Origin of the sequence: Microbacterium proteolyticum (assembly GCF_030818075.1) — a bacterium.
In the GTDB taxonomy this organism is placed as follows: Bacteria; Actinomycetota; Actinomycetes; order Actinomycetales; family Microbacteriaceae; genus Microbacterium; species Microbacterium proteolyticum_A.
Genome location: NZ_JAUSZZ010000001.1, coordinates 3041942 through 3153361 on the forward strand (window position 1 = coordinate 3041942; position 111420 = coordinate 3153361).

The following is a 111420-nucleotide window of genomic DNA, read 5'->3' on the forward strand; positions in this document are numbered from 1 at the left end:
TGCCGAGGATCGCCAGGGCAGGGTCCCCCGGGATCGCTCTGATCGCGAAGAACACCACGATCGCGATGAACAACGCGGTGATCACTGTCATGGCGAGTCGTCCGGCGACGAGCCGCATGAGGCGATTTTGCGCTATGGCTTTGTAGTCCATAATTGGAATTATTAGGGAAGCCGTGTTACGCCCGGGTTTCTTGGCGATGAAAGAGTCGGGCACCGCTCGACGCCACGGGGACGCCGTTAGCATCGACACGTCTGAACGACGCGTCTCGCGTCCATCCCGCCGACGAAAGGACAGAGATGGCCCTGCGGCACGCGATCCTGGCAGCATTGTCCCGGGGGCGACCTCGGACCGGGTACGACCTCAACGCCAGCTTCAACGACGTCAACGACCGCGCCTGGCATGCGAGCCCGTCACAGGTGTATTCGGAGCTGGCGAAGATGGAGAAGCTCGGACTGATCGACATCACGGAGCGCACGGAACGGGGTCGGACGAGCTACGTCATCAACGACCGCGGCCTCGATGAACTCCGCAGGTGGCTCCTGCATGATCAGCCGGATCATGGCATCCGCGACGATGCGGCGCTGCGGCTGCTCAACCTCTGGGTGCTCGACCCCGCCGATGCGGACTATCTGCTCGATGCCGAAGTGACGTTCCAACGGCAACGCCAGTTCAGCCTCCGTCACCTCCTGCTTTCGTGGGACGAGGAGCGAGAAGACCCCGACAGTCCCGTGTGGCGCAGCCGCCGCGCCCTGTACACGCTGTGGCTGCGCCAGACGGACCTCATGCTCGACTGGCTCGAGGAGCTCCGGGCGATGCTGCACGACCCCGCATCGCCCGTGCCCGAGCTGCTGACGGGCGCCATCCCCGCGAAGATCTGACGCTCCGACACGCCCGCCCGTCTACCGGCCGACGATCGTCGCCATGTCGGCAGGCTGACGCCCGTAGCCGGGCGTGGTGAAGCGGCGCTCCCACGCGGCGTCCGGCGCGAGCAGCTCGCGCCACGGCGCGACCTCGACATACAGCACGCGCAGGGAGTCCAGGGCGGCGCGATGCAACGCCTCCCCATCGGTCGAGACGGCGTCCTCGGGGACGGCGACGTCGAAATTCTTCATCATCCCGGTGCGCGAGGTGGTCTCGACGCAGACGTTGGTCTGCAGGCCCGCCACGATCAGTCGCGTGACGTCGAGGTTGCGCAGGATCTGATCGAGGTCGGTCTGGAAGAACGCGTCCCAGCGGTGCTTCTCCATGACGATGTCGCCCGGAGCGGGAGCCACGGCATCCAGGATCGCGGAGCCCCACTCTTCTTCGGCCCCGATCGGCGATTCATCCGCGGGAGCGTCACGGAGCAGTCTCCGCATGCTGGGCGTCATGTCGGCACCGTCGACCCGGGAGGTCTGCCGCGTGTAGATCACCGGCACTCCGGCGTCCCGCGCGGCCTCGAGAAGAGCCGCGCACTCGGCGACCACCCGGTCGAACTCCCAGATGGGCGGCCACCCGAGAGCGCTGCGCCGCTCCTGCTGCAGGTACATGTTCTGCATGTCGATCATGATCAGCGCGGTGCGCGAGGTCATGGCATCCCCAATCAAGTAGTGTGGTTTGATAGTCCAATTCTGTTATAGAGTCTGCGTGTTTCTTCAGTGTTTCCGTCACGGAGGTCAGAGTGTCCGCACCGCCGATGTCGGCGCCCCTCTCCTCCGCGAGACGTCGACGCGTCTTCGTCGTCCTCGTCGCCGCGGCCGCGCTGACGATTCTGGACGTCTCCAAGCTCGGCATCGCCCTGCCGGCGATCCAGGACGACATGGGCGGCGACCCCGCGACGGTGCAGCTCATGCTCGTGGGCTACACGCTCGCGTACGCGGTGACGCTCGTCCCCGCCGGCCGCATCGGTGACGTGCTGCGCCGACGCACGGTCTTCCTGGTGGGCGCCTCGATCTTCGTCGTCGCCAGCATCGCGTGCGCGGCGGCTCCCACAGCGGAGCTCCTCGTCGCGGGACGCGTCGTCGAGGGCGTGGGCGCGGGACTGCTGATGCCGCAAGTGCTCGGCATCATCCAGCGCATGTACCCGGCATCAGAGCGCGCGCGGCCGCTGGCGACCCTCGCCGCCGTTCTCACGGTCACCTCCCTGGGCGCGCCCGTGCTCGCCGGCGTCATCATGAACCTGGCCGGAGACGCGCTCGGCTGGCGGCTCCTCTTCGTGGTCACGGTGGTGGCCGGTCTCGTCGTCGTGCCCGTGGCTGCGACGATGATCGTCGAACCACCGTCGGTTCGGCGGGCGGGTTTCGACGCCGTCGGCGCCCTCCTCCTCGGCCTCGGCGTCGTGGCAGCCATCGCGCCGCTGTCGGCGTCGTCGGGCGCGCTTCCCGCAACACCCTGGCCGTACGCGATCACCGCCGCCGGGGTCGTCGTGCTGGGCGCATTCATGCTGTACGAGCGGCTTGTGGTGCGCCGCGGCCGCGAGCCGCTGATCGACCCCCGGCTGTTCGCCCTCCCCCACTTCGGTGCGGGTGTCGCCGTCTCGGGCTTCATGCACGCGGCAGCGACGGGTGGCACCCTCATCGTCACGATCGCGCTCCAGCAAGTCGCGGGCCTGTCCCCGCTGGAGACCGCGCTGTGGATGCTGCCCACCACGGTCGCCAGCCTTCTCGGCGCGTGGATCGCCTCGCGCGCGGGCGCGACGGACGGCCCGTTGATAGCGATCGGCATCGGCGTCAGCGCGGTGACCCTCGCGGCGATCGGACTCGCGTTCGGCTTCGTGCCGGCCGGCGCGCTCCCCGTCGTCGTCGTCGCGCTCCTGAGCCTGAGCTCCCTCGGAGCCGGCGCTGCCGCTCCGGCGAACCAGGCACGGACGCTGCAGTTCGCCCCCGAGCACCGCTCGAGCGTCGCCGGGTCTCTGATCCAGTTCTCCCAGCGATCCGGCTCGGCCGTGGGGATGGCCGCGGCGCTCGTGGTCTACTACACCTTGTTCTCCTCACCGACACCGGGCGGGCAGCCGGCGGCGGGGCCGATGCTCGCCCTCCTGCTCGTCTCCGGCCTTCTCGCGATCGGCGGGATGATCGCCCTCGCGGACCACCTCCGCCACCCGGGCGGCGACCGTCGCCACCACACGCCGAACGACGTCTCTCACGACGCGTCTCCCGATGCGGCCCGCTCGACGAGCGCGCGCACAGCGCCCCTCGTCGGGCACGGTTCTGCTCCCGAACAGTGAAGCGCGAGGCTGCGGAGAGTCGCCGGTACCCTCAGGCGCCGTTGCGCCGGGCGATGACGCCCGCGAGCAGCGCGTGGGCGAGCGGACCGAGCGAGAGGATCATGAGGATCGTGCCGAGCACCGCCTGCTCCGCCTGCAGCAGCACTCCCCCGACGAGCAGTCCCGCGAAGAGCACGGACGACACCACCCTCCGGATCATCCGCTCGAGATCGCGCAGCCGCCGTTCGATGCGGGGAGTCTCGACGGAGAGCGACCCCTCCTCCAGGCGCGAGATGAGGTTGTCGGCGCGGCGCGGCAGACGCGCGGTCACGGCGGCCACAGCGCCCACCTCCCGGGCCAGCGCCTGGACGGTGTTGCCGCTCTCCTCGCGGATCAGACGCTGCGCATAGGGCTCGACGGCATCCCAGATGTTGAATGCGGGGTCGAGGGAACTGCACATGCCGCTCGTCAGGGACATCGCGCGGATGATGAGGAGGAAGTTCTCGGGCAGCTGGAACGGCAACGCGCGCACCACATCGCCGAACTCGATGGCGAACGCGCGGAACTCGCGCGGGTCGACCTCTTGGAGCTCGGCGAAACCCATGCCGCCGAAGCGCGAGAACAACTGCGTCATCGCCCGTTCCAGTTGGATCGTGTCGGCCGAGGGCAGCAGCACGCCGACGTCGCGGATGCCGTCGACCAGGCCCTTTCCGTCACGGGATGCCGCGGCGATGAGGACGCGGCGCAGGCCCCGCCGCAGACCGGGCGGAACGTCGCCCATCATGCCGAAGTCGATGAACGTGAGACGCCAAGCCGGGGTGCCGGCATCCGTCAGGGCCCCGGTCGGCGTCACGAAGACGTTGCCCGGGTGCGGGTCGGCGTGGAAGAAGCCGTCGTCGAAGAGCTGATCGAACATCACCGCGGCGAAGCGCGCCGCGACCTCGGACGGGTCGATGCCGGCGTCGCGGAGCGCGTCGACGTCGTTGATCTTGATGGCGCTGACGTCCTCGAGGGTCAGCACACGGCGGGTGGTGCGCTCCCACACGACCTCGGGGACGGCCACGCCGCCCTCTCCCCCGAAGTCCGCGGCGAACCGTTCGGAGTTCGCCGCCTCGTGCAGGTAGTCGATCTCCTCCAGGCTCGTGACGGCGAACTCCTCCACCAGCGAGGGCATGTCGACGCGATCGCGCACGAGCGCAACCCGGCTGAGCCAGACGCCGACCTTGCGCAGCGCGCGCAGGTCCACCTCGACGATGCGGTCGATGTCGGGGCGCTGGATCTTCAGCACCACCGCGCGCAGCCCCGTGTCGACCGCGAGCTCATCGGTGAGCACGGCGCGGTGCGCCTGACCGAGAGATGCGGCGGCGAGCGGTCGTTCATTCACGCTCACGAAGGCGCGCTCCAGGGGCATCCCGAGTTCTTCTTCCGCGCGGACGCGCATCTGCGCGAACGGGACGGCCGGCACCTCGTCCTGCAGCCCCTCGAGCTCCTTGGTGATGACCGGTGGGAGCACGTCGAGGCGGGATGACATGAACTGCCCGACCTTGATCATCAGGCCGCCGAGGTCGACGGCCAGCACATGGAAGCGGCGGGCGATGCGCTGCAACCGACGGGTGCGGCCCCGGGCGGATATCCACCCGAGGCCGAACCGCGGCAGGAAGAGCTCGTACCACCAGGCCTGCACCAGGTAGCGCGCCGCGAAGCGCGTGATCCGCCGGTAGCGGGCCTTCATGAGGGCGTCGTCGGTCATCGGTTCTCCTGGATGCCGACGGACGCGCGGCGCACGTCGAGCTCGATCAACCTCAGCCCTGGGCGAGGATCGAGTAGAGCTTACGGCGGGCCTCGTCGAGGATCTCCACCGCCTGCTGCACCTGCTCCTTATTGCCGGTTCGCGCGACCTGGGCAGCCGCCTGGGCGAGCTCGACCCCCGCCTTGGGCAGTACGGTCATGCGGCCGCTGTCGCGCGTCGTCGCGGACTCCCAGGGCGCGGTGCGCTCAGTGGTCTCGTCACCCGCGGCCGCTCGACCCTCGGCCGTGAGCGAGTAGGTCTTACGACCGTTCGACTCCTCGGCCTGCACGAGACCTTCGTCGGTCAGCAGCTGCAGCGTCGGGTAGACCGAACCCGGGCTGGGCTTCCACGATCCGCCGCTGCGCTCTTCGATCTCGCGGATGATCTGGTAGCCGTGCATGGGCTGCTCGAGCAGCAGCGACAGCACGCCGGAGCGCACGTCGCCCTTGTTCATCCGCGGCGACGAACCGGTCTTCTGCTCGAACTGCGTGCGGAGCTGCTCGAGACCCTCGAGGATGTTGGACATCGGCCACCCGGGGGCGTTGGTGCCACCGCGTCCGCCGAACGCGTCTCCCAGGAATGAACCACTCATGACGACCTCCTTCGCGCGGACCCGATCTGAGTCAGCGATACATAACGATATATCGCTGATGAGGGGCGCGGGCGACCGCGGGGGGAATTCTCAGTACCAGTTCACGGCCTGCGAGTGACCCCACGCGCTGCACGGGGTGCCGTAGCCGCGGGAGATGTAGTCCAGACCCCACGCGATCTGCGTCGCGGCGTTGGTCTGCCAGTCGTCGCCGAAGCTCGCCATCTTGCTCCCGGGCAGAGCCTGCGGGATGCCGGTGGCCCCACCGTCGCTGTTGTAGGCCTGATAGTTCCAGCCGGACTCCTTGGTCCACAGCGACGACAGGCACGAGAACTGCTCGCTCCCCCAGCCGTACTTCTCGCTCATGAGTTGCGCGGCGTAGGCCTTGGCCCCCTCGGGAGTGTTCACGCGGGCCAGGGCGGCGGCGGCATCCGCCTGACGCTGCGCCTCCGCAGCCGCGGCGGCCTCGGCCTGACGCTGTGCCTCGGCCGCGGCATCCGCTGCCGCCTTCTCGGCCTTCGCCTGGTCGAGGCTGGCCTGCACCTCGTCGACGCGGGTCGTCAGCCGCTCCACCTCGCTCTGCGCGTTCTGACTGAGCGCGGGGACGAGGAGCACCGGCAGCAGATCGGTCGAGTCGAGGCGCTTCACCGCGTCCTGGAGGGCTGCGGTGTCGATCGAGGCATCCCCGACCGAGAGGGGCAGAGCGGTCACGGTGACGTCGGCGCGCACCGCCTCGGCGCGCGAGAGCGCCGATTCGGCATCGGTCCGGGCCGCCGTCGCGCCGGTCGTGACCTCGTCGAGTGTGGGCGCGCCGGCGAGGGCCGTGGCCGAGCCGGGTGCGGAGAACGAGGATGCCGAGGCGTCGGGCAGTGACAGCGGTGCGGCGACGGCGAGACCGGTGGTGGCGACCAGACCGAACGCGAGGCCGGCGCAGGTGGCGGCCGTGACGAGCGTGCGGCGGGCGCGGTGGACGTGCTGGAGCTTCAGATCAGAACGGAGCAAAGAGAGAACTTTCGTCGTGGCGCGCTCCTCGGGATCGAGCGCGATCTCGTGTCGTCGGGTCGACACAAGTCCCCGAGTGTGGGGGCCGGTTCTGGACGTTATCTCTTCGTTACCTGGATGCCGCGTGTGAGCGGTGCTTCTTGCGGGGCGGGGGTGGACGGCGTGCGGACGGCACGCTCGGCTGCGGGATCCGAGGCGCTGCCGACGCGTGACATCGTCTGCCTGACCGGGATTTTCTCGACGCCGGTCGCACTCTCGAGCGAAGGCTCAGGCCGCCCCAACCGGTACTTCGCCGGTGACGAGGAACGGGCCGGTCCGAAGATCCTGAAAGTCTTCGGACCGGCCCGACCTCACGATGTCGGCCGCGCAGCGGTCAGGAACGGTGCGCGCGGTAGTAATCGAGCAGCCCGCGCGTCGAGGCGTCCTGCGCGGCGAGGGCCTCGTCATCCCCCTCGATCGCCGGCGCGATCTGCAGGGCGAGCTGCTTGCCCAGCTCGACGCCCCACTGATCGAACGAGTTGATGCCCCAGATGGTGCCCTGCGTGAAGGTGATGTGCTCGTACAGCGCGATGAGCTGACCCAGCACGGACGGCGTGAGCGACGGGGCGAAGATCGACGTCGTCGGACGGTTGCCGGGGAACGTGCGCGCGGCGACGAGCGCCCCGGTGGTTCCCTCGGCCTCGACCTCTTCGGCGGTCTTGCCGAATGCCAGCGCCTTCGTCTGCGCGAGGAAGTTCGCCAGGAACAGACCGTGCACGTCGCGTCCTTCGTCGGCCAGCGGGTAGGCCGGGTTGACGAAAGCGATGAAGTCGGCCGGGATGAGACGCGTGCCCTGGTGGATGAGCTGGTAGAACGCGTGCTGACCGTTCGTGCCGGGCTCGCCCCAGAACACCTCACCGGTGTCGGTGGTGACGGGCGTGCCGTCCCAGCGCACCGACTTGCCGTTGGACTCCATGGTGAGCTGCTGCAGGTACGCCGCGAAACGGTGCAGCTGCTGCGCATACGGCAGCACCGCGTGCGACTGGGCACCGAGGAAGTTCGTGTACCAGACGTTGAGCAGACCCATGAGGACGGGAACGTTCTCGGTGAGAGGGGTGGATGCCACGTGCTCGTCGACCGCGTGGAATCCGGCGAGCAGGTCGCGGAACGCATCCGGGCCGAGCGTGATCGCCAGCGACAGACCGATTGCGGAGTCGACGGAGTACCGGCCGCCCACCCAGTCCCAGAAGCCGAACGCGTTGGTCGGGTCGATGCCGAACGCCTCGACCTTGTCGAGAGCAGTGGACACCGCGACGAAGTGGTGGGCGACGGCGTCGGTGCGAGCGGCATCCGTGTCGTCGATCGCGCCCGCGGCTCCGAGCTTCTCCCACAGCCAGTCACGCGCCAGGCGGGCGTTGGTCAACGTCTCCAGGGTGGTGAACGTCTTGGACGCGACGATGAAGAGCGTGGTCTCGGGGTCGAGGTCGGCGGTCTTCTGCGCGATGTCGGCGGGATCGATGTTCGAGACGAACCGCGCGTGGATACTCCCCACGCCCTCTCCACCCGTCGCTGACGCGCCGCGCGGAGCCTCGGGGCGCGTGGGCCCAGCGTCTGCGTAGGGAAGGAGCGCCTCGTAGACCATGACCGGCCCGAGGTCGCTGCCCCCGATGCCGATGTTGACGACGGTCTCGACCTTCTTGCCGGTCACACCGCGCCACTCGCCGGAGCGCACGCGGTCGGCGAAGGCGCTGAGGCGATCGAGCACCTCGTGCACGTCGTGGTCGACCTGCTGGCCGTCGACGACGAGAGCCGGCTCCGCACCCGCGGGCCGACGCAGCGCCGTGTGCAGCACGGCGCGATCCTCGCTGGTGTTGAGGTGGACACCGCGGAGCATGTCGGCGAAGCGCTCGCGCACACCCGTCTCTTCGGCGAGCGCGACGAGCGCGTCGAGCACCTCGCCGGTGACGAGGTTCTTCGACAGGTCGACGTGCAGGTCGCCGACGGTGCGGGTGAGCTCGCGGGCGCGGTCGGGATGGGCGGCGAACCAGCCGCGCAGATCCGGCTCGAACGAGTCCTTCAACTCGGCGAGGCGGGACCAGGCGGCGGTGGTGGTGGGATCGATGGGCGCAGTCACGGAGACCACGCTAGCGATCCACGCGAGCGCGCACACGACGGATGACGCCGACGCGCGGGATCGCTCGCGCGCTCGGACTGCCGCGAGCCGCTCCGCGCCGGCAGTGGGTCGGTCACCCGCTGGGCACGGCGGGTCCCGGCCGTTCGGTCGTGACCGGTTCGGGCAGCGGGATCTCGCGGCGCTCGTCCCACGGCTCCGTCCACGCGAGGCGGTCGAACAGACCGTCGAGCACCATCGCGGTGAAGCCCCAGAGTGTGCGGGGGCCCCGGGCGGTGTCGAGCAGGAAAGCAGGACCACGCCAGTCCACGCCGTCACGGCGCAGCACGGTCACGCCCCGACGCGCGGGGTCGAGCAGGTCGGCCACGGGCGCGCGGAACACCTCGGCGGACTCGGCTTCATCGACGGCGCGCACGGGTGTCGGACGCGCCCACCACCCGAGCACGGGCGTCACGTCATGTCGCGAGTACGCCAACGGCACACTGTCGAGAGAGCCGAGCACGTCGACGCCGGCCGGATCGAGACCGGTTTCCTCGTGCGCCTCTCGCAAGGCCGCATCGACCGGTCCCGCATCGCCCGGGTCGACGCGACCGCCCGGGAACGCGACCTGTCCGGGATGTGCGCGGAGCGTGCGGGCGCGCGCGAGCAGCAGCACGTCGAGATCGCTCGGTACGGAGGCCGCGCGTCGTCGGCTCGGGATGCCATCGAGCACGCCGAAGAGGATGAGGATCGCGGCGGCGCGGGCTTCGCCGGTCACCGGGAGGGCGTGGAGGTCGGCGAACGTCTCGCGGCGCGGGTGACGAAGGAGCTCTTCCAGTTGCGCGCGAGGGGAGGGCATGGGTCGATTACACCATCGGGCGCGTCACGCGGTCAGCCGTTGCACGCCCACCCGTCGCCGTCGCCGTCCAGCTTGTAGACATCAGCGCCGACGACGCGCGCGACGCCGTCGAAGTAGGACGGGCCATTTCCCTTGCCTCCCGCGCAGTCGACATCCGAGTCGATGGGGACGCACGCGTCGGCGTAGTTCTCGTCGCATCCCTCCGACACCGGCGGCTCGGCGGGGGGTGGTACGGCGGCGACGGGCGCGGGGGCATCGTAGGTGCCCACGGAGGTGACCTCCGAGACCGGCGCTCGCGTGACCGATTCGCTCACGAGCACGCGCGCCGTCTCGACGCCGTCGGTCGTCGTCACGCGGTAGACGGCCGTGGATTCGCCGTCGACCCCTGGAGTGGTGACGCGGGATTCGCCGCGGGCGATCGTCGCGTCGTCGACGGAGGCCCTTTCAAAGGGGACGGGCGTGACGACCGAGACCTGGGTGGTCGCGACGACGGCGGTCGGCGTGACCGCCTGCTCGGGGGTCGGGCTGGGACTCGCGATCGCCGAAGGCGAGACGGATGCCGAGGGTTCGGCGATCACCGGGGCCACAGACGGACGCGGAAGTGCCGCGGTCACCCCGCCCGTGGTGAGGACGATCGCCGCCGCCACGGCGGTTGCTCCGACAGCAGCCCGACGTGAGGGGAAGCGCGCCCATGTGCGCCTCCCGGTGAAGACGTCCACCATCCCCATCACCAGGACGACGAGTGCGGCGAGGATGACGACCGGCCAGAGCAAGAAGACGACCCCCAGCGCGACGACCGCGATCACGATCCACGCCCAGATCGGGAGGCCTGCGCGCCGCTTCGAGGCGCGAAGGGGGTCGGAGCGCCGAGTGCCGTTCTCGCCAACCTGATCCGTCCACGCCGCGCCGTCCCACCACCGCCACCGTGTCGCGTCGGAAGGGTCCGGAAACCACCCAGGCTGCTGCCCGCTCATGACATATCCCCCACTCGCGTCGAGCCCCCTCGCCCGACGAGTCGGCTCAGTGAAACAGATTGGAACGGTGGGTGTCCACTTCGGCGGCTGTTCCGCGATTTTCCGCGCCGGGGCGGGGAGCCTTGCGGCCCCGAAGACGAGAATGACGACGGCCAGCACGACCAGGGCGCGCCGGCCGGTGGGCTTCTGACGCAGGGAGACGTCCTCGCGACTCAGGGGCGCCCGCCCGGCGCGGCGCCCGCGGCGGGGTCGTGGCGGTATCGACGCAGACGCCCCGGGCCACCGTCCGGCCGGCGGCGTCGTCGCCCGACGTGGTCGCGAGTTCGAGTGCCTTACGTCACTGCTCCGGCGCGCGAGCGATGAAGGCATGCGGGCGAGCTTGGTCCGTGCGTCAAGGTCCGGCCCCCGCGGCATCCCTGCGTGTGAAGATGAAGCGACGGAGGTGGTCCCATGGCGTCAGCGCTGCACGCGGTAACCCTCGTCGTGAATATGCCGATCACGAAGATCGACGCGCTCGACGTGATCGCCTTCGCGGCCGACGGCGGCATCGAAGACGCGGGGACGGCACAGCCGCGGGTGTGGCTGGCACCGCACGCCTGGGCGGAGGTCGAGATCCCGAGGTTCGCCGACCCGCCCCCGTTCGCGATCGACATCTACAGCGACGTCTCGGGCGCGATCGCGTGGGCGCAGGCCCGGCGGCTGGCGGAGGCCCTGGAACGCCTCGGCTGGACGGTCGAGCCCCCGCGCGCCGGGGTGCAGTGAGGTCACCCCGGTCGGGTCAGCCCTCGACTCCGGCGAGGACGGCGCTGCGCTCCCACAGCTGCTTCGCCACCACGGGGTCGTCGGCCAGGCGGTTCGTCCGCGCGGGCTTGTTGTTCGCGTAGAAGCCGCCCGGCTGCCAGTCGACGCCGGGCTTGCCGAGCGCCAGCCAGGTGAGCCGCGCCCCGCCGACGGAGGTCGAGGTCATCAGGCGCTGGGCGAGCGGCCCCCCGTACAGCCACTTCCACGGCCCGTTCGAGGTGGATCCGAAGCTGGACGCGATGACGCCCGGGTGGAACGCGACCGCCGAGAGCCCCTGGTCGCCGAAGCGGCGGTGCAGCTCCTTCGTGAACAGCACGTTGGCGAGCTTGGCGTGGCCGTACGCGGACGTCGACGAGTGCCGACGCTCCGCCTGCAGATCGTCCACGTCGAAGCCCGGGAATCGGGCCGCGGCACTGGAGGTCTGGATCACCGACGCACGCGACTCCCGCAGCCGGTCGAGCAACAGGTTCGTCAACAGGAACGGGGCGAGATGGTTGACCTGGAACGTCAGCTCCATGCCGTCGCGAGTGACGGTGCGGTCGCCGAACACCCCGCCGGCGTTGTTGGCCAGCACATCGATGCGCGGATACCTCTCCAGCAGGGATGCCGCCAGCTCCCGCACCTGCGCCAGGTCGCTGAAGTCCGCGACGAACGAATCTACGCCGAGGGCACGCGCGACGCGGGCGGTCTTGTCGGGGTTGCGCCCGACCACCACGACCTCCTCGCCGAGCTGCGCCAGTTGCTTCGCAGACGCGGCGCCGATGCCGTCGCTGGCTCCGGTGATGACGATGGTGCGGGTCATGGCATCCTCTCCTTCTCAAGGGCAGCCACGCTAACCTCGGCACCTGTCCGCCCGCCGGGGCTTGCCCTCGGCTGCCCGTGCCCGTACAGCGAACCCGGTCGACGCGGCGCGTGTCCCGGCATCCCGGGCCGTCTCCGCATAGGAGGAAAAGGACGGGCGCTGCGAACTCACAGCCCGCTCACAGTCCCGCGGGACCAAAAACGACGGCGACGACGTTCTCTTTCATGACGCCCACCACTGGACGTCAGGACGAAAGGACACGAACCGTGAGCACGGAGTACCGGAAGACGTCGGAGGCACTCAGCCGCCTCACCGACCGCCAGTTCGCCGTCACGCAGGACGACGCGACGGAGCCGCCGTTCCGCAACGAGTACTGGGACAACCACGAGGCAGGGATCTACGTCGACGTCGTGTCGGGCCAGCCGCTGTTCTCGTCGACCGACAAGTTCGAGAGCGGCTCCGGATGGCCGAGCTTCACCAAGCCCATCGACGACGCCGCCGTCGTCGAGAAGACGGACCGCACCCTGTGGATGACCCGCACCGAAGTGCGTTCCGCCGGCGCCGACAGTCACCTCGGCCATGTCTTCGACGACGGCCCTCGCCAGGCAGGTGGCCTGAGATACTGCATGAACTCGGCGGCTCTGCGTTTCGTGCCCGTCAGCGAGCTGGAGGCGCAGGGCTACGGCGCGTACCTCGCCCTCTTCAGCGAGACGCGCGCCTCATGAACCTCTTCTCATTCCGCGACCGCAAAAGGAGCACCAGCATGACCAGCGGACCTTCCGACACCGGCGAGATCCCCCGTCGCCCCGGCACCGAGACCGCCGTCCTCGCCGGCGGCTGCTTCTGGGGCGTCGAAGACCTCATCCGCCGCCAGCCCGGCGTGCTCGACACGCGTGTGGGCTACACCGGCGGCCAGAACGACCACGCCACGTACCGCAACCACCCCGGACACGCGGAGGCCGTCGAGATCGTCTTCGACCCCACGCAGACGTCGTACCGCGACATCCTGGCGTTCTTCTTCCAGATCCACGACCCGTCGACCCTGAACCGTCAGGGCAACGATGTCGGCACGAGCTACCGCTCCGCGATCTTCCCGCTCTCGCCCGAGCAGGAGAAGGTCGCCCGCGACACCATCGCCGACGTCGACGCGTCGGGCATCTGGCCCGCCAAGGCGGTCACGACGATCGAGCCCGAGGCCCCCTTCTGGGAGGCCGAACCCGAGCATCAGGACTACCTCGTGCGCATCCCGAACGGCTACACGTGCCACTTCGTGCGTCCCGGTTGGGTGCTGCCCAAGCGCGAGGAAGCGTCGGCGTAAGTCGAGAGCGAGGGCCCGGATGCCACGGCATCCGGGCCCTTCGTCATGTCAACAGGTCGTCGAGCAGGCGTGTGACGCGACCCTTGATCTCGTCGCGGATCGGGCGCACCTCATCGAGCCCCTTGCCCGCGGGGTCGGTGAGCTCCCAGTCCTCATAACGCTTGCCGGGGAAGATGGGGCACGCGTCGCCGCAGCCCATCGTGATGACCGCGTCGGACGCCTTCACGTCGTCGGTGAGCAGCAGCTGCGGCACCTCAGCGCTGATGTCGATGCCCTCCTCGGCCATCGCGGCCACCGCCATCGGGTTGAGCGCCGCGCCGGGGGCGCTTCCGCCGGAGAGGACCGTGACACGGTCGCCGCCGAGCGCCCGGGCGTAGCCGGCGGCCATCTGAGAGCGGCCGGCGTTGTGGACGCAGACGAAGAGGATCGTGACGGATGCCATCGGAACACCCTGGCGCACTTCGGTGAACAGCAGGTGACGCCGGCGTCGGTCCGCCGCGACACTCGGCGCCGTGAGCATTCGACAGCCCCGCAACGCGCAAGCCCCACAGGCGGAGCGGCCGGGATCCATAGGCTCGCGGCATGAGCGGATACGACGTCATCGTGGTCGGCGCGGGTCTCGCGGGTCTCCGCTGCGCGACGGCGCTGGCCGAAGCCGGCCGGGATGTCGTCGTCCTCCAGGCGCACGACGCCGTCGGCGGACTTGAGCGCACCGACATCGTCGACGGGTTCCGTCTCGACCTGGGCTTCCACGTGCTGAACCCCGCGTACCCGGCCGTTCGGCGGTGGGTCGACGTCGACGCTCTCGCGCTGCGGCGCTTCCCGGTGGCGGTCGGTGTGCGGCTCGACGACGGGCTCGCGCGGCTGGCGCACCCCGTGCGGCATCCGCTGTCGCTTCCGGAGACGTTGCGGAGCGGGCTCGTGCGGCCCGCCGACCTGCCCGCCCTCGCCCGATGGGCCCTGCCCACAATTCTCTCCGCGCGTGCGGCGAAGGCGGGGCCCGACCGCGCACTGGAGGAGGCGTGGGATCGTGCGGGCGTCCGCGGGCCGCTGCGGAACACCGTCCTCGAACCGTTCCTCGCGGGCGTGCTCGCCGACGACCGACAGGAGACCTCCGACGCCTTCGTCCGCCTGCTCGTCCGCAGCTTCGCGCTCGGGCGACCGGGCGTCCCTGCGGCCGGCATCGGGGCGCTCCCCGCGCAGCTCGCCGACACCGCCCGTCGGGCCGGGGTCGGGATCCGTCTCGGGCACCGCGTGGTCTCGACCCGCGATCGCGCGCGCGGCTGGCACGTGGGCATCGAGCGACGGGATGCCATGACCGCCCGCGCCGTGGTCATCGCGACGGGCCTCGACCCTTCGCTCGATGTGCCGCTCCCCCGCCCCCGTGGTCTGCAGACGTGGTGGTTCGCCGCCCCTGCGGCCCCGTCGCGCGACGCGGCGCTCCGCGTCGACGGCCGCCGTCGGGGCCCGATCGTCAACACCGCCGTCATGACGAACACCGCGCCCACCTACGCTCCCCGCGGGAAACACCTCATCCAGGCGACGTGCGTGATGCCGTCGAGGGCGTCGGAGAACGGCATCCGGCGCCAGCTCGCCGAGATCTGGGATGCCGACACCCGGCCGTGGCGTCTGCTGCGCCGTGACGACATCGTCGGCGCCCTCCCTGCGCAGGACCCGCCGCGACGACTGCGACGCTCGGTGCGGCTCGGCGACGGACGCTACATCGCCGGCGATCACCGCGACACCGCGTCGATCCAGGGTGCGCTCGTATCGGGGCAGCGAGCGGCGGAGGCTGTGCTCGCTGACCTCGCGGGGTGAGGGCGACCGGGCAGACTGGAGGCATGCCCGGCCTGCACCATCTCGATGTCTGGATCTCCCGCGGCGACGAACTCACCGACTGGACGTGGCTCCTCGAGCGCCTGGGATGGGCGAGGGACGCCGACTGGCCCGGCGGCGCGACCTTCACCGCGGCCGGCGCGTACATCTCGGTGACGACCACCCCGAACACGGTCGCTGCGCCCCACGACAGGCGCCGCCCCGGCGTGAACCATCTCGCCTTCCGGGGCGGATCGCCCACCGAGGTCGATGCGGTGATGGCCGCGGCCCCCGACCACGGCTGGCACGCGCTGTACGCCGACCGCTATCCGCATGCGGGCGGTCCCCAGCACTACGCCGGGTGGCTGGAGAACCCTGCCGGGTTCAAGGTGGAGGTCGTCGCCGACGTCTAGCCCCGCGCGGCCAACGCCTCCAGCGCCTGCCCCGTCACGCGGCGGGTGGTCCACTCCTCCATCGCCTCGGCCCCGAGGGCGCGGTAGAAGCCGATCGCGGGCTCGTTCCAGTCGAGCACGGTCCATTCGAGTCGCGAATACCGCTTCTCGACGCACTCCGCGGCGAGCGCGGCCAGCAGCGCCACGCCGTAGCCGTTCGCGCGGTACTGCTCGTGCACGTACAGGTCTTCGAGCCAGATGCCGTGCCGGCCCGTCCAGGTGGAGTAGGTGAGGAACCAGATGGCGATCGCGCGGATCTCGTCGTCCGGGCCGGCCACCACGAAGGCGAAGGCGCGGGGGTCGTCACCGAACAGCGTTTCGGCGACCATCTCGGCGGTGTTGTTCACGGCATCCGATTCGCGTTCGTAGTCGGCGAGGGCCTGGATGCACGCGAGGATGCCGGTCTCGTCGCCCCGGCGGGCGGGGCGCAGGACGGCGCCGTCGAGGAAAGTCGTCATGCGTCGAGGCTATCGAGCCGGAGCTGCCCGCACCGCCGGCGGCCGCTCCGTTCCCGAGGCCCCGCCTGCCATGGACGCCGTCAGGACAGGGGATGCCAGCTCTGGGCCGCGACGCGACGGAAGTTCCCGCCCACGACCGCCGCGATGTCGCCGTCGGCCCAGCCGCGGGCGGCGAGGGCGGCCCCCACACCGACGAAGGTCTCGGGGGGCATCCAGTCGACCCGGCCCCACCGGGTGTAGCTCTCGTCGTACAGCTCGGGACTGGTGGACAGGACGTCGCGGAAGGTCTCCCAGTCGAACGAGAAGTCGGTGCTCAGCCCCACATGATCGATGCCGACGAGGTTGACGGCGTACTCGATGTGGCGCACCATCGCGTCGAGCGTCGGAGTGTTCGGCCCCAGGAAGATGCCGACGCCCGTGATCCCCACCACTCCCCCGGTGTCGGCGACCGCGCGGGCCTGATCGTCGGTGATGTTGCGCGGGTGCTCCCAAACCGCGCGCATGTTCGAGTGGCTGAAGACGACCGGTCGCGTCGACACCGCGCAGATGTCGAACGACGTTCGCGCGCCCACGTGCGAGCCGTCGGGCACCATGCCGCGCCGGTTCATCTCGGCGACGAGGTCTCGGCCCCAGGACGTGAGTCCGTCGTCGACCGCGTCGAGGCAGCCACCCCCGGCGATGTTGGCGTGATTGTAGGTCGGGCCGAGCGTGCGCACGCCCTGCGCGACGAGAGGGCTCACGGCATCCAGGTCGCCGCCGAGCGGGGCGCAGTCCTCGAGGTCGAAGGCGACGGCGGTGTCGCCGCGCGCGGCGATGCGGTCGATGTCGGCGACGCTCGCGGCCAGCTCCAGACCCGCGATCGCGGTGACCTGCGCACGGAAGGAGCGGAGCAGGGATGCCGTGAGCGCGGGGTCGTGCGGGGCGTAGCCGACGTTCAACGAGACGTACCCCCCGCCCGCGCCGCGGTAGCGGTGCAGCTCGGAGATGTCGGCGGTCTCGACGAGTTCGACGCAGGCGTGCTGGTCCCAGAGCACGGCTCAGGCACTCACGACGGTTGCGGCCCGTGCGGCGACCGACGCACCGCGATCGCCGGAGGCGGGCGCCGGGGCGAGCCCCGCATCCAGCGCCTCGCGCTCGTCGAAGACGAAGCAGTCGCCGTCCCAGTAGGCACCGCCTTGTTCGGCGAACCAGCCGAGGATGCCGCCGTCGAGCTGGTAGGCGTCGAGTCCCTCGTCGCGCAGGTACAACGCCGCCTTCTCGCAGCGGATCCCCCCCGTGCAGAAGCTGACGACCGTCTTCCCGGCGAGCTCGGCGCGATGGGCGCTCGCGGCGTCCGGAAACTGGGTGAACCGCTCGATCCGCCAGTCCTTCGCGCCGGTGAATGTGCCGTAGTCGACCTCGAAGGCGTTCCGCGTGTCGACGAGCACGACCTCGCGACCGTCGTCGTCCGCGCCCTGATCGAGCCAGCGGCGCAGGGTCTCGGGAGTGACCGCGGGCGCGCGACCGTCCTGCGGGCGCACCTCCGGGCGGTCCATCCGGATGATCTCGCGCTTCACCTTGACCAACAGCTTGCCGAAGGGCACGGCATCCGACCAGCTCTCCTTCGTCATCAGCGCGGCGAACCGCTCGTCGGCGCGCAGGGAGTCGATGAAGCCGCGGACGGCGTCGAGATCGCCCGCGAGGAAGAGGTTGATGCCCTCCTCGGCGAGCAGGATCGTGCCGCGTAGTCCCGACGCGGACGCCCGGTCGCGCAAGACGCCGCGCAGAGCGGCGGGATCGTCGATGCGCGTGAACAGATACGCCGAGACGTTGAGGACGGATGCCATGGCATCCACGATACGAAACCGCGTCGCGCCGGTGTCACCGCACCACGTGGGCGTCAACCCGCCGGAGGGGGTTCACGGCATCGCTTAGCGTTGCAGCACACCTCGTCGTCTGGAGCTCGCTGTGCCCGAAGGCCCCCCTCTGCCGGTCGTCGCCGTGTCGGTCGTGATCCCGGTCCGCGATGACGGCCCCCACCTGTGGCGGTGCCTGCGCGCCCTGGCGGCGCAGACCCTGCTGCCCGACGAGGTCGTCGTCGTCGACAACGCCTCCGCCGACGACAGTGCCGACATCGCGCGCGCGGCCGGGGCCCGGGTGGTGTTCTGCGGCGAGCGCGGCATCCCCGCCGCCGCCGCGACCGGCTATGACGCCGCGCGGGGCGAGCTGGTGCTGCGCCTCGACGCCGACAGCCTGCCGGAGCCCACGTGGGTGGCGAGCATGGTCGACGCGCTGAACGAACCCGGAGTGGATGCTGTGACCGGCGGTGCCGTGTTCCACGACGGGCCTGCCGGGCGGCGAGTGGTGATGGCCCGGGCCTTCCTCGGCACGTACGCGAGCTTCGCCACGCCGGCGCTCGGACACACACCGCTGTGGGGCTCCAACATGGGATTCCGCCGGAGCGCGTGGGTCGCCGTCCGCGACGAGGTGCACCTCGATCCCGAGCTGCACGACGACCTCGATCTCGCCTACCACCTCGGCGAGCGCCACCGCATCGCGTACGTCCCGGGCCGACACATGCGCGTGTCGTCGCGCACTGTCGAGCCGCGGCGGTTCGCCCGGTGCTTCCGTCGCGGGGCCGGCACGGTCTTCGCGCACTGGCCGAGAGACGTCCCGCCCGCGCGGTGGGTTCGGCTTCTGCGCCGTCGCGGCACGCACCCGGCGTCGACCGGCGCCGAGCCGCGGCCCGAGCGCAGCAGGGCGGTGCGCTGATGGCCGGCATCCTGTTCCCGAATGTCGAGGCCCCCGACCTGCACGTGATGAGCTTCAACATCCGGCGGCGCTTCGATCGGATCACGTGGCCGCCGGCCGACCGATGGCCGATGCGCAAGCAGCGGCTGCGCACCTTCCTCGGCGCCAACCGGCCGCACCTGCTGGGCTCGCAGGAAGCCCTGCCGGATCAGGCGCAGTGGGTGCAGGAGTCCCTCGGTTCGGCGTACGGCCGCATCGGTCTCGGCCGCGGGAAAGCGAAGGAGGGCGAGGGAACGCCCCTGTTCTACGACCGCGACCGCATCGAGGTGGAGGGGTGGGAGCAGGTCGCCCTCTCCGACACGCCCCACGTGCCGGGGTCGACCGGGTGGGGCAACACCATCCCGCGCATCGCCGTCATCGCCCACCTGCGGGATCGAGCCACCGGCGCGCGCTTCGTGTTCGTCAACACGCACTTCGACGCCTTCTCACATCGCGCGCGCCGCCGCTCGGCCGCGTGGCTGCACGACCTCGTCGCCGCGCAGACCGAGCCGCTGGTCTTCACCGCCGACATCAACGCGCACGTGCGCTCGACGGAGCTCTCGGCCATGTTCGCCGACGGTCTGCTCGTCGACACCTGGTCGTACGCGCCCGTGCGCCACAGCGTCGAATGGGGCACGTACAACAACTACCGGCGTCCGAAGATCGGCGCGCGTCGCATCGACGCGATCCTCGCCACTCCCGACGTCGGCGTGCGCGCCGTGGGTATCGACCCGCGCCCGACCGGCACCCAATGGCCGAGCGACCACCTGCCGGTGCAGGCCGTGGTGCGCATACCGACCGGGGCGGGGTCGTGAGCGGTCGCCGGACCGGTGCAGGTCGTGGTCCGGAAACCGACCCGGTCAGGGTCGTGAGCGGTCTTCGGGCCCACGAGGAGGGGGGATGCCGGTGATCCGGGCCCTCTACGCGAACCTCAAGCGTCCGCCTCGCACCGTCACCGACTGGCTGGCCGACGCGGTGCGCGCCGTCGCCATCGTGCTCGTCGTGGTGTCGCTGTTCACGCTCCCGTTCACCGACTTCGCCGTGCTGTCGATGTCGCTGCCGGCGGTCATGCTGTCGAGAATGATCGGCCTGCGCTCGGGCCTCGACCTCGTCACGTGCGTCACGGTGTTCGTCGCGGCCGGCAGCAACGTGCTCGAGCTGTACCGCGCGTGGACGGGCTGGGATCTCGTCGTGCACTTCGCGTGCACCGGTGTGCTCGCCGCGGTGGCGCTCGTGCTGCTCGAAGACGCCGGCGTGGTCGCCGCGACGGGTCGCCGCCGCACACCGATCGTCGTCGCCACGATCGCGGGACTCGCGCTCAGCGCCTTCTGGGAGATGGTCGAGTGGTTCGGCTACCGTTTCATCACCGATGCCATCTTCGTCACCTACGACGACACGATCGGCGACATGATGGTCGGCGGTGCCGGGGCGCTCGTCGCCGGGGTGCTGGCATCGCGGTTCCGGTTGACGCGGGAGGACCGGGCGGCGCTGTAGGCGTCGTGTGGGGCGGGGGTGCCGTCGTCCCCCGCGTGAGGGCGCCGCTCGCAACGTCTGCGCTCGCGCAAGGTGACCGCTAGAGCAACGCGCCCGCTCGCACAAGGTGTCCGCTCGCGCAACGCGCGCGCAAGGTGTCGGCTCGCGCATCGCGCGCGCAAGGTGACCGCTCGCGCAACGCGCGCGCAAGGTGATCGCTCGCGCAACGTGCGCGCTCGCACGGAGTCCCGCTCCCGTGAAGTCCCCGCTCGCACAAACGCGTGCGCTCGCACCGATAAGCGAGCGGCGACACCCCGCACGGATGCCGCCGCTCGTACGTCTTCGTGGATCAGATCTTGCCCGCGACGTCCGTTCCGACGAGGTCGCCGTCGGGGTTGGGCTCGCTGAGTTGCTCCCCGGGACCGGTCGAACCCTCGAGCGGCGGGAGTCCCGCCTCGACACGGGAGCCGATCTCGGCATCCACGTTCTTCCAGTACTGCACGGCGCGGTCGCGGACGTCCTTGCGGGTCACCCCGCCGACATGCCCGGTGATCGTCTCGACGAGACGGTCGCGCTCCTCGGCCGACATCACCTCGCGGACGAGGGCGCCTGCCTGGCCCCAGTCGTCGTCTTCGGGGTGCAGGGTCGCCGCCGAGCGGACGAGCTCACCGTCGCTCTGCCAGCCGCCGTCGCCGGCGCGGCGCGGGTCGGCCGCCGGGCCGCCCACCGAGTTCGGCGCATACACCGGCACCTCGGGCGGGTTGTACTCGTAGCGCATCGCGCCTTCCTTCGAGTACGAGTGCACCTCGGTGTGCGGACGGTTCACCGGCAGCTGCTGGTAGTTGGTGCCCACGCGATAGCGGTGCGCGTCGGCGTAGCTGAAGATACGCGCCTGCAGCATCTTGTCGGGGCTGCCGTCGATCCCCGGCACGAAGTTCGACGGCTCGAAGGCCGCCTGCTCGATCTCGGCGAAGTAGTTGGCCGGATTGCGGTTCAGTTCCATCGTGCCGACCTCGATCTCGGGGTAGTCGCTGTGCGGCCACACCTTGGTCAGGTCGAACGGATTGAAGCGGTAGGTCTTGGCATCGTCGTAGGGCATGATCTGCACCTTGAGCGTCCACGTGGGGAACTCGCCCCGCTCGATCGCCGCGTACAGGTCACGGATGTGGAAGTCGGCATCCTGTCCCGCGATCTGGTCGGCCTCGTCTTGCGTGAGCGTCTTGTGCCCGAGGTCGGTGTGGAAGTGGTACTTCACCCAGAAGCGCTCGCCCTCGGCGTTGATCCACTGGTACGTGTGGGACCCGTAGCCGTTCATGTGGCGCCAGGATGCCGGGATGCCGCGATCGCCCATGAGCCAGGTGACCTGGTGCGCGCTTTCGGGCGACAGCGTCCAGAAGTCCCACTGCATCGTGTTGTCGCGCAGGTGGCTGCCCGGCAGGCGCTTCTGCGAGCGGATGAAGTCGGGGAACTTGATGCCGTCCTTGACGAAGAAGACGGGCGTGTTGTTGCCGACGAGGTCGTAGTTGCCCTCGGTCGTGTAGAACTTCAGCGAGAAACCGCGCGGGTCGCGCCAAGTGTCGGGGCTGCCCTGCTCGCCGGCGACCGACGAGAAGCGCGCGAGCATCTCGGTCTCGACGCCCGGCTGGAACAGCGCCGCACGCGTGTACGCCGAGACGTCGCCGGTGGTGCGGAACGTACCGAACGCCCCGCCGCCCTTGGCGTGCACGACGCGCTCGGGAACGCGCTCGCGGTTGAACTGCGCGAGCTTCTCGATCAGATAGTGGTCGGTCAGAGCGATCGAACCGTCGGCTCCGACGCTCTGCGAGTGCTCGTCGCTGGCGACGGGCGCTCCGTTGTTGGCGGTGGTCGGGTTGTTGGCGGTGGTCGGCTCGGTCATGGCTCTCCTCACGTCGTGGGCCTCGAAACGAAAGGCCCACCTCGACGCTACGCAGGGGATCCGACATCACGGGGGTATTGCGGTTCCCGCGCGAACCACGTAGGGGGCCGGGCCGTCAATCCCCCGATCCGCACCGGGCGGCCTCGACAGCATGGCGGCACCGAACGAGAGGAACGCACCATGTCGAAGGATCTGTCCAAGGGCGACCGCGTCAGCTGGGACACCCCGCAGGGCAAGACGCAGGGCGAGGTCGTGGAGAAGAAGACGAAGGACTTCCAGCACGACGGCCAGAAGTTCACGGCATCCGAAGACGACCCGGCCTACATCGTGAAGTCCGAGAAGTCCGGCTCGAAGGCCGCGCACAAGGGCTCAGCGCTGAACAAGTTGAAGAGCTGATCCGCGCACGCTTCGACAGGCTCAGCGACCGCTCACGCAGACGTCCCTGAGCCTGTCGAAGGGGCCGGGAGTCACACACGCGCGGCGGCTCGGACAGGCTCAGCGACCGCTCGCGCAGGGGTCCCTGAGCCTGTCGAAGGGACCGGGAGTCACACACGCCCGGTGGCTTCGACAGGCTCAGCCACCTTGCACACCCGTGCCCGACATCCTCGGTGGCTTCGACGGGCTCTGCCACCTTGCCGGGCGCTACTCCCGCGCGTCGCGTCGCTTCCGCATCTGCGCGAGCGCCAGACCGAGTCGGTGATTGCCGGCCAACACGTCCTCGTGCCGCTCGAGGAACGCCCAATACGCCTCGGTGAACGCCGAGTCCTTGGCATCCTGCGCCGAGGGCCACCACGAGCCCATCTTCTGCAGATAGGCCCCGCCCGACACGTAGGGCTTCGTGGCGACGAAGCCGCCGTCGGCGAACTGGCTCATCCCCATGACGTTGGGCACCATCACCCAGTCGTAGGCGTCGACGAACAGCGCGAGAAACCACGCGTTGACCTGCCGGGGCGCGTACCCCTCCAGCAGGAACCAGTTGCCCAGCACCATGAGCCGCTCGATGTGGTGCGCGTACCCCCACCGGTGCACCCGCTCGAGCACAGTGCGCACGGGGATCGGCAGGTCGCTCGGCATCCGCTCCCCCGAGTACCAGTACTTCTGGACCCTCTTCTCGAGGTGCAGCGCGTTGACGTGCTCGAGTTTCGGGTGCGCCCGGTACATGCCGCGCATGTACTCGCGCCAGCCGATGACCTGCCGGATGAATCCCTCGACGGATGCCAGCGGCGCATCGGTGCGGGTGGCCGCGGCGACGACCTCCTCAACCGTCAGCAGCCCGATGTTGAGCATCGGCGAGATGATCGCGTGGAAGAGGAAGGGCTCGTCGGCCTTCATCGCGTCTTCGTAGCGGCCGAAGTCGTGCAGGCGCTCGGCGACGAAGACGTCGAGCCAGTCGCGGGAGTCCTCGGGGGTCACCGGCAGCCAGAACTCCTCCGCCTTGCCCGGGTGGTCGGGGAACAGCTCGTCGACCTCGGCGATGACCCCGCGGGTGATCTCGTCGTGCTCCAGCTTGGGCAGGGGCGGGATCTCGACGCCCTTCTTGGGCAGCGGCTTGCGGTTGTCGGCATCGAAGTTCCAGCGGCGCCCGGCGGGCTTTCCACCGTCCATCAGGATGCCGGTGCGCCGGCGCTGCCAGTGGTAGAAGTCCTCCATGAGCGGCGTCGGGTGCTCCGCGAACCAGCCGTCGACCTCTTCTTCGGGGGTGAGGAAGAGACCGTCCGACAGCACGTCGGTCTCCACGTCGTGCGCGGCGCAGATCGCCGCGATCCGCTCGTCGACCGGACGGTTGGGGTCGCTCATCCACTGCAGCTCGGTGACCCGGTGCTTCTTCAGCAGATGCTCCAGCCCCGCCTTGAAGGTGAGCTCGTCGCCGAGTTCGATCCGCCGGACCGTCTTGCCGTCGGCCTCGAGCCGCGCGGCGGTGTGCCGCATGGCCGAGGTCAGCAGCACGATCTTGTGCTGGTGATACGGGAGTTTGCGCCACCGCGGCGCCGACTCGATGAAGAGGAACTCATCGATCTCGTCGTCGGCGTAGGACGGGTGCTCGGCGAACTGCTGCGTCGCGAGGATCAGTGCGGCCTTCATGCGTTCCTCCTGGCCGCGGCAGCCTTCGACCGGCACCCGCGTGAGCAGTACAGCACCTGGTCCCACTGGTCGCGGCCGCTCCATCGCTTGCGGTCGGTGAACGGGCGCCCGCAATACGCGCAGGGCTTGGAGCGCACCTCGGTTCGTGACATGGCGTCATCGTCGCAAGGCGCTTCGCCGCGACACGGGGGCTTGCGCTCGCACAGCGGCACCGTTCGCGCAAGGCCCGCGCCGGACGCGCGGCACCGTGATCGGGTGTCCGCATGCATTCGACACCGGACAGCACCCCCGACACCGCCGATCAGCCCGACGAGCTCGAAACCGCCGACGCGCCCACCATCCCCGATACGACCGAAGACGACGGCACCCCCGTCGACAACCCGTCCGGCGGGTGAGTCGCGCCCCGGCGGCGCGAGCAGGCGCACCCCGGTGCCGGGTGAACCCGGTGATGCCCGGGCTGCCCGGCGGGGGCGGACGGCGCCCCGTGCCCTGTTCCCGCCGAAGCCCCGGCGGGTCAGGACGGCAGGTCGAACTTCTCCTTCTCTCCCCCCTTCGGGCGCTCTCCCGTGACTTTCGACGTCACCAGCGCGATCGCCGTCGCGATCTTCCCGCCCGCGCTGCCCCAGTACTCGCCGCTCAGCGTGTTCACGCGAAGGAGGGTGACCCCGGGCGACTCGGGACCGTCCGGGAACCATGCCTCGACGGTGGTCGACCACAGCTCCTTCAGTTTCGCCCGATCGTCGATGACCTCCGCCTCGCCCGCGAGCGAGAGCCACGTGCTGTCGGAGCTGAACGACAGGCCCACCTTGGGGTCGCGCCGCACGTGCGCCACCGCTGACGCGTCCGTGCCGACGATGAACCAGAGGTCCCCGTCGCTCTCGGTCTCCTGCACGGTCAGAGGGTGAGCGTGCAACGCGCCGTCCTCGGCACGGGTGGTGACCATCGCGAAGCGGAAGGTCTTCAGCAGCTCGTTCAACTTCTCGAGCTCGGATGCGGTGGATGACATGGTCTTCCTCTCGTCGGAAGCTCCAGCCCACCGCGCGGACGGGCGTCCCCGCTACGTGTTGACGTCGTCGACGGCGTCTGCTCTCACGGGGGCGCCGCCACCGGCCGGCGGGGCGAGGCGGTCGAGCTCGCTCAGCGCGGCGTGGGCGCGCTGCACGCGCGCGGCCACCTCGTCGTCCCACCATCGCGGTCCGCGTTCACCCAGGCCGTTCTTCGCCAGGCTCACGCGGTGGCGGACGGCCACAAGAGCCGCGTCGTCGCCGGCGAGCTTCGCCGAGCGGACAGCGGCACGGGCGCGCCCGAGGTGCGAGCGGAGTCGTGCCGCGACGTCATCCGGCAGGGCAGGATCGGTGCGTCGCCAGCGTCTGCCGCCGACGACCAGCCAGCGCTCGTCGTCTGTGGCGTCGCTCGAATCACGGGAACCCATCTCCCCAGTGCAACCGTCGACGACGCCGTGCGAAACTCCCCGCCGACGTTCAGGGCATCCGTGCTAGCGTGAAGGTATTCGTTCTGGGACCTTCTTCATCGACGCCCGCCTCATCGCTGAGATGCCGGGCGCACGGCAACGAGCCGTCGGTGACAGCAATCCCTCCCCCATCTATCGCGTGCCCCGCTCGACGACTTCGGTCCTCGCCTCGCACTCGCGGAAAGTTCTCGTGTCTGTGCTTCACCCTTCGCCACTGTCGTGGCGCCAGGCCGATCTCGACGTCTACGTCGCGACGGCCGGATCCGACTATGCCGGTTTCGTCGGCGCGGCCACCTCGGGCTTCGAAGCCCAGGGTCCGCTCGGCGAAGACCTCGGCATCCACACGTCCGTCGACGCGGCTCAGGCCGCGGTCGACGGGCATCGCGTCCGCGTCACCGACTCGGTTCCGCGACGTTCCCGTCCGCTCCGCACGCGCCGGAGCGGCACCCACGGTCGCAGCTGCGGCCCAACATGAATAAAGGAAGAACACGATGGCCACTGGCACCGTGAAATGGTTCAACTCCGAAAAGGGCTACGGCTTCATCGCTCCCGATGACGGCTCCGCCGACCTGTTCGCGCACTTCAGCGCGATCCAGGGCAACGGCTTCAAGGAGCTGACGGAAGCGCAGAAGGTCGAATTCGACGCCGAGCAGGGCCCCAAGGGCATGCAGGCGGCGAACATCCGCCCCCTCTAAGCTCCGCTGACACCCGGAAGCCGGGCTCATCGTCATCACGATGGGCCCGGCTTCCGGCGTTCCCCGACAGGTGGGTTGGCGATTCCGAGGGGTCGCGGCGGTTACCGTTCCCCGTGAGGCTCCTGCACATGTGGACGTATTCCGGGGGGTTTATACGACGCCCCGTAGTGTGGGCCTCAGCCCGGGTAGTCGCCTCGGCTCCCGACCACGGTCACCCCCGAACCGAGGAGCAGTTCATCGCCTCCACCATCGTCGAGTCCCGCCTCGGCCCCGTTCGTCAGACGTACTCCGGCACTGCCGAGTTCCCCCCGATCACGAAGGCGTACACGGAGCTTTCGCAGGTCGTTCGCGAGAGCGGATTGCTGGTGCGCACGCCCGGCTTCTATGCGCTCGTCGCGGTCGCCGTGACGCTCGGCTTCGCCGGTTGCATCACGGGCTTCATCCTGCTCGGTGACAGCTGGTTCCAGCTGTTCATCGCCGCCGCCCTCGGCATCCTGTTCACCCAGGTCGCCTTCCTGGCCCACGAGGCCGCGCACCGGCAGATCTTCGCCTCCGGCCCCGCCAACGACCGCCTGGGCCTGCTCATCGGCAACGGCGTCGTAGGGATGAGCCGCTCGTGGTGGGCATCGAAGCACACGCGACACCACGCCAACCCGAACCGCGTCGGTAAAGACCCCGACATCGAGATCGACACCATCTCGTTCCTCGACGTCGACGCGGCCAAAGCCCGCGGCATCCAGCGCTGGATCACCCAGCGCCAGGGCTACCTCTTCTTCCCGCTGCTGACGCTCGAGGGCATCAACCTGTACGTGCTCGCGCTGCGGCACCTGTTCTCGCGCGAACCCATCAAGGGCCGTTGGGGCGAGCTGGGCCTGCTGGCGCTGCGCCACGCGATCTTCATCGCCCCGATCTTCATCTTCCTGCCCGTGGGGCTGGCCTTCGCCTTCTTCGGCGTTTCCGTCGCCGTCTTCGGCGTCTACATGGGCGCCTCGTTCGCACCGAACCATAAGGGCATGCCGGTGATCGAGCCGGGCGCCAAGCTCGACTTCTTCAGCAAGCAGGTGCGCACCTCGCGCAACGTGTCCGGCGGCTGGTGGGCCACGTGGCTGATGGGCGGCCTCAACTACCAGGTCGAGCACCACCTGTTCCCGAACATGCCGCGCCCGCACCTCAGCAAGGCTCGGCTCATCGTGCGGGAGCACTGCGAGACCCTGAACGTGCCCTACGTCGAGACGACGCTCTTCCAGTCGTACGGCATCGTCATCCAGTACCTGAACCGCGTGGGACTCGCCGCACGCGACCCGTTCGACTGCCCGCTGACGGGATCGACGCGTCACCTCGCTGTCGAGAAGTAACCACGCTCGTCGTGACGGCGTCACCTCCCTGGAGGTGGCGCCGTCGGCGTGTGCGGGTGACGACCGCACTCGCGTCAGTCGCGCGACACCTCGATGAGCCGCACGTCGTGCACGCCCCCGTCAGTCACCGTGGCCGTCATCACCGTGCACGCGGGCTGGCGACGCCGGTCGGTCGGCGAGCCCGGGTTGAGCAGCCGCATTCCGCCCGGCGTGACCGTGTCCCACGGGATGTGGCTGTGGCCGAACACCAGCAGATCCGTGGCGGGAAAGGCGGCATCCATCCGCTTCTCCCGTCCCGCTGCTGCGCCGGTCTCGTGGACGACCGCCAGGCGGACCCCGTCGATCTCGGTCCGCGCCACCTCGGGCAGACGCGCGCGCAGCTCGGAACCGTCGTTGTTCCCCCAGACCCCGAGAACGGGCCCGAGAGCCGTCAGCTCGTCGAGCACCGAGGCCTCCACCCAGTCGCCCGCGTGGATGATGAGATCGACCTCGGATGCCATGTCACGCACCGCCACGGGAAGGGCGCGCGCCCGCTTCGGCACGTGCGTGTCGGCCAGGAGCAGCAGGCGGGTCGGCATGCGTCCACGCTACCCACGCGCGGGCGGGACGGCCGGTGCGGGGAGAATGGAGGGATGAGCCGCTCCCGTTCCCCCCTCCTCGCTCTTGCGCTCGACGTCGTGCTGGTCGTCGTGTTCGCGGCGATCGGGCGCGCGACCCACGACGGCGATGTGCTCGGCCCCGTCGGTCTGGGCCTGGCGACCACCGCCTGGCCGTTCGTCGCGGCGCTGCTGGTGGGCTGGCTCGTGGCGCGCGCCTGGCGTCGTCCGATCGACGTCCTGCGAACGGGGCTGCCGGTCTGGGCGGTGACCGTCGTGCTCGGCATGCTGCTCCGGGCGCTCAGCGGTCAGGGCGTCGCGGTGGCTTTCGTCATCGTCGCGACCGTGACCCTGGCGCTGCTGCTGCTCGGCTGGCGAGGGATCGCGCGGACGGTGTCGCGCACACGCGCGGCCTGAGCCGGCGGCATCCACTCGGCACCGAGGTCGAGGCTCCGGCGCACGGCCAGGACACGTGGTCTTCGCGCCCCGTCGGTCAGGGCAGCGCCCGGAAAGGCGAGAGGGACGCCGGGACGGCGGTCGGGACGGCGACCCCCGTCGCGACGATGGCCGCGCCCGTGCTCAGCCCCGCACCCTGAGGAATGGAGCCGCCCGGAAGCGGGCGCGCGACCAGAACGCGACCCCGAGCGCCGCACCCGCGGCCAGGAAGGCGGGAGTCGCCCAGCTGGTGGAAGCGAGTCCGGCGAGCGCCAGGACGCGAGCTGCGACCGCAGGCACCTCGAGCGGGCGGGCGTCGCTGTGCGGCAGCGGGTCGGGTACAGCCCGCTCAGTCCGCGACGGTGACGTCGACCCGGATCTCCGCCGCGAGCCGTTCCAGCTCGTCGACCAGGTCGTCGGTCTCGACACCGGCTGTCAGCGTGACGGTGATGGATGCCTCGAACAGGCGGCCGCCCGCCATCGCGGCATCCGTCGTCTGCGTCGACATGCGCTCGATGCTCACACCACGCGCGCTCAGCGCGGCGGAGATCTCGCGCACGATGCCCGGACGATCGTTGCCGATGACGTCGAGGGTCACGCTGTGCGGGGCGGATGCCGAGCCCCCGGGCGCTCCGGTGTGCACGACCACGGCCAAGGTCCCGGCGAGGGCCTCGAGGGCACCGCGCAGCGCGTCGGCCCGGTCGGCGGGAACGGATACCTCGACGATGCCCGCGAAGGCGCCGGCCAGTTCGGCCAACTCGCTGTTCTCCCAGTTGCCGCCGTGGGCGTCGACGATGTCGGCGACGGCCGACACCAGGCCCGCGCGGTCTTCTCCGACGACAGTGAGCACGAGAGTGGTCATCTCCCCAGCGTAGCGAGCGGCCCCTGCTACCGTGGGGTTTCCCGCTGGGAGGTGAGTTCGTGATCGCATCGCTGATCGGCATGCTGAACCTCCTGCTCGTCTCCGCCGAGCTGGCGGTGCTGCCCGGTGAGAGCGCCCCGGTCCTCGCGATCGTCGTCGCCGCCGCGATCGTCACGACCGCGGCTGTGGTGCTGCTGGCACTGCCCGCCCTGTCGTCCAGCGCGTCACCGCCGGCACCGCGACCGATCGACCCCTCCGCTCCGCTCGCGCAGAGCGACCCCGACGCGGCTGGGCACTCGCGCCCGCGCGCACCGGGCGCCGCGGCTTCCGCCGCGTAGTCCTCCGGCCCACCGTCTCTGCGACGGTGAGGCCTGGCATCCGTCGATGCCGGCTCACGTGGCGCCGGTCGTCCCCGCGCGTCTGCGCGCAGGCGGCCCTTCCCCTCCCGCCGCCACGAACGGACACGCTTTGGACCCTTTCGCACTGCCCCCTCTCGCCGCCCTCCTCGATCTCGCCACGCGCGCCCTCCTTTCGCTCACCGCCTTCTTCACCCCGGCGACCGGGGGTGCAGCCGCCGCCCTCGCCGTGATCACGATCACCCTCGCCGTGCGACTGCTCCTCATTCCCGTGGGGGTGTCGCAGGCCCGCGCCGAGCAGACCCGCGCGCGGCTGGCTCCGCGCCTTCGCGTCCTGCGCGAACGCTGGGCGAACGACCCCGAACGCCTGCAGCGCGAGACGATGCAGCTCTTCCGTGACGAGGGGGCGTCCCCGGCCGCGGGGTGCCTGCCGATGCTCGCCCAGGCACCGGCCGTGGGGCTGCTGTACGCCGTCTTCCTGCACCCGACCGTCGCCGGTCATGCCAATGCCCTGCTCGCGCACGAACTGCTCGGCGTTCCGCTCGGGCAGACCCTCGTCGCGACCATCGCGACCGGCGGGGCGGATGCCGTGACGCTGGCGGTCTTCGGCGCGCTGGTGGCCGTCATCGTCGTCGCCGCCGAACTGACGCGCCGGTGGCTCCGACCGCCGTTCGACCCGAGCACCCCGACCTGGACCGTGGGGCTCGCCGGGGCGCTGCAGTTCACCACCGCCGTGGTGGCGCTGTTCGTGCCGCTGGCAGCGGCTCTCTATCTGACCGTCACCACGGTGTGGACCCTCGTGCAGAGGGTCATCCTGCGAGGGCGGTACCCGCTGCCGGCCTGACGGCGTCCCACCGCGGAGCGTTCAGCGCGTTCATCGATGCCATGGCGAGGACGACCAGCGCCGCAGCCGCCGGCAGGGCCATCGCGGCCGCGACCGACACCTGCTCGGCGACCGCGCCGGCCACCGCCGACGACAGCGCTTGCGCGAGGGTCAGCGCGGAACCGAGCAGGGTCATCGTCGAAGCGGTCCGGCCGCGGGGAGCGCGTGTTCCGGCGAGGCTCAGCAACGTCACGAGCGAGGGTCCGATCCCGATGCCCATGAGGCACAGCACGAGGGTCACGGTGGGGACGGACCCACCCACCGTGTACGCACCCGCCGAGGCCGTCAGCAGTACCGCGAAGGTCACGAGACGCCAGCGCAACACGAAGCCCGCCGGAAGCAGGGCCATGCCCAGCGCGAGCACCGCCGAACCGACGCCCATGACGCCGTACAGGAGAGCGCCGGCCTCGGGGGCGCCGCGCTCGTTCATGAACGCCGTCAAAGAGGTCAGCGTCGTGCCGAAGAACGCCCCGACCCCGAGCGCAGCGCCGACGAGCACGAGCAGGCGCGGATGCAGCACCTCCCGGAACGGGGCCATCGCGCCGTGCGCCCGGCGCGAGGGAACCGCCCGACCCGTGGGATGCAGGGCGAACGCCGTCACGAAGACGAGGCTGAGCAGGGCGGCTCCTGCGATCGGCGCCCACGGGGCGACGAGCGCGGCGAGCACGCCCACAACGAACGGGCCGATGACGAAGGCCGTCTCGTCGGCCGCGGACTCGTACGCCATGACGCGGGAAAAGGTGTGCTCGCGGCGCTCGGGATGCACGCGGAGACCGATCAGCGCGATGACGCGCGCCCGCGACATCGCTGCGGTCTGCGGACCGGTCAGACCGATGGCGGTGGCGGCGGCCAACAGCATCGCGTCCGCGACGGGTGCGGCCACCGCGAGGGGGAACACGGCGAGCAGGATGCCGTTGGCCAGCCCCACCGGGACGAGAACCCGTCGCTGGCCGAAGCGGTCGACGAGATCGCCCAGCACGGGACCTGCCACGACGACGCCGATGCCCACCGCCGCCGAAGTGAGGCCGCCGAGCGCCACCGACCCGCGGTATCCCGCGACCAGGGCGAGCACGCCGACGGTCATCATGGCGAAGGGCAGCCGGGCCACGAAGGCCACCGGGAAGTACCACAAACCCGTGTGCTGCAGCAGCGACGGATGCGCGGTGACGGGCGAAGTCATGGAACGGATCTCCGGGGGCGAAGGAACGTGCCGCCTTGCCGGGCCGGTAGGTAGGTGCACTGCGGCGGGCGAGCCCGCTCACTCAGGGTACCTCGCGGGCCGCGGGGCACACCCTTGACGATGAGGACGGGGCCGCGGAGGCGACGGCTTCGTGCGGCGGCGCGGACGCGCCCCTACGCGGCAGTGTCACCTCACGCCGGCGACTCAGTTCACCAGGGCGGACACAGCCGCGATGATCGACGCCACCGCGAGCACGAGCGCGAGACCGATCAGCACGGCGTGCACGATGAGGAACGGCGTGGGCTTGCCCGCGGCATCCCGGGCCCGGGGGTCTTTCGCCACGCGCACGAAGAACCGCGGCCACACGACGATGTTGAACACGGCGTTGGCGAACAGCAGGGCGATCAGGACGGGTTCCATGCCTCGAGCCTAGGTGCGCGCGTGGATCGCCTGGGTCCGCGCGTGGGTCGCGTCGCGCCCTCGTGCGGCGTGGGCGATCACGTGGCGCACCCGATGCACCGCCGCGCGAACGGACGCACCTCGAGCCGGGCGTCGGCGATCGGCACACCGCACATCTCGCACACGCCGAAGGTGCCGGATGCCACGCGCTCGCGCGCCGCGCGGATCTCCGCCCGCTCCTGCTCGGCGCCCCGCCGCAGGGCATCGACGTGCAACCATTCCCCCGAGAGCGTCGAGCCCTCGGGATCGTGCTCGTCGTCGGCGGTGGCGTCGGCGCGGTCGCGCAGGAGCGAGACTTCGTCGGCGCGGAGGCGGGCGAGACGTTCTGCCACCTCACGGTCGAGGTGGTCGAGCATGCGCCCCGCGGTCGCGGCATCCATTCTCCGACGCTACCCCCCACCTCCGACACCGGCGCTGCGGCAGGATCGGCGCATGAGCGAACTCCGACACCACTGGACGCCGACCGCCGTGCTGTACCTGGTGCTGTCTCTGGCGGGCCTCGTGGGCACGTGGACCTTCAACGTCCTCGCGATCGTGCAGCTGCGCGACTTCATCGGCGACCTCGTCACGAGTGGGCCGGCGGTGTCGTCGATCACCGTCGACCTGCTGGTCGTGGCCGTCGCCGGAAGCGCGTTCATCATCGTCGAAGCGCGCCGCCTGGGCATGCGCTTCGCGTGGCTGTACATCGTCCTGTCGGGGGTGACGGCGTTCGCCTTCACGTTCCCGCTCTTCCTCGCGATGCGCGAGCGCCGGTTGACGGCCCGCTCCGCGACCTCCCCGGAGACGGCCCCCGGCGCCCCTGCAGCGTGAGACCCCCGACGCCTCCGCGGCGTGAGGCCCCGGCGCCCCCGCCGCTGACGCCCCCGGCGCCCCTGCTCGCGTGAGGCGCCACGTTGTGTCGCCTCCGAGAGGTTCCCAGCGACACATTCTGGCGCCTCACGCGCGGGCGTCAGCGGGCGGCGAGACCCTCGCGCAGGCCGGCCGCCAGCGGCGTGGTCGGACGCCCGATGACGCGAGCGAGCGTGCCGTCCGTCTGCGACAGCGCACCACGGGCGATCGCATCGTCGATGCCGGCCACGAAGGCAGCCGTGCCGGCATCCAATCCCGCAGCCTCGAGCCCGGCGACGAGCTGCTCGTGGGTCACCGCCGAGTAGGCGACGTCGCGGCCCAGCACCTCGCTCGCCGCGGCCGCGAGGTCGTCGTAGGTCCACGCCACGTCGCCTCCCAGTTCCAGCGTCCGCCCCGCGAGGTCATCGGTGATGAGCGCGACCGCCGCCGCCTCGGCGTAGTCGCGCCGGCTGGCGCTCGCGACCCGCGCATCGCCGACCGCGGCGACGATCTCCCCCGTCTCGGCGGCGCGGGCCACGGCATCCAGGTAGTTCTCCGTGTACCAGTTGTTGCGCAGCACGGTGGCCGACAACCCGGCTTCGGCGATGGCCTTCTCCGTGGCGAGGTGGTCGGCACCGAGGGCGTAGTCGACCTCGTCGACGCGCGGGGCACTGGTGTAGACGAGCCGCTCGACGCCCGCCTCGCGCGCCGCGGCCACGACGTTGCGGTGTCCGGCGACCCGATCGGCATCCGTCCCCGAGATGAGGAGCACCCGGGTGACACCGTCGAAGGCGGGGGCGAGGGTGTCGGGGCGGGTGTAGTCGAGCTCGACGACGCGGATGCCGCGCTCGGCGAGGTCGTCGACGCGAGCGGGCGTGCGGACGCCGGCAACGATGTCGGATGCCGCGGTGCCGCGGGCGAGGAGGGCTTCGACGACGAGGCGGCCGAGGTGGCCTGATGCGGCGGTGACGAGGATGGTCATGGGGATGTCCTTTCAGCGGACACGCCCGATGAAACCGCCGGCACCGCGCAGCATTCCGGAATGACGGTACCCACTTTCTGGTTAGCTACTCACATGAGCGTCAGTCTTGCCGACCTGCGGGGTCGCGATCAGGCCCTCTTCTCCGACGGATGCCCGACGCGTGTCGTGCTCGACCACGTCATGGGCAAGTGGGGCGTGCTCGTCCTCCTCGCCCTGTCGGACGGAACGCAGCGGTGGGGCGTGCTTCGACGCAGCGTCGCGGGTATCAGCGAGAAGATGCTCGCCAGCACGCTCAAGACGCTCGAGGGCGACGGGCTGGTCGCCCGAACCGCCTACCCCGAAGTGCCGCCGCGCGTCGAATACGCCCTCACCGACCGCGGTCGCGACCTCATGACGCGCCTCATCCCGCTCGTGGAGTGGGTCGCCGACAACGCCGACGACATCGTCGGCGGAAAGGCCTGAGCGTGCGCCTCCCCGATCTCCGTGCGATGCGGAGCAGCGTCACCGTACGCGCGCCGCGACGTGTGCCGCTCCTGCAGGTGGCGAAGTCGGCGATCGCCATCGTGGCGGCCTGGCTGCTCGCCGGCTGGCTGGTGCAGGGGCCTCCCCCGATCTTCGCCGCCATCGCAGCCCTGCTGGTGGTGCAACCGAGCGTCAACCAGTCCTTCACTCGCGCCGTCGAACGCAGCGTCGGGGTCATCGTCGGCGTCGTCATCGCGGCGCTGCTAGGCCTGGCATTCGGTTCGCAGCCCTGGGTCGCGCTGCTGTCGGCCGGAGTCGCGTTGGCCGTCGCGTGGGCGGCGCGCATCTCGCCGGGTGCGACGAACCAGATCGCCATCAGCGCGCTGCTCGTGCTCGCGCTGGGCACGGCCACGCCAAATTACGCGCTGGACCGCGTGCTCGAGACCCTCATCGGGGCTGCGATCGGCATCGTGGTCAACGCGGTGCTCGTGCCACCGGTGCTGGTGCCGTCCGCGCGCACGAAGGTCGAGGTGCTGGGCCGCGAGCTCGCCGCTGCCATGGAGCGCCTTGCCGATGCCCTCGAGACCGCGCAGACCCCGGCGAGTCTGGAGGGTCTGCTGCTCGAGGCGCGCCTGCTTCGACCGGTTCGGGATGCCGCGGCCGACGCGATCCGCGACGGAGCAGACTCGCTCACGCTCAACCCGCGCAGCGGACGCCACCGCGCGGAACTCGCCGCCATGGACGGCCTGGTGGACCGCTTCACCCCGGTGGTGACGCAGACGGTCGGCATGACCCGCGCGGTGTACGACGGCTACGAGAGCTCGATCGTCGACGAACCGGCCGTGCGCGCCATCGCCGACCAACTGCACCGGGCGGCGCACGACGTGCGCCTCGCGTTCGCCTTGGATGCCGGGCCCACGCGCGCCGTCGACGAGGAGCCGGCGCTGACGCGTCCGCTGCAGATCCAGACGCCCTCCCCGGTGCACTGGGTGCTCGTGGGGTCGTTGCTGATGGACCTGCACCGGGTGCACGAGACGCTGCGCGACGACGTGGCGTAACGCGGCCCTGCGAATCTGCTCTGCCTCGACCCCGACGGCATCGCGCGCTGCTTGACTGGTCGCATGGGTACCGCGATGTTCCCCCTCGGGGCCGTCCTCTTCCCGCATACGCCGGTGGCGCTGCGGATCTTCGAGGAGCGCTACCTCGTCATGCTGGGGCGATTGCTCGACGAGACCGATCCCGCGTTCGGCGTCGTGCTGATCGAGCGCGGTACCGAGACCGGCGGGGGTGACCAGCGTTTCACCCTGGGGACGATGGCGCAGTTGAGCCACGTCGTGCCCCAGGCCGGGCAGATGCAGGTGGTCGCGCAGGGCACGGAACGCTTCGAGATCGTCCAGTGGCTGGAGGACGCGCCCTATCCCCGCGCCGACGTCCGACCGCTGCCCGACCTGGAGTGGAACGAGGCGCTGCTCCCCCTCCTGGAGGAGGCCGAGAAGATCGTGCGTCGGGTTCTCGGGAAAGCGCAGCAGTTCGGCGGCACCCGGTGGGCGCCGGAGGTCGAACTTTCGGAGCAGCCGCTGCCGCGGGCCTGGCAGATCGCCGCCATCGCCCCGCTCGGAGCGCTCGATCAGATGGAGTTGCTGCGTTCCGCCACCGTGGGGGGATTGCTACGCGCCACCATCGACCTGACTCTGGCGGCCGAACCCCTGCTGGGAGACCCGGTCCCCGACGGGGTCATCGTGGTCGACGACGCGTCTCCCGACGACGAGATCTGACCATAGCCACCCGGGGCCGGACGGATTCCCGCCCCCGACGACGCGTCGCTCGTCGACGGGACCCGGCCGTCTCGCTCCGGTCGCCCCGCGGGCGTTCGGCCCGAACGGCCCGCGCATGCGCCGGAGCACAACCGCGCCCGCCGCTCGGTCGCCCCGCGCATGCGCCGGGGCGCTGCCGCGTCCGCTGCTCGAGCGCTCCGCGCCGCCGGGGCACCGCCGCACCCGCCGCCCGGACGCCCCGCACATGCCTCAGGGCGCTCCCGGGTCCGCTGCCCGAGCGACCCGTTCATGCGCCGGGGCGCCGCCGCGTCCGCCGCAGCACCCCGGCATCCGACTAGTTCAGCTCGCGGACCGTCGACGGAATCACGCCGTCGCCGTAGAGGTCGATCGCGAGGTCTTGCAGGGCGGTCAGAGAGACCCTCTGGGTCTGCGGACCGTAGGAGATGCGGGCGACGCCGAGCGCCTCGTACTCGGCCGCCGGGAGGGCTCCCGGTACGCCGATGACGCTCAGCCGCCGGTCCCCGAGCCCCTCCACGAGGCGACGGGTGGTGTCGGCATCGAGCTTTCCGGGAACGAACACCGAGGTGGCACCGGCATCGAGGAAGGCGCGGCCCCGCTCGATGGCGTCCGCGACTTTGTCGTCGAGCGGACGATCGCCGCCCTTGAGGAAGACATCGGTGCGAGCGTTCAGCACGAACGGCACGCCCTCGGCCTCACCGGCCGCGATGACGGCCTCCACCGCGGCGACCGCCTCGGCGAACGGCTTGACCCGGTCTTCGACGTTGGCGCCGACCACACCCACGCCGATGGCTCGGCGGGTCGTCTCACCGGGGTTGCCGAAGCCGGAGTCGAGGTCGGCGGTGACCGGCACATCGACCGCGGCGACGATACGCCCCACCATGTCGAGCATGAGCTCGACGGGGATGTTCTCGCCGTCTTCATACCCGAAGGTCGCGGCGATCGAATGACCGGCCGTCGCCAGGGCCTTGGTCTCGGGTAATGCCGCGATCGTCCGCGCCGAGATGACATCCCAGACGTTCACGACCCGCAGGATCTCGGGGGCGGTGTGCAACTGTGCGAAGGCCTGCGCCTTCTCGCTGAGTACGCTCATTCCTCCACGCTAGCCACGCCGCTCGGACCGTCGGCGAGGGCTTCCGCGATCAGGGTTCCTCCGTTACCGAACCGCACGAAGCGTCCGATGGTCGCGGGCTGCACGAGCGCCCCCGCGACGACGGCTGCGACGTCGGCGCGTGAGACCTCGCCTTTGCCCTGCGGCGCGGTGCTGATGCGCCCGGACGGCGGGTCGAGGGTGAGGGTGCCGGGGCCGAGAATCGTCCAGTCGAGGTCGCTCGCCCGCAGATGGTCGTCGGCCGCGAGTTTGGCATCGGCGTAGGGGAAGAACGAATCGTCGGGGTCGAAGCCGTGGTCGGGTGTCGAGCCGATCCACGACACCATGACGAAGCGTCGGACGCCGGCCTTCGATGCCGCATCCACCGCACGCTGAGCGGCGTCGCGGTCGACGGCGTAGGTGCGCTCGGGACTGCCGCCGCCGGCGCCCGCCGACCACACGATGGCGTCGGCGCCCGTGAAAGCCTCGGCGAGATCGTCCACGTCGGCCTTTTCGACGTCGAGCACGAGCGGCGCCGCGCCCGCCTGCTCGACATCACCCGACTGCCCCGGATCGCGGATGACGGAGACCGCCTCGTCACCCCGGTCGGCGAGCAGACGTGCAAGGTGCAGGGCCACCTTGCCGTGGCCCCCGACGATCACGATGCGCTCCATGTCACTGGCCCCCGACCTTCTCGATCGACATCTTCAGGATGACCCGGTCGGCGCTGTCGGGCGGGGCCTCCTGCTGCGCGTTGCCGTACCGCTGGCCGAGGCGGACGTAGAACGCGCCCTCCGGGTCGGGCACCGTCTCGACGAGCCGGCCGCGCACCTCGACGTAGCGGTAGGGCTGCTCGGGGTCGAACACCATCAGGCTCATCGACGGGTTCTTCTGCAGGTTGCGGAACTTCTGACGGGTCACGGTGTGCGTGAACAAGACGTGCTCGCCGTCGAACTCGAACCACATCGGATTCACCTGCACCGTGCCGTCGGGGCGCACGGTGCCGAGACTGCCGTAGTTCGGGTTCTCCAACAGGTCGCGCTGCGCGTCGGGGATCATGGAGCGTCCTTTCGCCGGGGTCGGGCTCGACCCTACGCGCGGGCTCCGACATCGACCGCCGGGGTTGACGCCCCGCGCCGGTGCGAAGACACCGGCCCGCCCGGTCAGTCCACGTCGCCGTCGACGTACACCCACCGGCCGGCGCGGCGGACGAACCGGCTCCGCTCGTGCAGCTCCCCCGCCTCGCCGGCGTGACGCCACCGCGCGCGGAACTCGACGGTCGCGGCATCCCCTTCTTCCACGGCGTCGACGATGTCGAGGCCGGCCCATCGAGTGCCGTCGTCGGTCACGATGTCCTCCGGTCGAGTCCGCGGATGCCACGACCGCGCCAGGTGCGCCGCATCACCGACGGCGAACGCGGTGTAGCGCGAGCGCATCAGCCGCTCCGCGCTCGGCGCGGGCTCTCCCCCGAGGATCGGGCCGCAGCAGTCACCGAAGGCCCCTCCGCCGCACGGGCACGCATCAGGGGAGGACGGACGAGCGGATGCCGAGCCGAAAGACACCCCGCCACCCTACGCGCCGTCGCTCACCGAGCACGGTGGATGGGTCCGATCGGGCCACCGCACACGCGGGCGTCGCCGCCACCACCGTGACAGGATCGACCACGTGACCGACCGCCTCATGCTCCTCGACACCGCGTCGCTGTACTTCCGCGCCTTCTACGGCGTCCCCGACAAGGTGAAGGCGCCCGACGGCACCTCGGTGAACGCCGTGCGCGGTCTGCTCGACATGATCGCGAAACTCGTCACGACCTACGAGCCGACCCGGCTCGTCGCGTGCTGGGACGACGACTGGCGTCCGGCGTGGCGCGTCGATCTGCTCCCCAGCTACAAGGCGCACCGCGTCGTTCAAGCCGTGCCCGCCGGGACCGACGTCGAAGAGGTACCCGACCCCCTCGAGGCGCAGATCCCCCTCATCCGCGAGGCCCTCTCCGTGCTCGGCATCCCGATCGTGGGCGCCGCCGAGCACGAGGCCGACGACGTCATCGGCACCCTGGCCACCCGCGCCGACGTGCCCGTCGACATCGTCACCGGCGACCGCGACCTCTTCCAGCTCGTCGACGACGAACGCGGCGTCCGCGTCATCTACACGGCGCGAGGGATGAGCAACCTCGAGCTCGTGGACGACGCGGCCGTGGTCGCCAAGTACGGCGTGCACGCGCGGCAGTACGCCGACTTCGCGGTTCTCCGCGGCGACCCCTCCGACGGCCTCCCCGGGGTGGCGGGCATCGGCGAGAAGTCCGCGGCGACGCTGCTGGGCGCGTGCGGCTCGCTCGACGGCATCCGCTCCGCCGCCGCCGACGGGACGGCGGGGACTCCCGCGCAGCGCGCGAAGATCACCGCCGCAGCCGACTACCTCGACGTCGCGCCCACCGTCGTGAACGTCGCGCGCAACCTCGACCTCGGCCCGTTCGACGACCGCCTCGGCCGTGCCGACGCGACGGGGGCGGCGGAGCTGGCCGACCGCATCAACCTGGGGTCATCGATGACGCGGGCGCTCGCCGCGCTCCCGCACTGAACGTCAGCGCGACCGCGTCAGCCACGCCCGGAGCTTCTCGAGCGTCCACGTCGTGACGATCCGTTCGGCGGGAACGCCCAGCGCCTCGGCGCGCGCGGCGCCGTAGTCCAGCAGCGAGAGCTGGCCTGGCGCGTGCGCGTCCGAGTCGATCGAGAACAGGCAGCCCGCCTCGATCGCCATGGCCAGCAGCTCGTCGGGTGGATCCTGCCGCTCGGGACGCGAGTTGATCTCCACCGCCACCCCCGAGGCGGCGCACGCCGAGAACACCTCACCGGCATCGAACGTCGAGGGCGGACGCGTTCCCCGCGCGCCCTCCACGAGTCGTCCGGTCACGTGCCCCAGCACGTCGACCCGCGCGTCCTGCGCGGCTGCGACGAGACGGCGCGTCATCGGCCCGCGCTCCATCCGCAGCTTCGAGTGAGCGGATGCCACGACCACATCGAGTTCGCGGAGCAACCCGTCTTGCTGGTCGAGGCCGCCGTCGTCGAGGATGTCGACCTCGATGCCGGTGAGCAGCGTGAACCCGTCTCCCCGGTGTCCGCGCACGATCTCCATCTGCGCACGGAGGCGCTCAGGCGAGAGGCCGTTCGCCACCGTCAGCCGCGGCGAGTGATCGGTCAGCGCGAGGTACTCGTGGCCCAGAGCGCGCGCCGCCTCGACCATCGCGTCGATCGGCGTCAGCCCGTCGGACCACTCGCTGTGACTGTGCAGATCGCCCCGCAACTGTGCGCGCAGCTCCGCTCCGCCGACGGGAGCCGATTCCGCGCGCAGCTTCGCGAGCCGCTCCGGCACCTCGCCCGCCAGAGCCTGCTGGATGACGGCGAACGTCGACTCGCCGATGCCGGACCGGCGCCGCAGGCCGGGGTCGCGCAGTTCGTCCGCGCTCAGGCCCTCGATCGCCGCGGCGGCGGTACGGAACGCCTTCGACTTGTAGCGTGACGACCTCTCCCGCTCGAGCAGGTACGCGATCTCGGTGAGGGCGTCGAGCGGGTCCACGGCCTACTCCGCCAGGTCTTGCGAGGCGTGCACCCACGCATCGAGCTTCGCCGTGGCGCGCCCGTCGTCGATCGCGGCGGCGGCGTCGGTCATCGCCTCGGCGAGACGCTCGAGGATCGGACGCTGCACCTCGGCGGCATCCTGGAACAGCCGGTACGACACCAGTCCGGCCGCGGCGTTGAGCAGCACGATGTCGCGCACCGGCCCCTCCTCGCCCCCGAGAACGCGCCGCACGACACCGGCGTTGTGGTCCGGCGAGCCGCCGAGCAGATCGTCCATGTCGGCGAGCGGGATGCCGAGATCCCGCGGATCCAGATCGTGCTCGTGCACGTCGCCCCGGCTGATCTCCCACAGGCGGCTGTGCCCGGTCGTGGTCAGTTCGTCGAGACCGTCGTCGCCGCGGAACACCAGGGCCGTCGCCCCCCGGGTGCGGAAGACTCCGGTGATGAGCGGCACCCGGTCGAGGTGCGCCACACCGACGGCGTTGGCCTCGGCACGGGCCGGGTTGCACAGGGGCCCGAGGAAGTTGAACACCGTCGGCACGCCCAGCTCGGAACGCGTCGTGGCGGCGTGCTTGAACCCCGGGTGGAAAGCGGCGGCGAAGGCGAACGTGATCCCCGTGCGGTCGAGCGTCTCGGCCACCTTCTCGGGCGCGAGGGTGAGAGCGATTCCGAGCGCCGACAACACGTCGGAGGAACCCGAGGCAGAGCTCGCCGCACGGTTGCCGTGCTTGACCACGGGCACCCCGGATGCCGCCGCGACGATCGCCGCGGTTGTCGACACGTTCACGGTGCCGAACCGGTCGCCTCCCGTTCCCACGATGTCGAGCACGTCAGGGCTCACGGGCAGCGGAACGGCGGCTTCGAGAATGGCGTCGCGGAACCCGACGATCTCCTCGACCGTCTCTCCCTTCGCGCGAAGGGCGATGAGGAACGCCGCGAGCTGAGAGGGTGTCGCCTGGCCCGCCATGACCCGCCTCATCGCCCACGTCGACTCCGACACGCTGAGGTCGTCGCCGGCGAGCAGAGAGGTGAGCAGATCGGGCCAAGTGAAGCGTTCCGCCATGCCACGATCCTTTCACACGCGTGTCGTCGCGCCACGACGGGATCCGGGCCTCGGTCGACCTCGACGGAACGTGCCCCGCACCGGGGATTCCGTGGGAATTCTGAGGCTTCCCTAAGTCTCGACGATGGAATAACTCATCCTGGGGATGGGATGATCGGGGCCGCGGATCGCGCATAATGGAACGGTGACGACCTCAGCGACGTATTCCCAGGCCGTGCGTGCCGTGAAGCGACCCGACCCGGTCGCCGTGGGCACGATCGTGTGGCTGGGCAGCGAGGTCATGTTCTTCGCCGGCCTGTTCGCGATCTACTTCACCCTGCGCAGCACCTCCGCCTCCCTCTGGGCCGAAGAGACCCAGCTGCTCAATGTCCCCTTCGCGACCGTCAACACCGTCATCCTGGTGCTGTCCTCGGTCACGTGCCAGATGGGCGTCTTCGCCGCCGAGCGGTACCAGCCGTACACGGTCAAGACGAACAGCTTCTGGCGCCGCTGGGGAATGGTCGAGTGGTTCTACCTCACCTTCATCCTCGGCGCGGTCTTCGTGTCCGGTCAGGTGTGGGAGTACGCGACGCTGGTGGCGGAGGGCATGCCCATCGATGCCAACCCCTACGCCTCGGCCTTCTACCTCACCACCGGCTTCCACGCCCTGCACGTGACGGGTGGCCTCATCGCCTTCCTGCTCGTGATCGGTCGCGCCTACGCCGTGAAGAACTTCGGCCGGAAAGAGATGACCACCTCGATCGTCGTGTCCTACTACTGGCACTTCGTCGACGTGGTCTGGATCGCCCTGTTCTTCGTCATCTACTTCCTCAAGTAAGAGAGCTGTACTCCACATGGCACGCGAGAAGAAGACTCGTCGGGCGTCCGGGCGTCGTAGCCCCTTGGCCGCCGCCGCGCTGATCGGCATCGGACTCCTCCTGACCGGAGGCGTCTACGCCGGCGCCTCGGCCGCGATGGCCGCCACCTCCACGACTCCCGTCAGCGAGGCGAACTCCGCGACCACGGTCGAAGAGGGCGAGAAGCTGTTCCAGGCCAATTGCGCCACGTGCCACGGTCTCGACCTCGAAGGCAGCCAGCAGGGTCCGTCGCTGTTCGGCGTCGGTGAACTGTCGGTGCACTTCCAGGTGTCGACCGGCCGCATGCCGCTGCAGGCGCAGGGCCCGCAGGCACCGGTCAAGCCCGTGCAGTTCACCGACGAGCAGATCAATGCGATCGCCGCGTACGTCCAGGCCTCGGCGCCCGGGCCCCAGTACCCGACGGAAGAGCTGGTCGACGGCGAGGGCGACCTCGCGCACGGCGCCGAGCTCTTCCGCATCAACTGCGCCATGTGCCACAACGTCGCCGGCGCCGGTGGCGCGCTGACCGAGGGCAAGTGGGCCCCGGATCTGCACACCGTCAGCCCCGTCAACATGTACGCGGCCATGGTGACCGGTCCGCAGAACATGCCGGTCTTCAACGACCTCAACCTCACCCCCGAAGACAAGCGCGACGTCATCTCGTACCTGATGTACCTGCAGAAGACCGACTCTCCCGGTGGTTACGCCCTCGGGTCGCTGGGTCCGGTCTCGGAGGGTCTGTTCATCTGGATCTTCGGTATCGGGGCACTCATCGCCCTGACCGTGTGGATCACGGCGAAGTCCAACTGACCGTCGTCTTCGACAAAACGTAAACGCACGAGGAGCACCATGGCACACGAGGACGACGCACTCGAGCACGGGAGGGCTTCCTGGAAGCCCGGCTCGGGGCTCGCCGTCGCGGTTCCCGACGCCGCGCAGAACCCCGGTCTTCCCGGTCACCGCCAGCGGATGACCGACAAGGACCCGCAGGAGATGAAACGTGCGGTCCGCACGGTCTACACCCTGTTCTACGTCTCCGTCGCGGCGAGCATCTTCGCGAGCATCGCCTACATGATCTTCCCGATCGAGTCGGGTTCGATGATCGACATCCGCTACAACAACCTCTTCATCGGACTCGGCATCGCCTTCGCGCTGCTCGCGATCGGCATCGGCACCATCCACTGGGGCAAGTCGGTCATGTCCGACAAGGAGTACATCGAGGACCGTCACGCGACACGCGGTCGCGACGAGGTCCGCGAGGGTGCGGTCAACGTCTTCGCCGAGGCCGACAAGGACTCCGGCTTCGGTCGTCGCGAGATCATCCGCAACTCGATGTTCGCCGCTCTGGCCGCCTCGATCATCCCCGGCATCACCCTCTTCCGCGGCCTCGCGCCGCAGGATCAGAACCCGGTGACGCTGCTGAGCCACACGATGTGGAAAGAGGGGATGCGCCTGTCGCACGACCCCTCCGGGCGTCCCATCCGTGCCGCCGACGTGACCCTCGGCTCCGCCTTCCACGTCATCCCGGAAGAACTCGCGGGCCTGGGCCACGACGAGGGCTACCTCGAAGAGAAGGCAAAGGCCATCGTGCTGCTGATGCGCATGCAGCCCGAGCAGCTCAACCCCGAGACCAACAACCTCGACTGGTCGTACGACGGCATCGTCGCGTACTCCAAGGTCTGCACGCACGTCGGCTGCCCCGTGGCCCTCTACGAGCAGCAGACCCACCACCTTCTGTGCCCCTGCCACCAGTCGCAGTTCGACGTCGCCAATGGTGCGGCCGTCATCTTCGGCCCGGCGGCCCGTCCCCTGCCGCAGCTCCCCATCACCGTCGACGCCGAGGGTTACCTCGTCGCCCAGAGTGACTTCCTCGAGCCCGTCGGCCCCAGCTTCTGGGAGCGCTCATGAGCACCGGTACTCACCCCACCGAGAACGTCACCACCGAACCGGCCGTCTACTCGGGGCCGCCGCAGGCCCCGGCCGGTCGCGACGGCAAACCGCTCGGCGGTCGCTTCGTCGGCGCAGCGGCCAACTACATGGACGAGCGCACCAGCATGTCGGGCATCGTCAAGGAGCTCGGCCGCAAGGTCTTCCCCGACCACTGGTCGTTCATGCTCGGCGAGATCGCGCTGTGGAGCTTCGTCGTCGTGCTGCTGTCGGGCACGTTCCTGACCTTTTTCTTCCAGGCGTCGATGGTGGAGACTCACTACGACGGCGCCTATGAGCCCATGCGCGGCATCGCGATGTCCGCGGCCATGGAGTCGGCACTGCACATCTCGTTCGATCTGCGCGGCGGTCTGCTCGTGCGCCAGATCCACCACTGGGCGGCGCTGGTCTTCGTCGCCGGTATCGGCGTGCACATGCTCCGAGTGTTCTTCACGGGAGCCTTCCGCAAGCCGCGCGAGCTCAACTGGGTGGTCGGATTCATCCTCTTCATCCTCGCGATGGCAGAGGGCTTCACCGGCTACTCGCTTCCCGACGACCTGCTCTCGGGCAACGGTCTCCGCATCATCGACGGCATGATCAAGGGTCTGCCGATCATCGGAACGTGGACCTCGTTCCTCCTGTTCGGCGGAGAGTTCCCCGGCACGGCGATCGTCGGACGCCTGTACACCCTGCACATCCTTCTGCTGCCGGCGATCCTCGTCGCGCTGCTGGCTGTGCACCTCATGCTGATGATCATCAACAAGCACACGCAGTTCGCCGGCCCGGCCCGCACGAACAGCAACGTCGTGGGCTACCCGATGCTGCCGGTGTACGCCTCGAAGATGGGTGGCTTCTTCTTCATCACGTTCGGTGTCATCGTCTTGATCGCCGCACTGGTGACGATCAACCCGATCTGGAACTACGGACCCTACGACCCCTCCCCCGTCTCGGCCGGTACGCAGCCGGACTGGTACATCGGCTTCGCCGACGGCGCGCTGCGCCTCGTACCGCCGCACCTCGAGTTCGTGCTGTGGGGCCACACCTGGTCGTGGAACATCATCTTCCCGGTCGCCGTGCTCGGTCTGTTCATCGTCCTGGTGCTCGTCTACCCGTTCATCGAGGCGTGGGTCACCGGTGACAAGCGCGAGCACCACATCGCCCAGCGTCCGCGCAACGCCGCGACGCGGACCGCGATCGGTGCGGCCGGGGTGACGTTCTACGCCGTGATGTGGGCGGCCGCCTCGTCGGACATCATCGCCACGCACTTCCACCTCACGATGGAGGGCGTCATCCACGCCCTGCAGGCCCTGCTGATCCTGGGCCCGATCTTCGCGTACTTCGTCACCAAGCGCATCTGCATCGCGCTGCAGAAGAAGGACCGCGAGATCGCCCTCCACGGGTACGAGTCGGGCCGTATCGTGCGTCTCCCCGGGGGCGAGTACATCGAGGTCCACCAGCCGGTCGACGAATACGAGCGCTGGAAGCTCGTGGACAACGAGACCTACGAGCCGCTCGTCGTCCGCCCGAACGAGAAGGGCCAGATCCCCTGGCACGAGAACGTTCGCGCCTCGGTGTCCCGGTGGTTCTTCGAGGACCGTCTCGCCCCGCTCACGCAGGCCGAGATCGATGCGGCGGTCGCGCACCAGCACCACGAGATCGACCACATCGCGCACGAGGAGGCCGACGAGATCGCCGGCGCCGATGCGCGCGCCGACGAGGACGGTCGTCCGCGCAACGCGGTAGGCGAACGTGTCGAGGTCGAGTTCCCGGCTCCGCGGGGTCTCAACGACTCGAGCCGCGACAAGAGCTGACAGTCCCATCGACGAAGCCCCGGTGCCCATGGCACCGGGGCTTCGTCGATTCCCGGCCTCGCCGCGCCCGACACCGGAGCGAGCGAGTTGGACCGGGAGACGTGCCCGTTACGCTCTGGCAGGATGCCGCGGCATCATGGCATCCTGACCGCTCCTGGGCACCAGAGAGTCTCCTAACGTGGGGACATGACCGATGCCCTCGCGTACTTCCAGGCCCGACTCGCGTTCGAAACAGACCCTTCCGACGTGTACGCCGCTCAGAAGAGCGGTGATGCGTTCGTGCTCGTCGACGTCCGCGGCGCAGAGGCCTGGGCACAGGGGCGGATCACCGGTGCCGTCCACATGCCGTATCGAGAGATCGCCGAACGAGCGCCTCGCGAGTTGGACCGGGACATCCCCGTCGTCGTCTATTGCTGGAGTCCGGGGTGCAATGCCGGGCAGAAGGGCGCTGTCGCCTTCGCCCAGCTCGGCTACACCGTCAGGGAGATGATCGGCGGGTACGAATACTGGGTGCGCGAAGGACAGCCCTTCGAGAACGACGAGGGTCCGTGCCAGCGCGTCTACGATCCCACCGTGATGGTCGCGCACCGCGCGTCGCCAGAGCTGCTCCCCGGTCGATGCGCCGACGGCAGCGCGCAAGGGTGAGGTCGTGGGGTGCTGCCGTCCGGGCGTAGGCTCTCGACGATGCACCCTCCCCTTCAGCCGTTCGCGACGGGCTTCCTGTCCCGTCCCGATGGCGCACGTCTGTACTGGGAGACCTCGGGAAATCCCACGGGTCGGCCGGCGCTCTACCTGCACGGTGGCCCCGGTGGAGGACTCGGGACGGGTGGGTACCGGCGCCGATTCGACCCCGACCTTCACTTGATCGTGGGTCTGGATCAGCGAGGATGCGGACGAAGCACTCCCTGGGCCTGTGACGATCTCGCGAGTCTGCAGACACAGACCATGGATCATCTCCTTGACGACGTGGAAGCCCTTCGCGAGCACCTGCACATCGACAGGTGGTTGCTGCACGGCGTCTCGTGGGGATCCACCCTGGCACTCGCTTATGCGCTCGCACACCCCGAGCGCGTGACGGACATCGTCGCTCTCGCCGTCACCACCGGTAGCCGGTGGGAGATCGACTGGATCACCGACGGGATCGCGCCGGTGTTCCCCGAGGCATATAAAACGCTGCGGGAGCCGCTCCGACCGGAAGAACGCACCATCGAGGGGTACGCGCGCCTGCTCACGGACCCGGACTCGCAGGTCCGCGTCGACGCGGGCGACCGATGGGACGCATGGGAAGCGACGCACATCTCCCTCGGGCCCCACGCGAAACCGGGTCCCCTCCACGCCGAGCCACGGCACCGCCTCAACTTCGCCACGCTCGCGACGCACTACTGGGCTCGCGACTGCTTCCTCCCGGGCGCACGGGCGGTACTCCCCCGGGCTGGAGCCCTCGCACCGATCCCGGGCGTGCTCGTGCACGGACGACGCGACATCAGCGGGCCGGCTCTGACCGCCTGGCAGCTGCACCGGTCGTGGCCCGGCAGTCGTCTCGAGATCGTCGAGGAAGACGGGCACGGCGGACCGAGAAGCGCCGAGCTCGCCGGGCTCGCGATGGACGCGTTCGCACGCGACGCACGAGGAGAGAGCGCGGGCTGACGCGCCGGAGCGCGTGCGCGCCGCGAACGGAAAGAGAGTGTCCTTCACGCATGCGACGTGCCTCGCTCCTCCGGCGACGCCGCACGGGATCGTGCTCACACCGCAGAGGCAGAGGTCAGGCTGTTTCGACGTCCTCGGTGAACCAGCGCGCGGCCGATCCGAAGAACACCGGATCCGTCGTGGAGGTGTCGTCGTCATCGACGACATCGCAGACGACGACCGTCACGTTGTCGCGCGTTCCCGCCTCGAGCGCCAGCGCCACCGCCGCAGCCGCCGCCGAACGCGGATCGGATGCCTCGGCCACGAGGCGGGCGACGTCGGACTCGGGGACGTAGTCGGTGAGTCCGTCGCTGCAGAGCACCCAGCGGTCGCCGACGCGCGGCGGCCGCTCGGCGACCGAGACGACGTCGCCTTCGGCGCCGCCGAGGGACGCCGTGATGATGTTGCGTCGCGGGTGAGCCGCGGCCGCCTCCGGAGGGATGATGCCGTGGTCCACCAGAGCCTGAACGTAGGAGTCGTCTCGGGTCTCGCGCGAGAACTCGCCGTCTCGGAGCAGGTACGCACGAGAGTCGCCCGTGTGCGCGAGCAAGAGCTCACCGGTCGTGCTCAGGAAGATCCCCGTGAAAGTCGTCGCCATGCCCTCGAGGGCCGGGTCACGTTCGACGTGGGCGCGGATGTCCCAGTTGGCCTCGCGGATGCGCACCAGGAGGCCATCGGCATCCAGCCCCCCACCCCGTGTCGCGACGAGACGGTGGACGAGAGCCGCGGAGGCGAGGTCGCCGGACGGCCCTCCTCCCACGCCGTCTGCCACCGCCGCACCCCAGGACGCCGCGAAGGCGGCGTCCTGGTTGGTGGGACGGTGGGCGCCGGCATCGGAGACGGCGGCCGTGATGAGCCGAACGGGCACGGGATCAGCGCGCGAAGTACCCGCGGTAGTACTCGTACACCCAACCGACGATGGCGACCACGAAGACCGCGAAACCGACGGGGACGAGCCACGTACCCACGGCGAGACCGATCATGGCGATCGCCGCCGAGGCGGCAAGCACGATCGGCCACCACGACCACGGGCTGAACTCGCCCATCTCGGGATCGCCGTCGTCGATGTCGGCGGTCAGGGTGTCTTCGGGCAGCTCACCGCGCTGCGCCTTGAGGACGCGCCCGATGTAGAAGGCGATCATCGTGGACATGAGGCCCAGGAATGCCAGGGCGACCGTGCCGACCCACTCGACTCCACCGTGCTGCAGCAGGCTCCAGACGGTGTACACCGCCGCGACCAGGAACGAGAAGACCGCGAGGATCCACCACAGGTTGACGTTGGTACGCATCGTCTTACTTGACCTCTCCGTCAGCGGCATCCACCACGGGCGCCTCGGGGGCGTCCTTCGCCGGTCCCACACCGACCGGGATGCCGGCCTCGGGGTGGTTCAGGTCGAACGCGGGGCGCTCGCTCCGGATACGCGGGATGGAGGTGAAGTTGTGGCGCGGGGGCGGGCACGACGTGGCCCACTCGAGCGACGCACCGTAGCCCCAGGGGTCATCGACCGTCACGCGCGGAGCCTTGCGCGCCGTGATCCACACGTTCAGCAGGAACGGGATCATCGATGCACCGAGGATCATCGAGCCGACCGTCGACAGCTGGTTCTCCCATGCCCAGCCGTCAGCGGCAGCGTAGTCGGCGTAGCGGCGCACCATGCCGTCGACGCCCAGCCAGTGCTGGATGAGGAACGTCATGTGGAAGCCGATGAACAGGAACCAGAAGTGGACCATGCCGAGGCGCTCGTTGAGCATCTTGCCCGTCCACTTGGGCCACCAGAAGTAGAACCCGGCGAACATCGCGAACACGACGGTTCCGAACACGACGTAGTGGAAGTGCGCGACGACGAAGTACGAGTCGGACAGGTGGAAGTCCAGCGGCGGCGACGCCAGGATGACGCCGGTCAGGCCACCGAAGACGAACGACACGAGGAAGCCGAGGGCGAACACCATGGGCGTCTCGAACGTGACGGATCCGCGCCACAGCGTTCCGATCCAGTTGAAGATCTTCACACCCGTCGGCACCGCGATGAGCATCGTCATCAGGGCGAAGAAGGGCAGCAGCACGCCACCGGTGACGTACATGTGGTGAGCCCACACGGCGACCGAGAGCGCCGCGATGGCGATGGTGGCGTAGACCAGCGTCTTGTAGCCGAAGATCGGCTTACGGCTGAAGACCGGGAAGATCTCCGACACGATGCCGAAGAACGGCAGCGCGATGATGTACACCTCGGGGTGACCGAAGAACCAGAACAGGTGCTGCCACAGCAGGACACCGCCGTTCTCGGGGCTGTAGATGTGCGCGCCCAGCACACGGTCGGCGGCGGCGGCGAAGATCGCGGCAGCGAGGACCGGGAAGGCGAGCAGGATCAGGATGCTCGTGATGAGGGTGTTCCACGAGAAGATCGGCATGCGCCACATGGTCATACCGGGGGCGCGCATCGTCAGCACGGTGGTGATGAAGTTCACCGCACCGAGGATCGTGCCGAAGCCGCTGATGCCGAGGCCCAGCATCCACAGGTTTCCACCGACGCCCGGCGAGAAGCTCGCGTTGGCCAGCGGCTGATACGCGAACCAGCCGAAGCCCGCCGCGCCCTGCGGCGTGAGGAAGCCGGAGACGGCGATCGTGGAGCCGAAGAGGAAGAGCCAGAACGCGAACGCGTTCAGGCGCGGGAACGCCACGTCGGGAGCACCGATCTGCAGCGGCAGCAGCGCGTTGGCGAATCCGGCGAAGAGCGGCGTCGCGAACATGAGCAGCATGACCGTGCCGTGCATGGTGAACAGCTGGTTGTACTGCTCTTTGGTCGGGATGATCTGCATGCCGGGCTCGAAGAGCTCGGCGCGGATGATCAGCGCCATCACGCCGCCGAGCATGAAGAACAGGACGGAGGCGATGAGGTACATGTACCCGATCGTCTTGTGGTCGGTGGACGTGATCCACTTGACGACCAGGTTGCCCTTCTGCTCGACACGCGTGGTGCTCAGCAGTGCGGCTTGACGCGGCGGGAGAGTCGTGGGCCGCGAGGGCCCTGTCCCCTGGAGCGGAAGCGTCGTGGCCATGATCACTCGTTCCCTTCGGTACCGGTCGTCGTCAGGTTCTGCAGACGAGACAGGTCGCTGATGTCACCCACATCGCCGGCGCGGCGCAGGGAGTCGAGGTAGTCCTCGTACTCGGCCTCGCTGACGACCTTGACGTTGAAGAGCATGGCGGAGTGGTACTCGCCGCACAGCTCCGCGCACTTGCCTTCGTACGTGCCCTCGCGAGTGGGCGTGAACGACCACTCGTTGTCGCGGCCGATGTACATGTCTTTCTTGTAGAGGAAGTCGATGATCCAGAACGAGTGGATGACGTCGCGCGAGCGGAGGTCGATCTTCACCGTCTTGTTCACCGGCAGGTAGAGCGTGGGCACGTCATCAAGGTCGTACCCGTCGGAGGTGGCGATCGCCTGCACCCCCATGGAGTACACGGCGTCGGAGTTGTCTTCCTCTTCGCCGTTGTACTGGAAGTCCCAGGCCCACTGCTTGCCGTACGCCGTGATCGACACGTCGGGGTCGTCGTACTGCGTCTCGAGCGCGTTCTGGTCGCGCGCCGTGAACGCGAAGAAGCCGACGACCAGGATGAGCGGGACGATCGTGTAGAAGATCTCGATCGGCATGTTGTAGCGCAGCTGGACCGGAAGGCCCGACTGGCCCTTGCGGCGGCGGTACGCGATGACGGACCACAGCATGAGGCCCCACGTGATGACGCCCACGGCGAGGAGCACGATCCACGAGTTGACCCAGAGACCGGCGACCATGTCGGTGTGGTTCGTGGCGGGTGTGCCGTCATCGACGAAGCCGGGCAGGAATCCGTGCAGCTGGGTCGTGGTGCAGCCCGAGAGGAGTGCGACGGAGGCGATCCCGAGAGGGAGCGCTGCCCAACGGAGGCGACGTTTGGAGGGCACAATGCACCTTTCCGGGTCGTGGATGAAGCTTTGACAGTCTACGGCAACCTCTCACGGTTCTCAGGCCATTCGTCCAGTGCCGAGACATCGAGAACCCCCGGGTTCCACGGTGTGTTCCGTGGTCCCGGGGGTTCCCGGAGAGGCGCTCGAACGGCGTGCGAACTCAGTGGAAGCTGTCGCCGCAGGCGCAGGATCCCTGCGCGTTGGGGTTGTCGATCGTGAAGCCCTGCTCCGAGATCGTGTCCTTGAAATCGATGCTCGCACCGTCGAGGTACGGCACGCTCATGTCGTCGACGATGACCTCGACGCCGTCGAAGTCGACGACCTTGTCGCCGTCGAGGTACCGCTCGTCGAAGTAGAGCTGGTAGATGAGTCCCGAGCATCCGCCCGGCTGCACGGCCACACGCAGGCGGAGGTCGTCGCGGCCTTCCTGCGACAGCAGGCTCTTGACCTTGTCGGAGGCGGCGGCGGTCAGGCCCACGCCGTGCTCACGGGTCTCGGCGGAGGACGACAGAGTGGTGTCGGTCATGGCGATGCCCTTCGGGTTGATCGGTCGCGTGGACGAACCGAGTCTACGCCGATCCCGCGCCCGTGGGTCTGTCAGACGGTGCGTTCGTTCAGCCGGGCGAGCAGCAGGGCCTCGGAGACCAGTGCGTTGCGGAACGTGGCGAGATGCAAGGACTCGTTCGGGCTGTGGGCTCGTGCGTGCGGGTCCTCCACCCCCGTGACGAGGATCTGAGCCGCCGGGAACTCCCGGACGAGGTCGGCGATGAAGGGGATGGACCCCCCGACCCCGACGTCCACCGATTCGACGCCGTATCCGTCTGCGAAGGCCGCCCGGGCCTCCTCGACGGCCCATCCGCTGGTGTCGACCAGGAACGAGTCGCCGCAGTCGACGTCGCTGAACTCCAGCTGCGCCCCGAACGGCGCGTGAGCGCGCAGGTGCTTCTCGACCGCGGCGAAGGCCTCCTCGGCATCCTGACCGGGCGCGACGCGCGCGCTGATGACGACGCGCGTCTCGGGAGCGAGGGTGTTGGATGCCGACGCCACGGGCGTGGCGTCCCAGCCGGTGATCGTGATGGCCGGCTTGTTCCAGATGCGGCTGAGGATCGAGTCGCGCCCGATGGGACTGACATCGTCGAGCAGACCCGACTCCGCCCGCAGGGTGGTCTCGTCGTAGGCGGGAGTCTCGGCGTCGCGCACGGCGAGGCCCTCGACGGCGACCGCGCCGTCGACGTCCCACAGAGTCGCGAGCAGTTTCACCGTGGCGAGCATGGCATCCGGGACCGCGCCGCCCATCATGCCGGAGTGCGACGCGTGTGCGAGGGTGCGCACCGTCAGCGTGAACCGGGCGTTGCCGCGCAGCGACACCGTGAGGCCGGGGGTCCGCTCGTCCCAGTTGCCGGAGTCGGCCACGACGATGACGTCGGAGCGGAGCACATCGGCATTGTCGGCGAGGAACTGCGCGAACGAGCGGGAGCCGAACTCCTCCTCCCCCTCGATGAAGACGGCGAGACCGAGATCGAGATCATCGCCGAGCACCTCGGCGACCGCGCGGATCGCGCCGACGTGCGCCATGACGCCCGCCTTGTCATCGGCGGCGCCGCGACCGTAGAGCCGACCGTCGCGCACCGTCGGCTGGAACGGCGGGGAGTCCCACAGCGACTCGTCGCCGGGAGGCTGCACGTCGTGGTGGGCGTAGAGCAGCACCGTCGGACGTCCATTGCGCGCGGCGCGCGATGCCAGGACGGCAGGCTGACCCATCTCGTCGGTGCCGGGGATGGCGGCCCGCGCGACCTTCACGGTGTCGAAGACGCCCGTGCCCTCGAGGAGGGCCGCGACGGCGTCGGCGCTTCTCACCAGGGCGGACTGGTCGAAGGCGGGCCAGGCGATCGAGGGGATGCGCACGAGCGAGCCGAGATCGGCGAGGGCGGCGGGAACACCGGCGTCGGCTGCGTTCTGCACAGCCTCCTGCCGGGACAGGTCGAGGGTCATACGGGTAATCTTAAATCTCCCCATCAGCGAGCTCTCGAGGTTTCCCGTGGCCAAGTCTTCCGCCCCCGCCCCCAACGACACCCCCGTCGACCCGACGGACAGTGGCACGGGCAAGGGCCGCGCGACCCCGTCGCGCGCCGAGCAGGAGGCCGCGCGCAAGCGCCCCCTCGTGCCCGACACCAAGGAGGCGAAGGCTCGCGCCCGTGCCGAATTGGCCGCGCAGCGCGAGAAGGCCCGCATCGGCATGGCCGCCGGCGAAGAGCGCTATCTGCCGGCGCGCGATCGCGGTCCGCAGCGTCGCTTCGCGCGCGACTTCGTGGATGCCGGATGGCACCTCGGCGAGGGCGTCATGCCGTTCATGGTGCTCGTCATCGTCGCGACGCTGATCCCCGCGTCGTTCTTCCAGTACTGGTCGTTCGTGGCGCTGTGGATCTTCATCCTCTTCGTGGTCGGCGACATGATCATCACCTCCATCCGCGTCAAGAAGGCCGCGAAGGAGAAGTTCGGCGAGACCAAGCTCGAGAAGGGCCTCGGCTGGTACGCGGCGATGCGCACCGTGCAGATGCGCTTCATGCGTCTGCCTAAGGCTCAGGTCAAGCGCGGGCAGTACCCGGTCTGACCCCCGCGTCCACACGAAGCGGCGTGCCTTCGGGCGCGCCGCTTCGGTATTTCCGGCGCGGGCGCGCGTGCCCGCCGCGCGTCCCCTCACGACGGACGACGTGTCCTCGATCCCCGCTGCGCGCCGGCACCGGCTCAGGTGCCCCCGCTTCGGACGCTCGTCACGGGTGGGGTGTCCACGACGCGCCACTTGGCCGCGAACGTCACCGGCGTGTCCTGGACACTCGACGGCCGATGGTCAGCGGACGCGTCCCGGTCAGCGCGCGGGCTCGACGGGCGCAGACTGATCAGCGCGCGGGCTGATCACCGGACACGGGCCGGTCAGCGGGCGCGGGCGAGACCGCGGTTGATCTGCCGCGCCCACAGCGGGCCGCGGTAGAGGAAGCCGGTATAGCCCTGGACGAGGGTCGCGCCGGCGGCGAGGCGCTCGCGCACGTCGTCGGCGGTCTCCACTCCCCCGGCCGAGATCACGACGAAGTCCGCCGGGACGGCTTCACGGACGAGTCGGAGCACGTCGGCAGCGCGCTTCTTCAGGGGCGCACCCGAGAGGCCGCCGACACCCGCGGCCTCGACCACGGCCGGGTCGGTGCGAAGCCCCGAACGCTCGATGGTGGTGTTCGTGGCGATGATGCCCGCCAACCCCGCGTCCACCGCGAGACGCGCGATGTCCTGCACCTCGGCGTCGTCGAGGTCGGGCGCGATCTTCACGAGCAGGGGCGTCGAGCCCGCGGCATCCCGAACCTCCGTCAGCAGCGGACGCAGCGTCTCGACGGCTTGCAGTCCGCGCAGGCCCGGGGTGTTGGGCGACGACACGTTGACGACGAGGTAGTCAGCCAGAGGGGCGAGCAGTTTCGCACTGCGGACGTAATCGGTGGTGGCGTCCTCGACGGCGACGACGCGGCTCTTGCCGATGTTGACGCCGATCACGGGCCGCGTGCGCGAGCGCCGCAGACGGCGGAGCTTGGCGGCGGCCGCCGCGGCACCGTCGTTGTTGAAGCCCATGCGGTTGATCACCGCACGGTCGGCGACGAGACGGAACAGGCGGGGCTTGGGGTTGCCCGGCTGCGGGAGCGCGGTGACCGTCCCCACCTCGACGTGCCCGAAGCCCAGGGCGCCGAGGCCCCTTCCCATCGTGACGTTCTTGTCGAAACCCGCGGCGACGCCGAACGGCGAGGGGAAGTCCAGCCCGAGGGCGCGCACCCGCTGCTCGGGTCCGGGGGCCGTGAAGCGACGGACGACGGATGCCACCGGCTCGACGCCCGCGGCACGGATGACGAGCGCTCCGAGGTGGTGCGCGAACTCGGGATCGAGGCGGGTGAGGACCGTGCGGAAGAGAAGGGGATACATCACCGTCAGGCTACTGGACGCCCATCGTGCTCGTCGTCCGCGGGGTCGGTGCCGCGCATGGCGTGATCGGCGCGGAGCTGCGCGATGGCGGCGTCGAAGTCCTCGAGGGAGTCGAACGCCTGGTACACGCTCGCGAAACGCAGGTACGCGACCTCGTCGAGGTCGCGGAGCGGTCCGAGGATCGACAGTCCGATCTCGTTCGCCTCGATCTGCGACGACCCGGTCTGGCGGATCGCCTCCTCCACGCGCTGAGCGAGCACGGCGAGGTCGGCATCGGTCACGGGTCGTCCCTGGCACGCCTTGCGTACGCCCGACATGACCTTCTCTCGACTGAAGGGTTCCACGACACCCGAGCGTTTGATCACGTTCAGACTCGCCGTCTCGACGGTGGAGAAACGCCCGCCGCATTTCGGGCACTGCCGGCGTCGCCGGATGCTCAGACCGTCGTCGCTCGTGCGCGAGTCGATGACGCGGGAATCCGGGTTGCGGCAGAACGGGCAGTGCACGGCTACACCTCGAAACGCGCGGTCACGGCCTCACCGTGCGCGGGCAGCGCCTCGGCCTCGGCGAGCGTGACGATGGCATCCCGCACCTCGGACAACGCCGCACGGTCGTACTCCACGACCTGCTGCGGCCGCAGGAACGTCGCCGCCGACAAGCCCGCGCCGTACCGTGCCTGACCGCCGGTCGGCAGCACGTGGTTGCTCCCGGCGAGGTAGTCGCCCAGGCTCACGGGTGTGTAGGGGCCGACGAAGACCGCGCCCGCATTGACGTAGTCCTCCGGTCGCGGGTCGGCGAGGTGGAGCTCGAGGTGCTCGGGAGCGTAGGCGTTGCTGAAAGCGGTCGCCTGCGCGATGTCGTCGACGAGCACGACGGCCGACTGAGGGCCGTGGAATGCCGCGGTCACGCGTTCGCTGTGGCGGGTCGCCGCTACGCGTGCCGGCAGCGCGTTCAGCACGGCATCGGCCAGCCGAGCGGAGTCGGTCACCAGCACGGCCGAGGGCCTGCTCGTCGTGCTCGGCCTGGCTCACCAGATCGGCCGCGACGAGGGTGGGCTCGGCACCGTCGTCGGCCACGACGAGGATCTCCGTGGCGCCCGCCTCCGAGTCCGTGCCGACGCGCCCGGCCACAGCGCGCTTGGCCGAGGCAACGAAATTGTTGCCCGGTCCGGTGACCACGTCGACCGGGTCGAGGCCGATCTCGGCGACGCCGTAGGCGAATGCGCCGATCGCTCCGGCACCACCCATGGCGTAGACCTCCGTCACGCCGAGCAGCCGTGCGGCGGCGAGGATGACGGGGTGCACACGTCCGCCGAACGCCGACTGCGGCGGCGACGCCAGCGCGACCTCGCGCACACCTGCGACCTGCGCCGGGACGACGTTCATCACGACGCTGGAGGGATAGACGGCCTTGCCCCCGGGAACGTACAGACCCACGCGCCGCACCGGCTGCCACCGTTGGGTGACGCGGGCACCGGGACCGATCTCGGTCACGACGGGCGCGGGGACCTGAGCGGCGGATGCCGTTCGGACGCGCGTGATGGCGGCGTCGAGGGCCGAGCGGATCTCGGGAGCGAGGTCGCGGACCGCCTCGTCGAGGTGGTCGGCCGGAACCCGGATGGCATGGTCGCTCACCCGGTCGAATCGCGCGGCCTGCTCGCGGAGAGCATCCTCGCCGCGGTGGGCCACATCGTCGACGAGACGTGCGGCCGTGGCGAGGGCCTCGTCGCGCGCGGCATCGGCGCGCGGCACCGTGGCGAGGAGCTCGGCCGGCGAGAGCACGCGGCCGCGGAGATCGATCGTGCGGAGCATGGCTCCAGGTTACCGGCCGCGTCCGCGCGGCCTCGCGCCGGACGGGCGGCTTCCAGACGGTGCACAGCCGGTGCAGAACCCGCGCGGGTCGTCTCGTCGTCGACGCGGTGTCGGGACCTCGGACCCCTCGCCATCAGACTGACGATGCGGACGTCGAGGACGACGACGCGACAGGGCACCTGGCGCGGACCGTGCGAGCCGGGCGCCTCCCCTGCCGGCGTCTAACCACGATCAGCGCGGAACGACCCGGGCACGTCGACGCACCCGCGAGCCGCCCACCCGAGGAGCGGGCGGCTCGCGGACGGGGTCAGCCGCGCGTGACGCCCGACACGTCGTGCAGGTAGCCGATGCGGCCGTCGTCGTGGCGCACCACGAAGGTCTCCCCGCGGTCCTCGACGACGAGCGCCCACGCGGTGGGACCGATGCGGAAGATGGGCGTTCCGTAATCGTCGACGATCTCGCGCTCCTCCGGGGCGAGCGCCCAGAACGCCTGCGCGTGCGCGTGGTCGCGGTCGTCACGGCGGTCCTGGGCCGCGTGCTCGCCCCCACGGTTCCCGTCGCCGCGGTCATCCCCACCGTCCTCGTCGACGTGCTGCTCGTCGAGGCGGAATTCGTCACGGCGCAGGTCGTCGTCCCGCTGCTCCGCCCGCAGCGGCGCGAACACGTCGGTGTCGTTCTCGTCATCCGTATGCGCGGGGAGGACCGACGTGCGCGGCGCCGACTCCTCGCGAGAGAGGTCGGTCGAGCCGGTGTAGCTGCCCGGCGTCAGCGCGTCGGAATCGGCGGCGACGGCGTGCCCCTCCCCCGTACGCACGACCCCGTGCTTCTCCGCGCCGTCACGCGGAGTGCGCGGGGTCCGCGGACGCGCGACGACCGGTCGGATCGGGCGGGCATTGCGGTGCGCGGGGACCTCGTCGCGACCGCGGAAGTCCTGCGCGAACGGCGGGATGAGCGGCCCGAAAACGGTGAGGACGACACCGGCGAGCATCAGCACAGCCTCGACCCAGATGACCCATGACCGCGTCCAGATCCCGGTCTCGTCGAACACGACGACGGTGTCCCACACCCACGAGATCCACACCAGCGCAGAAACGGTGAAGGCGACCGATGCGAACTGGTCGATGCCGAGCGAGCCGACGCGGCGGATGCCCTGCGGTGAGAGGCGGCGGAGCACGAGCAGGCCGACCGCGACGGTGGGCAGGGCGATGGTGGAGATCCACCACAGCCCCGACAGCCACACGTTCGCGCCGCCGACGAGAACACCCGAGGGCGAGTCGAGGATGTTCGTTCGGAAGAACGAGACCAAGAAGGCGACCACCCAGATGCCGAGCAACGACACCTCGCGGACGGAGAACGGTCCGACGCCGTACTGCGGGAGGTCGGCGGACCGCAGGTCGTGGTGGTCGCGCGCACCGGCGTTGGCGTGCGCGGACGCCGGCACCGATCGGTGCTCGTCGGCGGGCACGGACGACACGGGTCGATCATGAGCGGACGTCGCGGACACGGGGGTGTCCGGACGTTCACGATCGGCGGAGGTCATTCCGTCGTGGGGGTTCTGATCGGTCACGATGATCCTTTCACCAGGGCGCCGCAGCGCCTGGTCATCCTAATCACGGGCTGTTCAGCATCCGCTGGGGTTGCAGCGCCCCGGGAGGGGGCGGGTCAGCCGAGGCAGTTCGGTCCCAGCAGGCCCTTCAGTTCTCCGAAGAGATCGGCCGTCACGCGCACGGGCATCGGAACCTCGAACACCTTTGCCGTGCCGCCCTTGTGCAGCTTCAACACGACCTCGGTGGGTCCGGCGTGCCGACGCAGCATCTGTGCGAGTTCCCCGACCAGCGCCTCGTTGGCGCGCTGCTCGGGAACGACGAGGGTGAGACCACCCGACTCGTCGAGCCCCTCGAGGTCGGGGGCGAACGCGCTCTGCGCGTGCAGATTCAACCCGTCGTCGCGTCGCGACACCCGGCCGCGGACGACGAGGATCGAATCGGCCTGCAGGACCGGTGCGAACTCGGCGTACGTCTTGCCCATGAACATCACGGTCACCTCGCCGTTGAAGTCCTCGACGGTGACCATGCCGTAGGGGTTGCCGCTCTGCTTCGCCACGCGGTGCTGCACGCTGGTGAGCAGGCCCGCCACGGTGACCTGATCGCCGTCCTGCACGTCTTCCGAGGCGAGCAGGTCGTGGATCGAGGTGGAGGCGTGCTTTGCGAGGGGCACCTCGAGCCCGGCCAGCGGGTGGTCGGACACGTAGAGGCCCAGCATCTCCCGCTCGAACGCCAGTTTGTCTTTCTTCGTCCACTCGGGCCGCTCGGGCACCTTGACGACCTGCTGCGGTTCGTCCCACAGGGAGTCGAAGTCGAAGCCCACCTCGCCGTTGGCCTCCCGGCGCTTGTCGAGCACCGCGCCCTCGCAGGCGTCCTCGTGGACCTCGATCAGCGCGCGCCGGGTCGAACCGAGGGAGTCGAACGCTCCGGCCTTGATGAGCGACTCCACCGTGCGCTTGTTGGCGACGTGCATCGGCGCCTTCGACAAGAAGTCGTGGAAGGACGTGTAGGGGGCGTCCTGACGCGCGGCGACGATGCCGTCGACCACGTTGGCGCCGACGTTCCGGACGGCGCCCAGGCCGAAGCGGATGTCTTCGCCGACGGCCGCGAAGAACCGGATGGACTCGTTGACGTCGGGAGGCAGCACCTTGATGCCCATGCGGCGACATTCGTTGAGGTACACCGCCATCTTGTCTTTCGAGTCGCCCACGCTGGTCAGCAGCGCGGCCATGTACTCGGCGGGATAGTGCGCCTTGAGGTACGCCGTCCAGTACGAGACGAGTCCGTACGCGGCCGTGTGCGCCTTGTTGAAGGCGTAGTCCGCGAACGACTCCAACACCTTCCACAGGGTCTGTTGGGCCACCTCGCCGAAACCGCGCTCGGTCATGCCGCCGAAGAAGATCTCCTTCTGCTTGTCGAGCTCGCTCTTCTTCTTCTTTCCCATGGCGCGCCGCAGGAGGTCGGCCTGGCCCAGCGTGTATCCGGCGACGCGCTGCGCGACGGCCATCACCTGCTCCTGATAGACGATCAGGCCATAGGTGGTGTCGAGGATGTCCGCGAGCGGTTCTTCGAGCTCGGGGTGGATCGGTTCGATCTCCTGCTGCTTGTTCTTGCGCAGCGCGTAGTTGATGTGCGAGTTCACGCCCATCGGACCAGGGCGGTACAGCGCCAGGACGGCCGAGATGTCCTCGAAGTTGTCGGGACGCATGAGCCGCAGCAGAGAGCGCATGGGCCCCCCGTCGAGCTGGAACACTCCCAGCGTGTCGCCGCGGGCGAGGAGCTCGTACGATGCGGCGTCGTCGAGGGCGAGGTCTTCGAGCACCAGGGGGTGTCCGCGGTTGGCCTCGATGTTGTCGAGGGCGTCGTTGATGATGGTGAGGTTGCGCAGCCCCAGGAAGTCCATCTTGATCAGGCCGAGCGACTCGCACGCGGGGTAGTCGAACTGCGTGACGATCTGGCCGTCCTGCTCGCGACGCATGATCGGGATGATGTCGATGAGCGGCTCGCTCGACATGATCACACCGGCGGCGTGCACGCCCCATTGACGCTTCAGGTTCTCGAGCCCGAGCGCGGTGTCGAACACCGTCTTGGCCTCGGCATCGGTCTCGATGAGCGTGCGGAACTCGCTGGCCTCTTTGTACCGCGGGTGCTCGGGGTTGAACATGCCGTCCAGCGGCATGTCTTTGCCCATGACCGCCGGCGGCATGGCCTTGGTCAGGCGGTCTCCCATGCTGAAGGGGAAGCCGAGCACGCGCCCGGCGTCTTTCAGGGCCTGCTTCGCCTTGATCGTTCCGTACGTGACGATCTGGGCGACGCGCTCGTCTCCGTACTTCTCGGTGACGTACTGGATCACCTCGCCCCGACGACGGTCGTCGAAGTCGACGTCGAAGTCGGGCATCGAGACGCGGTCGGGGTTGAGGAAGCGCTCGAAGATCAGACCGTGCTGCAGGGGGTCGAGGTCGGTGATCTTCATCGCGTAGGCGACCATGGAGCCCGCCCCCGAGCCACGACCGGGGCCGACGCGGATGCCGTTGCGCTTGGCCCAGTTGATGAAGTCGGCGACCACGAGGAAGTAGCCCGGGAAGCCCATCTGCAGGATGACGTCGGTCTCGTACTCGGCCTGCTTGCGCACGTCGTCGGGGATGCCCGCCGGGGTAGCGGTCTTGGAGGCCGTTCTCGACCTCTTTGATCATCCAGCTGCCCTCGGTCTCGCCCGGGGGTACCGGGAAGCGCGGCATGTAGTTGGCCGAGGTGTCGAACGCGACATCGCAGCGCTCGGCGATCAGCAGGGTGTTGTCGCAGGCCTCGGGATGGTCACGGAAGACCTGTCGCATCTCGGCGGGTGACTTGACGTAGTAGCCGTCACCGTCGAACTTGAAACGCTTGGGGTCGTCGAGCGTGGAACCGGACTGCACGCACAGCAGGGCGGCGTGACTCGTGGCGTCGTGCTGATGGGTGTAGTGCAGGTCGTTCGTGCCGACCAGCGGGATGCCGAGATCCTTCGAGATCTTGATGAGATCGCCCATGACGCGGCGCTCGATCGAGAGGCCGTGATCCATGATCTCGGCGAAGTAGTTGTCTTTGCCGAAGATGTCCTGGAACTCGGCCGCCGCGGCCCGAGCGGCGTCGTACTGTCCGAGCCGGAGGCGCGTCTGCACCTCGCCGGACGGACAGCCGGTGGTGGCGATCAGGCCCTTGCCGTACGTCTGCAGCAGCTCCCGGTCCATGCGGGGCTTGAAGTAGTACCCCTCCATGCTCGCCTTGGACGACAGGCGGAAGAGGTTGTGCATGCCCTCGGTCGTCTCGGACAGCAGCGTCATGTGCGTGTAGGCACCCGAGCCCGACACGTCGTCGCTCTGCTGCTCGGGAGTCCCCCAGCGCACACGGGCCTTGTCGGAGCGGTGCGTGCCGGGGGTGACGTAGGCCTCGATCCCGATGATCGGCTTGATGCCGGCATCCTTCGCCGTCTTGTAGAACTCGAAGGCGGCGAAGGTGTTGCCGTGGTCGGTGACCGCGATGGCCGGCATGCCCTGCTTGACGGCCTCTTGCACCATCGGGCCGATGCGCGCCGCGCCGTCGAGCATCGAATACTCGCTGTGCACGTGAAGGTGAACGAAGGAGTCTGCTGCCACGAGTCGAGTCTACGTTTCGCCTCCGACATCGCTCCCCGGACGCTCGGTGCGGATGCCCCTCACCTCTGCGCGCGCGACTCGGCTACGGTGAGGCCGTGCCCACTCCTGATTTCGTGCTCGAACTCCGCCGTCACGTCGGCACCCGTCCGCTGCCGCTCGTGGGGGTCACGGCGGTGATCGTCCGCGAGGGCGAGGTGCTCCTCGGTCGCCGCAGCGACAACGGCCGCCTCACCCCCGTCACGGGCATCGTCGACCCCGGCGAAGAGCCCGCCGACGCCGCCGTGCGAGAAGCGGAGGAAGAGGCCGGGGTGCGCATCCGCGCGGAGAGGCTCGCGTGGGTGCACCAGATTCCGCGGGTCACGTACGACAACGGTGATCAGAGCGACTACCTGGACCTCACCTTCCTGTGCCGCTGGATCTCCGGCGACCCGCTGCCCGTGGACGGAGAGATGACCGAGGTCGGATGGCATCCCGTCTCGGACGTGCCGCACATCTTGGATGCCGAGATGGCGGAGCGCGTGCGAGCAGCCCTCCAGGACGGCCCCGCGCGCTTCGCCCAGCGAGACGACTGAGCACCGCACCGCGGGTGCACGTCCTCGACGGTCCGACGCGTGCGGCGCTCAGATGCCGTCTTCGAGCACCTCGAGCGCGTGGGACAGATCGGGCGGGTAGGGCGACTCGAACGAGACCCACTCCCCCGTCCCGGGGTGCGTGAAGGCGAGACGGTGCGCGTGCAGCCACTGCCGGGTCAGCCCGAGACGGGCCGACAGCGTGGGATCGGCGCCGTACAGCGGGTCGCCCGCGCACGGGTGGCGGTGTGCGGCCATGTGCACGCGGATCTGGTGGGTGCGACCGGTCTCGAGGTGGATCTCGAGCAGCGACGCGCGCGGGAACGCCTCGAGCGTCTCGTAGTGCGTCACCGAGTCCTTGCCGTCGGGGGTGACGGCGAACTTCCAGGAGTGATGCGGATGCCGCCCGATCGGGGCGTCGATGGTCCCCGCCAGCGGGTCGGGATGGCCCTGCACGACCGCGTGGTAGATCTTGTCGACCTCGCGCTCTTTGAAGGCGCTCTTGAGCAGCGTGTACGCCCGCTCCGTCTTGGCCACGACCATCAGCCCGCTGGTGCCCGCGTCTAGGCGGTGCACGATGCCGCGGCGCTCGGCCGGGCCGCTCGTCGCGATGCGGAATCCCGCGGCGGCCAGGGCTCCGAGGACTGTGGGTCCCTCCCACCCGAGGGAGGGGTGCGCGGCGACGAAAGCGGGCTTGTCGACCACCACGATGTCGTCGTCGTCGTGCACGATCCCGAGGTCGGGTACCTCGACCGGCACGACCTCCGGGTCGCGCTTGGGCTCCCACTCCACCGTCAGCCACGCGCCCGCGCGGAGGCGGTCGGAGCGGCCGGCGGTGCGACCGTCGACGCTGACTCCCCCGGCGTCGGCGACCTCGGCCGCGAAGGTGCGCGAGAATCCGAGCATCTTCGCCAGCGCCTGGTCGATGCGTGTTCCTTCGAGCCCGTCGGGGACGGGCAGACTCCGCGACTCCATGTCAGCGGGCTCCCGGGCCGGGCGACGCCTCGATTTCGCCGTCGGCCGCGGCCGCACGGGAGGCCCGCGTCTCGCGCGTGCCGTCGATGCGGAGCCCAGCGAGCACGAGGATCGCGACCGAGATCATCATGGAGACGATGAACACGTCGGCGACGTTGTAGATCGCGGGCATCATCCAGGGCGTCGAGATGAAGTCGACCACGTGACCCACCGGGAAGCCCGGCTCCCGGATGAGACGGTCGGTGAGGTTGCCCAGCACACCCCCGAGGAGGAGGCCCAGGACGACGGCCCACAGCCGCGAGCGGACACGCCGCACCGCGAGGAAGACGATCACGCCGGCGACGACCGCCAGCGCGATGGTGAAGACCCACGTCACGCCCTCGCCGAGCGAGAAAGCCGCACCGGGATTGCGGACGAGGTAGAACTGCAGCGCGTCGCCGAGGACCGGGACGACGCGCTCCGGGGGGAGGTTGTCGATGGCGACGGTCTTCGCCAACTGGTCGGCGGCCAGCACCAGCATCGCGAGGATCGCGATGACGATGCCGGCCGCCGCCGGACGCAGAGGAGATCGACTGCGCAAAGAGTGGTCCTACAGGCCGATCGCCGACACCGGCGTCGAGCCCGAGGACGTCGCGGTGGTGTCGAGGTCGCGGAGCTGACCCTCGATGTAGGAACGCAGCTGCGAGCGGTAGTCGCGCTCGAAGTTGCGGAGCTCGGTGATGCGGCCCTCGAGCGTGGTGCGCTCCTTCTCGAGGCGGGCGCGCTCTTCGCGGCCCTTCTGCTCGGCTTCGGCGACGATGGACGCCGCCTGCGCCTGGGCCTCGCTGATGAGCTGGTCGCGCTGCGCGCGGCCCTCGGCCACGTGCTCGTCGTGCAGGCGCTGGGCGAGCTCGATGATGCCCGCGCTCTGCGCGGCCGGCTCCAGGTCGGGGGTCGACTTCGACACGACGGGAGCGGGGGTCTCTTCGACGGCGGGCTCTGCCGTCGCGGGCGCCTCGGCGGCGGGCGCCTCGGCGGCCGGGGTGGCTTCGCCGGACTCGTAGGCCGCGAGCTTGGCCTTCAGCTCTTCGTTCTCGGCGATGGTCTTGCGCCACTCGACGACGATCTCGTCGAGGAAGTCGTCGACCTCATCGGGGTCGAAGCCCTCCTTGAAGCGCACGTGCTGGAACTGCTTGGTGACGACGTCATCGGGGGTCAGTGCCATGGTGATTCCTCTTTCGAGAGCTCTGAGTAGAAAGGCATGTGGTGTCGCACCGGGGCTCACCGCTTCGGAACAGCATAGTCGCCGCCCTTCGTCGGTGTCGAAGACGGGCGAAGGGCGGCGACGCGAAGGTCAGGCGGCCGCGAGGGACCGCGTGACGCTCAACAGCAGGAAGCAGACGAACATCACGATCGCGAAACCGAAATCGATCGCGATGCCCCCGATGCGCAGGGGCGGGATGACGCGGCGAATCAGCTTGATGGGCGGGTCCGTCACGGTGTAGATGATCTCGGCCAGCACCAGGGTGACACCGCGCGGACGCCACTCCCGGTTGAACATCGGGATGTACTCGAGCACGAGGCGGGCGAGCAGGATCACGATGTAGATGAACAGGATCGTGCTGAGGATGGAGCCGATCAGGCTCACGACGGCCACGGCGCGTTACTGGGACGCGAAGGGCGCGACCTCGGGGTCGGCCTGCGCGATCGCACCGTCGCCGGAGACGGCGATGTTCTCGGGCGAGAGCAGGAAGACCTTGCTCGTCACCCGCTCGATGCGGCCGTACAGTCCGAGCGAGAGTCCGCTCGCGAAGTCGATCAGACGGCGCGCGTCGGCGTCGCTCATCTGCGACAGGTTGATGATGACCGGGATCCCCTCGCGGAAGTTCTCGGCGATCGTCTGCGCGTCGCGGTACTGCTTCGGGTGCACCGTGAGGATCTCGCTCACGGGACCCGCGGTGGGCTGGCGCACCACGGCGGGCCGGTGCAGCGGGGTCACCGGCGCGGCCTTCTCGACGGGAGCAGCAGTCTGCGTGGGCTGCTTGCGCGCGATGGGCTGCGGCGCTGTCTCCTCATAGGTCTCTTCCTCGTCGGCGAGGCCCAGGTACACCATCGTTTTCTTGAGGGGGTTCGACATCGCATCCTCCGTTCGCTCGTCTGGTCCGAGGCTAGTCGCGCGGGGGCCTCGGGCCGGTGATTGCGGAGCCGATCCGCAGGTGTGTCGCGCCCATCGCGATGGCTTCCGGGAAATCGCCGGTCATCCCTGCCGAGATCCACCGCGCGTCGGGGTCCACCGCACGCACGACGTCGGCCGACCGGCGAAGTCGCTCGAAGGCCCGGGCGGGCTCCTCGTCGAGGGGGGCGACCGCCATCACGCCGCGCAGACGCAACCCCGACAGCCCCGAGACGTGCACGGCGAGCTCGTCGACACCCCCGGGCGCGACGCCTCCGCGGCCGCTGTCATCGGTGAGGTTGACCTGCAGCAGCACGTCCAGCACCCCCTCGCCGTCGGCGGCGTCCAGCGCGTCGGCGATGCGCGCGCGGTCGACCGAATGCACGGCATCCGCGGCCGCCCGGACGGCACGGGCTTTGTTCGTCTGCGCCTGACCGATGAAGTGCCAGGTGAGATCCGGGATGCCGGCCAGCTCCGCGCGCTTGGCGGTGAGCTCCTGCTGGCGGTTCTCGCCCACGTGACGCACGCCGAGGGCGTGGAGATCGCGCACGAGGGACGCGGGGTGGAACTTCGTCACGACGATGCGGGTGATGTCGGCGACGTCGCGGTGCGCCGCGCGGGCGGCATCCCGGATGCGCTCATCGACGGCGGCGAGCCGGTCGGCCAGGGCGGTGTCCATGCTGCTCCTTCGACGACGAGAGCGGGCCCGGTGGAGACCGGACCCGCTTTCGACGGTGAGATCGTGCGTGCTTACTTCAGGAAGTCCGGCACGTCGAGGTCGTCGTCGGCGTAGCCGCTGTCGTACGAGGTCTCGGGAACGCGCGCGGCCACCGGAGCCGGCTCCGGGCGACGCTCGGGGGCGCGCTCGGCGGCGGTCTTCTGCTCCTCGGCGGCGTCCAGGTCACGGGCGACGTCGTCGGCCGGGATGGCCGGGAGCACCGGAGTGGATGCCGGGCGCTGCGCCCCCACGGGATCGATTCGCAGCGACGGCTCGCCCCCGTCGAAGCCGGCGGCGATGACGGTGACGCGCACCTCGTCGCCGAGGGTGTCGTCGATGACCGTTCCGAAGATGATGTTGGCTTCGGGGTGGGCCGCTTCCTTGACGAGCTGAGCGGCGTCGTTGATCTCGAAGATGCCGAGGTTCGAACCGCCCTGGATGGACAGCAGCACGCCGTGCGCACCCTCGATCGACGCCTCGAGCAGCGGGGATTCGACGGCGAGCTCGGCGGCCTTGATGGCACGGTCGGCGCCGCGCGCGGAACCGATGCCCATGAGCGCCGACCCCGCGCCCTGCATCACGCTCTTGACGTCGGCGAAGTCGAGGTTGATGAGACCCGGGGTGGTGATGAGGTCGGTGATGCCCTGCACACCGGCGAGCAGCACCTGGTCGGCGGTGGCGAACGCCTCGATCATCGAGATGCCGCGGTCGCTGATCTCGAGCAGCCGGTCGTTGGGGACGACGATGAGGGTGTCGACCTCTTCCTTCAGACGCCCGACGCCGGCCTCGGCCTGGCTCTGACGGCGGCGACCCTCGAACGAGAAGGGCTTGGTCACGACACCGATGGTGAGGGCGCCGATCGACTTGGCGATCTTCGCCACCACCGGCGCGCCGCCCGTGCCGGTGCCACCGCCCTCGCCCGCGGTGACGAAGACCATGTCGGCGCCGCGCAGGGCCTCCTCGATCTCCTCCGCGTGGTCTTCGGCGGCGCGACGGCCGACCTCGGGGTCGGCACCTGCGCCGAGACCCCGGGTGAGCTCGCGCCCCACGTCGAGCTTGACGTCGGCGTCGCTCATGAGCAGCGCCTGCGCGTCGGTGTTGATCGCGATGAACTCCACGCCGCGCAGGCCGAGCTCGATCATGCGGTTGACGGCGTTGACGCCGCCCCCGCCCACACCGACGACCTTGATCACGGCGAGGTAGTTCTGGTTGTGGCTCATGCCGGCCTCCGTTTGTCCCCGAACCCGAAACTCTAAACCTCATGTTGAGGGTTAAAGAATTGCCCGGTATGCAATTCCTTAGCTCGAAGGTAGGTGGCGGATCCGACCCCGCCCGCCCGACACGCGGCGTGTTCGATATTCGCGTCGAAGATCAGCGCACGACACCAGCGTCGGGCGAGGTGACGTCGTACTCCTTGGCGCGATCGGGAGGGCTCTTCTGCATGAGGCGGTCCAGCACGACCGCCTTCTCAGCCGATCGGTCGGCACTGCCCCAGACGACCGTCGATCCCGACGCACCGAGCGTGAGGGTCACGTCGTCCGGAGTGGATGCCGAGACCCCGGTCACCTGCGAACGCACGGCATCGGGAAGGGCACGCATGACCCGGCCGGCCGCGTGGAACGCCGCGGAGTCGGTCCCCTCCGCGATGTCGAGCACCGGCTGCCCCGCCGGCGCGTCGGGCGTGGTCGATAACGCGACGCCGGCGGCATCCACCACCGTGAAGCCGGCTGCGGTCTGCATCGCGCCGATCGGCGTGCGTTCGACGATGTTCACGACGAGGTCGTGCGGCGGCCGGGCCTCGAGGGTGTACGACTCCACGAGCGGGAAGCGGACGAGCGCGGCCTTCACCTCGCTGTCGTCGACGAGGGCGAGCGGGGTTCCGAGCTGACCGCTCAGCGCGTCGGTGACGGCGCCGGCATCGAGCTGTGCGGTTCCGACCACGTCGATGCGCTCGAGGGCGAAGAGCGGGCTGTACGCCGCACCGGCCGTGCCGACCACGGTGACCAGGAGCGCGGCGCCCACGCCGATCCAGATGTTGCGGCGCCGGCGGCTGCGCACCGTGAAACGCTTGACCTCGGCCGACAGGGCGCGCCGACGCGCCCGTGAGGCGCGCAGCACATCACGGAGCCTCGCACCCTCGAGGGGCGGCTCGGTCGCGGTATCCGTCGTCGCACGCGTGAGCGGCGTCACCGGAGCCGTCTGCTCGGCGGCGACCGGATCCCGCGGCGCCGGACGCTCGACCCGCGGGACCGGCCGGACGGACTCCGGCTGCTGCGGCAGGGGCGAAGGCCGCTTCACGCTCAGACCGCCGCGGCCTCGGTGCGCGAGAGCGCCTCGAGCACCTGCGGGATGATCTGGTACACGTTGCCGCAGCCGAGGGTGATGACGTAGTCGCCGGGGCGGGCCACCTCGGCCGTGTACTCGGCCGCCGCCTGCCAGTCGGGGACGTAGTGCACGTGCGACGGGTCGGCGAAGGCTCCGCTCACGAGCTCTCCGGTCACCCCGGGAACCGGGTCTTCGCGGGCCCCGTACACGTCGAGCATGACGGTGTGGTCGGCGTGCGATTCGAGCACCTCGGCGAACTCGCGGTACATCTCCTGCGTGCGCGAGTAGGTGTGCGGCTGCTGGATCGCGATGATGCGCCCCTCGCCCACGACCGTCCGTGCCGCCGACAGCGCGGCGGCGACCTCGGTGGGGTGGTGCGCGTAGTCGTCGTAGACGCTGACGCCGTGTTGCACGCCGTGCAGTTCGAAGCGGCGGACCGTGCCGCCGAAGCCCTCGACCGCGCGCGCGGCATCGGCGAGCGTGTGACCCAGCACGCGCAGCACCGCCACGGCGCCGGCGGCGTTGACGGCGTTGTGGGCGCCGGGGACGCGCAGGCGCACGTCGACGCTCTCACCGTCGGCGGTGAGCGTGAAGGCGACGGGGCCGTCGGTGCGGATGCCGCTGAGGCGCACATCAGCCGTCTCATCCTCGCCGAAGGTGATGACGTTCGCGTGCGTGATGCGCTCGCGCACGGCGCGAGCACCCGGGTCGTCGGCCGAGATCACCACAGCCTCGCGCGCGGCGTCGGCGAAACGCGCGAACGCGGCATCGAAGGCGTCGCGGGAGCCGTAATGGTCGAGGTGGTCGGGGTCGACGTTGGTGATGAGGGCGACGGAGGTGTCGTAGAGCTCGAACGTGCCGTCGGACTCGTCGGCCTCGATGACGAAGAGCTCGTCGGAGCCGGTCCCGCTGGAGGCGCCGAGATCGGCGATCACACCCCCGTTCACGAACGTGGGGTTCTCCTCGAGCGCGCGCAGCGCCGTGACGATCATGCCGGTCGAGGTGGTCTTGCCGTGCGCTCCGGCGACCGAGACGAGTCGTCGACCGCCGATCAGCCAGTGCAGCGCCTGCGAGCGGTGAATGACGTGCAGCCCGCGCTGCTTGGCCGTGACGAACTCCGGGTTCTCGGGCCAGATGGCGCCGGTGTGCACGACGGTGTCGGCATCGCCCAGGTGCGCGGCGTCGTGGCCGACGTGGACGACGGCACCGCGGGCGGCGAGGTCGCGGAGCGCGGCACTGTCGGAACGGTCCGAGCCGGAGACCCGGATGCCGCGGTCGAGGAACATGCGGGCGAGCCCGGACATGCCCGAGCCGCCCACGCCGATGAAGTGCGCGGAGGTGATGGTCTCGGGGATGGGGAGGCTCAGGTCGGGTCTGATCATGGCGTCTGCGAGTTTACGTCGCCGACCCTGCGCACACGCCCCGGCGCGCCCGGGTCGCGGAGCGTGCGAAGCGACTGCGGCCGGCCGGGGCCCGCGGTCACCGGCCGGCGCGACACGGACACCGGGCCGCACCGTCACCAGAACAGGGGATGCCACGGCAACAGGCCGGCACGACGGGGAACGCCCTGTTCCGATGACGTCCCCGGTTCTCGTGACACCTGCTCACGTCGGCGGTGCGTGGTGTGCGGCAGCGCGACTCACGGGCGGCAGCGCGCCAGCGCGACCCGCCGGCGCCAGCGCGCCAGCGCGACCCGCCGGCGCCAGCGCGGCAGCGCGACCCGCCGGCGCCAGCGCGGCAGCGCGACCCGCCGGCGCCAGCGCGGCACCGCGACCCGCCGGCGTCAGCGCGCCACGGCCTCGTCGACGAGCGCGATGACGTTCTCGGTACCGGTCCGGATGCCCGTGCGGGCGGCTGCGGCGCGCATGGCCTCCCGGCGTTCGCCGTCGCGCAGCAGCGGCACGATCTCCGTGCGCACGCGCTCGGGCGTCAGGTCGGCGTCGGTGATGAGGATCGCCGCCCCCGCGCGCACCGAGGCGGCCGCGTTCAGGCTCTGCTCGCCGTTGCCGACCGCGTACGGAACGTAGACGGCGGGGATGCCGAGGGCGTTGATCTCGCTGACGGTCGCAGCGCCCGATCGCGAGACGACGAGGTCGGCCATCGCGAAGGCCAGGTCCATGCGGTCGACGTAGCGGACGACGGCGTAGCCCTTCGCGCCCGGGTCGGGCAGGTCGGAGTTCTGGCCGGTGACGTGCAGCAGCTGCCAACCGGCGTCGAGCACGTCGCGCCAGGCTCCGCCGAACCCGGTGTTCAGCCGGAGCGCTCCGAGCGACCCGCCGAAGACGAGGAGCGTGGGCTGCGAGGGATCCAGTCCGAAGTGGGTGGCCGCCTCGTCGCGCAGGGCCGGGGCGTCGAGCTCGACGATCTCGCGACGCAGCGGCATCCCGACCTCGCGCGCGCCCCGCAAGGGCGTGCCCTCGAAGGCCACCCCCACCCGGGCCGCCCCGCGGGCACCGAGCACATTCGCCAGACCCGGCTTGGCGTTGGCCTCGTGCACGACGAATGGCACGCGCTCGCGGCGCGCGGCAAGGTAGGCCGGGGCTGCGGCATACCCGCCGAAGCCGACGACGACGTCGACGGAGCGGTCGCGGATGATCCGTCTCACGTGCGCCACGGCGCGCAGCAGACGCGCGGGGAAGACGGCGGCGGCGCGGTCGGGGCGGCGCGGGAAGGGCACCTTGTCGACCGTGAGCAGTTCGTATCCGCGCAGCGGCACGAGACGGGATTCGAGGCCCTCCCGGGTGCCGAGCACGAGCACGTCGGCCGCGGCATCGCGGGCGCGCAGGCCGTCGGCGACGGCGAGGAGCGGATTGACGTGCCCGGCGGTGCCGCCGCCGGCGAGGAGGTAAGTCGTCACCGTACGACCCTAGTCAGAACGCCGGTCGTGGGCCCGCTCGTCGCGCCCCGCGACACGACGCGGGAAAGACCCGCCCGTGCGCCACAGACCGAGCGGAACAGCCGACCATCGCCCACGAATCCCCTGCGCTGCGCGCGCGACGAGCCACGGACTCGCGCCGGGCGCACGCGACGAGCCGCGGACTCGCGCCGGGTGCACGCGACGAGCCGTGGACTCACCCCGGCGGCGATCGGCCGGAGCCGGGAAGTCAGCCGCGACGAGCGCAACCACACGCGAACCGACCAGGGCCGAGACCGTCAGCCGCGACCGGCACCACCACAGGCCGACGCACCGAAGCCGAAACCGTCAGCCGCGACGGGCGGAACGGCGGGCGGGTGTCCGCGCCGCCCGAGAAGCCTCCGCGACCGCGCGACGATCGGGCAGCGTGCGCGCGCACGACAGCAGCACGCCGCACGCGATGAGCACCGACAGCAGCGACGTGCCGCCCTGCGACATGAACGGCAGCGGGACGCCCAGCACGGGGAGGACGCGCAGCACCACGCCGATGTTCACCAGCGCCTGGCCGACGATCCACAGCGTGATCGCGCCCGCGATGATCCGGACGAACGGGTCGTCGGTCCGCCGGATGATGCGGAAGGCGCCCACCGCGAACAGGGCGAAGAGCAGCAGCACCACGACGCAGCCGACGAGGCCCAGCTCCTCGCCGATGATGGCGAAGATGTAGTCGTTGGCGGCGGCCGGGAGCCAGTCGTACTTCTCTTTCGAGTTGCCCAAGCCCAGTCCGAGGAGCCCGCCGCTCGCGAGGCCCCACACACCGTGCAGCGACTGATAACAGGTGGTGTAGTAGCACGACGCGTCATCGGGCGCGAAGAGGCTGCCGATCCGCTCCATGCGGTTCTCGCTGCCGACCGCGGACAGCAGCACCACCACGACGGACAGCAGCGCCGGCAGGATGAACATGCGCAGCTTGATGCCGGCGAAGAAGAGCGCACCCAGCACCACCAGCACGAGGATCATCACCGTGCCGAGGTCCTTCCCACCGAGCACCGTGCCGATCACGAGCACGGAGACCGGCACGACCGGGATGAACACGTGCGCCCACGACGTCAGCAGACGGCGCTTGCGCCAGAGCACGGCCCCCATCCACAGCGCCAGCGTGAGCTTGAGGAACTCCGCGGGCTGGAACTGGAAGCCGCCGATCGCCACCCAGTTGCGGTTGCCGTTGGCCGCGATACCGAGACCGGGCACGTACACCAGCAGCTGGAACGCCGTCGCGAAGATCAGGGCGGGCCAGGCGATCTTCCGCCAGAACTCCATGCGCGCACGGCTGAGCACGAACATGAGCGGGATGCCGAGGACGGCGAACACGCCCTGCTTCATCACGTGGTCGAACGGGCTCTGGCCGCCGTCGAGGGCCGAGGTCGCCGACAGCACCATCACGAGACCGAACCCGGTGAGCAGCAGAGCCGCGGAGGCGATGAGCAGGAACTCCCCCGACACCGGCCGGAACGCCCGCCCCAACGACACGCGGGCGATGAGCCCGCCGCGCTCGGGCTGGTCGTCGGGGGTCTGCCGCGGAGGGGGCGCCGTCGTGGTCACGCGTGTCCCCCTCAGTCCTGCGGTCGAGATGCTCCGTCGCCCTGCCCCGCGATCCACGCCCGCACCGCGTCGGCGAAGCGTTCGCCGCGGTCGGCGTAGGAGGAGAACTGATCGAAGGATGCCGCCGCGGGAGCCAGGAGAACGGTGTCTCCGTCCCGGGCCACACCCGCCGCCAGTTCGACGACCTGGGCCATGACGTCTTCAGTCTCGGCGTGGTCGACCTCGAACAGCGGAACCGCCGGGGCGTGTCGCGCGAACGCCGCGACGATGTCGCCGCGCTCGGTGCCGATGACGATGGCGGCGCGTACCGCGCCGCCGCGGGCGCGGACGAGGTCGCTGAGGTCGACGCCCTTCAGCAACCCGCCGACCACCCAGACGGCGCCCGGGTACGCCGCGAGCGACGACGATGCCGCGTGCGGGTTGGTGGCCTTGGAGTCGTCGACCCACGTGACACCCGCGTGGGCCCCGACGACCTGGATGCGGTGCGGGTCGAGGCGGAAGCGCTCGAGAGCGTCGTGGATGTGCTCGGGCGCCGCGCCGAGGGAGCGGGCGAGGGCGCTGGCCGCGAGGATGTTCGCCACCACGTGAGGGGCGGCGAGCCCGCGTGCGGTGAGGTCGGCGACCGTGGTGAGCTCCAGGGCGGAGGTCGCCCGCTCCTCGAGGAAGGCGCGATCGACGAGGATCCCATCGACGACGCCGAGATCGCTCGGCCCCGGCACGCCCAGGTCGAAGCCGATGGCGCGCGCGCCCTCGATGACCTCGGCATCCTCCACCATGCCCCGGGTGACGAGGTCGGCCTTGTTGTAGACGCACGCCACGCGGGTGCGGGCGTAGACGCCGGCCTTCGCGTCGCGGTAGGCGTCGGCGCCGCCGTGCCACTCGAGGTGGTCGTCGGCGAGGTTCAGGCACACCGCCGCGTGCGGCGACAGCGCGTCGTCGCCGGTCTGCAGGTTGAGGTACCACAGCTGGTGGCTCGAGAGCTCCACGACGAGTGCGTCGAACCCGCTCGGGTCGCGCACGGCGTCGAGGACGGGGGTGCCGATGTTGCCCACGGGCACGGCGCGCAGGCCGGCGGTGACGAGCATCTCGGCCGTCAGCCGCGTCGTGGTGGTCTTGCCGTTGGTCCCCGTGATGAGCACCCAGTCGGCCGGGCGGCCGTCGGGACGCACGACCTTGTCGCGCACGCGCCACGCGAGCTCCACGTCTCCCCACAGGGCGATGCCCTGCTCTTGCGTCCACCGGATGACGGGGTGGTGCGGCGCGAACCCGGGCGAGGCGACGACCACCTCGGGCGCGAAGTCGGCGAGGGCGGCGGGCACGGTGTCCAGCGGCCCCTCGTACAGCTCGACGCCGAGCACCGGGAGAAGGCGCGCGTACTCGGCATCCGCCCGCTCCGTCACCACGAGCACCTCGGCGCCGAGCTCTGCGAGCGTGTCGGCCGCGGAGAACCCGGTGACCGACAGGCCCAGCACGGCGACGCGCAGGCCCTTCCAGTCCGCGTGCCAGCTGGTGAGGGTGGTGAGGTCGGTCATACGCGTGAGAGCCATTCGACGTAGAAGAATCCGATGCCCGAGACGGCGAGGAGGCCCGCGATGATCCACATGCGCACGACGATGGTGACCTCGGGCCAGCCCCGCATCTCGAGGTGGTGGTGCAGCGGGCTCATGAGGAACAGCCGCTTGCCCTTCGTGGCCTTGAAGTAGGCCCGCTGCAGGATCACCGACCCCGACGCGATCACGTACACGCCGGCGATGAGCACGAGCAGCAGCTCGGTGCGGGTGAGGATCGCCATCGCGGCGATGACGCCGCCGATGGCCATCGACCCGCAGTCGCCCATGAAGACCTTCGCCTTGGGCGCGTTCCACCACAGGAACCCGACGAGCGCACCGACGAACGACGCCGACACGATCGCCAGGTCGAACGGGTCGCGGACCGCGTAGCACCCCGCCTGCACGGTGGGGTCGAGGGCGTCGGCGCACATCTGCTTGTTCTGCCAGAACGCCATGAGGCTGTACGCCCCGACGACGAAGATGCCCGATCCCGCCGCCAGACCGTCCAGACCGTCGGCGACGTTGACGGAGTTGGATGCCGCGGTGCCGATGAACGAGATCCAGGCGAGGTACAGCAGCCAGCCGAGCACCGGCCCGAGCGCGAAGAGCGACAGCACCTGGATGTCGCGGAAGACGGAGATGTACTCCGACGCCGGTGTCTGCCCGACGCTGTTCGGGAAGTTCAGGGCGACGACCGCGAACGGGACGGCGACGATCACCTGACCGGCGATCTTCCGCCAGCCGGAGAGGCCGAGGCTGTTCTGGTGGCGCACCTTCATGTAGTCGTCGATGAAGCCGACGACGCCGAAGCCGAGCATGAGCCACAGCACCAGCAGGCCCGAGATGGTCGGGGGGTTGTTGCCGGCGTAGGAGCCGATGAAGTACCCGACGATCGTGCCGAGGATGAAGATCGTGCCGCCCATGGTGGGGGTTCCGCGCTTGGCGCCGTGCGACGGGTTGTGCACGTTCTCGGGCGTGCGGATGACCTGGCCCCAGCCCCAGCGGCGGAACCACCGGAGGAACACCGGGGTGAGGAACAGGGTGAAGGCAAGCGAGATCGCCGCCGCGGTCAGAAGTGATCTCACGCGAACAACTCTCCCAGACGGTCGCCGAGGTGCCGCAGCCCCGCCGAGTTCGACGACTTCACCAGCACCCGGTCACCGTCGCGCAGTTCGGTCGCGAGGTAGTCGTAGGCGGCATCGGCGTCGGGGAAGAAGACCGCCTCGCCGTCCCACGAGCCCTGGGCGATCGCCTCGAGGTACATGCGGCGCGCTTCGGGGCCGATAACGACGATGCGCTGGATGCGAAGGCGGACGGCCAGCAGGCCCACCCGGTCGTGCTCCTCGTCGGCGTACTCCCCCAGCTCGCTCATCGCACCGAGGACGGCGACGGTGCGCTCGTGCGGTCCCGTGATCTGCGCCAGGGTGCGCAGCGCGGCGGCCATGGAGTCGGGGCTGGCGTTGTAGGCGTCGTTGATGATGCGCACGCGCTCGGACCCCAGCGGCTGCATCCGCCAGCGTTCGGCGATCTCGACCGTCTCCAGCCGCGCGATGGCGTCGGCCGCGGGCACACCGAGGGCCGTGGCAGCGGCGATCGCGGCGAGGGCGTTCATGACGTGGTGCTCGCCCAGCACCCGAAGGGTCAGGGTGTACTCCTGACCGTCGACGAGCAGGTCGGCTCGTGTTCCGGATGCCGAGACCTCGACGTCGACGGCGCGGACCTCGGCCCGCTCGCCGCGGCCGAACCACCGCACGCCCTGCCCGCGCTCGCGCGCGAGGGGCTCCATGGCGGCGACGCGGGGATCGTCGGCGTTGAGCACGGCCAGGCCCCCCTCGCGCGTGGCGCGCACGAGCTCGCTCTTGGCGTGGAAGGTGGACTCGATACCGCCGAACCCGCCCGCGTGGGCCATACCCACCATCAGCACCACGCCGATGTCGGGCGTGACGAGGCCCGCGAGATGCGCGATCGCGCCGGGGGCGCTCGCGCCGAACTCGCTGACGAGGTAGCGCGTGGCATCCGTGATCCGGAGCATGGTCAGCGGAGCGCCGACCTCGTTGTTGAACGACGCGCGAGGGGCGACGGTCACTCCATCGTCCTCGAGGATGCGGGCGAGGAGGTTCTTGGTGGTCGTCTTGCCGTTGGAGCCGGTGATGCCGACGATCTTCAGGCGTCCCTCGGCGCGCACGCGCGCCACGACGTCGCGCGCCAGGGCACTGAGGGCGGCGACGGAGTCCGGGACGACGATCTGGCTCACCCGCTCGTCGAGTTCGCGCTCGACGATCGCCAGAGCGGCGCCCTGCTGGATGGCGGTGCCCACGAAGAGGTGACCGTCGGTGGTCTCCCCCGGCTTGGCGACGAAGATCCCGCCGGGCTCGATCAGGCGCGAGTCGGTGTCGACCAGTCCCGAGACGAGGGTGTCGGGGGTGTCGCCGCCGTGCACGACGAGGCGACCGCCGAGCACGTCGGCGAGGTGGGAGAGACTCGTGGAGATCATTGCTGTGCGGACGCCCTTTCCGATGTCGCATTCGTTACCGAGACGAGACCGGTAGACGGGTGTCTCAGCCGAACTTGGGCAGTTCGGGGGTCGAGGTTCCGGAGGGGATGACCCGGTAGGTCTTGAGGACTTGCGTGAGGGCCTTCTGGAACGCGGGCGCGGTGGCCGCGGACGATTTTACCGTCCGCGGTTCGTCGAGGTTGACCTCCACCACGTACTGCGGGTCGTCGGCGGGGGCGAAACCGACCATGGTGGTGAAGTACGCGTCCGACTTGTAGGCGCCGGTGACGGGGTCGGTCTTCTCACCGGTACCGGTCTTGAGCGCGACGCGATACCCCGGAATGGCGACCTGGTCGGCGAGCGTCCCCTGGGTCGCGACGTTCTCGAGCATCTGTGAGACCGTGCGGGCGGCATCCTCCGACACGACGCGCTCCCCCTGTGCGTCGGGCACGTCGGTGACCGTGCCGTCGGCGGCGGTGCAACTCTCGACGAGCGACAGCGGCATCCGCACGCCCCCGTTCGCGATGGTCTGATAGGCCCCCGCGAGCTGGGGCACCGTCACGGCGAGGCCCTGGCCGAAGGTGGTGTTGTAGAAGGTCTGCTTGTCCCAGTCGGCCGGATCGCGCAGGATGCCGGACGACTCTCCCGGGAAGGCGACCGCCGTCTGCTCGGTGAGCCCGAACTTCTTCAGGTACGAGATGCGGGTGTCGAGCGGGATCATCTCGCCGAACTTCGAGATGCCGACATTGGAGGAGTCGATGAGCACGCCCGTGAGGGTGTAGCGGTTCTCGGGGTGCGAGAAGGAATCGGACACGCGGGCGCCATCGGGGAAGTTCTCACGCGACGACGCCGTCACGGTGGTCCCGGAGGTGAAGGCCCCGCTGTCGAGTCCGATGGCCGCGGTGATCGCCTTCATCGTCGAGCCCGGCTCGTGCGGGTCGCCGAAGGCGGCGCTGCCGCGATCGGACTCGGGCGTGGCCGTGGGGTCGTTGGGGTCGACGGTGGGGTACTCCGCCAGGGCCCGGATCTTCCCCGTCTTGGCCTCGACGACCGTGATGGTGCCGCGCAACGACCCGGTGTTCTGCACCTGCTCGGCGATGAGCTGGCCGAGGTACCACTGCAGGTCGCGGTCGATGGTGAGTTTGAGGGTGCCGCCGTCGACCGCGGGCCGGGTCTCGGTCTCGGTGCCCGGCAGAACCACGCCGGACGGGCTCCGCTGGAAGACCATCTCGCCGTTGGTGGATGCCAGGCACGAGTCGTCCGCCGCTTCCAGGCCCGCGAGCGCCTGCCCGTCGCCGCCGACGAAACCGAGGAGGTTCCCGCCCACCGCACCGTCGGGATAGACCCGACCCGCCTGCGGCGGGAAGCTGAGGAACGGCAGTCCGAGGTCGGCGAGCGCCCGGTACTTCTCGGTCGAGACGCCCTTGGCGATGACGGCGTACTGCGAGGAGGGGTCGTCGGCCACGGCATCCGTGACGATCTTCTGCACCTCGCTCTGCTCGATCCCCAGAACGGACGCGATGCGGCCCGCGAGGACGGGCCACGCGGTGGTGACCTTCTCGTCATCGTCGTCGTAGGTGGTGATGCCGTCGACGGCGAGGGACGGATCGATCTGCACGTCGTAGCGGTTGATGCTGGTGGCCAGCGGCGTGCCGTTCGCGTCGACGATCGGTCCGCGCGTGCCGTACAGCGTGCGCGAGGCCTCCAGCCCCATCGCCAGCGACTCGTCGACGTGGTCGCGCGCGTTGACGACCTGGATGTCGATCAACCGCACGACGAAGGCGATCAACACGATCAGCACGACCGCGAGGGCGACGACGGTGCGACGCCGCGGGGACCGGGAGGTGGCAGTCGTCATGGCTCTCATCGTGTCGCGGGTGTGGGCAGACCGTCGCTGATCGGCGGGGGTGTCGCGGATCCGGTCGCCGGAGCCGTGCCGTCGGCGGGCGCGGTGGCCGCCGCCTCCGGGGCGGTCCCCCCGCTCTCAGTGGTCGCGGCGGACGGGTCGGTCACGAGGGGGACGCCGGCGATGAGCGCGTTGCCCACCGAGCCGCGCCCCTTGGCGTCCACCGACGACGTGGTGTCGGCGGGCTTGTCGGACCCGACCACGGCGCCGTCGCTCAGGCGCAGGTAGGTCGGCGATTCATCGATCACCATCCCGAGGGCGGCGGCGTTGGCGGCGAGGTACTGCGGCGAGCTCAGGCCCGCGGTCTCGTCGAAGAGCATCTGCTTCTGGTAGGTCAGGTCGCGCTGCTGCTGGGTGAGCGAGGCGATCTCGAAAGAACTCTGGGTGGTGAGGATGCCGAGCCCCATCTGCACGAGCACGATCACGAGCGCCCCCGCGACGGCGATGATCCCGAAGAGCCGTCGTGGCGCACGGCGGCGGACCGGCGCGGGCACGACCGTGAGCCGCCGCTCGCGGACGGGCGCGGGGAAATCGGGGAAGAAGACGTCGTCGACCCGGGGGTCGATGGCCGGGGATGCACTCATACGTCCTCCTGGATCCTCTCGGCCGCGCGCAGGCGCACGGGGGTGGCACGGGGGTTGACCGCGCGTTCGTCGTCGCTCGCGAGTTCGGCACCGCGCACGAGCAGGCGGAACTTCGGTGCGTGCTCGGGGAGTTCCACCGGGAGCCCCCGGGGAGCGGTCGATGCCGACGCCTCGGCGAACACGCGCTTGACCAGGCGGTCCTCCAGCGACTGATACGACAGCACCACGATGCGGCCGCCGACGCCGAGCACGCTCAGGGCGGCGGGGATCGTGCGCTCGAGAACGGAGAGTTCGGCGTTCACCTCGATCCGCAGGGCCTGGAAGACGCGTTTGGCGGGGTGACGCTCGCGCAGCACCGCCGCGGGCGTTGCCCCCTGCAGCACGGCGACGAGCTGGGCCGAGCGTTCGAGCGGCTCCTTCGCGCGGGCGGCGATGATGGCGCGGGCGTAGCGTCCGGCGAGCTTCTCCTCGCCGTAGCGCTCGAAGATGCGGCGCAGATCGCCCTCACCGTACGTGGCGAGCACCTGGGCGGCGGTGACGCCCTGCGTCTGGTCCATGCGCATGTCCAGCGGCGCGTCCTGCGCATAGGCGAAGCCACGGGAGGCCTCGTCGAGCTGCAACGAGGAGACACCGAGATCGAAGAGGATGCCGTCGACCTTCGACACGCCCGCTGACGCCACGGCCTCGGCGATCCCGTCGTAGACGGTGTGCACGAGCGTCACCCGGTCGCCGAAGCGCCGGAGCCGCTCCGCCGCGATGCGGAGGGCGTCGGTGTCGCGATCGAGTCCGATCAGCCGCGTGTGGGGAAAGCGCTCGAGAAAGGCCTCGGAGTGCCCGCCCATCCCGAGCGTGCCGTCGACGAACACGGCACCGGGCTTGTCGAGCGCGGGCCCGAGGAGCGCGGCGCAACGCTCGAGCAGGACGGGGGTGTGGATGTCGCGGATGTCCATGGTGACGGGGGCCGGTCCACCGGCTCTGATCCCCACCCGCATCGACCTGGCACCGGGGAAGTGTGTCAGGGCGTGCGGCTGGGCATCACAGCCTGCGGGTCAGAACAGTCCCGGAATCACCTCCTGCTCCATCTCGGCGTACGTCTCTTCATTGCTCTCGGCGTAGGCGTTCCAAGCCTCGGCGTCCCAGATCTCGGCGTGGGCGCCCACGCCGGTGACCACGAGCTCGCGCCCGAGACCGGCATAGGTGCGCAGCGCCGGGGGGACGGTGATGCGGTTCTGACTGTCGGGCTTCTCGGCGCTGGCCCCCGAGAGGAACATGCGCAGGAAGTCGCGGGCCTGCTTGTTGCTGAGCGGAGCCTCGCGGATGCGCTCGTGCACGCGTTCGAACTCCTCGGTGCTGAACACGTAGAGGCAGCGATCCTGCCCGCGCGTGATCACCACTCCGGCGCCGAGATCGTCGCGGAACTTCGCCGGCAGGATCACCCGACCTTTCTCGTCGAGCTTGGGAGTGTGCGTGCCGAGCAGCATCGGGCACCCACCCCCCTTCGTCCGGCCTGCGAAGTTTTCCCCACTTTACTCCACTGGCCTCCACTTTGCTATCGAAATCAGGGATCCGCCGCTCGTCGACCGTCGCCGCGGGGGTGCTCGCGGCGTGTGCGGATGCCACAACTCCCGCGTATTTCCGGGGTCAGACGCGACACCGGCGTCGCGGGTGGAGGAAAAGGGAGCGGCGGACGGGCGCTCACCCCCTCCCGGGGTTCGACGAGGCGCTCGCCGACCGCCGGCGCCCGAGCGGGGACAGCCGCTCCCCGGCGAACGGCGCGCGGCGCGTCCGAACGCACCGGGCGACGCGATCAGGCGACGTCCGCCGCCTCCCGGGCACACGAAAAAGCACCGGCTCCGAGGAGCCGGTGCTGGGTGAAGCGGGGGGAGAGCCTACGGGTTCTCGCGGCGGCGGTCCCAGCGCTCGTTCATGCGGTCCATGAACGACGAGCCGGAGGCGCGGGTCGCGCGGGGCTTCGAGCCGGTGGGGGCTGCAGCAACCGCACCTCGCATCGGCGTGACGGCGAAGATCACGCCGCCCACCATCAGGACGAAGCCCAACACGCCGATCGCGATGCCGAGGAAGCCCGTGTTGAAACCGATCGACACGCCCACGACCAGGGCACCGAGACCGGCGAGCACCAGGATCGAGCCGAGGACGATGTTGCGGTAGCTGAGGGCGCGACTGGGAGCAGAGACGACATCGGTGTCGTTGCTCATGAGATGGCGCTCCATCTCATCCAGCAGACGCTGCTCCTGTTCGGAGAGTGGCATGCATCCCCCTCTGTTGTTCGGTGTGGAAAATTCTACGTGGGACGAGGATCACTAGGCTAGGCCCGTGCCGACCTCGCCGGAACCGATCGAAGCTGTTTCCCAGCGACTCGACACGTTCCTCTCCGAACAGCTATTGTACGCCGCCGCACTCGGCCCTGAGGCCGAAATGCTCACCCGCGCGGGCGTCGCCGCCCTGCGCGGAGGCAAGCGCCTGCGGGCGCGTTTCTGCCTCACCGGATGGCGCGCGGTCCACCCGTCGCCGACGGGGTTCGACGACGCCGCCCTCGCGGTGTCCACGTCGCTGGAGATCTTCCACGCGGCCGCGCTGGTGCACGATGACCTGGTCGACAACTCCGACACCCGTCGCGGCCAGCCCGCGGCGCATCGAGCGCTGCAGAGCGCGCACCGGGACGCCGGCTGGACCGGCGATTCCGACGTCTTCGGCCGATCGGGGGCCATTCTTCTGGGCGATCTGCTCGTCGCCTGGAGCGACGACCTCTTCGAGGAGGGCCTGCGCGCCTCCTCGACCGCCGACGCGACCCGGCGGGCGTACGCGCAGATGCGCCGGGACGTCACCATCGGGCAGTTCCTCGACGTGGCCGAGGAGTCCGCCCACACCGCCTACCCCGACGAGACGCACGCCGAGCGCGCCCTGCGCGTGGCCTCGTACAAGTCGGCGCGGTACAGCATCCAGCAGCCCTTGCAGATCGGCGCCTCGCTGGCGGGCGCCGACGACGCCCAGCTCGACGCCCTCGGCCGCTTCGGCCACGACGTCGGCATGGCCTTCCAACTCCGTGACGACGTGCTCGGCGTCTTCGGCGACAGCGCCGTGACGGGCAAGCCCGTGGGCGATGACCTCCGCGAGGGCAAGCGCACCGTGCTCGTCGCCTACGCCCGCGAGGCGGTGTCGCCGGAGGAGCGACACCTCATCGACCGGCGGCTCGGCGATCCGGACCTGGATGCCGAGCAGATCGGCATCCTGCAGCAGACGATCGTCGAGACCGGGGCACTCGCGCGCACCGAGCGGCTGATCGCGGACTACGCGCGCCGCGCCGACCTCGCGCTGGCCGACGCACCGCTGGAGAGCGCCGCCGTCGCCGAGCTGCGGGCGCTGGCCCGCGCGGCGACCGAGCGCGCCGCCTGAACCGCACCGCACGTCCAGAACCCCCGGCTGCGGGCGCTGGCCCGCGCGGCGACCGAGCGCGCCGCCTGAACCGCACCGCGCGTCCGGAACCCCCGGCTGCGGGCGCTGGCCCGCGCGGCGACCGAGCGCGCCGCCTGAACCGCACCGCGCGTCCGGAACCCCCCGGCTGCGGCCGGATCGTCGGCGACGCGCGGGCGCGCGCCCCGACCGGGTCGTCAGGCGAGGGTCGCGGCGACTCGACGCACCTCGCTCTTGCGCCCGGCGCGCAGTGCCTCGATGGGCGCGACCCCGATCGTGTCCTCCGGTGTGAGCAGCCAGTCGATGGTCTCGTCGGGGTCGAAGCCGGCGTCGTGGAGGACGATGATCGTGCCGCGCAACGACGACAGCGGGCGCCCGTCCATGACGAAGACCGCGGGCACTTTGAACACGCCTTCGCGCCGCGATCCGACGAGGTAGTGCTCATCGATCAGTCGGCGCACGCGCCCGAGCGGCTCGTCGAGAAGTTCGACGAGGTCGGGGATGGTCAGCCAGTCGGTCTCGTAACGGGTGGTCTCGCTCACCTTGCAACTATCTCATCGCGGCATCGAGGTCGGTGCTTTTCACATTCGTCACAACAGTCACATGCACCTCATTCGTTGACTTCTCCCCCAAGGCATGCGAGCGTGGCGGGCAGTCTGACGAACGGAAGCCCCCCACCATGCGACGACTCCCCTTCCCTCCCCCCGCGACCCGACGCGTCGCCGCCGCCTGGCCGGCCGCCGTGGCCGGCACCATCGCCCTCAGCCTCGCCGGCGAGGGCGCGGCGCACGCGGCGCCGCCCGCCCCACCGCTCAGCGCGCTGCCGACGACACCCGTGAAGGCGCTCCCCGCCTTGGCCGCGACGACCGGGATGAGCACGTACACCGTGCAGCCGGGCGACACGGTGTGGGCGATCGCCCGCGCGAACGGTCTCGACGTCGCCGCGGTCCAAGCCGCGAACGGTCTCACCGCCGACAGCGTCATCCAGCCCGGTCAGGTGCTCCTGCTCGGCGGCACTCCCGCCGCGACCGCCCCGACCGCCCCCGCGCCGGCCGCCCCCGCACCGGCACCCGCCCCCGTCACGCACGAGGTGCAGCCCGGAGACACGGTCTCGGCCATCGCGAGCGCGCACGGCGTCTCGCTCGATGCGGTGCTGAGCGCGAACGGCCTCACGCGCGGCTCGATCATCTACCCCGGCGACGTCCTGCAGATCCCCTCGGGCTCGTCGGCCGCGGCGCCCGCTGCGGCGGCCTCCGAGGCCGCCCCCCTCACCGCGCCGGGCCTGGACGTCGAGCAATCCGACAACGCCCGGCTGATCATCCGCATCGGGCGCGAGCTCGGCGTCTCCGACCACGGCATCCGGATCGCACTGGGCACCGCGATGCAGGAGTCGTGGCTGCGCAACATCGACTGGGGCGACCGCGACTCGCTCGGGTTGTTCCAGCAGCGACCCAGCATGGGCTGGGGCACACCCGAGCAGATCCTGGACCGCGAGCGGTCCACCCGCGTGTTCTACGGCGGGCCGTCCGACCCCAACGGCTGGCAGACCCGCGGCCTGCTCGACATCCCGGGATGGGAGCAGATGCCCTACGCCGACGCCGCGCAGGCCGTGCAGATCTCCGCCTACCCCGACCGCTACGCGCAGTGGGAACAGCCCGCCACCACGTGGCTCGAGGTCCTGGGCTGAGGCCGCGATGGCGGTGAGCCGTTCCCCGGGCTCACAGGGGCTGCTCCGTAGACTCACTACGTGAGCACGAGTCAGCAGGCCGACCCGCTGATCGGCCGTCTCGTCGACGGCCGGTACCGGGTGCGCGCGCGCATCGCGCGTGGCGGCATGGCGACCGTGTACGTCGCCACCGACCTGCGGCTCGAACGACGCGTGGCGCTGAAGGTCATGCACGGCCACCTCAGCGATGACACCGTGTTCCAGAGCCGGTTCATCCAAGAGGCCCGTTCCGCGGCCCGCCTGAGCGATCCGCACGTGGTGAACGTGTTCGACCAGGGCCAGGACGGCGAGATGGCCTATCTCGTCATGGAGTACCTGCCCGGCATCACCCTGCGCGAGCTGCTCCGCGAGCACCGGCGCCTCACCATCGATCAGACCCTGACGATCATGGATGCCATCCTGTCGGGGCTCGCCGCCGCCCACCGCGCGGGCATCGTCCACCGCGACGTCAAGCCCGAGAACGTGCTCCTCGCCGAGGACGGGCGCATCAAGATCGGCGACTTCGGCCTCGCCCGCGCGACGACCGCGAACACGGCGAGCGGCGCGCAGCTGATGGGCACGATCGCCTACCTCGCGCCGGAGCTCGTCACCCGCGGCACCGCGGACGCGCGCAGCGACATCTACTCGCTCGGCATCATGCTGTACGAGATGCTCACCGGCGAGCAGCCCTACAAGGGCGAGCAGCCGATGCAGATCGCCTACCAGCACGCCACCGACTCCGTTCCGCGGCCGAGCGCGAAGAACCCGTCCGTGCCCGAACAGCTCGACGAGCTCGTGCTGTGGGCGACCGAGCGACAGCCCGACGACCGCCCGCTCGATGCGGGCACCATGCTGGAGCGCCTCCGCGCCGTGGAGAAAGACCTGGGGCTGGCCCCGCAGGTCGCACGCGCCGTCGCCGTCGGCACCACCGGCACCGGCAGTGCGGCCGAGTCGCGCGAGCTGACGAAGGTCCTCCCCCAGACCGCGTCGATCCCCGTCGCCACGGCCGAGGAGCCCGACAACACCGCGCGACTGCGCACACGAACACGCCGGCGCACGGTGCGCGGGGTGTGGACGCTGGTGCTCGTGCTCCTGCTGGCCGCGGGGGCGGGCGCCACCGGGTGGTACTTCGGATCGGGCCCCGGCTCGCTCGTGGCGGTGCCGGACGTCTCCGGACGCACCTTCGCCGACGCCGAACTGCTCCTGGCCGACAACCAGCTGCAGGCCCAGGCGCAGGAGGTGAACGACCGCGTCGTGCCGTCCGGGACGACGGTGGGCTCCGACCCGCAACCCGGCGTGCGCCTCGACAAAGAGACGGTCGTGACGGTCTTCGTCTCCGTCGGCCCGGCCACCCACGCGATCCCCGCGCTCGACGGAAAGAGCGCCGATGAGGTGAACGGCATCTTCGAAGCCGCCTACGTCGGTGTGCAGCCCGACCCCGCCCGGGAGTTCTCGGACGCGCCCGACGGCACGGTGCTCTCGGCATCCGTCATCCCGAGGTCGGGCGGCGATGCCATCGGATGCACCGAGGGCTGCACCGTGTACGAGGGTGACGCCGCATCGCTCGTCGTGTCTCTCGGTCCGCTCCCCGACGTGTCCGGAGAGTCCCGGTCACGCGCCGAACGCACGCTCGCGGACGCCGGCGTGGAGACGTCGGTCGTGGAGCGCTACAGCAACAGCGTGGCATCCGGCGTCGTCATCGGGATCGGCGACCGCGACGAGGACGGCAACTGGCGCCCCGGCGACACGGTGCCGTTGATCGTGTCGCTCGGACCGGAGCCGGTGGAGATCCCCGGCAACGTCGTCGGCATGACGATCCGTGAGGCGGTGACGACGCTCGAGGGACTCGGCTTCGACGTCAACGCCGGCATCGACGACGGCACCCTGCCCCTCGGCTTCAAGTACTGGGACATCTACAAGGTGCGTGCCACCAACCCCAAGGCCGGAACGACGGCACCCCAGGGATCGACGATCACGCTGACGCCGACGCTGTAGTCAGGTCCCCTTCCGCGCGCGACACCCGAGACCCACCCCGACGAACGATGCCCCCGACCGCACGGGTCGGGGGCATCGGATGGGGCGAACGCGTCAGCGGTTCTCGAGCTCCTCGGCCACGAGGAACGCCAGCTCCAGGCTCTGACGGTGGTTCAGGCGCGGGTCGCACAGGCTCTCGTAGCGCGTCGCGAGGGTGGCCTCGTCGATGTGCTCCGAACCGCCCAGGCACTCCGTCACGTCGTCGCCCGTGAGTTCGACGTGGATGCCACCGGGGTGGGTGCCGACGGCGCGGTGCGCCTCGAAGAAGCCGCGCACCTCGTCGACCACGTCGTCGAAGCGACGGGTCTTGTATCCGGTGGGCGTGGTGATGCCGTTGCCGTGCATGGGGTCGGTGACCCACAGCGGGGTGGCACCGGAGTCGCGCACGGCCTCGAGGAGCGGCGGCAGGGCGTCGCGGATCTTGCCCGCGCCCATGCGCGTGATGAACGTCAGGCGGCCGGGCTCGCGCTCGGGGTCGAGCTTGTCGATGAGAGCAAGCGCGGTGTCCGTGGTCGTGGTCGGACCGAGCTTGACGCCGATCGGGTTGCGGATCTTCGAGAAGTAGTCGACGTGGGCGCCGTCGAGCTCGCGCGTGCGCTCACCGATCCACTGGAAATGCGACGACGTGTTGTAGGGCAGACCGGTGCGCGAGTCGATGCGGGTCATGGGGCGCTCGTAATCCATGAGCAGGCCCTCGTGGCCGGTGTAGAACTCCACGCGCTTGAGTTCGTCGAAGTCCGCCCCCGCGGCGGCCATGAACTTGATCGCCCGGTCGATCTCGGTGGCGAGGCGCTCGTACGCCTGGTTCGCGGGCGTGCTGGCGAAGCCCTTGTTCCAGCTGTGCACCTCGCGGAGGTCGGCGAACCCGCCCTGCGTGAAGGCGCGGATGAGGTTCAGCGTCGAAGCGGCCGTGTGGTAGCCCTTGAGCAGACGAGCGGGGTCGGCCTTGCGCGACTCCTCGGTGAAGTCGTACCCGTTGACGATGTCGCCGCGGTACGCCGGCAGGGTCACGTCGCCGCGGGTCTCGGTGTCGCTGGAGCGGGGCTTGGCGAACTGTCCCGCCATGCGCCCCATCTTGACCACCGGCATCGACGCACCATACGTGAGCACGACCGCCATCTGGAGGACCGTCTTGATGCGGTTGCGGATCTGCTCGGCGGTCGCGCCGGCGAACGTCTCGGCGCAGTCACCGCCCTGCAGGAGGAACGCTTGACCGGCGGCGGCGCGGGCGAGGCGATCGCGCAGGAGGTCGACCTCGCCGGCGAAGACCAGCGGCGGGAGGGTCGCGAGCTCTGCGGATGCCGCGGCCACCGCGCCCTCGTCATACCACTTCGGCTGCTGCTTGATGGGCAGGGTTCGCCAGTGGTCGAGGTCGTGGAGCTGCTGATTCACCCCGCAAGTCTAGTGGCGGGGCGCGGGCGCCTTCGCCGCGCGGGCGGTCGCCAGGCGGTCCTTCACGGTGGAGGCGTAGACGTCTTCGTAGCGCTGTTCGCCCAGGCGCTGCAGCGCCACCATGATCTCGTCGGTGACCGACCGCAGCACGTAGCGGTCGCCCTCCATGCCCTCGAAGCGCGAGAAGTCCAGGGGTTCGCCGACCACGATGCCGACGCGCCCGACCCGCGGCAGGCGCCGACCGATGGGCATCACCGCACCGGTGTCGACCATGACCACGGGCACCACCGGCACGCGCGCCTCGAGCGCCATGCGGGCGATGCCGGTGCGCCCGCGGTAGAGCGTCCCATCGGGGCTCCGGGTGCCCTCCGGATAGATGCCGAGGAGTTCGCCGCGCCCCAGCACGCCGAGGCCGGTGTTGAGCGAGGCCTCCGACGCCTTGCCGCCGGAGCGGTCGATCGGCAGCTGTCCCGTCGCGGTGAAGAACACGCGCGTGGCCCAGCCCTTGAGGCCCTTGCCGGTGAAGTAGTCGCTCTTGGCGAGGAACGCCATCCGGCGGTCGATCACGAGCGGGAGGAAGATCGAATCGGAGAACGACAGGTGGTTGCTGGCGAGGATCGCCGCGCCTTCCGTCGGGATGTTGCCGCGGCCGACCACCCAGGGGCGGAACACGGCCTTGATCACCGGCCCGATGACCACGTACTTCATCAGCCAGTAGAACACCGTCAGCGATCCTTCCCGGCGAGGTCCGCGACGCCGATGAGCCCGGCGTCGTTGCCCAGGCGCGCGATGGCGAACTCGGCGACCGGACGTTCACCGTACCCCGGCAGCGACGTCTCGTACGCGAGCTTCACCGGCGCGAGCAGGTCGGCACCCAACTGGGCGACACCGCCGCCGATGACGAACAGCTCCGGGTCGAGCACGGCCTGGAACCCGCCGCACGCCTCACCGAGCGCGGTGGCGACGCGGCGGAGCGCCTCGACCGCGCCGGGGTCGCCCGCGAGCACCAGGCGCGAGACCGCGGGTCCCGGAATGGCGCCCTTCTCCTCCCGGATCGCTGCGAGGGCCGCACCGATCCCGCCCTCGTCGGCGATGGCGTTGGCCTCGCGCTGCAGCGCGCGCCCCGAGGCGTACTGCTCCAGGCATCCGTTCTGCCCGCACCCGCACGGGTGGCCGCCACGCACGAAGCGCATGTGACCGAGCTCGCCGCCGATGCCGTGACCCCCGCGGAAGAGCTCGCCGTCGGTGACGACCGCTCCTCCCACGCCGGTGCCCATGGTGAGCATGACCATGTCGCGCACGCCGCGACCGGCGCCGAAGCGGAACTCGCCCCAGCCGGCGGCGTTCGCATCGTTCTCGATGGTGACGCGGGCGTCGAGACGCTGCTCGAGGCGGGCGCGCAGCGGCTCGTCGCGCCAGTCGATGTTGGGGGCGTAGATGACGGTGCTGCGATCGAGGCTGATGAAACCCGCCGCTGCCACCCCGATCGCGTGGACGTCGTGCGCGCGGCGCAAGTGGTCGGCCATGTCGACCACGGCATCCACGAGGGCTGCGGGGTCGATGGGGGTGTCGACGCGGAGCTTCTCGACGATGGTGCCGTCTTCGGCGACGACACCTCCCGCGATCTTGGTGCCCCCGATATCGATGCCGATGTTGCGCACCGCGCTCCCTCCCGGGCCGACCGAGCGGCTCGGCCCGAAGAAGTCTAGCCACCTCCACGACGCGCCGCGGGAACGCTCCCTCGCGGGGGGAGCCGCGCGCGGACGCCGATAGACTCGAGGAACCTGATCGAAAGTCTTCCGGTACCGAAGGAGTTGCCGTGATCCAGTTCGACCGCCCCGCTCTCGTCCCCGCCGACCCGGATGCCAACGCGTCCGATCTGCTGGCCGACCGCGCCCGCGCGACCCCCGACCGCCCCATCTTCGCGGTGCCCGACGCCGGCGGCTGGCGCGACATCACCGCCGCCGAGTTCGAGCGTCAGGTCATCGCCCTCGCGAAGGGCTTCGTCGCCGCGGGGGTGCAGCCGGGCGAGAAGGTCGCCTTCATCGCCCGCACCACCTACGACTGGACGCTCGTCGACTTCGCGCTGTTCTACGCCGGAGCGGTCATGGTGCCGGTGTACGAGACGAGCTCGCCGTCGCAGATCTCGTGGATCCTGTCCGACTCGGGCGCGATCGCGGTGGTCCTCGAGTCCGCCGAGCACGCCGAGCGCGTCGAGGAGATCCGCGACGACGTCCCCCTTGTTCGGGAGGTGTGGGGGATGCACGCGGGCGCCCTCGACCGGCTCGTGGCGAACGGCACCCACATCACCGACGAGGAGATCGAGCGCCGCCGCCATCTCGCCACGGGGGCGGACATCGCCACCCTGATCTACACGTCCGGGTCGACCGGGCGCCCCAAGGGGTGCGTGCTCGAGCACCGCAACTTCGTCGAACTGGCGCGCAACTCGGCCAAGGCGCTCCACGAGGTCGTCGAGACGCCCGGTGCCTCCACGCTGCTGTTCATCACCACGGCGCACGTCTTCGCCCGCTTCATCTCGCTGCTGAACATCCACGCCGGCGTGAAGACGGGACACCAGCCCGACACGAAGCAGCTGCTCCCCGCGCTCGGCACCTTCCAGCCGACGTTCCTGCTCGCCGTGCCCCGCGTGTTCGAGAAGGTGTACAACTCCGCTGAGCAGAAGGCCGAGGCGGGGGGCAAGGGCAAGATCTTCCGCGCTGCCGCCGAGGTCGCGATCGAGCACTCCCAGCGCCTGCAGGAGGGCAAGAAGATCCCCCTCCCCCTGAAGCTGAAGTTCGCGCTCTTCGACAAGCTCGTCTACTCGAAACTGCGGGATGCCATGGGCGGACACATCGTGTACGCGGTGTCGGGCTCGGCCCCTCTCGGCCCCCGGCTCGGACACTTCTTCCGCAGCCTCGGCGTCGTCATCCTCGAGGGCTACGGCCTCACCGAGACCACCGCACCGGCGACGGTCAACCTCGCCACGACGTCGAAGATCGGCACGGTCGGTCCCGTGCTGCCCGGCGTCGGCGTCCGTCTCGCCGACGACGGCGAGATCCAGGTGCGCGGGATCAACGTATTCCGCGAGTACTGGCAGAACCCCGAGGCGACCGCCGAAGCCTTCGACGGCGAATGGTTCAAGACCGGCGACATCGGGACGTTCGACGCCGACGGGTTCCTGGCCATCACGGGTCGCAAGAAGGAGATCATCGTCACCGCGGGAGGCAAGAACGTCGCCCCCGCCGCCCTCGAGGACCCGATCCGCGCCAACCCCATCGTCGGCCAGGTCGTCGTCGTGGGCGACCACAAGCCGTTCATCGGGGCCTTGGTGACCCTCGACCCGGAGATGCTGCCGACGTGGCTGGCCAACAACGGCTTGCCTGCGGACATGTCGCTGACGGACGCCGCATCCCATGAGAAGGTGCGCGCCGAGGTGCAGGGCGCGATCGACCGCGCCAACGCGCAGGTGTCGCGCGCGGAGTCCATCCGCAAGTTCACGATCCTGCCCACCGAGTGGACCGAGGCGAGCGGCCACCTGACGCCGAAGATGAGCATCAAGCGCAACGTCATCGTCTCCGACTTCGCCGACGCCATCGAGGACATCTACGCCGTGCCGGTGAACACCTCGAACGTCTCGCTGCCCTGATCACGGGACGAAAAACGGCCCGGCCCCCTGGGGGCCGGGCCGTTTCGTGACGTCGAAGCCGTTGATGCGAGCAGAACAGGCTCGTCGCGGCGCGACGACCGGCATCCGTGGCACCGCCTGTTCCCGTGGCGGGCCCGAGCCTCAGAACCAGTCGCTCTCGCGGACCTGGCGCATCGCCTCACGGCGGGTGTCGGCGGGCAGGCGCGAGAGGTACAGCATGCCGTCGAGGTGGTCGGTCTCGTGCTGCAGGGCCTGGGCCAGCAGCCCGTCGCCCTCGAGCACGACCTCGCGGCCGTCGAGGTCGATGCCGACGACCTTGGCCCAGGGGTAGCGGATGGCGTCGTGCCACAGGCCCGGCACCGACAGGCATCCCTCCCCCACCGGTTGCGGTTCGCCGCGCGTCTCCACGAGGACGGGGTTGAGGACGTACCCGATGTCGCCGTCGATGTTGTAGCTGAAGGCGCGCAGCCCCACCCCGATCTGGGGTGCGGCCACGCCGGCGCGGCCGGGCAGCTCGACGGTGTCGATGAGATCCTGGACGAGGGCGCGGACGCCGTCGTCGATCTCGTCGATGGGCACGCTGACGGCGCGCAGCACCGGGTCGCCGAACAGGCGGATCGGACGGACGCTCATGCGGCCGCCACCGGCGATCGCAGGCCCTCGACCACGGCTGCGGCGAGCTCGCGGGCCGCCTGCCGGGTGGTGGGCTGCAGGTCGCGGAAGGCGATGGCGCTGCCCGCGGCGATGCGCGCGTCGTAGGGCATGCGGATGACGGTGCGCACGCGCGAGCGGAAGTGCGCCTCCAGCTCGCTCTCGCGCACGAGCGGGGTGCCCGGCCGCGAGTTGTTCAGCACCACCACGGCGTCGCGCACACGCGACGCGTAGCCGTTGGTCTCCAGCCACGTGAGCGTCTCGGAGGCCAGGCGCGCCTCGTCGACGGACAGCCCCGCGACGATCACGATCGTGTCGGCGAGTTCGAGGGTCGCGCCCATCACCGAGTGCACGATCCCGGTGCCGGTGTCGGTGAGCACGATGGAGTAGTAGTGCGCCGCGACGTCGGCGACCTGCCGGTAGTCGTCGTCGCTGAAGGCCTCGGATACCCGAGGATCGGCATCGGATGCGAGCACGTCCAGGCGCGTGGCGTCGCGCGCGACGATGGAGGAGACGTCGTGATAGCCCGCGACGTCGTCGTGCGAACGCACGAGGTCGCGCACCGTGCGGCCGTTGGGACGGCCCACCCGATCGGCGAGCGTTCCGCGGTCGGGGTTGGCATCCACGGCGATGATGCGATCGTCGCGCGCGTCGGCGAGAGCCATGCCGAGCAGGGACGTCACGGTGGTCTTGCCGACGCCGCCCTTGCGGGAGAGCACCGGCACGAACCGGGCCCCGCCGACGAGGGGCGCCGAGATCCGACGATCCAGCTCCTTGCGCTGGCGGGCCTTGCGGCCGTCGCCGAGGTTGATGCGGTGTCCCGACACCGAGTAGAGCAACTGCTGCCAGAGTCCCTCCGGCTCGGGCTTGGAGATCTGTCGCGGGTCGAGCAGACGATCGGCGGTGAGCAGGTCGGAGCTCTCGCGCGCGTCATCGATCTCGCCGATGCGCTTCGACGTCAGCGTGACCTCGGGCGCGGGTGTGCGCACGCGCTCCATCGCGTGAGCGCGATCCACGCGGGCGGTCTCCTCGGCGGCGCGCGCGGCCTCGTCGGCCTGCTGCGCGCTGCGGCGGGTGAGCGGGATCGTGCCGATCGCCCCGGTCGCGGCCCGCTCGGCGCGGGTGGCCGGGACGGGCCCCGTCCCCGCCGGGGGCGCGACCGCCGCGACGGCATCGGTTGCGGCCGGCGATGCCTCCACCGCGCCGGTGTCAGCGGTCGTGGCGCTGACGGGAGCCGTCACGGGGTCAGCCGGAGACGCGGGCGCCGGTTCGGCGGATGCGTCCGTCGGAGTGGTCGTGCTCTCGTCGCGGGCTGCGGCCGCGTCGTCGGGGTCGGCCTCGTTCACGGATGCCACCTCGTCCTCCCTCTGCGCCGTCGCCGGCTCGGTTGCGAACGTGTCTGCGATATCGGTCCCGGCCATGCCGACGGCGTCATCGGCCTGTCCAGCGTCGGGACCGGCGGCCGAGGTCTCGCCGGCGTCGGTGCGGGCCGGTGTCGGCGCAGCGACCCACGGCGTGCGGGTGAGGGCCTCCGCGAAGGCGTCCGATGCGTCGTCGTCGGAGGACTCGTCGGCGCCGCGCGCGCCCTCCCCGATCGACGGCTCGTGGGACGACTCGGCCGAGCCCCAGTCGTCGACGGGCGAGGCCGCGTCGGCCTCGACCATCTCCACGTCCTCGACGACCTCGGCGGCGTCGAGGTCGCGAGCGCGATCCTCGTCATCCCTCGACACGCCGGGGGCGTCGTCATCCGCTGCGGAGTCGGCGTCGGCCGGACCGTGCCCCCGATCGGCGTCCTGCGCAACGTCCGCGCCGCCCGGCTCGACCGCGCCGTCGGAGAGGTGGCTGATCGCGCCGTCACCGGGGTGATCCCCCGGGTGGTCGGTGCCGCCATCGTGGAACGGCTCTTCGTGCAGGTCGACGACCGCATCAGTGCCGCCGTCCGCGACGGATTCGGCGTCGACACCCGACTCGTGATCGTCCTCGACAAGTTCGGCGTCGTGCACGTCGTGATGTTCGTCGCCGGAGACCGGACCGTGGTCGACGAGCACGACGTCAGGCGTGTCGTGCGGTCGGTCATCCGCGGCGGCGCCGTCCGCGTCGTCGTCGTGGGGCTCGAGGATGATGTCGCCGGTCGGCAGCGTCTCGATGTGGGCCGCGTGGATCACCTCGCCCTGACCGCCGTGATCGTGGCGCTCGGAGGGGACCTCGAGGAGGGGGAGGTCGACATCGTCGATGGGGATCTCGTCTTCGATCACGTCGTCGTCGACATCGTCGTCCGTGGTCACGGGCAGGTCGACGTTGACCTGCGCGATGTGCCCACCGAGGATCGTGATGCTCGCGGTGTCGAGATTCCCGCTCTCGTCGAGCACGCCGTGCTCGGCGTCCTCGTCGTGATTCGCGTCGGTGCGGTCGGGGGTCACTGCAGTCTCCAAACGGGAAGAGGGTGCGAAGGCACCCCCATCCACGCTACTGCGCGGGGCGGATCACCAGCAAAAGGTCTCCCGCTTCGACCTGCTGTGTGGTACCGATTGCGACACGCTCGACCACTCCGTCGACGGGCGAGGTGATCGCCGCCTCCATCTTCATCGCCTCGATGGAGGCGACCGCCTGGCCCGCGCTCACCCGGTCGCCCGGGGTCGATTTCATCGTCACGACGCCCGAGAAGGGTGCGGCGACCTGCCCCGGCTTGGACGTGTCGGCCTTCTCGGCCTGACGCGCCTCGACGTCGATCGAGCGGTCGCGCACGAACACGGGACGAAGCTGACCGTTCAGCGTCGTCATGACCGTGCGCATGCCCTTGTCGTCGGCGTCGCCGATCGCTTCCAGTCCGACGAAGAGCTGCACGCCCCGCTCGATCTCCACGACGTGCTCGCCCCCCGGGCGCAGCCCGTAGAGGTAGTCCGCGGTGTCGAGCACGCTGAGGTCGCCGTAGCTCGCGCGCATCTCGTCGAACGTGCGGGTGGGGCCGGGGAAGAGCAGACGGTTCAGGCGGGCGCGGCGCGGAGCGGACTCCCCCGAGAGCGCCGTGGCGTCGTCGTCGGTCAAAGGCGTGATGTTCGTCTTGGCGTCGCGCCCGGCGAGCACCTTGGAGCGGAACGGCTCGGGCCACCCACCGGGCAGGTCGCCGAGCTCCCCCGCCATGAAGGAGACGACCGAATCGGGCACGTCGTACTTTTCGGGGTGCTGCTCGAAGTCGGCCGGGTCGGCCTTGACCGCGGCGAGGTGCAGGGCGAGATCGCCCACCACCTTCGACGACGGGGTGACCTTGGGCACGCGGCCCAGGATGCCGTCGGCCGCGGCGTACATGTCCTCGATGAGCTCGAAGTCGTCGGCGAGGCCGAGGGCGATCGCCTGCTGACGGAGGTTGGAGAGCTGGCCGCCGGGGATCTCGTGCCGGTAGACGCGCCCGGTGGGTCCGGCGAGGCCGGACTCGAAGGGACGGTACAGATGACGCACCGCTTCCCAGTAGGGCTCGAGGTCGCTGACCGCGGCGAGGTCGAGACCCGTGTCGCGGTCGGTGTGCGCGAGCGCGGCGACCAGGGCCGACAGCGACGGCTGGCTGGTCGTGCCCGCCATGGGTGCGGCGGCCGCGTCGACGGCATCCGCCCCCGCCGCCGAGGCGGCCAGCAGCGTCGCGAGCTGCCCGCCCGCGGTGTCGTGCGTGTGCACGTGCACGGGGAGGTCGAAACGCTCGCGCAGCGCCGAGACGAGCTTCGCCGCCGCGGCCGGACGCAGCAGGCCCGCCATGTCCTTGACGGCGAGGATGTGCGCGCCCGCGTCGACGATCTGCTCCGCGAGGCGGAGGTAGTAGTCGAGGGTGTAGAGGTTCTCGGCCGGGTCGAGGAGGTCACCGGTGTAGCAGACGGCGACCTCGGCGACGGCGGTGCCGGTCGCCAGCACCGCATCGATGGCCGGGCGCATCTGCGACACGTCGTTGAGCGCGTCGAAGATGCGGAAGATGTCGATCCCGGATGCCGCGGCCTCGGCGACGAAGGCGTCGGTGACCTCAGTGGGGTACGGGGTGTAGCCGACGGTGTTACGGCCGCGCAGCAGCATCTGGATCGCGATGTTCGGCAGCGCGTCGCGAAGGGCGTCGAGGCGCTCCCACGGGTCCTCGCCGAGGAAGCGCAGCGCGACGTCGTAGGTGGCACCACCCCAGGCCTCGACCGAGAGCAGGCCCGGTGTCATCCGGGCCACGTGCGGCGCGACGCGGACGAGGTCGCGGGTGCGCACGCGGGTCGCGAGCAGCGACTGGTGCGCGTCGCGGAAGGTCGTCTCGGTGACGGCGAGGGCCGTCTGCTCGCGGAGGGCCCGGGCGAAGCCCGCCGGGCCGAGCTGCTGGAGGCGCTGACGCGACCCGTCGGGCGCCGGGGCCATCAGATCGAGGGCCGGGAGCTTGGCGCCGGGGTCGATGGTCAGGGGGTTCTCGCCGTTCGGGCGGTTGACGGTGGTGTCGACCAGCCACGACAGGATCTTCGTCCCGCGGTCCTTCGACTCCCGCCCCCGCAGCAGCTCGGGCCGCTCATCGATGAAGGAGGTGCTCAGGTCGCCGGCGACGAACGCCGGGTCGTCGAGCACGGCCTGCAGGAAGGGGATGTTGGTCGACACCCCGCGGATGCGGAACTCCGCCAGGGCGCGGCGGGCGCGGGCCACCGCGGCGGGGAAGTCGCGGCCGCGGCACGACAGCTTCGCCAGCATCGAGTCGAAGTGCGGGCTCACCTGAGATCCCGCCGCGGTGGTCCCGCCGTCGAGTCGGATGCCGGCCCCGCCGGGCGAGCGGTACGTCGTGATCTTCCCGGTGTCGGGCCGGAAGCCCTGCGTGGGGTCCTCCGTGGTGATGCGGCACTGCAGCGCGGCGCCGCGCAGGTGGATGTCGTCTTGCAGCAGGTCGAGGTCGGCGAGGGTGCTGCCGGCGGCGATGCGCATCTGCGACTGGACGAGGTCGACGTCGGTGACCTCTTCGGTCACGGTGTGCTCGACCTGGATGCGCGGGTTCATCTCGATGAAGACGACCTCGCCGGTGCGGGGGCCGGCCGTCTCGAGCAGGAACTCCACCGTGCCGGCGTTCTGGTAGCCGATCGAGCGGGCGAAGGCGACGGCGTAGCGGTGCAGGTCGTGGCGGATCGCGTCGTCGAGATTCGGCGCGGGGGCGATCTCGATGACCTTCTGGTGGCGGCGCTGCACGGAGCAGTCGCGCTCGAAGAGGTGCACGGTCTCGCCCGTGGCATCCGCGAGGATCTGCACCTCGACGTGGCGGGGACGCTGCACGGCCTGCTCGAGGAACATCCGCGGATCCCCGAACGCGCTCTGCGCCTCGCGCATCGCCTCGGCCAGCGCGGGAGCGAGCTCCCCCTTCGCCTCGACGCGCCGCATGCCGCGACCGCCGCCGCCGGCGACGGCCTTGGCGAAGAGCGGGAAGCCGATCTCGTCGGCTTGGGCGAGGAGTTGGTCGATGTCGTCGGATGCGGCCGTCGAGCGCAGCACCGGCACGCCCGCGGCGATCGCGTGCTCCTTCGCCGTGACCTTGTTACCGGCCATCGACAGCACCTCGGCGGGCGGGCCGATGAACGTGATGCCGTGAGCGGCGGCCTTCTCGGCGAGCTCCGGGTTCTCGGACAGGAACCCGTACCCCGGGTAGATGGCATCCGCTCCGCACTCGCGGGCGACGCGGATGATCTCATCCACGTCGAGGTAGGCGCGCACGGGATGCCCGCGCTCGCCGATCTGATAGGCCTCGTCGGCCTTCAGCCGATGCAGCGAGGCACGATCCTCGTACGGGTAGACCGCGACGGTGCGGGCTCCCACCTCGTACGCGGCACGGAAGGCGCGGATGGCGATCTCTCCGCGGTTGGCGACCAGGATCTTCGAGAACATGCGCACCTCGCGTAAAGCTTTCGGGGGCTGAATGTGCTCACAGCCTAGGGGACGGTAACGTGGACTCTCGTGCACGTACTCTCCGTCAGCTCTCTCAAAGGCGGGGTCGGCAAGACGACCGTGACACTCGGGCTGGCTTCCGCGGCCTTCGCACGGGGCGTCCGCACTCTCGTCGTCGACCTCGACCCTCAATCCGACGTGTCGACCGGCATGGACATCTCGGTCGCCGGTCGGCTCAACATCGCCGACGTCCTGGCGAACCCCAAAGAGAAGGTCGTGCGTCAGGCGATCACCTCCAGCGGGTGGGCCAAGGTGCACCCCGGCACCATCGACGTGCTCATCGGCAGCCCGTCCGCGATCAACTTCGACGGCCCGCACCCGAGCGTCCGCGACGTCTGGAAGCTCGAGGAAGCCCTCGCCACCATCGAGAGCGAGTACGACCTCGTCCTGATCGACTGCGCCCCCTCGCTCAACGCGCTCACGCGCACCGCCTGGGCGGCGAGTGACCGCGTCATCGTCGTGACCGAGCCCGGCCTGTTCTCCGTCGCCGCGGCCGATCGTGCCCTCCGCGCCATCGAGGAGATCCGTCGCGGGCTCTCGCCGCGTCTCCAGCCCCTCGGCGTCGTGGTCAACCGGGTGCGTCCGCAGTCGATCGAGCACCAGTTCCGCATCAAGGAGCTGCGCGACATGTTCGGTCCGCTCGTGCTCAACCCGCAGCTGCCGGAGCGCACGTCGCTGCAGCAGGCCCAGGGCGCGGCCAAGCCGCTGCACGTGTGGCCGGGCGATTCCGCGCAGGAGCTCGCCGCCGACTTCGACGCGCTGCTCGACCGCATCGTGCGCACCGGGCGCATCCCCGTGACCACTGAGGCGCCTCAGGCCTGAGTCCCCGCGCGGAGACGCCGCCCCGCTGCTCGCAGCAGCAGGGCGGCGTCTGCCGTTTCCCCTCCCCCTTCGCGTGAGTCGCCACAATCTGTCGCTTCCGGGGCCACCCGAGCGACACATCCTGGCGACTCACCCCTGGATCTGTCGCTCACGGGGCCACCCGAGCGACACATCCTGGCGACTCACGCGCGCGAGGGACGGAAAAGCCCCGGATGCCGTGGCATCCGGGGCCGGAGAACGAGAGGGGGGCGTCAGGCGGTGCGGGCGGCGCGACGCGCGGCGAGCTCGTCGACCGCATCGGGCTGCGCGGTCTCGAAGTCGACGAGCGTCGACTCGACCTCGCGGAGCACCTTGCCCACGGCGATGCCGAACACGCCCTGGCCACGGCTGACCAGGTCGATGACCTCGTCGTTCGACGTGCACAGGTAGACCGAGGCCCCGTCGCTCATGAGCGTCGTGCCCGCCAGATCGCGGATGCCGGCGGCGCGCAGCTGCTCGACGGCAGTGCGGATCTGCTGCAGTGAGATGCCGGTGTCGAGCAGGCGCTTGACGAGCTTGAGCACGAGGATGTCACGAAAGCCGTAGAGGCGCTGCGAGCCGGAGCCGCTCGCTCCGCGCACGGTCGGAACGACCAGCTCGGTGCGGGCCCAGTAGTCGAGCTGACGGTAGGTGATCCCCGCGGCGCGTGCGGCGACGGCCCCGCGGTACCCGGCGTCGTCGTCCATCTCGGGCAGACCGTCGGTGAAGAGGAGGTCGGTGGCGAACCGGGGTTCACCGACTGCGTCGCCAGCGTTCATGCTCGCGGTCCTCCTCATCGGCTCGGTGCTTCCACGCTAGATCAGCGAGGGTCCCCCGGCAATGACATCCGCTCCGAGGGCCGCGGCGTGTCGCGATCAGGACAGCATCCGGTCCAGGGCGTCGCGGACGAACATGGTGCGCACCTCGTCGAGACGGGCCGCGAGCTCGGGCGCGAGCTCGCTCGCTCGGGCGCGCGAGGGCGCGTCCGGGCGACGCAGGAGCGCCGACAGCGCCGACTCGATCAGCGACACCTCGCGATCGGCGCTCTGGCGCAGCGCCCGCACGTGACGGGGCTCGATGCCGTGGCGGTCGAGCGCCACGAGAGCGCGCAGCAGTGTGACCGTCTGCTCCGGGTAGCTCTCGGCGGCGGTGATCACCCCCGTGCTGACGGCGTCGTTGAGCAGCTGGGGTCCGGCGCCGGCGGCGGCGAGCAGCTCGTCGCGGCGGTAGCGCCGCGGAGCACTCGTCATCGACGGCATCGCCGTGGGGGGCGCGGGGTTGCGGCCGGCGTCGAGATCGGCGAGGTAGTCGCGGATGACGACGAGCGGCAGGTAGTGATCGCGCTGCAGGGTCAGCGCCAGACGCAACCGTTCCAGGTCGGCGGGCGAGAACTTGCGGTACCCCGACTCGGTGCGGGTCGGCGACACGATTCCCTGCACCTCGAGGAAGCGCAGCTTGCTGGAGGTGAGCGCCGGGAATTCCGGCGTCAGGCGCGCGAGCACCTGACCGATGCTGAGCAGCCCCGCAGCCGTCTGACGACTACGGGACGGGGCTGCCGCCATCAGTGATCTGCCGCGGGCAGATCGACGGGCGAACCGAAGAAGTTCAAGCGGAACTTGCCGATGCGCACCTCGGCGCCGTTGACGAGCGCCGCGCGGTCGACCCGCTCGCCGTTGACGTAGCTGCCGTTGAGCGAGCGCTGGTCGACGATCTCGAAAGCCGTGCCGGTGCGGATGATCTCGGCGTGGCGACGCGAGACGGTGACGTCGTCGAAGAACAGGTCGGCCTCGGGGTGACGACCGACCGTGGTGACATCGGTGTCGAGCAGGTAACGGGCACCGGTGGTGGGACCGGAACGCACGATCAGCAGAGCGGCTCCCGACGGCAGCGCGTCGATGGCCTCGAGCTCGGCCTCGGTGAGGTCGGCACCGAAGGGCACGAACGACAGGTCGGCGTCGTGGGTCTGGGTCGTGTCGTGAGAACGCGCGGCGGCGGCCTCGGCGCGCCGGATGTCGTCTCGCTCGAATCGGCTGGTCTCGTCCACGGCTTCTCCTTCTCCCTCACCATAACCGACCGATTCGCGCCGGGGAGGGCGAACGGCCTCGAGCAGGCACTGGTGATGCGTGATGTGTCATTGTTCGTCGACACCGGCATCGCGGTTCGGGGCGCGAAGCCGCCGACGAGACACTCGAACCTATCGACCCGAGCACGCCCCTGTCGAGTCCGCGGGTGTCGACGACGCGGGAGGGTGCCGTCGGGTGTCCCCGCGACGGTTCCCAGGCCTCTTCTCGGATGCCGTCAGTAGGGTCGGATCATGAGGTCCCCCCGCGCGCCGCGTCGGCGCACCCTGCCCGCCGTCGTCGCCACCGCGATCCTGGCGGCCGCCGCGCTCCTCGTTCCGGCCCTTCCGGCCGCCGCGCACGATGAGCTGATCGGCAGCGACCCCTCCTCCGGCGCCGTGCTCGAGACCCTGCCCGCCCAGATCACGCTGTCGTACAGCGCGGACGTGCTCCCCGACGCGGGGGCGACGGTGATCGAGGTCACCGACGCGGCCGGCACCTCCCTGACAGACGGCGACCCCGAGGTCTCGGGCGCCCAGGTGACGCAGGCGCTGGCGGGTCCGGCATCCGGTGCCGTCACCGTGCGGTGGCGCGTCGTCTCCAGCGACGGTCACCCCATCGACGGCGAGTTCGCCTTCTCCGTGCCGGAGTCCTCACCCACCCCGACGCCGTCGGCGACGACGACCGCCTCCCCCGTCGCGACGGCGAGCGAGGCGCCCTCTCCCGCCGCGACGACGACGGAGGTCACGGTCCCGCTGGAATCGGACGCGCCCGCGTCACCCCTGCCGTGGATCCTGCTCGCCGTGGCGCTGGTGATCGTGGCCGGTGTGCTGGTGTACGTCTTCGCCTCACGCGGGCCCCGGAACACCGCCGGACGGGGCGGCTCCGGGCGATAGGCTGGGGCCATGCCTCATTACGATCTGGTCATTCTTGGTGCGGGTCCCGGCGGGTACGTCGCCGCTGTCCGCGGCGCACAGCTCGGGCTGTCGGTCGCGATCGTCGAAGAGAAGTACTGGGGCGGTGTGTGCCTGAACGTGGGCTGCATCCCCTCCAAGGCGCTGCTGCGCAACGCCGACCTCGCGCACACGTTCCACGCCAAGGCCGATCTGTTCGGTATCTCGGGCGACGTCACCTTCGACTTCGGCAAGGCGTTCGATCGCTCGCGCAGCGTCGCCGCCGGCCACGTCAAGGGCATTCACTACCTGATGAAGAAGAACAAGGTCACCGAGTACGAGGGCCGCGGCTCCTTCGCCGACGACCACACACTCGACGTCACGCTGACGAACGGCTCGACCGAGAAGGTGACCTTCGACAACGTCATCATCGCCACCGGCTCGACCGTCCGCCTGCTGCCGGGCGTCACCCTGAGCGATAACGTCGTCACGTACGAGGAGCAGATCCTCACCCGCGAGCTTCCGGAGTCCATCGTCATCGTCGGCGCCGGCGCCATCGGCATGGAGTTCGCCTACGTCATGACGAACTACGGCGTGAAGGTCACCATCATCGAGTTCCTCGACCGTGCCCTCCCCAACGAAGACGCCGACGTCTCGAAGGAGATCCAGAAGCAGTACAAGGGCTACGGCGTCGACATCCTCACCTCCACCAAGGTCGACTCCGTCACCGACCACGGCGACAAGGTCACCGTCGCCTACACCGCCAAGGACGGCTCGACCGGTTCGATCGACGCCGACCGCGTGCTCATGTCGATCGGCTTCGCGCCGAAGGTCGACGGCTTCGGTCTCGAGAACACCGGTGTGAAGCTCACCGAGCGCGGCGCGATCGACATCGACGACCACATGCGCACAAACGTGCCGCACATCTACGCCATCGGCGATGTCACGGCGAGGCTGCAGCTCGCGCACGTCGCCGAGGCGCAGGGCGTCGTGGCGGCCGAGACCATCGCAGGAGCCGAGACGCAGACCCTCGGCGACTACCGCAACATGCCGCGCGCGACCTTCTGCAACCCGCAGGTCGCCTCGTTCGGTCTCACCGAGCAGCAGGCCCGCGACGCCGGTCACGACATCAAGGTCGCGAAGTTCCCGTTCTCGGCCAACGGCAAGGCCAACGGCCTCGGCGAGCCCGTCGGCTTCGTCAAGCTCGTCGCCGACGCCGAGACCCTCGAGCTCATCGGCGGCCACCTCATCGGCCCCGACGTCTCGGAGCTGCTGCCCGAGCTCACGCTTGCGCAGAAGTGGGACCTCACCGCTCTCGAGGCGGCCCGCAACGTGCACACCCACCCGACGCTGTCGGAGGGCCTGCAGGAAGCATTCCACGGTCTCACGGGGCACATGATCAACCTCTGATCATCACGACGAAGGCCCGCCCGGTTCGCCGGGCGGGCCTTCGTGTTCCTCCGTCAGCCGCTTCGGCGGTTCACCGGCTCCGTGCTCGTCGGCGGCGAGCAGGCGCGTCCTCCCCGTCGCGTCGCGCGGACGCCCACCGCGTCGGGCCGGTCACCGGGGGCTCAGTGCCCGAGGGTGCGCGCGAGCTTCGATCCGGATGCCGCGTGCCGACCGCCCGCGGCGAACACCGCCGCCTCGACGGCAGCGAAGAACGCCGCCCGCCCGGCGTCGTCGGCGGGGGCGGCGGGGCCGAGCTCGACCTCCCACTCGCGCCACGACGACTCCACGCCCCGGCGCTCGTCACGCGCACGAACGCGGTCGTCGACGAACTCGGCGACCTCGTTCCCGTCGGCGTCGAGCAGGGCGTACGCCGTACGGTCGTTACGCACGCGCGCCAGCGGCACGAAGGGCGCTGCGGCGATCGAGGCCACGGCATCCTGAACCGCGGGCGGCACCACGGGGTCCGCGTCGTCGTCGGCGATGTCGCCCAACGGCCACTGACGCTCCGTGCGCCCGCCCGCCTGCGCGGGCCCCTTCACGTGCCAGCCCTCGTCGGGGCCTCCCCGCCGGCGGCGCACCGCGACGCCGGCGCGCGCCAGGTCGGCGGTCTCGGTGTCGACGTAACGGGCGTCGAGATCGCGGGGCTCGGGCTCACCGACCCGGACCACGCCCGGCAGGGCCGACCAATCGGGCAGCGGTGTGTCGTCGTCGACGTCGAATTTCGTCTCGACCTCGACGCTCGACGCACCGTGCGCGGATGCGCTCAATCGTCGCGCCCGTCGATGTCGGGGTGGATGTCTTCGGTCTCTTCGGCGTAGGTGAAGACCGCCTGGGTCGGCCCGTCGGACTCGCCGGTACCGGTGGGTTTGCCCTCGCGGCGGTAGACCAGCTGACCCTCGCTGTAGGGCATGATCAGCGTGTCGTCGGACTCGTTGTCGAGCGGGATCACCTGCCCGTCGAGCGGGCCTCCGGTCAGTCGTGCAATAGCCATGGCAGAAGCGTAGACGGCGGCTCCGACACCCCTCGAGCGCCTTGACAGCGGATCGCCCGGATGACGTGCGTGGACGTGCCTGCCGACCCCCGGCGCGAGCCCGACGCTGGCCTAGAATCGCTCGGGTGACCTGGACCGACCTGCCCGGTGAGCGCCCGTTCGTCCTGCTGGCCACGAGAGCCGAGGACCTCCCGGCCGACGAGGAGTACGCGCTGTTCCTCCGCTACACCGGTCTGCCGGCCGAGCGCCTGCGCCGCGTCCGTCTCGAGCGAGACGCCCTGCCCGCGTTCGACCTCGACGAGGTCGCCGGCATCCTGGTCGGCGGCAGCCCGTTCAACGCCTCCGACCCGTTGGAGAAGAAGTCGCCCGTGCAGAGACGGGTCGAGGCCGAGATGGCCGCGCTCGTCGACGAGGTCGTCGCGCGCGACATCCCGTTCCTGGGCGCGTGCTACGGCGTCGGCACGCTCGGTACGCACCTGAGGGCCACGATCGACGGCACCTTCGCCGAGCCGATCAGCGTGGTCGAGGTCAGCCTCACGGCAGAGGGTCGCGCCGACCCGCTCACCGACGGCCTCGCCGAGACGTTCGCCGCCTTCGTCGGGCACAAGGAGGCGATCACGACTCTCCCCGCCGAGGCGGTGCTGCTCGCCTCCTCCCCCACCTGTCCGGTGCAGATGTTCCGCGTGGGGCGCAACGTCTACGCGACGCAGTTCCACCCCGAACTCGACGTCGACGGCATCGTGACCCGCATCCACGCCTATGCCGGCTTCGGCTACTTCGCCGCCGACGAACTCGAAACGACGCTGGCGGCCGTGCGGCGCGCGCCGGTCACGGCGCCGTCGCGCCTGCTGCGGACCTTCGTCGAGCGCTACGCCCGCTGACGCCCCTGGCCGGCTGCTTCCCGTTCCCGTGTCGGCGGGGTCGTGCCCCATCGACAGGAGCGGGGCTCTCGATGCCGGTGAGCCGCTTCCGCGGATGGACCCGCCCTCGTCCCGTCACGGGCGGTGACGCGCCGGCACCCGCACGACGGGGATCGGGGTCGTGACGGCCGGGTGCGCGCGTCGCAGGGCCGGTTCGAGCCCGAGATCGACGAGGTGCACCCGGCCCGCCAGGTCCGGCCCGCGGCCACGCACCAGTCCGGCCTTGAGAGCGCCGAAGGTGACCGTGACGTCGGCGGGGAGCACGGCGGCATCCGCTGTTCCGTCGTCGGGGTCGAGCCCACTGGGGAGATCGACGGCGATGATGCGCGGTCGCGCGGGGAGAGCCAGGATGGCCTCGACGAGCGCGCGAGCGGAACCGCGCAGACGACGGTCGGCGAGCCGGCCGATTCCGAGGATGCCGTCGAGCACGAGCCCGTACTCGCCGACGCGGACGTCGGAGGCGGGGACGACCGTCGCTCCGGCGGCGATCGCCGCGTCCAGAGCGCCGCGGTGGACGCGGTCACGGGCAAGTACCACGTCGACCCGGCCCGCCCGCCGCGCGAGGTCGGCGGCGGCGTACAGCGCGTCGCCGCCGTTGTCGCCGGCCCCGACGAGCACCAGCACGGCGCCCGGCGCCGCGTCGAGTTCGCGCGCTGCGATCTCGGCCAGGGCCTGCGCCGCCCACATCATGAGCGGTCGCCCCTCGGCGAGGAGTGGGGCCTCTGCCGCGCGGACGGCGTCAGCGGTGTAGGCCGCCGTCCCCGGCGACTCTCCCCCGCCCCGGGCGCCGGCCGCAGGGATCTCAGGCATCGCTCGTCGCTCGGGCGTCTCGCTCGGCCTCCGCCTCCCGCGCCGCGGCAGCAGGGTCGGTCTTGGCGAGGGTCTCGCGTTCCTTCGCCTCGGCCTCGCGCGCGGCATTCAACTCACCCACGGACGCGGCGACGGCCTTCTCCGCTCGGCGGACACGGAACTGGATCATCGTGGCGGCACCGTACTTGGCGCGCACGCGGTCGTGGTCCTCCTCGGTGGCGACGGTGATGTACGCACCGGCGATGAGGATGACCTGGCTGGAGAGGTTGAGCCACAGCAGGAGGGCGATGAGCGAGGCGAACGTGGTCAGCAGGGGGTTGCTGCTGGCACCGCCGACGAAGAGCCCCGACAGTTGCTGCAGCACCACGAGCCCGACGCCGCCCAGGAGCGCGCCGCGAATGAGCGTGCTGCGGCGCGCGCGAACGCCGGACAGCACCGCGAACGCGGCAGCGATGGCCGCCGCGTCGAGCGCGAGGACGACGATCGTCGACAGCGCCCACGTGAGCACGGCGGTGATCCAGGAGTCGGCGGGGATGCCGAGGAGCTCGCGGACGAACGTGAGCCCGGCGGTGGCGAGGAACGTCACGGCCGCGCCGGCGACGAGGGCGACACCGATGCCGAGCGCGAGGGCGAGGTTGCGCAGCAGGACCCAGACGATGAGGGTGTCGTCGGTGGTGACGCCGGCGATCTGACGCAGAGCCGTCCGCAGGGACCCGATCGCGCCGATCGCGGCCCCGATCAGACCGAGCGTTCCGATCAGGCCGGCGATGGTGAACGTCCCCGGCGCCTCGATGTCGTCGACCTTGATCAGCCCGTCCGGCCCCACGAGCCCGGGGATGACGCTGTCCACCGATCGCACGAGGGCGTTCAGCCCGTCGGGGTTCCCCGCCAGCCACAGTGCGGCGAACGAGAACCCGATGAGCACGGCGGCGAAGAGGCTGAAGAGCGTGCGATACGTGACGCTGTCGGCCAGTGTCGGGCCGCGCGCCCCCGAGTAGACGAGGAAGGCGCGCACCAGGCGCAGCGACAGCGCCCACGCGGTGACGCGACGGATGAGGTCCAGCATGGGGTCAGCGTATCGACGCGGCGGCGCCGGGAGCGCAGGCTTGACCGCGCCCCCCGGGCCGGGCACGGCGGAACCGGGATGCCGGGCACGGCGTCAGGGGGATCGCGCGGGCAGCGGTGACCGAGCCCGGCAGAACCGCTGAGCCGGGCAGTCGCGGGCACGCAGATCGCGTGCGCAGCGCGGTCCGCGCGGCCGGCGCCCGCGGCAACCGTCGATCACCACGGCCCCGCCAGCAGCCGGCCCCAGGTCCCCGCCAGGAGGAACGGCCCGAAGGCGATCGAGGCGCCGCGCGCCCCCGAGAGCACCACACCCGTGGCCGCCGCTCCGCCCGCGACGAAGCCCAGCGCGATCCCGGATGCCACGGCCTCCGGCCCCACCCACCCGAGGACCGCCCCGCACAGCCCGGCGAGCTTCACATCGCCGCCGCCGAACGCGTCCGGCCGCGCGAGGTGCACCGCCAGGCAGGCCGCGAACGACGCCGCCGCTCCCCCGGCGAGCCCCAGCGCGCGATCCGGGGTGCCGGTCACGACCGCGGCCCCGGCCAGGAGCACGATCACCGCGCCGGCACCCGGCAGCAGGATCGCATCGGGAAGGCGGTGCGTGCGCACATCGATCACCGCGAGCTCGATGCCGAGCCCCGCGAACACGGTCAGGGCGGGAGCGAGAGCCCACGGCATCCGGAGCCCTCAGGCGTCGAGGACGACGAGGTCGACCGTGACGGTCGCGCCGGGGTCGATCCCCTCGGCCTCGCGCACCGCACGCTTGAGGGGGAGCACGTAGACGCCGCCCGCTTGCGGGAAGATCGAGGTGCGCCAGGTCGAGCCGCCGATCGTCGCCTCCACGCGCACGCCCCCGAAGCCCCGCCGGAACGTCTGCGTCTCCCGGATGTCGTCGCTGAGCTCGGGGGGCAGCGCGACGAAATACCAGTCGCTGTCGCTGCGCGCCGCCCACCGGAACACGTCGCCCTCGAATTGCACGATCAACCGGAACCCTCCCTCCGCGCATCCACCGCGTCGGGCACGAGGGACGACGCGCTCACGCGAGCCCCCTCTCCGCACAGCCGCGGCATCCGCCGCAGGGAACGAGACGCACCCGCGCGACCCCCATCCGCACAGCCACCGCATCCACGGCGAGGACCAGCATCATCACGCGCAACTCCTCTCGTCGCGGTCACCCTAGCCGGGACGTCCGACGTCGGCGCGCGCGCGTCCACCGGGGAGGAGGCGTGCGCTCACCGCACGGTCGAGCACGGCCGCCGCGACGACGGCGAAAACGTAGACGACGAGGTCGCGGGCATCGAAGCCGGTGCCCAGCAGAAGCGCGACAAGCGGCACCCGCTCGGCCAGGGCGGCAGGAAGGCCCGTGAGCTGCAGAAGCTCCACGGCCACGCACCATCCGGCGGCGGCGAGGGCGAGCGCGAACCGCGGTGCGCGCGGAAGGAGCAGAACGAGCCCGGTGTACGCCGCGACGGCGTACAGGGCGTCGCCCGCGATATCCGTGACCGGCGACGACGCAAGGCCGCGCGCGACGGCGAGCCCCGCCGCGACCACGACGACGAGAGCTGCCGCTGCCGCCGGACGCCGGACCGCCGCCGTGACCCCGGCGGCGCGATGCGTGGACCTCACGCGATCACCCCCGCCGCCCGGGCGGGTTCGGCGTAGGCCTGGGCGAGGGTGGCGACGGTGTCGTGCGCGTTCAGACCGCTGGGGTTGGGCAGCACCCACGTCGGCACATCGGCGATCGACTCGCTCTGCCGGCCCGCGACGGCCCGGGGGCGGTCGAACCCCTGCCGATAGGCGGTGAGTCCCACGACGGCCACCGCGCGGGGCCGCCACACCGCGACGCGCGCGGCGAGCGCCGACGCGCCGGCGCGCAGCTCGTCGCGCGAGAGTTCGTCGGCGCGGGCGGTCGCGCGGGCGACGAGGTTGCTCACCCCGATGCCGGCGTCGACGATCATGCGCCGGTCGTCGTCGCCCAGCGGCTCGGCGTACCGCGGCAGCGCGGGAAGCATGCCCGCCGCCACGAGCGCGGGCCAGAACCGGTTGCCGGGTCGCGCGAACGGCGTCCCCGTCGCCGCCGTCCACAGACCCGGGTTGATGCCGACGAAGAGCAGCCGCACCCCCGGTTCGACGAGGTCGGGGATCGTGGCATCCCGGAACGATTCCAGCTCGGCACGCGTGAATCCCATGAGACCACTATGACCACTAGCCCGGATGACGCCTGCGAATCTGCCAGGATCGGAGGGTGGATGCCGTGCCCGCCTTGACCGAGATGCCCGCACC

General features: G+C 70.4%; 116 protein-coding genes and 3 pseudogenes (2 of these 119 only partly in view). 40 read left to right on the forward strand and 79 right to left on the reverse strand.

Annotated features, from left to right (window positions below; all coding sequences use genetic code 11):
* A protein-coding gene (locus QE392_RS14120; RefSeq protein ID WP_307452823.1) for an ABC transporter permease crosses the window boundary here: on the reverse strand, positions 1 to 118 show its 5' portion. The gene continues 827 nt to the left of window position 1, outside the view; only the first 118 of its 945 coding nucleotides appear in the window; it begins with the start codon at positions 116 to 118; the stop codon falls past the left edge of the window.
* Between the two features lie 179 nt (positions 119 to 297).
* Here QE392_RS14120 and QE392_RS14125 point away from each other — a divergent pair, with 179 nt between their 5' ends.
* On the forward strand, positions 298 to 879 hold the full coding sequence (locus QE392_RS14125) for a PadR family transcriptional regulator (RefSeq protein WP_307452825.1): 582 nt from the start codon (positions 298 to 300) through the stop codon (positions 877 to 879).
* A 21-nt stretch (positions 880 to 900) separates the two neighbouring features.
* Here the strand turns inward: QE392_RS14125 and QE392_RS14130 are convergent, their stop codons facing one another.
* Entirely contained in the window at positions 901 to 1572 is a 672-nt protein-coding gene (locus QE392_RS14130) for a cysteine hydrolase family protein (protein WP_307452827.1), read from the reverse strand.
* A gap of 89 nt (positions 1573 to 1661) precedes the next feature.
* Here QE392_RS14130 and QE392_RS14135 point away from each other — a divergent pair, with 89 nt between their 5' ends.
* Positions 1662 to 3206, forward strand: a complete 1545-nt coding sequence (locus tag QE392_RS14135; protein ID WP_307452829.1) for an MFS transporter — start codon at positions 1662 to 1664, stop codon at positions 3204 to 3206.
* A 31-nt stretch (positions 3207 to 3237) separates the two neighbouring features.
* Here QE392_RS14135 and QE392_RS14140 read toward each other — a convergent pair whose 3' ends face one another.
* The 7 genes and pseudogenes from QE392_RS14140 to QE392_RS17570 all read right to left on the reverse strand — a co-directional run.
* The gene (locus tag QE392_RS14140; protein ID WP_307452831.1) at positions 3238 to 4935 is read right to left on the reverse strand and encodes an ABC1 kinase family protein; all 1698 of its coding nucleotides are present in this window, start codon (positions 4933 to 4935) and stop codon (positions 3238 to 3240) included.
* A 52-nt stretch (positions 4936 to 4987) separates the two neighbouring features.
* Entirely contained in the window at positions 4988 to 5566 is a 579-nt protein-coding gene (locus QE392_RS14145) for a PadR family transcriptional regulator (protein WP_307452833.1), read from the reverse strand.
* A gap of 90 nt (positions 5567 to 5656) precedes the next feature.
* Positions 5657 to 6565 (reverse strand): phospholipase, encoded by a 909-nt coding sequence (locus QE392_RS14150; RefSeq protein WP_307452835.1) that lies wholly within the window; start codon positions 6563 to 6565, stop codon positions 5657 to 5659.
* Positions 6566 to 6938: 373 nt separating this feature from the next.
* On the reverse strand, positions 6939 to 8678 hold the full coding sequence (pgi, locus tag QE392_RS14155; RefSeq protein ID WP_307452837.1) for a glucose-6-phosphate isomerase: 1740 nt from the start codon (positions 8676 to 8678) through the stop codon (positions 6939 to 6941).
* Positions 8679 to 8790: 112 nt separating this feature from the next.
* Positions 8791 to 9513, reverse strand: coding sequence for an NUDIX hydrolase (locus tag QE392_RS14160; protein WP_307452839.1), 723 nt, complete (start codon positions 9511 to 9513; stop codon positions 8791 to 8793).
* Positions 9514 to 9545: 32 nt separating this feature from the next.
* Positions 9546 to 10319 (reverse strand): G5 domain-containing protein, encoded by a 774-nt coding sequence (locus QE392_RS14165; RefSeq protein ID WP_307452841.1) that lies wholly within the window; start codon positions 10317 to 10319, stop codon positions 9546 to 9548.
* Positions 10320 to 10394: 75 nt separating this feature from the next.
* Positions 10395 to 10901: pseudogene (locus QE392_RS17570) on the reverse strand (DUF2510 domain-containing protein); the annotation flags it as partial.
* A gap of 75 nt (positions 10902 to 10976) precedes the next feature.
* Between QE392_RS17570 and QE392_RS14170 the strand changes: the two are divergent.
* Positions 10977 to 11249 carry a hypothetical protein gene (locus tag QE392_RS14170; protein WP_307452844.1) on the forward strand — a complete coding sequence of 91 codons (273 nt, stop codon included), beginning with the start codon at positions 10977 to 10979 and terminating at the stop codon, positions 11247 to 11249.
* A gap of 16 nt (positions 11250 to 11265) precedes the next feature.
* Here the strand turns inward: QE392_RS14170 and QE392_RS14175 are convergent, their stop codons facing one another.
* Complete coding sequence (locus QE392_RS14175; RefSeq protein WP_307452847.1) at positions 11266 to 12090, reverse strand: SDR family NAD(P)-dependent oxidoreductase; 825 nt, start codon at positions 12088 to 12090, stop codon at positions 11266 to 11268.
* A gap of 266 nt (positions 12091 to 12356) precedes the next feature.
* On the opposite strand from QE392_RS14175, the gene msrB reads away from it, so the two are divergent.
* On the forward strand, positions 12357 to 12815 hold the full coding sequence (msrB, locus tag QE392_RS14180) for a peptide-methionine (R)-S-oxide reductase MsrB (RefSeq protein WP_307452849.1): 459 nt from the start codon (positions 12357 to 12359) through the stop codon (positions 12813 to 12815).
* 38 nt (positions 12816 to 12853) lie between these two features.
* On the forward strand, positions 12854 to 13408 hold the full coding sequence (gene msrA, locus QE392_RS14185) for a peptide-methionine (S)-S-oxide reductase MsrA (RefSeq protein WP_307452851.1): 555 nt from the start codon (positions 12854 to 12856) through the stop codon (positions 13406 to 13408).
* Between the two features lie 43 nt (positions 13409 to 13451).
* Here msrA and QE392_RS14190 read toward each other — a convergent pair whose 3' ends face one another.
* Entirely contained in the window at positions 13452 to 13850 is a 399-nt protein-coding gene (locus QE392_RS14190; protein WP_307452854.1) for an arsenate reductase ArsC, read from the reverse strand.
* Between the two features lie 140 nt (positions 13851 to 13990).
* Between QE392_RS14190 and QE392_RS14195 the strand changes: the two genes are divergently transcribed.
* Positions 13991 to 15226 carry an NAD(P)/FAD-dependent oxidoreductase gene (locus QE392_RS14195; protein WP_307452856.1) on the forward strand — a complete coding sequence of 412 codons (1236 nt, stop codon included), beginning with the start codon at positions 13991 to 13993 and terminating at the stop codon, positions 15224 to 15226.
* Positions 15227 to 15249: 23 nt separating this feature from the next.
* A complete protein-coding gene (locus tag QE392_RS14200; RefSeq protein ID WP_307452858.1) occupies positions 15250 to 15636 on the forward strand; it encodes a glyoxalase in 387 nt (128 codons plus the stop codon).
* Here QE392_RS14200 and QE392_RS14205 read toward each other — a convergent pair.
* From QE392_RS14205 to QE392_RS14215, 3 genes are all read right to left on the reverse strand, one after another.
* Positions 15633 to 16133 (reverse strand): GNAT family N-acetyltransferase, encoded by a 501-nt coding sequence (locus QE392_RS14205; RefSeq protein WP_307452861.1) that lies wholly within the window; start codon positions 16131 to 16133, stop codon positions 15633 to 15635. The genes QE392_RS14200 and QE392_RS14205 overlap by 4 nt on opposite strands.
* Before the next feature lie 80 nt (positions 16134 to 16213).
* A complete protein-coding gene (locus QE392_RS14210) occupies positions 16214 to 17167 on the reverse strand; it encodes a dipeptidase (protein ID WP_307452862.1) in 954 nt (317 codons plus the stop codon).
* Between the two features lie 3 nt (positions 17168 to 17170).
* Positions 17171 to 17959, reverse strand: a complete 789-nt coding sequence (locus QE392_RS14215) for a sulfurtransferase (RefSeq protein ID WP_307452864.1) — start codon at positions 17957 to 17959, stop codon at positions 17171 to 17173.
* 121 nt (positions 17960 to 18080) lie between these two features.
* On the opposite strand from QE392_RS14215, the gene QE392_RS14220 reads away from it, so the two are divergent.
* The 3 genes from QE392_RS14220 (at position 18081) to QE392_RS14230 (ending at position 20396) form a co-directional block, all read left to right on the forward strand.
* Entirely contained in the window at positions 18081 to 18884 is an 804-nt protein-coding gene (locus QE392_RS14220; protein WP_307452866.1) for a glycosyltransferase family 2 protein, read from the forward strand.
* Positions 18884 to 19717, forward strand: coding sequence for an endonuclease/exonuclease/phosphatase family protein (locus tag QE392_RS14225; RefSeq protein WP_307452868.1), 834 nt, complete (start codon positions 18884 to 18886; stop codon positions 19715 to 19717). Before QE392_RS14220 ends, QE392_RS14225 begins: the two co-directional genes overlap by 1 nt.
* Positions 19718 to 19802: 85 nt before the next feature.
* Positions 19803 to 20396: a hypothetical protein gene (locus QE392_RS14230; protein WP_307452870.1), complete on the forward strand. Its 594-nt coding sequence runs from the start codon at positions 19803 to 19805 to the stop codon at positions 20394 to 20396.
* Positions 20397 to 20724: 328 nt separating this feature from the next.
* On the opposite strand, the gene QE392_RS14235 is transcribed toward QE392_RS14230, so the two are convergent.
* Complete coding sequence (locus QE392_RS14235; protein ID WP_307452872.1) at positions 20725 to 22272, reverse strand: catalase; 1548 nt, start codon at positions 22270 to 22272, stop codon at positions 20725 to 20727.
* A gap of 180 nt (positions 22273 to 22452) precedes the next feature.
* Between QE392_RS14235 and QE392_RS14240 the strand changes: the two genes are divergently transcribed.
* Entirely contained in the window at positions 22453 to 22668 is a 216-nt protein-coding gene (locus QE392_RS14240; protein ID WP_058232437.1) for a hypervirulence associated TUDOR domain-containing protein, read from the forward strand.
* A 246-nt stretch (positions 22669 to 22914) separates the two neighbouring features.
* Here the strand turns inward: QE392_RS14240 and QE392_RS14245 are convergent, their stop codons facing one another.
* A complete protein-coding gene (locus QE392_RS14245; protein ID WP_307452875.1) occupies positions 22915 to 24354 on the reverse strand; it encodes a cryptochrome/photolyase family protein in 1440 nt (479 codons plus the stop codon).
* Positions 24351 to 24623 carry a DUF2256 domain-containing protein gene (locus QE392_RS17575; protein ID WP_373426478.1) on the reverse strand — a complete coding sequence of 91 codons (273 nt, stop codon included), beginning with the start codon at positions 24621 to 24623 and terminating at the stop codon, positions 24351 to 24353. The genes QE392_RS14245 and QE392_RS17575 overlap by 4 nt, the downstream gene beginning before the upstream one ends.
* On the opposite strand from QE392_RS17575, the gene QE392_RS14250 reads away from it, so the two are divergent.
* Complete coding sequence (locus QE392_RS14250) at positions 24618 to 24749, forward strand: hypothetical protein (protein WP_307452877.1); 132 nt, start codon at positions 24618 to 24620, stop codon at positions 24747 to 24749. The two genes, QE392_RS17575 and QE392_RS14250, sit on opposite strands and share 6 nt — an antisense overlap.
* 119 nt (positions 24750 to 24868) lie before the next feature.
* Here QE392_RS14250 and QE392_RS14255 read toward each other — a convergent pair whose 3' ends face one another.
* A complete protein-coding gene (locus QE392_RS14255; protein ID WP_307452881.1) occupies positions 24869 to 25360 on the reverse strand; it encodes a pyridoxamine 5'-phosphate oxidase family protein in 492 nt (163 codons plus the stop codon).
* 51 nt (positions 25361 to 25411) lie between these two features.
* Positions 25412 to 25786: a biopolymer transporter Tol gene (locus tag QE392_RS14260; RefSeq protein ID WP_307452883.1), complete on the reverse strand. Its 375-nt coding sequence runs from the start codon at positions 25784 to 25786 to the stop codon at positions 25412 to 25414.
* A gap of 229 nt (positions 25787 to 26015) precedes the next feature.
* On the opposite strand from QE392_RS14260, the gene QE392_RS14265 reads away from it, so the two are divergent.
* The 3 genes from QE392_RS14265 (at position 26016) to QE392_RS14275 (ending at position 27875) form a co-directional block, all read left to right on the forward strand.
* On the forward strand, positions 26016 to 26300 hold the full coding sequence (locus tag QE392_RS14265; RefSeq protein ID WP_307452886.1) for a hypothetical protein: 285 nt from the start codon (positions 26016 to 26018) through the stop codon (positions 26298 to 26300).
* Between the two features lie 16 nt (positions 26301 to 26316).
* The gene (locus QE392_RS14270) at positions 26317 to 26520 is read left to right on the forward strand and encodes a cold-shock protein (protein ID WP_013583139.1); all 204 of its coding nucleotides are present in this window, start codon (positions 26317 to 26319) and stop codon (positions 26518 to 26520) included.
* A gap of 152 nt (positions 26521 to 26672) precedes the next feature.
* The gene (locus QE392_RS14275) at positions 26673 to 27875 is read left to right on the forward strand and encodes a fatty acid desaturase family protein (RefSeq protein WP_373426503.1); all 1203 of its coding nucleotides are present in this window, start codon (positions 26673 to 26675) and stop codon (positions 27873 to 27875) included.
* Between the two features lie 74 nt (positions 27876 to 27949).
* Here QE392_RS14275 and QE392_RS14280 read toward each other — a convergent pair whose 3' ends face one another.
* Positions 27950 to 28453, reverse strand: a complete 504-nt coding sequence (locus tag QE392_RS14280) for a metallophosphoesterase family protein (protein WP_307452888.1) — start codon at positions 28451 to 28453, stop codon at positions 27950 to 27952.
* A 54-nt stretch (positions 28454 to 28507) separates the two neighbouring features.
* Here QE392_RS14280 and QE392_RS14285 point away from each other — a divergent pair, with 54 nt between their 5' ends.
* Positions 28508 to 28888 (forward strand): DUF3054 domain-containing protein, encoded by a 381-nt coding sequence (locus QE392_RS14285; RefSeq protein WP_307452890.1) that lies wholly within the window; start codon positions 28508 to 28510, stop codon positions 28886 to 28888.
* 367 nt (positions 28889 to 29255) lie between these two features.
* Here the strand turns inward: QE392_RS14285 and QE392_RS14290 are convergent, their stop codons facing one another.
* Positions 29256 to 29768, reverse strand: a complete 513-nt coding sequence (locus tag QE392_RS14290) for a glycine cleavage system protein R (protein WP_307452892.1) — start codon at positions 29766 to 29768, stop codon at positions 29256 to 29258.
* 59 nt (positions 29769 to 29827) lie between these two features.
* On the opposite strand from QE392_RS14290, the gene QE392_RS14295 reads away from it, so the two are divergent.
* Positions 29828 to 30106: a DUF6412 domain-containing protein gene (locus QE392_RS14295; protein WP_307452894.1), complete on the forward strand. Its 279-nt coding sequence runs from the start codon at positions 29828 to 29830 to the stop codon at positions 30104 to 30106.
* A 130-nt stretch (positions 30107 to 30236) separates the two neighbouring features.
* Entirely contained in the window at positions 30237 to 30968 is a 732-nt protein-coding gene (locus QE392_RS14300; protein WP_307452896.1) for a YidC/Oxa1 family membrane protein insertase, read from the forward strand.
* Here the strand turns inward: QE392_RS14300 and QE392_RS14305 are convergent.
* From QE392_RS14305 to QE392_RS14315, 3 genes are all read right to left on the reverse strand, one after another.
* A complete protein-coding gene (locus QE392_RS14305; protein ID WP_307452898.1) occupies positions 30934 to 32187 on the reverse strand; it encodes an MFS transporter in 1254 nt (417 codons plus the stop codon). The two genes, QE392_RS14300 and QE392_RS14305, sit on opposite strands and share 35 nt — an antisense overlap.
* A 204-nt stretch (positions 32188 to 32391) precedes the next feature.
* The gene (locus QE392_RS14310; RefSeq protein ID WP_307452900.1) at positions 32392 to 32607 is read right to left on the reverse strand and encodes an SCO4848 family membrane protein; all 216 of its coding nucleotides are present in this window, start codon (positions 32605 to 32607) and stop codon (positions 32392 to 32394) included.
* A 77-nt stretch (positions 32608 to 32684) separates the two neighbouring features.
* A complete protein-coding gene (locus QE392_RS14315) occupies positions 32685 to 33026 on the reverse strand; it encodes a TraR/DksA family transcriptional regulator (RefSeq protein WP_307452902.1) in 342 nt (113 codons plus the stop codon).
* Between the two features lie 52 nt (positions 33027 to 33078).
* Here QE392_RS14315 and QE392_RS14320 point away from each other — a divergent pair, with 52 nt between their 5' ends.
* Positions 33079 to 33456 (forward strand): DUF2834 domain-containing protein, encoded by a 378-nt coding sequence (locus QE392_RS14320; protein WP_307452904.1) that lies wholly within the window; start codon positions 33079 to 33081, stop codon positions 33454 to 33456.
* 139 nt (positions 33457 to 33595) lie between these two features.
* Here QE392_RS14320 and QE392_RS14325 read toward each other — a convergent pair whose 3' ends face one another.
* Positions 33596 to 34456: an SDR family oxidoreductase gene (locus tag QE392_RS14325; RefSeq protein WP_307452906.1), complete on the reverse strand. Its 861-nt coding sequence runs from the start codon at positions 34454 to 34456 to the stop codon at positions 33596 to 33598.
* A gap of 93 nt (positions 34457 to 34549) precedes the next feature.
* Here QE392_RS14325 and QE392_RS14330 point away from each other — a divergent pair, with 93 nt between their 5' ends.
* From QE392_RS14330 to QE392_RS14340, 3 genes are all read left to right on the forward strand, one after another.
* Positions 34550 to 34918, forward strand: a complete 369-nt coding sequence (locus QE392_RS14330) for a winged helix-turn-helix transcriptional regulator (protein ID WP_307452908.1) — start codon at positions 34550 to 34552, stop codon at positions 34916 to 34918.
* Positions 34919 to 34920: 2 nt separating this feature from the next.
* Positions 34921 to 35976, forward strand: coding sequence for an FUSC family protein (locus QE392_RS14335; RefSeq protein ID WP_307452910.1), 1056 nt, complete (start codon positions 34921 to 34923; stop codon positions 35974 to 35976).
* Between the two features lie 63 nt (positions 35977 to 36039).
* Positions 36040 to 36693: an LON peptidase substrate-binding domain-containing protein gene (locus tag QE392_RS14340; protein ID WP_307452912.1), complete on the forward strand. Its 654-nt coding sequence runs from the start codon at positions 36040 to 36042 to the stop codon at positions 36691 to 36693.
* A 334-nt stretch (positions 36694 to 37027) separates the two neighbouring features.
* Here the strand turns inward: QE392_RS14340 and QE392_RS14345 are convergent, their stop codons facing one another.
* The 4 genes from QE392_RS14345 to QE392_RS14360 all read right to left on the reverse strand — a co-directional run bounded on the left by QE392_RS14345 (position 37028) and on the right by QE392_RS14360 (position 39237).
* The gene (locus tag QE392_RS14345; RefSeq protein WP_307452913.1) at positions 37028 to 37804 is read right to left on the reverse strand and encodes an isocitrate lyase/PEP mutase family protein; all 777 of its coding nucleotides are present in this window, start codon (positions 37802 to 37804) and stop codon (positions 37028 to 37030) included.
* Positions 37801 to 38475: an SDR family oxidoreductase gene (locus QE392_RS14350; protein WP_307452915.1), complete on the reverse strand. Its 675-nt coding sequence runs from the start codon at positions 38473 to 38475 to the stop codon at positions 37801 to 37803. The genes QE392_RS14345 and QE392_RS14350 overlap by 4 nt, the downstream gene beginning before the upstream one ends.
* A gap of 1 nt (position 38476) precedes the next feature.
* The gene (locus QE392_RS14355; protein ID WP_307452917.1) at positions 38477 to 38860 is read right to left on the reverse strand and encodes a PPOX class F420-dependent oxidoreductase; all 384 of its coding nucleotides are present in this window, start codon (positions 38858 to 38860) and stop codon (positions 38477 to 38479) included.
* A 104-nt stretch (positions 38861 to 38964) separates the two neighbouring features.
* Complete coding sequence (locus tag QE392_RS14360) at positions 38965 to 39237, reverse strand: YchJ family protein (RefSeq protein ID WP_373426479.1); 273 nt, start codon at positions 39235 to 39237, stop codon at positions 38965 to 38967.
* A 229-nt stretch (positions 39238 to 39466) separates the two neighbouring features.
* On the opposite strand from QE392_RS14360, the gene QE392_RS14365 reads away from it, so the two are divergent.
* Positions 39467 to 40378, forward strand: a complete 912-nt coding sequence (locus QE392_RS14365; protein WP_307452921.1) for a 5'-3' exonuclease — start codon at positions 39467 to 39469, stop codon at positions 40376 to 40378.
* Positions 40379 to 40381: 3 nt separating this feature from the next.
* Here QE392_RS14365 and QE392_RS14370 read toward each other — a convergent pair whose 3' ends face one another.
* Both QE392_RS14370 and trpD read right to left on the reverse strand, forming a co-directional pair.
* On the reverse strand, positions 40382 to 41374 hold the full coding sequence (locus tag QE392_RS14370; RefSeq protein WP_307452923.1) for a PHP domain-containing protein: 993 nt from the start codon (positions 41372 to 41374) through the stop codon (positions 40382 to 40384).
* A 3-nt stretch (positions 41375 to 41377) separates the two neighbouring features.
* Positions 41378 to 42439 (reverse strand): anthranilate phosphoribosyltransferase, encoded by a 1062-nt coding sequence (gene trpD, locus QE392_RS14375; protein ID WP_307452925.1) that lies wholly within the window; start codon positions 42437 to 42439, stop codon positions 41378 to 41380.
* 184 nt (positions 42440 to 42623) lie between these two features.
* On the opposite strand from trpD, the gene ctaE reads away from it, so the two are divergent.
* The 6 genes from ctaE (at position 42624) to QE392_RS14405 (ending at position 48659) form a co-directional block, all read left to right on the forward strand.
* Positions 42624 to 43256 carry an aa3-type cytochrome oxidase subunit III gene (ctaE, locus tag QE392_RS14380; protein ID WP_307452928.1) on the forward strand — a complete coding sequence of 211 codons (633 nt, stop codon included), beginning with the start codon at positions 42624 to 42626 and terminating at the stop codon, positions 43254 to 43256.
* A gap of 16 nt (positions 43257 to 43272) precedes the next feature.
* Positions 43273 to 44085: a cytochrome bc1 complex diheme cytochrome c subunit gene (gene qcrC / locus QE392_RS14385; protein WP_307452930.1), complete on the forward strand. Its 813-nt coding sequence runs from the start codon at positions 43273 to 43275 to the stop codon at positions 44083 to 44085.
* Between the two features lie 39 nt (positions 44086 to 44124).
* Entirely contained in the window at positions 44125 to 45183 is a 1059-nt protein-coding gene (gene qcrA, locus QE392_RS14390) for a cytochrome bc1 complex Rieske iron-sulfur subunit (RefSeq protein ID WP_307452932.1), read from the forward strand.
* Complete coding sequence (qcrB, locus tag QE392_RS14395) at positions 45180 to 47012, forward strand: cytochrome bc1 complex cytochrome b subunit (protein WP_373426480.1); 1833 nt, start codon at positions 45180 to 45182, stop codon at positions 47010 to 47012. The genes qcrA and qcrB overlap by 4 nt, the downstream gene beginning before the upstream one ends.
* Before the next feature lie 186 nt (positions 47013 to 47198).
* The gene (locus QE392_RS14400) at positions 47199 to 47657 is read left to right on the forward strand and encodes a rhodanese-like domain-containing protein (protein ID WP_307452934.1); all 459 of its coding nucleotides are present in this window, start codon (positions 47199 to 47201) and stop codon (positions 47655 to 47657) included.
* 39 nt (positions 47658 to 47696) lie between these two features.
* The gene (locus QE392_RS14405) at positions 47697 to 48659 is read left to right on the forward strand and encodes an alpha/beta fold hydrolase (RefSeq protein WP_307452936.1); all 963 of its coding nucleotides are present in this window, start codon (positions 47697 to 47699) and stop codon (positions 48657 to 48659) included.
* 115 nt (positions 48660 to 48774) lie between these two features.
* On the opposite strand, the gene QE392_RS14410 is transcribed toward QE392_RS14405, so the two are convergent.
* From QE392_RS14410 to QE392_RS14435, 6 genes are all read right to left on the reverse strand, one after another.
* Complete coding sequence (locus QE392_RS14410; protein WP_307452938.1) at positions 48775 to 49566, reverse strand: PP2C family protein-serine/threonine phosphatase; 792 nt, start codon at positions 49564 to 49566, stop codon at positions 48775 to 48777.
* Between the two features lie 4 nt (positions 49567 to 49570).
* Positions 49571 to 49987: a cytochrome c oxidase subunit 4 gene (locus QE392_RS14415; protein WP_307452940.1), complete on the reverse strand. Its 417-nt coding sequence runs from the start codon at positions 49985 to 49987 to the stop codon at positions 49571 to 49573.
* 4 nt (positions 49988 to 49991) lie between these two features.
* Positions 49992 to 51755, reverse strand: coding sequence for an aa3-type cytochrome oxidase subunit I (ctaD, locus tag QE392_RS14420; protein ID WP_307452942.1), 1764 nt, complete (start codon positions 51753 to 51755; stop codon positions 49992 to 49994).
* Between the two features lie 2 nt (positions 51756 to 51757).
* Positions 51758 to 52639 carry an aa3-type cytochrome oxidase subunit II gene (gene ctaC, locus QE392_RS14425; RefSeq protein ID WP_307452945.1) on the reverse strand — a complete coding sequence of 294 codons (882 nt, stop codon included), beginning with the start codon at positions 52637 to 52639 and terminating at the stop codon, positions 51758 to 51760.
* Between the two features lie 163 nt (positions 52640 to 52802).
* Positions 52803 to 53168: an iron-sulfur cluster insertion protein ErpA gene (gene erpA, locus QE392_RS14430; protein WP_058232406.1), complete on the reverse strand. Its 366-nt coding sequence runs from the start codon at positions 53166 to 53168 to the stop codon at positions 52803 to 52805.
* Positions 53169 to 53239: 71 nt separating this feature from the next.
* Entirely contained in the window at positions 53240 to 54634 is a 1395-nt protein-coding gene (locus QE392_RS14435) for a dipeptidase (protein WP_307452946.1), read from the reverse strand.
* A 46-nt stretch (positions 54635 to 54680) separates the two neighbouring features.
* Between QE392_RS14435 and QE392_RS14440 the strand changes: the two genes are divergently transcribed.
* Complete coding sequence (locus tag QE392_RS14440; RefSeq protein ID WP_307452948.1) at positions 54681 to 55253, forward strand: DUF3043 domain-containing protein; 573 nt, start codon at positions 54681 to 54683, stop codon at positions 55251 to 55253.
* A gap of 320 nt (positions 55254 to 55573) precedes the next feature.
* Here QE392_RS14440 and QE392_RS14445 read toward each other — a convergent pair whose 3' ends face one another.
* From QE392_RS14445 to dnaE, 5 genes and pseudogenes are all read right to left on the reverse strand, one after another.
* Positions 55574 to 56599, reverse strand: coding sequence for a quinone-dependent dihydroorotate dehydrogenase (locus QE392_RS14445; RefSeq protein ID WP_307452950.1), 1026 nt, complete (start codon positions 56597 to 56599; stop codon positions 55574 to 55576).
* 5 nt (positions 56600 to 56604) lie between these two features.
* Positions 56605 to 57105, reverse strand: a complete 501-nt coding sequence (gene nrdR / locus QE392_RS14450) for a transcriptional regulator NrdR (RefSeq protein ID WP_307452952.1) — start codon at positions 57103 to 57105, stop codon at positions 56605 to 56607.
* Between the two features lie 2 nt (positions 57106 to 57107).
* A pseudogene (hisD, locus tag QE392_RS14455) lies at positions 57108 to 58410 on the reverse strand (histidinol dehydrogenase).
* A 307-nt stretch (positions 58411 to 58717) separates the two neighbouring features.
* Positions 58718 to 59884 (reverse strand): hypothetical protein, encoded by a 1167-nt coding sequence (locus tag QE392_RS14460; protein ID WP_307452954.1) that lies wholly within the window; start codon positions 59882 to 59884, stop codon positions 58718 to 58720.
* A 188-nt stretch (positions 59885 to 60072) separates the two neighbouring features.
* Positions 60073 to 63538: pseudogene (gene dnaE / locus QE392_RS14465) on the reverse strand (DNA polymerase III subunit alpha).
* A gap of 143 nt (positions 63539 to 63681) precedes the next feature.
* Between dnaE and QE392_RS14470 the strand changes: the two are divergent.
* Entirely contained in the window at positions 63682 to 64158 is a 477-nt protein-coding gene (locus QE392_RS14470) for an NUDIX hydrolase (protein ID WP_307452956.1), read from the forward strand.
* A 48-nt stretch (positions 64159 to 64206) separates the two neighbouring features.
* Here QE392_RS14470 and QE392_RS14475 read toward each other — a convergent pair whose 3' ends face one another.
* The 19 genes from QE392_RS14475 to QE392_RS14565 all read right to left on the reverse strand — a co-directional run bounded on the left by QE392_RS14475 (position 64207) and on the right by QE392_RS14565 (position 83585).
* The gene (locus QE392_RS14475) at positions 64207 to 65130 is read right to left on the reverse strand and encodes an RluA family pseudouridine synthase (RefSeq protein WP_307452958.1); all 924 of its coding nucleotides are present in this window, start codon (positions 65128 to 65130) and stop codon (positions 64207 to 64209) included.
* 1 nt (position 65131) lies between these two features.
* Positions 65132 to 65710 carry a signal peptidase II gene (gene lspA, locus QE392_RS14480; RefSeq protein WP_307452961.1) on the reverse strand — a complete coding sequence of 193 codons (579 nt, stop codon included), beginning with the start codon at positions 65708 to 65710 and terminating at the stop codon, positions 65132 to 65134.
* A 9-nt stretch (positions 65711 to 65719) separates the two neighbouring features.
* Positions 65720 to 66334, reverse strand: a complete 615-nt coding sequence (locus QE392_RS14485) for a DivIVA domain-containing protein (RefSeq protein WP_307452963.1) — start codon at positions 66332 to 66334, stop codon at positions 65720 to 65722.
* 129 nt (positions 66335 to 66463) lie between these two features.
* The gene (locus tag QE392_RS14490; protein WP_307452965.1) at positions 66464 to 66766 is read right to left on the reverse strand and encodes a YggT family protein; all 303 of its coding nucleotides are present in this window, start codon (positions 66764 to 66766) and stop codon (positions 66464 to 66466) included.
* Between the two features lie 6 nt (positions 66767 to 66772).
* Positions 66773 to 67246 carry a cell division protein SepF gene (locus tag QE392_RS14495; RefSeq protein ID WP_307452967.1) on the reverse strand — a complete coding sequence of 158 codons (474 nt, stop codon included), beginning with the start codon at positions 67244 to 67246 and terminating at the stop codon, positions 66773 to 66775.
* Between the two features lie 31 nt (positions 67247 to 67277).
* Positions 67278 to 67961, reverse strand: a complete 684-nt coding sequence (locus QE392_RS14500) for a YggS family pyridoxal phosphate-dependent enzyme (protein WP_307452969.1) — start codon at positions 67959 to 67961, stop codon at positions 67278 to 67280.
* Positions 67962 to 68032: 71 nt separating this feature from the next.
* A complete protein-coding gene (gene ftsZ, locus QE392_RS14505) occupies positions 68033 to 69220 on the reverse strand; it encodes a cell division protein FtsZ (RefSeq protein WP_307452971.1) in 1188 nt (395 codons plus the stop codon).
* 151 nt (positions 69221 to 69371) lie between these two features.
* A complete protein-coding gene (locus QE392_RS14510) occupies positions 69372 to 70298 on the reverse strand; it encodes an FtsQ-type POTRA domain-containing protein (protein WP_307452974.1) in 927 nt (308 codons plus the stop codon).
* Between the two features lie 2 nt (positions 70299 to 70300).
* On the reverse strand, positions 70301 to 71707 hold the full coding sequence (gene murC / locus QE392_RS14515; RefSeq protein WP_307452975.1) for a UDP-N-acetylmuramate--L-alanine ligase: 1407 nt from the start codon (positions 71705 to 71707) through the stop codon (positions 70301 to 70303).
* A 401-nt stretch (positions 71708 to 72108) separates the two neighbouring features.
* Positions 72109 to 73182, reverse strand: coding sequence for a UDP-N-acetylglucosamine--N-acetylmuramyl-(pentapeptide) pyrophosphoryl-undecaprenol N-acetylglucosamine transferase (locus QE392_RS14520; protein WP_307452977.1), 1074 nt, complete (start codon positions 73180 to 73182; stop codon positions 72109 to 72111).
* Between the two features lie 345 nt (positions 73183 to 73527).
* Positions 73528 to 74781: a putative lipid II flippase FtsW gene (gene ftsW, locus QE392_RS14525; protein WP_307452979.1), complete on the reverse strand. Its 1254-nt coding sequence runs from the start codon at positions 74779 to 74781 to the stop codon at positions 73528 to 73530.
* 11 nt (positions 74782 to 74792) lie between these two features.
* The gene (gene murD / locus QE392_RS14530) at positions 74793 to 76328 is read right to left on the reverse strand and encodes a UDP-N-acetylmuramoyl-L-alanine--D-glutamate ligase (protein ID WP_373426481.1); all 1536 of its coding nucleotides are present in this window, start codon (positions 76326 to 76328) and stop codon (positions 74793 to 74795) included.
* Positions 76310 to 77416, reverse strand: a complete 1107-nt coding sequence (gene mraY / locus QE392_RS14535) for a phospho-N-acetylmuramoyl-pentapeptide-transferase (RefSeq protein WP_307452981.1) — start codon at positions 77414 to 77416, stop codon at positions 76310 to 76312. Before mraY ends, murD begins: the two co-directional genes overlap by 19 nt.
* On the reverse strand, positions 77413 to 78825 hold the full coding sequence (locus QE392_RS14540) for a UDP-N-acetylmuramoyl-tripeptide--D-alanyl-D-alanine ligase (RefSeq protein WP_307452983.1): 1413 nt from the start codon (positions 78823 to 78825) through the stop codon (positions 77413 to 77415). The genes mraY and QE392_RS14540 overlap by 4 nt, the downstream gene beginning before the upstream one ends.
* Positions 78826 to 78889: 64 nt before the next feature.
* On the reverse strand, positions 78890 to 80683 hold the full coding sequence (locus QE392_RS14545) for a peptidoglycan D,D-transpeptidase FtsI family protein (protein WP_307452985.1): 1794 nt from the start codon (positions 80681 to 80683) through the stop codon (positions 78890 to 78892).
* Between the two features lie 5 nt (positions 80684 to 80688).
* A complete protein-coding gene (locus QE392_RS14550) occupies positions 80689 to 81315 on the reverse strand; it encodes a hypothetical protein (RefSeq protein WP_307452987.1) in 627 nt (208 codons plus the stop codon).
* Positions 81312 to 82265, reverse strand: coding sequence for a 16S rRNA (cytosine(1402)-N(4))-methyltransferase RsmH (rsmH, locus tag QE392_RS14555; protein WP_307454158.1), 954 nt, complete (start codon positions 82263 to 82265; stop codon positions 81312 to 81314). Before rsmH ends, QE392_RS14550 begins: the two co-directional genes overlap by 4 nt.
* A 99-nt stretch (positions 82266 to 82364) precedes the next feature.
* Positions 82365 to 82796, reverse strand: coding sequence for a division/cell wall cluster transcriptional repressor MraZ (mraZ, locus tag QE392_RS14560; protein ID WP_307452990.1), 432 nt, complete (start codon positions 82794 to 82796; stop codon positions 82365 to 82367).
* 408 nt (positions 82797 to 83204) lie between these two features.
* The gene (locus QE392_RS14565; RefSeq protein WP_307452992.1) at positions 83205 to 83585 is read right to left on the reverse strand and encodes a DUF3040 domain-containing protein; all 381 of its coding nucleotides are present in this window, start codon (positions 83583 to 83585) and stop codon (positions 83205 to 83207) included.
* A 64-nt stretch (positions 83586 to 83649) separates the two neighbouring features.
* Here QE392_RS14565 and QE392_RS14570 point away from each other — a divergent pair, with 64 nt between their 5' ends.
* The gene (locus tag QE392_RS14570; RefSeq protein WP_307452993.1) at positions 83650 to 84729 is read left to right on the forward strand and encodes a polyprenyl synthetase family protein; all 1080 of its coding nucleotides are present in this window, start codon (positions 83650 to 83652) and stop codon (positions 84727 to 84729) included.
* Between the two features lie 215 nt (positions 84730 to 84944).
* Here QE392_RS14570 and QE392_RS14575 read toward each other — a convergent pair whose 3' ends face one another.
* Positions 84945 to 85289 (reverse strand): Rv2175c family DNA-binding protein, encoded by a 345-nt coding sequence (locus tag QE392_RS14575; protein ID WP_307452995.1) that lies wholly within the window; start codon positions 85287 to 85289, stop codon positions 84945 to 84947.
* 137 nt (positions 85290 to 85426) lie between these two features.
* Here QE392_RS14575 and QE392_RS14580 point away from each other — a divergent pair, with 137 nt between their 5' ends.
* Positions 85427 to 86434 (forward strand): LysM peptidoglycan-binding domain-containing protein, encoded by a 1008-nt coding sequence (locus QE392_RS14580; protein WP_307452997.1) that lies wholly within the window; start codon positions 85427 to 85429, stop codon positions 86432 to 86434.
* A 60-nt stretch (positions 86435 to 86494) separates the two neighbouring features.
* Positions 86495 to 88447, forward strand: coding sequence for a Stk1 family PASTA domain-containing Ser/Thr kinase (pknB, locus tag QE392_RS14585; protein ID WP_307452999.1), 1953 nt, complete (start codon positions 86495 to 86497; stop codon positions 88445 to 88447).
* 93 nt (positions 88448 to 88540) lie between these two features.
* Here the strand turns inward: pknB and QE392_RS14590 are convergent, their stop codons facing one another.
* The 3 genes from QE392_RS14590 to QE392_RS14600 are packed head-to-tail and all read right to left on the reverse strand — an operon-like array spanning position 88541 to position 91539.
* The gene (locus QE392_RS14590) at positions 88541 to 89878 is read right to left on the reverse strand and encodes a class II 3-deoxy-7-phosphoheptulonate synthase (protein ID WP_307453001.1); all 1338 of its coding nucleotides are present in this window, start codon (positions 89876 to 89878) and stop codon (positions 88541 to 88543) included.
* 9 nt (positions 89879 to 89887) lie between these two features.
* Entirely contained in the window at positions 89888 to 90601 is a 714-nt protein-coding gene (locus QE392_RS14595; protein ID WP_307453003.1) for a lysophospholipid acyltransferase family protein, read from the reverse strand.
* Between the two features lie 2 nt (positions 90602 to 90603).
* Positions 90604 to 91539, reverse strand: coding sequence for an ROK family glucokinase (locus tag QE392_RS14600; protein ID WP_307453005.1), 936 nt, complete (start codon positions 91537 to 91539; stop codon positions 90604 to 90606).
* Between the two features lie 158 nt (positions 91540 to 91697).
* On the opposite strand from QE392_RS14600, the gene QE392_RS14605 reads away from it, so the two are divergent.
* Positions 91698 to 93524, forward strand: a complete 1827-nt coding sequence (locus tag QE392_RS14605) for an AMP-dependent synthetase/ligase (RefSeq protein ID WP_307453007.1) — start codon at positions 91698 to 91700, stop codon at positions 93522 to 93524.
* Positions 93525 to 93665: 141 nt separating this feature from the next.
* Here the strand turns inward: QE392_RS14605 and QE392_RS14610 are convergent, their stop codons facing one another.
* Genes QE392_RS14610 through QE392_RS14620 form a run of 3 tightly spaced genes read right to left on the reverse strand, consistent with a single transcriptional unit; the run spans position 93666 to position 100049 of the window.
* Positions 93666 to 94157: a peptide deformylase gene (locus QE392_RS14610; protein WP_307453008.1), complete on the reverse strand. Its 492-nt coding sequence runs from the start codon at positions 94155 to 94157 to the stop codon at positions 93666 to 93668.
* Complete coding sequence (locus tag QE392_RS14615) at positions 94154 to 96595, reverse strand: nucleotide-binding protein (protein ID WP_307453009.1); 2442 nt, start codon at positions 96593 to 96595, stop codon at positions 94154 to 94156. The genes QE392_RS14610 and QE392_RS14615 overlap by 4 nt, the downstream gene beginning before the upstream one ends.
* Before the next feature lie 46 nt (positions 96596 to 96641).
* Complete coding sequence (locus QE392_RS14620) at positions 96642 to 100049, reverse strand: pyruvate carboxylase (RefSeq protein WP_307453010.1); 3408 nt, start codon at positions 100047 to 100049, stop codon at positions 96642 to 96644.
* Positions 100050 to 100118: 69 nt separating this feature from the next.
* Between QE392_RS14620 and QE392_RS14625 the strand changes: the two genes are divergently transcribed.
* Positions 100119 to 100931 carry a ParA family protein gene (locus tag QE392_RS14625; RefSeq protein WP_307453011.1) on the forward strand — a complete coding sequence of 271 codons (813 nt, stop codon included), beginning with the start codon at positions 100119 to 100121 and terminating at the stop codon, positions 100929 to 100931.
* A gap of 251 nt (positions 100932 to 101182) precedes the next feature.
* Here QE392_RS14625 and QE392_RS14630 read toward each other — a convergent pair whose 3' ends face one another.
* From QE392_RS14630 to QE392_RS14640, 3 genes are all read right to left on the reverse strand, one after another.
* A complete protein-coding gene (locus QE392_RS14630; RefSeq protein WP_307453012.1) occupies positions 101183 to 101728 on the reverse strand; it encodes a MerR family transcriptional regulator in 546 nt (181 codons plus the stop codon).
* A gap of 96 nt (positions 101729 to 101824) precedes the next feature.
* Positions 101825 to 102511 carry a transcriptional regulator FtsR gene (ftsR, locus tag QE392_RS14635; protein WP_307453014.1) on the reverse strand — a complete coding sequence of 229 codons (687 nt, stop codon included), beginning with the start codon at positions 102509 to 102511 and terminating at the stop codon, positions 101825 to 101827.
* The gene (locus tag QE392_RS14640; RefSeq protein WP_307453016.1) at positions 102511 to 102993 is read right to left on the reverse strand and encodes an FHA domain-containing protein; all 483 of its coding nucleotides are present in this window, start codon (positions 102991 to 102993) and stop codon (positions 102511 to 102513) included. Before QE392_RS14640 ends, ftsR begins: the two co-directional genes overlap by 1 nt.
* A 270-nt stretch (positions 102994 to 103263) precedes the next feature.
* Here QE392_RS14640 and QE392_RS14645 point away from each other — a divergent pair, with 270 nt between their 5' ends.
* Both QE392_RS14645 and lpdA read left to right on the forward strand, forming a co-directional pair.
* On the forward strand, positions 103264 to 103905 hold the full coding sequence (locus QE392_RS14645) for a copper resistance CopC family protein (protein ID WP_307453017.1): 642 nt from the start codon (positions 103264 to 103266) through the stop codon (positions 103903 to 103905).
* 9 nt (positions 103906 to 103914) lie between these two features.
* On the forward strand, positions 103915 to 105312 hold the full coding sequence (gene lpdA, locus QE392_RS14650; protein ID WP_307453018.1) for a dihydrolipoyl dehydrogenase: 1398 nt from the start codon (positions 103915 to 103917) through the stop codon (positions 105310 to 105312).
* A gap of 161 nt (positions 105313 to 105473) precedes the next feature.
* On the opposite strand, the gene QE392_RS14655 is transcribed toward lpdA, so the two are convergent.
* Positions 105474 to 106118, reverse strand: a complete 645-nt coding sequence (locus QE392_RS14655) for a CYTH domain-containing protein (protein WP_307453019.1) — start codon at positions 106116 to 106118, stop codon at positions 105474 to 105476.
* On the reverse strand, positions 106115 to 106342 hold the full coding sequence (locus QE392_RS14660; protein WP_307453021.1) for a response regulator: 228 nt from the start codon (positions 106340 to 106342) through the stop codon (positions 106115 to 106117). Before QE392_RS14660 ends, QE392_RS14655 begins: the two co-directional genes overlap by 4 nt.
* Before the next feature lie 125 nt (positions 106343 to 106467).
* Between QE392_RS14660 and QE392_RS14665 the strand changes: the two genes are divergently transcribed.
* Positions 106468 to 107223, forward strand: coding sequence for a glutamine amidotransferase (locus tag QE392_RS14665; protein ID WP_307453022.1), 756 nt, complete (start codon positions 106468 to 106470; stop codon positions 107221 to 107223).
* Positions 107224 to 107337: 114 nt separating this feature from the next.
* On the opposite strand, the gene QE392_RS14670 is transcribed toward QE392_RS14665, so the two are convergent.
* The 6 genes from QE392_RS14670 to QE392_RS14695 all read right to left on the reverse strand — a co-directional run bounded on the left by QE392_RS14670 (position 107338) and on the right by QE392_RS14695 (position 111326).
* Positions 107338 to 108072, reverse strand: a complete 735-nt coding sequence (locus QE392_RS14670) for an NAD(P)H-hydrate epimerase (protein WP_307453024.1) — start codon at positions 108070 to 108072, stop codon at positions 107338 to 107340.
* On the reverse strand, positions 108065 to 109138 hold the full coding sequence (locus tag QE392_RS14675; protein ID WP_307453025.1) for a YhjD/YihY/BrkB family envelope integrity protein: 1074 nt from the start codon (positions 109136 to 109138) through the stop codon (positions 108065 to 108067). The genes QE392_RS14670 and QE392_RS14675 overlap by 8 nt, the downstream gene beginning before the upstream one ends.
* A gap of 215 nt (positions 109139 to 109353) precedes the next feature.
* A complete protein-coding gene (locus QE392_RS14680; protein ID WP_307453028.1) occupies positions 109354 to 109815 on the reverse strand; it encodes a prepilin peptidase in 462 nt (153 codons plus the stop codon).
* A 9-nt stretch (positions 109816 to 109824) separates the two neighbouring features.
* The gene (locus QE392_RS14685) at positions 109825 to 110115 is read right to left on the reverse strand and encodes a DUF1905 domain-containing protein (RefSeq protein WP_373426504.1); all 291 of its coding nucleotides are present in this window, start codon (positions 110113 to 110115) and stop codon (positions 109825 to 109827) included.
* Positions 110116 to 110313: 198 nt separating this feature from the next.
* A complete protein-coding gene (locus QE392_RS14690; protein ID WP_307453031.1) occupies positions 110314 to 110763 on the reverse strand; it encodes a ribosomal maturation YjgA family protein in 450 nt (149 codons plus the stop codon).
* Positions 110760 to 111326 carry a mismatch-specific DNA-glycosylase gene (locus QE392_RS14695; RefSeq protein WP_307453032.1) on the reverse strand — a complete coding sequence of 189 codons (567 nt, stop codon included), beginning with the start codon at positions 111324 to 111326 and terminating at the stop codon, positions 110760 to 110762. Before QE392_RS14695 ends, QE392_RS14690 begins: the two co-directional genes overlap by 4 nt.
* A gap of 56 nt (positions 111327 to 111382) precedes the next feature.
* Between QE392_RS14695 and QE392_RS14700 the strand changes: the two genes are divergently transcribed.
* A protein-coding gene (locus QE392_RS14700) for an alpha/beta fold hydrolase (protein ID WP_307453033.1) crosses the window boundary here: on the forward strand, positions 111383 to 111420 show its 5' portion. It continues 760 nt past the right edge of the window; the window shows 38 of its 798 coding nt (coding positions 1–38); it begins with the start codon at positions 111383 to 111385; the stop codon falls past the right edge of the window.

Bases quoted from the DNA above. Each gene is read 5' to 3' on its own strand.
- QE392_RS14200 (WP_307452858.1), top strand. From the start codon at position 15,250: ATGCCCGGCCTGCACCATCTCGATGTCTGGATCTCCCGCGGCGACGAA.
- QE392_RS14130 (WP_307452827.1), bottom strand. From the start codon at position 1,572: ATGACCTCGCGCACCGCGCTGATCATGATCGACATGCAGAACATGTAC.
- lpdA (WP_307453018.1), top strand. From the start codon at position 103,915: ATGCCTCATTACGATCTGGTCATTCTTGGTGCGGGTCCCGGCGGGTAC.
- QE392_RS14330 (WP_307452908.1), top strand. From the start codon at position 34,550: ATGAGCGTCAGTCTTGCCGACCTGCGGGGTCGCGATCAGGCCCTCTTC.
- QE392_RS14290 (WP_307452892.1), bottom strand. From the start codon at position 29,768: ATGACCACTCTCGTGCTCACTGTCGTCGGAGAAGACCGCGCGGGCCTG.
- QE392_RS14160 (WP_307452839.1), bottom strand. From the start codon at position 9,513: ATGCCCTCCCCTCGCGCGCAACTGGAAGAGCTCCTTCGTCACCCGCGC.
- QE392_RS14140 (WP_307452831.1), bottom strand. From the start codon at position 4,935: ATGACCGACGACGCCCTCATGAAGGCCCGCTACCGGCGGATCACGCGC.
- QE392_RS14540 (WP_307452983.1), bottom strand. From the start codon at position 78,825: ATGATCTCCACGAGTCTCTCCCACCTCGCCGACGTGCTCGGCGGTCGC.
- QE392_RS14350 (WP_307452915.1), bottom strand. From the start codon at position 38,475: ATGGAGCGCATCGTGATCGTCGGGGGCCACGGCAAGGTGGCCCTGCAC.
- QE392_RS14270 (WP_013583139.1), top strand. From the start codon at position 26,317: ATGGCCACTGGCACCGTGAAATGGTTCAACTCCGAAAAGGGCTACGGC.
- QE392_RS14405 (WP_307452936.1), top strand. From the start codon at position 47,697: ATGCACCCTCCCCTTCAGCCGTTCGCGACGGGCTTCCTGTCCCGTCCC.
- QE392_RS14280 (WP_307452888.1), bottom strand. From the start codon at position 28,453: ATGCCGACCCGCCTGCTGCTCCTGGCCGACACGCACGTGCCGAAGCGG.
- qcrB (WP_373426480.1), top strand. From the start codon at position 45,180: ATGAGCACCGGTACTCACCCCACCGAGAACGTCACCACCGAACCGGCC.
- ftsZ (WP_307452971.1), bottom strand. From the start codon at position 69,220: ATGAGCCACAACCAGAACTACCTCGCCGTGATCAAGGTCGTCGGTGTG.
- rsmH (WP_307454158.1), bottom strand. From the start codon at position 82,265: ATGGACATCCGCGACATCCACACCCCCGTCCTGCTCGAGCGTTGCGCC.
- QE392_RS14415 (WP_307452940.1), bottom strand. From the start codon at position 49,987: ATGCGTACCAACGTCAACCTGTGGTGGATCCTCGCGGTCTTCTCGTTC.
- QE392_RS14400 (WP_307452934.1), top strand. From the start codon at position 47,199: ATGACCGATGCCCTCGCGTACTTCCAGGCCCGACTCGCGTTCGAAACA.
- ftsR (WP_307453014.1), bottom strand. From the start codon at position 102,511: ATGGCGGCAGCCCCGTCCCGTAGTCGTCAGACGGCTGCGGGGCTGCTC.
- QE392_RS14580 (WP_307452997.1), top strand. From the start codon at position 85,427: ATGCGACGACTCCCCTTCCCTCCCCCCGCGACCCGACGCGTCGCCGCC.
- QE392_RS14660 (WP_307453021.1), bottom strand. From the start codon at position 106,342: ATGGCTATTGCACGACTGACCGGAGGCCCGCTCGACGGGCAGGTGATC.
- QE392_RS14485 (WP_307452963.1), bottom strand. From the start codon at position 66,334: ATGGCACTGACCCCCGATGACGTCGTCACCAAGCAGTTCCAGCACGTG.
- QE392_RS14345 (WP_307452913.1), bottom strand. From the start codon at position 37,804: ATGAGCGTACTCAGCGAGAAGGCGCAGGCCTTCGCACAGTTGCACACC.
- QE392_RS14215 (WP_307452864.1), bottom strand. From the start codon at position 17,959: ATGGCATCCGTCCTCAACGTCTCGGCGTATCTGTTCACGCGCATCGAC.
- murC (WP_307452975.1), bottom strand. From the start codon at position 71,707: ATGATCAGACCCGACCTGAGCCTCCCCATCCCCGAGACCATCACCTCC.
- QE392_RS14355 (WP_307452917.1), bottom strand. From the start codon at position 38,860: ATGATCCCCGACGCGCAGCGCGACCTGTTGGAGAACCCGAACTACGGC.
- QE392_RS14245 (WP_307452875.1), bottom strand. From the start codon at position 24,354: ATGAAGGCCGCACTGATCCTCGCGACGCAGCAGTTCGCCGAGCACCCG.
- QE392_RS14550 (WP_307452987.1), bottom strand. From the start codon at position 81,315: ATGAGTGCATCCCCGGCCATCGACCCCCGGGTCGACGACGTCTTCTTC.
- QE392_RS14360 (WP_373426479.1), bottom strand. From the start codon at position 39,237: ATGCGCTCGCGCTACACCGCGTTCGCCGTCGGTGATGCGGCGCACCTG.
- qcrC (WP_307452930.1), top strand. From the start codon at position 43,273: ATGGCACGCGAGAAGAAGACTCGTCGGGCGTCCGGGCGTCGTAGCCCC.
- QE392_RS14320 (WP_307452904.1), top strand. From the start codon at position 33,079: ATGAGCGAACTCCGACACCACTGGACGCCGACCGCCGTGCTGTACCTG.
- QE392_RS14645 (WP_307453017.1), top strand. From the start codon at position 103,264: ATGAGGTCCCCCCGCGCGCCGCGTCGGCGCACCCTGCCCGCCGTCGTC.
- QE392_RS14315 (WP_307452902.1), bottom strand. From the start codon at position 33,026: ATGGATGCCGCGACCGCGGGGCGCATGCTCGACCACCTCGACCGTGAG.
- QE392_RS14500 (WP_307452969.1), bottom strand. From the start codon at position 67,961: ATGGACACCGCCCTGGCCGACCGGCTCGCCGCCGTCGATGAGCGCATC.
- msrA (WP_307452851.1), top strand. From the start codon at position 12,854: ATGACCAGCGGACCTTCCGACACCGGCGAGATCCCCCGTCGCCCCGGC.
- QE392_RS14475 (WP_307452958.1), bottom strand. From the start codon at position 65,130: ATGGAGTCGCGGAGTCTGCCCGTCCCCGACGGGCTCGAAGGAACACGC.
- QE392_RS14565 (WP_307452992.1), bottom strand. From the start codon at position 83,585: ATGCCACTCTCCGAACAGGAGCAGCGTCTGCTGGATGAGATGGAGCGC.
- QE392_RS14695 (WP_307453032.1), bottom strand. From the start codon at position 111,326: ATGGGATTCACGCGTGCCGAGCTGGAATCGTTCCGGGATGCCACGATC.
- QE392_RS14325 (WP_307452906.1), bottom strand. From the start codon at position 34,456: ATGACCATCCTCGTCACCGCCGCATCAGGCCACCTCGGCCGCCTCGTC.
- QE392_RS14145 (WP_307452833.1), bottom strand. From the start codon at position 5,566: ATGAGTGGTTCATTCCTGGGAGACGCGTTCGGCGGACGCGGTGGCACC.
- QE392_RS14495 (WP_307452967.1), bottom strand. From the start codon at position 67,246: ATGTCGAACCCCCTCAAGAAAACGATGGTGTACCTGGGCCTCGCCGAC.
- QE392_RS14285 (WP_307452890.1), top strand. From the start codon at position 28,508: ATGAGCCGCTCCCGTTCCCCCCTCCTCGCTCTTGCGCTCGACGTCGTG.
- QE392_RS14230 (WP_307452870.1), top strand. From the start codon at position 19,803: ATGCCGGTGATCCGGGCCCTCTACGCGAACCTCAAGCGTCCGCCTCGC.
- QE392_RS14680 (WP_307453028.1), bottom strand. From the start codon at position 109,815: ATGCCGTGGGCTCTCGCTCCCGCCCTGACCGTGTTCGCGGGGCTCGGC.
- QE392_RS14340 (WP_307452912.1), top strand. From the start codon at position 36,040: ATGGGTACCGCGATGTTCCCCCTCGGGGCCGTCCTCTTCCCGCATACG.
- erpA (WP_058232406.1), bottom strand. From the start codon at position 53,168: ATGACCGACACCACTCTGTCGTCCTCCGCCGAGACCCGTGAGCACGGC.
- QE392_RS14250 (WP_307452877.1), top strand. From the start codon at position 24,618: ATGCATTCGACACCGGACAGCACCCCCGACACCGCCGATCAGCCCGAC.
- QE392_RS14190 (WP_307452854.1), bottom strand. From the start codon at position 13,850: ATGGCATCCGTCACGATCCTCTTCGTCTGCGTCCACAACGCCGGCCGC.
- QE392_RS14545 (WP_307452985.1), bottom strand. From the start codon at position 80,683: ATGACGACTGCCACCTCCCGGTCCCCGCGGCGTCGCACCGTCGTCGCC.
- QE392_RS14205 (WP_307452861.1), bottom strand. From the start codon at position 16,133: ATGACGACTTTCCTCGACGGCGCCGTCCTGCGCCCCGCCCGCCGGGGC.
- ctaD (WP_307452942.1), bottom strand. From the start codon at position 51,755: ATGGCCACGACGCTTCCGCTCCAGGGGACAGGGCCCTCGCGGCCCACG.
- QE392_RS14435 (WP_307452946.1), bottom strand. From the start codon at position 54,634: ATGACCCTCGACCTGTCCCGGCAGGAGGCTGTGCAGAACGCAGCCGAC.
- QE392_RS14235 (WP_307452872.1), bottom strand. From the start codon at position 22,272: ATGACCGAGCCGACCACCGCCAACAACCCGACCACCGCCAACAACGGA.
- QE392_RS14630 (WP_307453012.1), bottom strand. From the start codon at position 101,728: ATGAACGCTGGCGACGCAGTCGGTGAACCCCGGTTCGCCACCGACCTC.
- QE392_RS14125 (WP_307452825.1), top strand. From the start codon at position 298: ATGGCCCTGCGGCACGCGATCCTGGCAGCATTGTCCCGGGGGCGACCT.
- QE392_RS14170 (WP_307452844.1), top strand. From the start codon at position 10,977: ATGCCGATCACGAAGATCGACGCGCTCGACGTGATCGCCTTCGCGGCC.
- QE392_RS14620 (WP_307453010.1), bottom strand. From the start codon at position 100,049: ATGTTCTCGAAGATCCTGGTCGCCAACCGCGGAGAGATCGCCATCCGC.
- QE392_RS14445 (WP_307452950.1), bottom strand. From the start codon at position 56,599: ATGTATCCCCTTCTCTTCCGCACGGTCCTCACCCGCCTCGATCCCGAG.
- murD (WP_373426481.1), bottom strand. From the start codon at position 76,328: ATGGCTCTCACGCGTATGACCGACCTCACCACCCTCACCAGCTGGCAC.
- mraZ (WP_307452990.1), bottom strand. From the start codon at position 82,796: ATGCTGCTCGGCACGCACACTCCCAAGCTCGACGAGAAAGGTCGGGTG.
- QE392_RS14225 (WP_307452868.1), top strand. From the start codon at position 18,884: ATGGCCGGCATCCTGTTCCCGAATGTCGAGGCCCCCGACCTGCACGTG.
- QE392_RS14255 (WP_307452881.1), bottom strand. From the start codon at position 25,360: ATGTCATCCACCGCATCCGAGCTCGAGAAGTTGAACGAGCTGCTGAAG.
- QE392_RS14240 (WP_058232437.1), top strand. From the start codon at position 22,453: ATGTCGAAGGATCTGTCCAAGGGCGACCGCGTCAGCTGGGACACCCCG.
- QE392_RS14175 (WP_307452847.1), bottom strand. From the start codon at position 12,090: ATGACCCGCACCATCGTCATCACCGGAGCCAGCGACGGCATCGGCGCC.
- QE392_RS14260 (WP_307452883.1), bottom strand. From the start codon at position 25,786: ATGGGTTCCCGTGATTCGAGCGACGCCACAGACGACGAGCGCTGGCTG.
- QE392_RS14195 (WP_307452856.1), top strand. From the start codon at position 13,991: ATGAGCGGATACGACGTCATCGTGGTCGGCGCGGGTCTCGCGGGTCTC.
- QE392_RS14670 (WP_307453024.1), bottom strand. From the start codon at position 108,072: ATGCCTGAGATCCCTGCGGCCGGCGCCCGGGGCGGGGGAGAGTCGCCG.
- qcrA (WP_307452932.1), top strand. From the start codon at position 44,125: ATGGCACACGAGGACGACGCACTCGAGCACGGGAGGGCTTCCTGGAAG.
- QE392_RS14310 (WP_307452900.1), bottom strand. From the start codon at position 32,607: ATGGAACCCGTCCTGATCGCCCTGCTGTTCGCCAACGCCGTGTTCAAC.
- QE392_RS14675 (WP_307453025.1), bottom strand. From the start codon at position 109,138: ATGCTGGACCTCATCCGTCGCGTCACCGCGTGGGCGCTGTCGCTGCGC.
- QE392_RS17575 (WP_373426478.1), bottom strand. From the start codon at position 24,623: ATGCATGCGGACACCCGATCACGGTGCCGCGCGTCCGGCGCGGGCCTT.
- trpD (WP_307452925.1), bottom strand. From the start codon at position 42,439: ATGGCGGAACGCTTCACTTGGCCCGATCTGCTCACCTCTCTGCTCGCC.
- QE392_RS14610 (WP_307453008.1), bottom strand. From the start codon at position 94,157: ATGAGCGTCCGTCCGATCCGCCTGTTCGGCGACCCGGTGCTGCGCGCC.
- QE392_RS14305 (WP_307452898.1), bottom strand. From the start codon at position 32,187: ATGACTTCGCCCGTCACCGCGCATCCGTCGCTGCTGCAGCACACGGGT.